Source organism: Rhodohalobacter mucosus, assembly GCF_003150675.1.
In the GTDB taxonomy this organism is placed as follows: Bacteria; Bacteroidota; Rhodothermia; order Balneolales; family Balneolaceae; genus Rhodohalobacter; species Rhodohalobacter mucosus.
This window is the reverse complement of sequence record NZ_QGGB01000002.1, coordinates 230,687-346,029: the sequence shown is the minus strand read 5'-3', so window position 1 is coordinate 346,029 and position 115,343 is coordinate 230,687. Positions and strand designations below refer to the sequence as shown.

81 protein-coding genes and 2 tRNA genes (2 of these 83 running past the window's edge) are annotated in these 115,343 nt (G+C 48.2%); 47 read left to right on the top strand and 36 right to left on the bottom strand.

Annotation, left to right across the window (positions count from 1 at the left end):
• Positions 1-1,927, bottom strand: the 5' portion of a protein-coding gene (locus tag DDZ15_RS02465) for a S9 family peptidase (protein WP_109644480.1). The gene continues 434 nt to the left of window position 1, outside the view; only the first 1,927 of its 2,361 coding nucleotides appear in the window; its start codon is at positions 1,925-1,927; its stop codon lies off the left edge, out of view.
• Positions 1,928-2,125: 198 nt separating this feature from the next.
• Here DDZ15_RS02465 and DDZ15_RS02460 point away from each other — a divergent pair, with 198 nt between their 5' ends.
• From DDZ15_RS02460 to DDZ15_RS02420, 9 genes are all read left to right on the top strand, one after another.
• Positions 2,126-2,491, top strand: a complete 366-nt coding sequence (locus tag DDZ15_RS02460; protein WP_109644478.1) for a hypothetical protein — start codon at positions 2,126-2,128, stop codon at positions 2,489-2,491.
• Positions 2,492-2,603: 112 nt separating this feature from the next.
• Positions 2,604-3,452: an HTD2 family dehydratase gene (locus tag DDZ15_RS02455; RefSeq protein WP_109644476.1), complete on the top strand. Its 849-nt coding sequence runs from the start codon at positions 2,604-2,606 to the stop codon at positions 3,450-3,452.
• A 240-nt stretch (positions 3,453-3,692) separates the two neighbouring features.
• Positions 3,693-5,123, top strand: coding sequence for an aldehyde dehydrogenase family protein (locus DDZ15_RS02450; RefSeq protein ID WP_109644474.1), 1,431 nt, complete (start codon positions 3,693-3,695; stop codon positions 5,121-5,123).
• A 415-nt stretch (positions 5,124-5,538) separates the two neighbouring features.
• Positions 5,539-6,267, top strand: coding sequence for a hypothetical protein (locus DDZ15_RS02445; protein ID WP_109644472.1), 729 nt, complete (start codon positions 5,539-5,541; stop codon positions 6,265-6,267).
• 237 nt (positions 6,268-6,504) lie between these two features.
• Complete coding sequence (locus DDZ15_RS02440) at positions 6,505-7,416, top strand: universal stress protein (RefSeq protein ID WP_158278600.1); 912 nt, start codon at positions 6,505-6,507, stop codon at positions 7,414-7,416.
• Positions 7,417-7,511: 95 nt separating this feature from the next.
• On the top strand, positions 7,512-8,717 hold the full coding sequence (locus tag DDZ15_RS02435) for a TolC family protein (protein WP_158278599.1): 1,206 nt from the start codon (positions 7,512-7,514) through the stop codon (positions 8,715-8,717).
• Positions 8,714-9,928 (top strand): efflux RND transporter periplasmic adaptor subunit, encoded by a 1,215-nt coding sequence (locus tag DDZ15_RS02430; protein WP_109644467.1) that lies wholly within the window; start codon positions 8,714-8,716, stop codon positions 9,926-9,928. Before DDZ15_RS02435 ends, DDZ15_RS02430 begins: the two co-directional genes overlap by 4 nt.
• Before the next feature lies 1 nt (position 9,929).
• Positions 9,930-13,052, top strand: coding sequence for an efflux RND transporter permease subunit (locus tag DDZ15_RS02425; protein WP_109644465.1), 3,123 nt, complete (start codon positions 9,930-9,932; stop codon positions 13,050-13,052).
• Between the two features lie 178 nt (positions 13,053-13,230).
• Complete coding sequence (locus tag DDZ15_RS02420; protein ID WP_109644463.1) at positions 13,231-13,677, top strand: hypothetical protein; 447 nt, start codon at positions 13,231-13,233, stop codon at positions 13,675-13,677.
• Positions 13,678-13,747: 70 nt separating this feature from the next.
• On the opposite strand, the gene DDZ15_RS02415 is transcribed toward DDZ15_RS02420, so the two are convergent.
• On the bottom strand, positions 13,748-15,076 hold the full coding sequence (locus tag DDZ15_RS02415) for a M24 family metallopeptidase (protein ID WP_109644461.1): 1,329 nt from the start codon (positions 15,074-15,076) through the stop codon (positions 13,748-13,750).
• A gap of 210 nt (positions 15,077-15,286) precedes the next feature.
• On the opposite strand from DDZ15_RS02415, the gene DDZ15_RS02410 reads away from it, so the two are divergent.
• Positions 15,287-16,492: a fasciclin domain-containing protein gene (locus DDZ15_RS02410; protein WP_109644460.1), complete on the top strand. Its 1,206-nt coding sequence runs from the start codon at positions 15,287-15,289 to the stop codon at positions 16,490-16,492.
• 159 nt (positions 16,493-16,651) lie between these two features.
• Here DDZ15_RS02410 and DDZ15_RS02405 read toward each other — a convergent pair whose 3' ends face one another.
• Entirely contained in the window at positions 16,652-19,255 is a 2,604-nt protein-coding gene (locus DDZ15_RS02405) for a zinc-dependent metalloprotease (RefSeq protein WP_109644458.1), read from the bottom strand.
• Positions 19,256-19,594: 339 nt separating this feature from the next.
• On the opposite strand from DDZ15_RS02405, the gene DDZ15_RS02400 reads away from it, so the two are divergent.
• Positions 19,595-22,804 (top strand): WD40/YVTN/BNR-like repeat-containing protein, encoded by a 3,210-nt coding sequence (locus DDZ15_RS02400; protein ID WP_109644455.1) that lies wholly within the window; start codon positions 19,595-19,597, stop codon positions 22,802-22,804.
• Between the two features lie 223 nt (positions 22,805-23,027).
• Here DDZ15_RS02400 and DDZ15_RS02395 read toward each other — a convergent pair whose 3' ends face one another.
• Positions 23,028-25,454 carry a TonB-dependent receptor gene (locus DDZ15_RS02395; protein WP_109644798.1) on the bottom strand — a complete coding sequence of 809 codons (2,427 nt, stop codon included), beginning with the start codon at positions 25,452-25,454 and terminating at the stop codon, positions 23,028-23,030.
• Here DDZ15_RS02395 and DDZ15_RS02390 point away from each other — a divergent pair.
• Entirely contained in the window at positions 25,453-25,683 is a 231-nt protein-coding gene (locus DDZ15_RS02390; RefSeq protein ID WP_146198491.1) for a hypothetical protein, read from the top strand. The two genes, DDZ15_RS02395 and DDZ15_RS02390, sit on opposite strands and share 2 nt — an antisense overlap.
• A 37-nt stretch (positions 25,684-25,720) precedes the next feature.
• A tRNA-Pro gene (locus DDZ15_RS02385) sits at positions 25,721-25,794 on the top strand.
• 199 nt (positions 25,795-25,993) lie between these two features.
• Here DDZ15_RS02385 and DDZ15_RS02380 read toward each other — a convergent pair.
• On the bottom strand, positions 25,994-27,721 hold the full coding sequence (locus DDZ15_RS02380; protein WP_109644452.1) for a S1 family peptidase: 1,728 nt from the start codon (positions 27,719-27,721) through the stop codon (positions 25,994-25,996).
• A 164-nt stretch (positions 27,722-27,885) separates the two neighbouring features.
• Here DDZ15_RS02380 and DDZ15_RS02375 point away from each other — a divergent pair, with 164 nt between their 5' ends.
• Entirely contained in the window at positions 27,886-28,374 is a 489-nt protein-coding gene (locus DDZ15_RS02375; protein ID WP_109644450.1) for a YajQ family cyclic di-GMP-binding protein, read from the top strand.
• Between the two features lie 379 nt (positions 28,375-28,753).
• On the opposite strand, the gene DDZ15_RS02370 is transcribed toward DDZ15_RS02375, so the two are convergent.
• Positions 28,754-29,878 (bottom strand): NHL repeat-containing protein, encoded by a 1,125-nt coding sequence (locus DDZ15_RS02370; RefSeq protein ID WP_109644448.1) that lies wholly within the window; start codon positions 29,876-29,878, stop codon positions 28,754-28,756.
• Between the two features lie 225 nt (positions 29,879-30,103).
• Positions 30,104-30,286: a hypothetical protein gene (locus tag DDZ15_RS16590; RefSeq protein ID WP_146198490.1), complete on the bottom strand. Its 183-nt coding sequence runs from the start codon at positions 30,284-30,286 to the stop codon at positions 30,104-30,106.
• A 110-nt stretch (positions 30,287-30,396) separates the two neighbouring features.
• Between DDZ15_RS16590 and DDZ15_RS02365 the strand changes: the two genes are divergently transcribed.
• A complete protein-coding gene (locus DDZ15_RS02365) occupies positions 30,397-32,838 on the top strand; it encodes an alpha/beta hydrolase family protein (RefSeq protein WP_109644446.1) in 2,442 nt (813 codons plus the stop codon).
• A 167-nt stretch (positions 32,839-33,005) separates the two neighbouring features.
• On the opposite strand, the gene DDZ15_RS02360 is transcribed toward DDZ15_RS02365, so the two are convergent.
• From DDZ15_RS02360 to DDZ15_RS02345, 4 genes are all read right to left on the bottom strand, one after another.
• Complete coding sequence (locus tag DDZ15_RS02360) at positions 33,006-34,268, bottom strand: murein hydrolase activator EnvC family protein (protein ID WP_109644444.1); 1,263 nt, start codon at positions 34,266-34,268, stop codon at positions 33,006-33,008.
• On the bottom strand, positions 34,265-35,026 hold the full coding sequence (locus DDZ15_RS02355) for a DUF4292 domain-containing protein (RefSeq protein WP_109644443.1): 762 nt from the start codon (positions 35,024-35,026) through the stop codon (positions 34,265-34,267). The genes DDZ15_RS02360 and DDZ15_RS02355 overlap by 4 nt, the downstream gene beginning before the upstream one ends.
• A 67-nt stretch (positions 35,027-35,093) precedes the next feature.
• Positions 35,094-36,797: a tetratricopeptide repeat protein gene (locus tag DDZ15_RS02350; RefSeq protein WP_146198489.1), complete on the bottom strand. Its 1,704-nt coding sequence runs from the start codon at positions 36,795-36,797 to the stop codon at positions 35,094-35,096.
• A gap of 174 nt (positions 36,798-36,971) precedes the next feature.
• Positions 36,972-37,709 (bottom strand): helical backbone metal receptor, encoded by a 738-nt coding sequence (locus tag DDZ15_RS02345; protein WP_242978853.1) that lies wholly within the window; start codon positions 37,707-37,709, stop codon positions 36,972-36,974.
• Positions 37,710-37,947: 238 nt separating this feature from the next.
• Here DDZ15_RS02345 and DDZ15_RS16585 point away from each other — a divergent pair, with 238 nt between their 5' ends.
• Positions 37,948-38,187 (top strand): hypothetical protein, encoded by a 240-nt coding sequence (locus DDZ15_RS16585; protein ID WP_146198488.1) that lies wholly within the window; start codon positions 37,948-37,950, stop codon positions 38,185-38,187.
• A gap of 47 nt (positions 38,188-38,234) precedes the next feature.
• Here the strand turns inward: DDZ15_RS16585 and DDZ15_RS02340 are convergent, their stop codons facing one another.
• The 3 genes from DDZ15_RS02340 to DDZ15_RS16670 form a co-directional block, all read right to left on the bottom strand.
• Entirely contained in the window at positions 38,235-39,101 is an 867-nt protein-coding gene (locus DDZ15_RS02340; protein ID WP_109644437.1) for a fructosamine kinase family protein, read from the bottom strand.
• A 101-nt stretch (positions 39,102-39,202) separates the two neighbouring features.
• Entirely contained in the window at positions 39,203-39,508 is a 306-nt protein-coding gene (locus tag DDZ15_RS02335; protein WP_109644435.1) for a hypothetical protein, read from the bottom strand.
• A gap of 4 nt (positions 39,509-39,512) precedes the next feature.
• On the bottom strand, positions 39,513-39,722 hold the full coding sequence (locus DDZ15_RS16670; RefSeq protein WP_158278598.1) for an addiction module protein: 210 nt from the start codon (positions 39,720-39,722) through the stop codon (positions 39,513-39,515).
• Between the two features lie 238 nt (positions 39,723-39,960).
• Between DDZ15_RS16670 and DDZ15_RS02325 the strand changes: the two genes are divergently transcribed.
• From DDZ15_RS02325 to DDZ15_RS02315, 3 genes are read left to right on the top strand one after another with little or no spacing between them, the layout of a single operon-like run.
• Positions 39,961-40,296, top strand: coding sequence for a DUF6249 domain-containing protein (locus DDZ15_RS02325; protein WP_109644432.1), 336 nt, complete (start codon positions 39,961-39,963; stop codon positions 40,294-40,296).
• An 11-nt stretch (positions 40,297-40,307) separates the two neighbouring features.
• Positions 40,308-40,868 carry an RNA polymerase sigma factor gene (locus DDZ15_RS02320; protein ID WP_109644430.1) on the top strand — a complete coding sequence of 187 codons (561 nt, stop codon included), beginning with the start codon at positions 40,308-40,310 and terminating at the stop codon, positions 40,866-40,868.
• Positions 40,865-41,224, top strand: a complete 360-nt coding sequence (locus tag DDZ15_RS02315; protein WP_109644428.1) for a hypothetical protein — start codon at positions 40,865-40,867, stop codon at positions 41,222-41,224. The genes DDZ15_RS02320 and DDZ15_RS02315 overlap by 4 nt, the downstream gene beginning before the upstream one ends.
• An 80-nt stretch (positions 41,225-41,304) precedes the next feature.
• On the opposite strand, the gene DDZ15_RS02310 is transcribed toward DDZ15_RS02315, so the two are convergent.
• On the bottom strand, positions 41,305-41,811 hold the full coding sequence (locus tag DDZ15_RS02310; RefSeq protein ID WP_109644426.1) for a low molecular weight protein-tyrosine-phosphatase: 507 nt from the start codon (positions 41,809-41,811) through the stop codon (positions 41,305-41,307).
• A 416-nt stretch (positions 41,812-42,227) separates the two neighbouring features.
• Between DDZ15_RS02310 and ileS the strand changes: the two genes are divergently transcribed.
• The 4 genes from ileS to purU all read left to right on the top strand — a co-directional run bounded on the left by ileS (position 42,228) and on the right by purU (position 47,791).
• The gene (gene ileS, locus DDZ15_RS02305) at positions 42,228-45,398 is read left to right on the top strand and encodes an isoleucine--tRNA ligase (protein WP_109644424.1); all 3,171 of its coding nucleotides are present in this window, start codon (positions 42,228-42,230) and stop codon (positions 45,396-45,398) included.
• Between the two features lie 11 nt (positions 45,399-45,409).
• Positions 45,410-45,814: a TraR/DksA family transcriptional regulator gene (locus DDZ15_RS02300; RefSeq protein ID WP_109644422.1), complete on the top strand. Its 405-nt coding sequence runs from the start codon at positions 45,410-45,412 to the stop codon at positions 45,812-45,814.
• Between the two features lie 54 nt (positions 45,815-45,868).
• Positions 45,869-46,474 carry a signal peptidase II gene (locus tag DDZ15_RS02295; protein WP_242978851.1) on the top strand — a complete coding sequence of 202 codons (606 nt, stop codon included), beginning with the start codon at positions 45,869-45,871 and terminating at the stop codon, positions 46,472-46,474.
• Between the two features lie 438 nt (positions 46,475-46,912).
• A complete protein-coding gene (gene purU, locus DDZ15_RS02290; protein WP_109644420.1) occupies positions 46,913-47,791 on the top strand; it encodes a formyltetrahydrofolate deformylase in 879 nt (292 codons plus the stop codon).
• A gap of 147 nt (positions 47,792-47,938) precedes the next feature.
• On the opposite strand, the gene ribB is transcribed toward purU, so the two are convergent.
• From ribB to DDZ15_RS02260, 6 genes are all read right to left on the bottom strand, one after another.
• On the bottom strand, positions 47,939-49,162 hold the full coding sequence (gene ribB, locus DDZ15_RS02285; RefSeq protein WP_109644418.1) for a 3,4-dihydroxy-2-butanone-4-phosphate synthase: 1,224 nt from the start codon (positions 49,160-49,162) through the stop codon (positions 47,939-47,941).
• Between the two features lie 135 nt (positions 49,163-49,297).
• Positions 49,298-49,618 carry a preprotein translocase subunit YajC gene (yajC, locus tag DDZ15_RS02280; protein ID WP_109644416.1) on the bottom strand — a complete coding sequence of 107 codons (321 nt, stop codon included), beginning with the start codon at positions 49,616-49,618 and terminating at the stop codon, positions 49,298-49,300.
• Positions 49,619-49,746: 128 nt separating this feature from the next.
• Positions 49,747-50,874, bottom strand: coding sequence for an NAD(P)/FAD-dependent oxidoreductase (locus DDZ15_RS02275; protein WP_109644414.1), 1,128 nt, complete (start codon positions 50,872-50,874; stop codon positions 49,747-49,749).
• A gap of 5 nt (positions 50,875-50,879) precedes the next feature.
• Complete coding sequence (locus DDZ15_RS02270; protein WP_109644413.1) at positions 50,880-51,092, bottom strand: YgaP family membrane protein; 213 nt, start codon at positions 51,090-51,092, stop codon at positions 50,880-50,882.
• Between the two features lie 130 nt (positions 51,093-51,222).
• Entirely contained in the window at positions 51,223-51,642 is a 420-nt protein-coding gene (locus DDZ15_RS02265) for a DsrE family protein (protein WP_109644411.1), read from the bottom strand.
• A 13-nt stretch (positions 51,643-51,655) separates the two neighbouring features.
• Positions 51,656-52,456, bottom strand: coding sequence for a GntR family transcriptional regulator (locus DDZ15_RS02260; RefSeq protein ID WP_199222857.1), 801 nt, complete (start codon positions 52,454-52,456; stop codon positions 51,656-51,658).
• Positions 52,457-52,549: 93 nt separating this feature from the next.
• Between DDZ15_RS02260 and DDZ15_RS02255 the strand changes: the two genes are divergently transcribed.
• The 8 genes from DDZ15_RS02255 to DDZ15_RS16790 all read left to right on the top strand — a co-directional run bounded on the left by DDZ15_RS02255 (position 52,550) and on the right by DDZ15_RS16790 (position 60,987).
• Positions 52,550-53,809: an NAD(P)/FAD-dependent oxidoreductase gene (locus tag DDZ15_RS02255; RefSeq protein WP_109644409.1), complete on the top strand. Its 1,260-nt coding sequence runs from the start codon at positions 52,550-52,552 to the stop codon at positions 53,807-53,809.
• A gap of 125 nt (positions 53,810-53,934) precedes the next feature.
• Complete coding sequence (locus DDZ15_RS02250) at positions 53,935-54,498, top strand: YeeE/YedE family protein (RefSeq protein ID WP_109644407.1); 564 nt, start codon at positions 53,935-53,937, stop codon at positions 54,496-54,498.
• Positions 54,499-54,532: 34 nt separating this feature from the next.
• Positions 54,533-54,958 (top strand): DUF6691 family protein, encoded by a 426-nt coding sequence (locus DDZ15_RS02245; RefSeq protein WP_109644405.1) that lies wholly within the window; start codon positions 54,533-54,535, stop codon positions 54,956-54,958.
• A 161-nt stretch (positions 54,959-55,119) separates the two neighbouring features.
• Positions 55,120-56,526: an MBL fold metallo-hydrolase gene (locus tag DDZ15_RS02240; RefSeq protein WP_109644403.1), complete on the top strand. Its 1,407-nt coding sequence runs from the start codon at positions 55,120-55,122 to the stop codon at positions 56,524-56,526.
• Positions 56,527-56,636: 110 nt separating this feature from the next.
• Positions 56,637-58,358, top strand: coding sequence for a SulP family inorganic anion transporter (locus DDZ15_RS02235; protein ID WP_109644401.1), 1,722 nt, complete (start codon positions 56,637-56,639; stop codon positions 58,356-58,358).
• Positions 58,359-58,455: 97 nt separating this feature from the next.
• The gene (locus DDZ15_RS02230) at positions 58,456-60,249 is read left to right on the top strand and encodes an SLC13 family permease (RefSeq protein WP_109644792.1); all 1,794 of its coding nucleotides are present in this window, start codon (positions 58,456-58,458) and stop codon (positions 60,247-60,249) included.
• A gap of 131 nt (positions 60,250-60,380) precedes the next feature.
• A complete protein-coding gene (locus tag DDZ15_RS02225; protein WP_199222856.1) occupies positions 60,381-60,722 on the top strand; it encodes a rhodanese-like domain-containing protein in 342 nt (113 codons plus the stop codon).
• A 94-nt stretch (positions 60,723-60,816) separates the two neighbouring features.
• Positions 60,817-60,987 carry a hypothetical protein gene (locus DDZ15_RS16790; RefSeq protein ID WP_199222855.1) on the top strand — a complete coding sequence of 57 codons (171 nt, stop codon included), beginning with the start codon at positions 60,817-60,819 and terminating at the stop codon, positions 60,985-60,987.
• A 1,027-nt stretch (positions 60,988-62,014) separates the two neighbouring features.
• Here DDZ15_RS16790 and DDZ15_RS02205 read toward each other — a convergent pair.
• The 4 genes from DDZ15_RS02205 to DDZ15_RS02185 form a co-directional block, all read right to left on the bottom strand.
• A complete protein-coding gene (locus DDZ15_RS02205) occupies positions 62,015-62,611 on the bottom strand; it encodes an SAM-dependent methyltransferase (protein WP_109644392.1) in 597 nt (198 codons plus the stop codon).
• 133 nt (positions 62,612-62,744) lie between these two features.
• The gene (locus DDZ15_RS02200) at positions 62,745-63,509 is read right to left on the bottom strand and encodes an SDR family NAD(P)-dependent oxidoreductase (protein ID WP_109644389.1); all 765 of its coding nucleotides are present in this window, start codon (positions 63,507-63,509) and stop codon (positions 62,745-62,747) included.
• 377 nt (positions 63,510-63,886) lie between these two features.
• Entirely contained in the window at positions 63,887-66,034 is a 2,148-nt protein-coding gene (fadJ, locus tag DDZ15_RS02195) for a fatty acid oxidation complex subunit alpha FadJ (protein WP_109644387.1), read from the bottom strand.
• 341 nt (positions 66,035-66,375) lie between these two features.
• The gene (locus tag DDZ15_RS02185; RefSeq protein ID WP_109644383.1) at positions 66,376-67,680 is read right to left on the bottom strand and encodes an acetyl-CoA C-acyltransferase; all 1,305 of its coding nucleotides are present in this window, start codon (positions 67,678-67,680) and stop codon (positions 66,376-66,378) included.
• A 401-nt stretch (positions 67,681-68,081) separates the two neighbouring features.
• Here DDZ15_RS02185 and DDZ15_RS02180 point away from each other — a divergent pair, with 401 nt between their 5' ends.
• Both DDZ15_RS02180 and DDZ15_RS02175 read left to right on the top strand, forming a co-directional pair.
• Positions 68,082-82,394, top strand: coding sequence for a beta strand repeat-containing protein (locus tag DDZ15_RS02180; protein ID WP_109644381.1), 14,313 nt, complete (start codon positions 68,082-68,084; stop codon positions 82,392-82,394).
• A gap of 367 nt (positions 82,395-82,761) precedes the next feature.
• A tRNA-Val gene (locus DDZ15_RS02175) sits at positions 82,762-82,839 on the top strand.
• Between the two features lie 785 nt (positions 82,840-83,624).
• Here the strand turns inward: DDZ15_RS02175 and DDZ15_RS02170 are convergent.
• The 7 genes from DDZ15_RS02170 to DDZ15_RS02135 form a co-directional block, all read right to left on the bottom strand.
• On the bottom strand, positions 83,625-85,457 hold the full coding sequence (locus DDZ15_RS02170; protein ID WP_109644379.1) for a hypothetical protein: 1,833 nt from the start codon (positions 85,455-85,457) through the stop codon (positions 83,625-83,627).
• 634 nt (positions 85,458-86,091) lie between these two features.
• The gene (locus DDZ15_RS02165) at positions 86,092-86,370 is read right to left on the bottom strand and encodes a hypothetical protein (RefSeq protein WP_109644377.1); all 279 of its coding nucleotides are present in this window, start codon (positions 86,368-86,370) and stop codon (positions 86,092-86,094) included.
• Between the two features lie 146 nt (positions 86,371-86,516).
• Positions 86,517-87,737, bottom strand: coding sequence for a type III PLP-dependent enzyme domain-containing protein (locus DDZ15_RS02160; protein ID WP_158278597.1), 1,221 nt, complete (start codon positions 87,735-87,737; stop codon positions 86,517-86,519).
• Positions 87,738-87,759: 22 nt separating this feature from the next.
• Positions 87,760-89,343, bottom strand: coding sequence for a hypothetical protein (locus DDZ15_RS02155; protein ID WP_146198486.1), 1,584 nt, complete (start codon positions 89,341-89,343; stop codon positions 87,760-87,762).
• A gap of 506 nt (positions 89,344-89,849) precedes the next feature.
• Entirely contained in the window at positions 89,850-90,656 is an 807-nt protein-coding gene (locus DDZ15_RS02150; protein WP_146198485.1) for a hypothetical protein, read from the bottom strand.
• 346 nt (positions 90,657-91,002) lie between these two features.
• Positions 91,003-92,250 (bottom strand): hypothetical protein, encoded by a 1,248-nt coding sequence (locus DDZ15_RS02140; protein ID WP_109644367.1) that lies wholly within the window; start codon positions 92,248-92,250, stop codon positions 91,003-91,005.
• Between the two features lie 418 nt (positions 92,251-92,668).
• On the bottom strand, positions 92,669-93,046 hold the full coding sequence (locus DDZ15_RS02135; RefSeq protein WP_109644365.1) for a GxxExxY protein: 378 nt from the start codon (positions 93,044-93,046) through the stop codon (positions 92,669-92,671).
• Between the two features lie 861 nt (positions 93,047-93,907).
• Between DDZ15_RS02135 and wecB the strand changes: the two genes are divergently transcribed.
• Positions 93,908-95,071 carry a non-hydrolyzing UDP-N-acetylglucosamine 2-epimerase gene (gene wecB, locus DDZ15_RS02130; RefSeq protein ID WP_109644363.1) on the top strand — a complete coding sequence of 388 codons (1,164 nt, stop codon included), beginning with the start codon at positions 93,908-93,910 and terminating at the stop codon, positions 95,069-95,071.
• Between the two features lie 352 nt (positions 95,072-95,423).
• Here the strand turns inward: wecB and DDZ15_RS02125 are convergent, their stop codons facing one another.
• The 3 genes from DDZ15_RS02125 to DDZ15_RS02115 form a co-directional block, all read right to left on the bottom strand.
• Positions 95,424-96,590 carry a hypothetical protein gene (locus DDZ15_RS02125; protein WP_109644360.1) on the bottom strand — a complete coding sequence of 389 codons (1,167 nt, stop codon included), beginning with the start codon at positions 96,588-96,590 and terminating at the stop codon, positions 95,424-95,426.
• 618 nt (positions 96,591-97,208) lie between these two features.
• Positions 97,209-98,399 (bottom strand): hypothetical protein, encoded by a 1,191-nt coding sequence (locus DDZ15_RS02120; RefSeq protein ID WP_109644358.1) that lies wholly within the window; start codon positions 98,397-98,399, stop codon positions 97,209-97,211.
• Positions 98,400-98,633: 234 nt separating this feature from the next.
• Positions 98,634-99,302 carry a hypothetical protein gene (locus DDZ15_RS02115; RefSeq protein WP_109644356.1) on the bottom strand — a complete coding sequence of 223 codons (669 nt, stop codon included), beginning with the start codon at positions 99,300-99,302 and terminating at the stop codon, positions 98,634-98,636.
• 391 nt (positions 99,303-99,693) lie between these two features.
• On the opposite strand from DDZ15_RS02115, the gene DDZ15_RS02110 reads away from it, so the two are divergent.
• From DDZ15_RS02110 to DDZ15_RS02070, 9 genes are all read left to right on the top strand, one after another.
• Complete coding sequence (locus DDZ15_RS02110; RefSeq protein ID WP_158278596.1) at positions 99,694-101,958, top strand: GumC family protein; 2,265 nt, start codon at positions 99,694-99,696, stop codon at positions 101,956-101,958.
• Between the two features lie 129 nt (positions 101,959-102,087).
• A complete protein-coding gene (locus DDZ15_RS02105) occupies positions 102,088-102,603 on the top strand; it encodes a hypothetical protein (RefSeq protein ID WP_109644353.1) in 516 nt (171 codons plus the stop codon).
• Between the two features lie 54 nt (positions 102,604-102,657).
• Positions 102,658-103,608 carry a GDP-L-fucose synthase family protein gene (locus tag DDZ15_RS02100; protein ID WP_109644351.1) on the top strand — a complete coding sequence of 317 codons (951 nt, stop codon included), beginning with the start codon at positions 102,658-102,660 and terminating at the stop codon, positions 103,606-103,608.
• A gap of 98 nt (positions 103,609-103,706) precedes the next feature.
• Complete coding sequence (locus DDZ15_RS02095; protein WP_109644349.1) at positions 103,707-104,108, top strand: four helix bundle protein; 402 nt, start codon at positions 103,707-103,709, stop codon at positions 104,106-104,108.
• 181 nt (positions 104,109-104,289) lie between these two features.
• On the top strand, positions 104,290-105,354 hold the full coding sequence (gene gmd, locus DDZ15_RS02090; protein ID WP_199222854.1) for a GDP-mannose 4,6-dehydratase: 1,065 nt from the start codon (positions 104,290-104,292) through the stop codon (positions 105,352-105,354).
• A 123-nt stretch (positions 105,355-105,477) separates the two neighbouring features.
• Positions 105,478-105,834, top strand: coding sequence for a hypothetical protein (locus DDZ15_RS02085; RefSeq protein ID WP_109644344.1), 357 nt, complete (start codon positions 105,478-105,480; stop codon positions 105,832-105,834).
• Between the two features lie 377 nt (positions 105,835-106,211).
• Positions 106,212-107,318, top strand: a complete 1,107-nt coding sequence (locus tag DDZ15_RS02080) for a DegT/DnrJ/EryC1/StrS family aminotransferase (RefSeq protein WP_242978850.1) — start codon at positions 106,212-106,214, stop codon at positions 107,316-107,318.
• Positions 107,315-108,019, top strand: coding sequence for a WbqC family protein (locus DDZ15_RS02075; RefSeq protein WP_109644343.1), 705 nt, complete (start codon positions 107,315-107,317; stop codon positions 108,017-108,019). Before DDZ15_RS02080 ends, DDZ15_RS02075 begins: the two co-directional genes overlap by 4 nt.
• 57 nt (positions 108,020-108,076) lie before the next feature.
• A complete protein-coding gene (locus DDZ15_RS02070) occupies positions 108,077-109,072 on the top strand; it encodes a glycosyltransferase family 2 protein (RefSeq protein WP_109644787.1) in 996 nt (331 codons plus the stop codon).
• Positions 109,073-109,275: 203 nt separating this feature from the next.
• On the opposite strand, the gene DDZ15_RS02065 is transcribed toward DDZ15_RS02070, so the two are convergent.
• Positions 109,276-110,082, bottom strand: coding sequence for a glycosyltransferase family 25 protein (locus tag DDZ15_RS02065; protein WP_109644341.1), 807 nt, complete (start codon positions 110,080-110,082; stop codon positions 109,276-109,278).
• A gap of 347 nt (positions 110,083-110,429) precedes the next feature.
• Between DDZ15_RS02065 and DDZ15_RS02060 the strand changes: the two genes are divergently transcribed.
• From DDZ15_RS02060 to DDZ15_RS02045, 4 genes are all read left to right on the top strand, one after another.
• Positions 110,430-112,226 carry an ABC transporter ATP-binding protein gene (locus tag DDZ15_RS02060; protein ID WP_109644339.1) on the top strand — a complete coding sequence of 599 codons (1,797 nt, stop codon included), beginning with the start codon at positions 110,430-110,432 and terminating at the stop codon, positions 112,224-112,226.
• 143 nt (positions 112,227-112,369) lie between these two features.
• Positions 112,370-113,665 (top strand): DUF4910 domain-containing protein, encoded by a 1,296-nt coding sequence (locus DDZ15_RS02055; protein ID WP_109644338.1) that lies wholly within the window; start codon positions 112,370-112,372, stop codon positions 113,663-113,665.
• A gap of 34 nt (positions 113,666-113,699) precedes the next feature.
• Positions 113,700-114,785: a glycosyltransferase family 2 protein gene (locus tag DDZ15_RS02050; protein ID WP_109644335.1), complete on the top strand. Its 1,086-nt coding sequence runs from the start codon at positions 113,700-113,702 to the stop codon at positions 114,783-114,785.
• 154 nt (positions 114,786-114,939) lie between these two features.
• Positions 114,940-115,343, top strand: partial view of an NAD-dependent epimerase/dehydratase family protein gene (locus DDZ15_RS02045; protein ID WP_109644333.1) — the start only. The gene runs 628 nt beyond the window's last position; only the first 404 of its 1,032 coding nucleotides appear in the window; its start codon is at positions 114,940-114,942; its stop codon lies beyond the right edge, outside the window.

The window sequence follows — 115,343 nt, the reverse complement described above, 5'->3', positions numbered from 1 at the left end:
AGAAATCAGGGTGGGAAAGCAGCGCGGCCGTACTCATAAAACCTCCTCCCGAATGCCCATAGATTCCCACACGGTCGAGGTCAATATAAGAGTGTAGGGCTCCCAGCTGTTCAATGCCGTATCGGTTATCGGCCAGTGCATAGTCGCGAAGGTTTCCATGGCCGTAGTTGTGATACCATTTCTCGCGGAGCGGGCTGCCGCCTCGGTTCCCCATGGCTACCACCACAAATCCAACCTGCGAGAGTGCGTGAGCGCGGGCCGCGGATCCACCGATGGAGAAAGATCTAGGGTAGGGCTCTACCTGCGGACCCGGATAGACGTAGGAGATAACCGGGTACTCTTTCTCAGGATCAAAATCGGAAGGTTTCCACATCACTCCGTACAGATCGGTTACCCCGTCGGCAGCCTTTACGGAGAAGAGTTCGGGCAGATTGTATCCTGCATCAAACATTCTGGTCAGATCGGTCTCTTCGAGCTGAAGAACCTCCCGGCCTCGGTTATCGCGAAGCACAGCTTTCGGCGGCAGGTCGGGACGGGAAAAACTGTCCACAAAATAGCGCCTTGAGTCGCTCATGGACACCGAGTGATTTGCATTCTCAGGCGTGACCAGCTGCTGGCCGGAGCCGTCAAAATTGACTTTGTAGTAGTGTGCATGATAGGGATTGCGATCCTCTTCAGCTCCGTACCCCTGGAAATAGATGGTCTGTGCCGTGGTATCTATAGCAGCGATGTCGCCAACCATAAAGTGCCCGGTTGTGATGCGGTTCCGCATATTGCCTTCGCTGTCGTACCGGTAAAGCTGGCCCCATCCGGTCCGCTCACTCCACCAGATATACTCCTCGCCCTCATTGATAATTGCCAGCTGCGCATAGCGTGTGTTGAAGTAGGGCTTGCTGGTCTCAGACCACAGAACCTCCACCTCACCCGTGGTGGTATTGGCTTTCAGCACGTCAATTTCATCCCAGGTACGGGTACGCCGCAGAATATATAGGTAGTCGGATGTTTCGGTTTCAAAAATGCCACCACCGCTGAAGTAGGCCCCTCCAAGCGACTGATCCGGCCATTTGTCGGTGTCGAGCCTTATGTGCTCTTTGGACTCCATGTCAAACACCAGAATTTCATCCTGGTAGTGATCTTCTTCACCCGGCATAGCGTATTTATAGGTCTCAAGCTCCGGACGTTCTTCCAGGTTGTTGATTACCCAAAGCTCATCGACATCCCGCCAATCCTGACGTTTCACATATAGTTTTTCTGAGTCTTCAAACCAGTTGGCCCGGCTGCGGAGACGCTCGGTGGATGTAGTGTCTCCATGATCTGCCTGAAAGCTGTACCATCGTTCGCCGTCTTCGGTAAGACGGATTTCATTGCTGTCGGGATCATCGGCTCTCATCACATAGAGGTCGTGTTCACGGGCAAAGGCAATCCATGTACTGTCGGGCGAATAGGTAGCCCATGGTTCGCGCGTTTCAGCTTCCAGCGAGTCGCCTTTCACCAGTTGGTTGTTATCTACATAGTACTTGAACTCGATACTGTCTACATGAAATGTGAACAGTTCGCGGTCCGTATCGTAATCAAACCCACGCAATTCCAGATTATTTGAGTCAAATCCGCGGTTAAACTCTTCTGACAGCTCAGCGGCCATTCTTTCGCGATCGAACAAAGGGCGCACCTGCTGACGTGCGGCATCAACGTACATCCAGCGAGTTCCGCCTGCATCTTCCCACTCGTACCAAAACTGTTCCTGGTCTTCAATCCAGTTGGCACGCAGATTGGTGCTTCCTGTCATTTTCTGCATATTATCCCCGGTAAATCGTTCTGCAAGCTCAAAATTTGGCCGTTCCTGTGCTTGCGCGGTTCCGGATAAAAAAGTGATAAACGTTAAAAGAACGATTATCGACAGCGGTGATAGTAGACTGCGTAGATTCATAATGATGTGGTGGTTTATAGTTATCAGACCTGACAATATCTGAAACGGAGAGGTGGAATGCACTTATGCTTTACAAGATTTTCCATTTGGTACCCCTTTAGGCTAGCTGAAAGGCATTTTTTCCGATCCGGAATTGTAAGCCTTATCTTATGTGTTATGAAATAAAACAACAATTGAATTCTAAAAACAAACAGATACATGAAGTTAGTTGATCCATCGGGCAAAGAGGTTACAAGTAAGGAAAATAAGGATGCGGGAGAATTGGAGAAGCAGCTCAGCAAGAAGATGGAGCAGATGCTTGAACCTGTATTCAATAAGATTAAACTCAGCGGAGCCCAGGTTCCCCAGGAACAGCTGATGCAGCTCTCATCAGCAGCGCATCAGATGCTGTTTAACCGAATGATCTATAACCTTCTGATAAAAGTTGGAATCGAAGACCTGTCGGAAATTTTGAGTGATGACGATGTTGAAGAACTTCAAACCTCACTCAGCAATCAGCTGCAGTTCGTCGACTCTTCCAAAATGCAGGAGATGATGAACAACCAGCAGAAGAATCCGGAATAAGCCCGGATAGATTATTTAAAATGAATGCATAGCAGGGGTACTCCTCAGGCATATCATTTTTGGATGTTAAGTGCAGTTTGCACGCCAGGACACCAGTAGAAGGCACACGTATATGAATGCAGAAGAATGGAAAGGTAAATCGGAAAATCTGAGTGATTCCATGGCGCCTGAGCAGCTGCAGCGCTTTGAGGAGATGTTAAATCATAACCCTTCCGATATCGGACACGGCAGCGAACTCTCTACGTGTGCACACTGGGCATTTTTCCACGCTCCGCTGCCCAATTCTGAACTGGGCGTCAGCGGGAATCCTCGAAATCACGGTCTTATACCACCTTGCGACCTGCCGAGAAGAATGTGGGCAGGCGGGAAACTGGTTTTCAGAAAACCACTTATAACAGGAAGCCCGGCCGAAAAGAAATCGACGCTCATTGACGTGAGTGAAAAAGAGGGTTCATCCGGTAAACTCTGTTTTGTCAGGCTGAAGCACCAGGTAAGCCAAAAGGGAGCTTTAGCCATTGATGAAGATCAGGAGTATGTTTTCAGGGAAGAGAATGAAAAAGGTGCACATCCCATCCGGACCGATCCTATGGACCTGGATCCGGACTGGAAAAAACTGACAAGGCCCGATGCACTGCAGCTATTCAGATTTTCAGCTGTTACGTGGAACAGTCATCGCATTCACTACGATCAGGAGTATGCACGCGAGGTTGAAGGATATCCAAACCCGCTTATTCATGCTCCCTTTCTACTGCTGCTGATGCTGGATTCCTTCAGAAGCAAGCACGACGGCAAAGTGATCACATCCATCGAATACAGATCGGTTGGCCCGGTATACCTGGGCGAACAAATCTCTATAGGTGGAAAAAGTATCGACAACTTTACGGAAGCTCTCCGTGTAACCGGCCCCGAAGGAAAACTGGCAATGAAAGCGGATGTGAACTGGTCCTATTCATGGACCTGAAATTTTGGTACGACTTGTGAATTCGATATAAGGCAATGAACCGATAAAGTCCCACTTTGGGACTGAGCGTTGATTTGGTTCAAATCGTTAAGTTTTGCTGTACAATTCACTACGGTTCAACCCTCGGTTAAGAACCCCCGTTTACCACCCTAAAGTGACGGAGGAGTACTCTTCAACTTTCTTTTATATTGAAGTCACGTCGCTCATTGAAGTTGTAATAAAAATTGAACAGGAGATGCCATGAAAATCAAAGGGAAAAATTTTATCAATGGAAAATGGGTCGAAGGGTCATTGGGAGCGCTGGATATGATCAATCCCTCGTATGATAAAAAGATTGGAGAGATTGCCCGCAGCGGACATGAGGATGTCGAGCATGCGGTAAGGTCGGCACAAACCGCTTTCGAAGGGCCCTGGGCTGAAACCGATGCGGCCGAGAGGGGCAAGATGCTGGCAAAAGCGGCAGAGATTCTTTACCGCAATACAGAAGAACTTGCTGAACTGGAAGCGGCTGATACCGGTAAACCCATCACACAGGCTCGTGCCGATGCAGAGCTCTCAGCCCGTTATTTTGAATTTTACGCGGGAGCTGCTGATAAACTGCATGGTGAGACGATTCCGTTCAGGAACGGATATACGGTTTATACACATCGGGTGCCCCTGGGTGTTACTGGCCACATCATTCCCTGGAACTACCCGCTTCAGATGACAGGGCGAACTCTTGGCCCCAGCCTGGCTGCGGGGAATACAACCGTTTTCAAACCTGCCGAAGATGCCTGTTTGTCGGTGGTGCGCCTGTTTGAACTCATTGAGGGAGCCGGATTTCCTGCCGGCGTACTGAACCTGGTTACCGGAAAGGGCGAAGAGGCCGGCGATGCGCTTGCCCGCCATCCGGGAATTGATCACATGGCATTTACAGGCTCTCCCCGGGTGGGTATTGAGGTAATGAAGCATTCTGCAGAACATATACGTCCCACGCTTCTGGAGCTTGGCGGCAAGTCTCCCCAGGTTCTGTTTGAGGACGCGGATATGGAAGCTGCGATGCCTGTTATTGTGAATGCAATCATACAGAACGCAGGACAGACATGCTCGGCAGGGTCCAGACTTGTTGTGCAGGATACGGTTCATGATGCCGTGGTGGATGAGCTGGCCAACAGGTTCAGGAACCTGAAAGTGGCTCCTGCTGAATCGGATCCGGATGTTGGACCGATAATCAATAAAAAACAGTTAAAAAGAGTGGAAGAGTTTGTAGAAAATGCAAAACAGGAAGGGGCACGCGTAATGGCCCAGTCAGCGCTTCCTAAAGAAAACGGATATTATTACCCGCCTACCCTGCTCAGTCATGTAAGCAACGACAGCAGCATTGCACAGAATGAAGTATTCGGGCCGGTTTTGACCGTTATCCCCTTCAAAGATGAAAGGGAAGCGATAGAGATTGCAAACAATGTGGAATACGGATTGGTGGCTGCCGTTTGGACCCGCAATTTTGGCAGGGCCCACCGCGTTGCGAACGCTATTAAGGCCGGACAGGTGTATGTGAACGGTTACGGGGCAGGCGGTGGAGTAGAGCTCCCCTTTGGCGGAATGAAGAAGAGCGGTTTCGGCCGGGAAAAAGGCTTTGAGGCACTCTTTGATGTTACAGCCGTAAAAACCACGATTCTGAATCATGGTTAATGCCGCTGAATAGAATTCAGAACCTACAGAGTCCGGTCAGGATATAGTAGTGGCCTCGTCAGTGATGCAGATCTGAAGTCATAATTTTACAGGGCACGAATTGTTAATAAACGTCCGCATCAAATGCATTGCGTTATCTTGATTTAAAAGATCTGCGGATAGGGCTGATCTCCCTGTATCCCGAAATCTTCCCCTCCTTGATATTTGTATATGCAATGGACTTTGTAAGCCGCACATCAACCCACCCGGAAGTACGGACGGGTACAAATTGATGCCGGTAAGTATTGACTCATGAAGATGGATCACCGTACCTTTAGCGATCTTATGTAATCGCATAATTTAGTGGTTCCCCTCTCGTTAAGGCACAGTTTTATACCCAATACCCTGAAATAAAGCCGTAATCTACAGAAGACTAATGAAAATAAGACGGATACGTATACTATTCATTTACCTGACCTTATTTGCCGGTTCCGGTATGGCTGCTCAGCCGCCTCAGTTTACAGGACTCTGGCTGATAGAGCATGTACAGAACGGAACAGAAGAAATGACGCCCGTTGCCAAATGGACACGCATCCACGCTGACGGGACCTATGAATCAGGGAACGGTTGGCTGCAGAACTCATCGGGTACCTGGACGTTTAACCGCGAGGATAGTACCTTCTTACCCGTTGAAAAAAATGGGCTGACAGATCCTTTTGGCCCTTTCAAGGTGGCGGTTGAAGGCTCGCGCATGACCTGGATAAGGGTTGAGGAGGGGCGGGAGGTAGTGATTTCTCTGATAAAAACGGATGAATTGCCCAAATCTATTGCAGACCGGATACAGGGTCTTTGGGGCCTGAAAATGGCAGTCGAAGAGGATGTGGACATCACGAACACAATGGATCCGAATGGCAGGTACTTCATATTTATTCGATGGGATCGAATATACATTGAACAAATGGCGGACGGAAAACGGGCCAGCGGATACTGGCATATGAACGGTCATCACCCCGAATTGACGCTGCTGCCTCATTCAGGCGATCAGCCGGCACTGAGTTGGCGGGCTGTGATGCGGGATGATAAAACGCTGGAACTTGAGGGACTATCCGATTCCAACAGAAAACAAATTATCACCTTCGAGAGGCTGTCGTCGTTTCCGCAGTAGAACTTTTTCAAATCACCCACCATAATGGCAGTCTGGCTGCATTCATCTTTTAGACGGTTTCTATCGGGGAGGTACGGATGGATGCCGGATTATCGCTTTGCTCTGCTATTCATCCCCCCGCCGATTTAAGGGTTTTACCTATACTGCATCGTTCTGCATCTTGGTAGTTTATTGAAAACCAAGCGTCGGGAATCTGTGAATGGATTTCTGATGCAAAGACTCAAAACCGGGATTGCCATGACAAAACTCTTCAAACACGCATTGGTTGCACTCGATCTGTCAGAAGCAAGCGATCTGATACTTGAATGTGTACCTCATCTCAGTAAATTTGGAACCGAAAAAGTGACCCTGGTCAGCGTTGTTCCGATACCCTATTCCGGGGAAAAAGCTGAATTCAACACGGATAAGCAGAGGAAACAGCTAAAATCCTACAAAAAGCAGCTTGAGGAGAAGGGGTTTGAAGTACGTTTTGAAATACGGAGCGGAGTGCACTTCTATCCGCCTACTGAAATTATCGAGCAGGCTGAAAAAAGCAGTGCCGATTATATTGTGATTGCCAATCGCGGACACAGCAAAGTACAGGAGCTGCTGATGGGCAGTACGGCAACAGAGGTACTTCAGCGTTCACCACTACCCGTATATCTGATTAATGTGGAAGTGGAGTGGCATGATGATGATACCGAGAAGCGTAAGCTGGTACTTTCCCGTTCTGCGGGTGAATCTCTCGATCATATCCTGTATGCAACCGACTTTTCAGAAAATGCGGCCCGTGCATTTGAGGTTGTTAAATATTTTGAGGCGAATGGGTATACAAGAAATGTAACACTGGTGCATGTTCAGGGACATCACTACATGGCTCTAAGCGACCCGGCAACGTACGATGAAGTAACCCGAAAAAATCAGGAGCAGCTCGAGAAGCTTAGAAATCAGTTTACCGATTCCACCCGGGAACATACAGACATCATTGTCACGTTCGGGACGCCGGCGAAAGAGATTATCCAGGCATCAGAAGAGCGGGGCGCTACGATGATAATCATCGGCAGTCAGGGTAAAGGGTTTGTTGAGAAATTCTTTCTGGGAGGTGTGAGTAATCAGGTGACCCGAATGAGCACCATACCGGTATTTCTTATTCCGGCCGAAAGAGCGTAGTTGGCCGGTATCCTTTAAGGAGCGCAACCATGAAGAGTAGAAAAATTAGAAGATGTGCAGTTGTCTTCTGGATGTTGATCCTGCCTGTCGGCGGAATGTCTCAAGCGACAGATGAGCGCGTTATCACGGTTCAGGATGCTATTCAAATAGCCATGCAGCAAAACCCTGAATTGAAGTATGCCGAAGAACAGGTACAGGTACAGAGGTCTTTGATAGGACCCTCCTGGGGGATTGAAAGCCCGGAAGTCTATTATTTCAGGGAAGGGATGGATGATGGTGTTTTTTCCGAACAGAGATGGGGAGTATCACAGTCCGTCGCATTTCCTTTGACAGGGTATTTACAACAACGCAAGGCATCCGTTGATCTGGACGTTGCGCAGCTTGAGGCTGATTTTTTACGCATCAGGATAAGAGCGGATGTAAAAAGAGCCTACACCAATGTTGTATATACAATAAAAAAAGTGGATCTGGCCAGGAATGAGCTTCAGCTTGCCGAAGAACTGCGGGAAATAGCCAGTGCAAGACTGGATGTTGGGGAGTCCACTGAACTGGATTTGATACAGTCTGACATCCAGCTGAACGAAGCGCGCAACAGACTGCTCCAGGCCCGTGAAATGCACAATAGCGCACGATACGAACTGTTCAGGGTTATGGGTACAGAACCGGGAGGGCAGGAGTATGGCATCTCTTATGCGGATACACTTGTGTGGGTCGATATCGCACTAAGCCAGGAAGAAGTGTTGAAAGAGTTATCAGAGTCACCCGAAATGCTCATAGCGAGAAAAATTTCCGAGTCTGCAAAACAGAAGATTACCACAGAAAAGAGCCGGTATTTACCCGGTCTGCGATTCGATTACTATTATCAGGACTTCGGCAGCGGGTACGATTTTACAGGATTTGAAGTTGGTGTGTCAATTCCGCTATGGTTTGGGGTAAATGAGAGCCGAAGGGTGATGCAGGCGAGATCAGAATTCAGGCAAACCGAGTGGAACATCAACAAAACCCATCTGCGGCTAAATGAAAGGGCCGAAAATGCATGGCACAGCTATATAACCAGCAGGGAGGCGATTCTATCCTATAAAAATTTTGTGCAATCCCGTGCAAGCACACTATTGGAATTGACGCGAGAGGGGTACAGGGCAGGAGAACTGGACTTGCTCAGGGTGCTCGAAGCCCAGAGAACCTACCTGGAATCGGAGCAGCAATACTACGAATCGCTCAAAAATTACTATGAGCAGCTGATAGAGCTTGAAAAATATATACCGAAAGAACTTGTATTCACAGGTGGAGGATCAGAATGAAATACAGTCAATACATTTTAAAAATATCATACGGCCTGATTTTACCGCTTATGCTGTTTGCAATGACGTCTTGTTCAGGAGAGAATGGCGCAGAAAGCCCTGAAAGTGTAGGCTTGCCGCCATCCATTTCGGAAGATGCTCAGTCTGAGCCAGCAATGGTTCGCCTTTCAGAGGAGCAGGCCGAAGACTTGCATATACAAACAAAGGTGGTTTCTGAGGAACGCATAACGTACTCCATGACGGTTCCCGGTACCGTAATTGCAGCTCCCGAACACATTGCTGTAATCAGCACCCCGCTCAACGGGCGCATTACAAAAATTTATGCACATGAAGGGGAAGAGGTTAAAAGCGGAGACCCCCTTCTGGAAATGGAGAGCCTTGAATTTGCGGAGCTGGCAGCGAGCTATCTGGAGTCGGAGGCTGAAAAAAATTACCTGGAACAGCAGGTGGAGCGGCTCCGATCACTGGTAGAACAAAAAATAAGTCCTCAAAGTGCGCTCGACCGTGTCAATGCAGACCTCTCACGGGCGAATACAAGAGTGCGGGCTGCTGCTGCAAGACTCAGATCTGTTGGGGTAAGCGAACAGAGACTATCCCAATGGAATGAACAGGAGGAGGATGAAAGTGCGGTACTTACCATGTACGCTACCATCGACGGAAAAATCAATCAGCATCTGATTGACCTGGGGCAGGCCGTAAACGCAAATGATATGCTTCTGGATATCGTAAATAACAAACAGGTTCTGGCAAGAGGATTTGTGGACCCGAAAGACATATCCAACCTTCAGACAGGCGCAAGAGCCGTTATATCCCAGCGTGAAGACAAGGGAATGCTCTCCCTTGAATCACAGATAACAACCATTCAGCCGGGACTCGATCCGGAGAACAAGTCAATTATTGTGAATTCTCTGGTTCAAACCCTGAATCAATGGCCCGTTATCGGTCAAAGTGTGAGAATTAAGTACGATGCGTATACACCTTCTGAGGTCATTTCCATTCCGCTGGACGCCATACAGTATGAAGGAGAATCCGCAAGGGTTTTTGTGAAAAGGGACGAACTGACCTATGAAAGCAGGCCGGTGGATATTCTGAGAATACTCAGTGAGTCGGCCATCATTTCATCAGGGCTCTCAGCAGGCGAGGAAGTAGCTGTAACGCAGGTTTTCAGCCTGAAAGCACTGGGTAAATTTGAGGAATTTGCGGAGGAATAGCATGTTAAAGGGGATCATCGATTTTAGCCTGAGACAAAAATTTATTGCGCTGGCACTGGTTGTGCTGATGGCTTTTGCGGGTTTCAGGGCCCTGACCGAAATCCCCATCAACTCACTCCCCGATGTAACGCCCGAGCAGGTGCTGGTGATTACCAAAGCGGGGCGGTACTCTCCCTATGATGTGGAACGGCTCGTCAGCTATCCTATTGAAACGGCCATGAACGGCCTGCCTGACGTGAAAGAGGTACGGTCGATTTCCCATTTTGGCCTGTCTGCCGTTACCGTCGAGTTTGATGAGGGAACAGACACCTATTTTGCCAGGCAGCTTGTTAGCCAGCGCGTGCAAAGTATTGCGGAAGACCTTCCGGAGGGCGTAGATACCCCGCAACTGGGGCCAATATCGACAGCGATGGGAGAAATAGTTCAGTATGTGGTAAAGGGCGACGGCTACTCGCTGACCGAACTGAGAACCATCCAGGACTGGATCATCGCACCACAGCTGAAAACGGTTAACGGTGTAACCGAGATCAATTCATTCGGCGGTTTCGTAAAACAGTATGAGGTACTTGTAGAGCCAGAAAAACTACGAACTTTCGGAGTCGGACTATCACATGTGGTGGATGCGATTTCCGCCAATAACAGTGTGTCCGGGGGGAATTTTCTGGAACACAACCGGGAACAGTACATTATTCGCGGCTTCGGGCAGATCTCGGGAGAGCAGGACATTGCTGATATCATTGTGGCAAATCCGGGCGGGCGTCCGGTATACATTCGGGACCTGGCCGAAATTACCCTTGGCCGGCAGCTGCGCCAGGGTGCTGTAACACAGAATGGCAATGGAGAAGTGGTAACCGGAATCGTAATGATGCTGCGCGGGGGCAACGGAAGGGAAGTGATTCAGGCTATCGATGAGCGGATCGAAGAAGTGAATAAAAGCCTGCCGGAAAATGTAAGGATCGAGAAGTTTTATGATCAATCCGACCTTGTTGACCGCACGACCAATACGATTACCATCAACCTCGTGGAGGGAGGCTTTTTTGTCATCGCGGTGCTGCTTCTGTTGCTGGGCGAAATTACCGGTGCACTCATTGTAGCCTCCGTGATTCCGCTCTCCATGCTTTTTGCCTTTATCGGTATGGAGCAGTTCGGCCTGGCAGCGAACCTTATGAGTCTGGGAGCTATCGATTTTGGAATGGTTGTAGACGGTTCGGTCGTAATGGTTGAAAATGTGGTACACCGCCTTCATCAGAACCAGGGTGAAAAGAGAAAAATTGATGTGATCAGAAAAGCGGCCCATCAGGTTGCGAGGCCTATATTTTTTGGTGTCCTGATCATTCTGATGGTCTATGTGCCCATCATGACATTTTCAGGCATGGAGGGTATTCTGTTCAGGCCTATGGCCATTACGGTGGCAACGGCCGTTTTCGGATCCCTTATTCTGGCCCTGGTTTACATTCCAGCGATGTCGGCCCTTCTGTTCCGGAAGGGTGTGAAAGTCAGAAAGAACTACATTATCAATTGGCTGAAGCCAAGGTACCAGTCATTTCTGGAGAAAAGTCTCGATCATAAGATGGTAACGATTAGCGCGGCCGTGGTTGTTTTTGCCTCTTCTCTTGTGCTGGCGCCCTTTCTCGGTACAGAATTTTTGCCCGAACTGGATGAGGGATCGATCCTGGTTGAGCAGATCCGGATGCCGTCGGTTACGCTTGATGAATCGGTTGAAAATGCTGACTGGTTTGCCGGTGAACTGATGGCCAATATTCCGGAAATCAAAACAGTGGTTCCGAAAACGGGCCGCTCCGACCTGGCAAACGATTGGATGGGCGTTCACCAAACGGATGTATGGGTTATCCTGAAGCCCATGGAGGAATGGAGGGAAGGTGTAACCAAGCAGGATATCATTGAGATGATACGGCCTTACCTGGAGACGGAGCCGGGGCTGGCCTACAATTTCACCCAGCCGATAGCGATGCGGGTTGACGAGCTGACCAGCGGGGTGAAGTCGGATATTGCCGTAAAAATATTTGGGGAGGAGCTGGACGTACTGAACCGGGTGGGGACTGATATTGTATCCCTTCTGGGTAATCTTGAGGGAACCGATAACTTCTTCCTGGAACAAACGATAGGTCAGCCCTACCTCAATATTGATATAGACCGGGAAGCGGTTGCTGCATATGGCCTGAATGTCAATGATGTGCAGCAGGTAATTGAGACGGGTATTGGCGGATCCGTGGTCAGTGAAGTCTTCGAAGGCCAGCGACGGTTCGACATTGTGGTTCGTCTGCCGGAGGAGACACGGAACTCTTTTTCAAAAATTGCAGACACGCAGGTGCGTCTTCCTGAAGGAGGGTTCATTCCCTTAAGCCGCGTTGCCAGAATCCATGCCGAAGAGGGCCCACGCGAAATAGCCCGGGAAAATAACTGGAGACGAACCATCGTAGGGATTAATATCAGCGGTATTGATATCGGCTCGTATGTAGCCAACCTGCAGGAGGTTATCGATCAGAATGTGGATGTTCCGCCGGGCTATTTTCTGCAATACGGAGGGGCTTTCGAGGATCAGCAGCGTGCCATGCAGCACCTCCTCATTGTGGTGCCTCTATCGCTGATGATTATTTTGGGCTTGCTCTATCTGATGTTCGGCTACATTCGATTCACGTTTCTGATTTTCCTGAATCTTCCTCTTGCCCTATCGGGGGGTATTTTCATTCTCTGGATTCGCGGACTCTATCTCTCCGTATCTGCCAGCATCGGTTTTGTGGCCCTTTTTGGGGTGGCTGTGCTGAATGGAATTGTGCTTGTGGCTCATCTCAATGAACTGCGCCAGGAGGGTCAGCCGCTCAGGCAGGCCGTGCTGGAGGGTGCCGCCGACAGGCTGAGACCGGTTCTCATGACCGCGTTGGTGGCCAGTCTTGGGTTCATCCCGATGGCTTTTAATACAGGTCCGGGCTCCGAGGTGCAGCGGCCGCTGGCTTCAGTGGTGATTGGCGGACTGATAACTGCAACATTACTGACTCTGCTCGTTCTGCCGACAATCTATCACTGGATGGAGAAAGGAAGGGATGTGCCTCTTGACTCAGCTAAAAAAACGTTTTCAACTGACAAGAAAGAAGATCAAACATAACAATACTTCGATGGTAAAGTTTTACCCTTCTCATGAAGTAAACTTCGCGGAGGGGGTTATCAGGGTAGGTTATCATTTTGCAATTCGCATAAACACATATAATCCGGAGCGGGCACGGCAAACATGGTCAGGCCCTGATTGCGGCTCATGATATGTTCAATCAAACAGGAGGATTCTTATGGATGCAGTACATCTTCACCTTATCGCAAACCACGTACCGATAATCGTCACACTATTATCCCTGCTTATCCTGGTATGGGCTATGGTTTCTGACAATGCGGATTACAGAAAGCTTGCATTCATAGGTTTTATTATTGCAGGGGTGTTTGTGGTGATCACCTTCCAGTCAGGTGAAAATGCGGAAGAGATCGTGGAAGGCTATTCATGGTTCGATCATGACGTTCTGGAAGATCACGAGCATGCGGCAGAAACAGCCAGGTGGATCGTATTGCTGACAGCGCTCAGCGGAGTCGCTGGGTTAACCTATTTTAAAAACGAAAAAAGAAAAGGCTTTAAGGTATTTATATGGGTCTCCCTGGCGGTTGCGCTGGCTGCTGCTGCCTATCTGATTTATACAGGGTACCTGGGCGGGTTCATCCGTCATGATGAACTGGCGCTATTGTAACTTCTGCCATGGAACGGAGTAAAGCACTTAAATACCTGTACTGTTCAGGATGAAAGCCCCGTGAAAAGGGTTAATCCGACCGGATCAAAATCAATTCATTTTGAGGCTCGGTCAGGTATTCGGCTCCGTTATCCGTAATAACAACCATCTCCTCAACGGATATGGTTTTGGTTCCCCCTTCGATTTCCCACATGTAGAAACCGTCGTAGGCAAATACGTTGCCGGCACGCAGTTCGCGAAAAGCCGTCGGATGGGGATCACGGCCTTGCTGTGCTCCTCCGAGGCTTGGCCCGATATCGTGGGCCACATAGCCTACCGGGTGACCCGTATTCCACATAACATTCATAGAGCCGTTTTCATCCATCCAGTCGCGCTGAACGCGATCCGCTTCGATTCCCGTGATTCCGGGCTGCATCACCTCCAACACCATCCGGTTTCCGTCACGAGCCGTGCTCCAGTAGCGCTGAATTTCTTCCGGTGCCTCCGTTTCACCGGGTGCCAGTACATAGGCAAATCTCTGAATATCCGATACCCAGGTGTCGTACACCCGGATACCGAAGTCAATTTGAATAACATCCCCCGGGCTGATCACCTTATCTGTGGGATGGGCATGGCCCCGGTCAGGGCCGGAATTTACGTTCGGATTTTGGTCCGGCGACCACGCATCCGTAACACCTGCTTCAGCCATTTTGGTTTCCAGGAAACCTGCCACATCCCGGTCGGTGGTTTCACCCGGTACCACCATGTCATAGACTTCATATTGCCACTTTGAGGTCAATTCAGCCGCCTTTCTTAAAATCTCCACTTCAGCAGGCGTTTTTACTGAAAGCCATTCATACACCAGCTCCTCGGAAGAGACAATGCGGTTTTTGACGGTCTGCATCAGCATATCGGTGAAGCGGGTGTACTGCGAGTAGCTCAGTCCGTCGGCAAGCTCATTGGTTTCACTGTAGTTGAGTGCCAGGTTACCCCGAACCCGGCGGTTAATATAATCGGCTGCCTCAACAAGGGCTCCGGGCGACCGGCTGACCACCGCAATACTGTCATGAAGAGCGATATCCCGCAGCGCCTCCGCTTCCCCCGGCGGGGTAAAGACAATTGAAAATAGTTCACCATCCTGAAGCTGAAATAGGAATACAGCCGGTGCAACGGCATTCTCGCATCCCACATGCCGTGCCAGCGGATCGTTATTGTTCGACCTGCACAGAACGGCCCAGGCTTCCGTTCCTGCACGCTCCATGGCTTCCGGCAGCAGAGTCTCAATTCTCTCATGGCGGATTTCGGGCCAGGGATTGGGTCCGGAAAATGGACCCGGTGCAGGTTCAGATGACGTACTGCACGAAATTGCAACAACAGAAAGTAGCAGGTAGATTATAAAGCCGCGAAGTGTCTCCGCCATATGATTGCGTGATTTACAGGATTATTGAACAGGTTGAAGGAATATGCATGAATGACAGACAGAAAATCCAATCATTTTTAAACCGCAATGCATGAAATGAATAAAATTTTTCAGATCAGCTCAGAAATGGAACATTTCACTTCCGCAAGAGGTTGATACCCTTACAGCAGTTCAATAAAAATACCTTCCAAAACATAAAATTAATTTACCATGAAGATACAATCTCTGATAATTCTGTTATCTGCATTGTTTGTTCTCTCATCTTGTGATACAACTGACAGTTATTCCACACTTTCTGATACAGAGACAGCATCCGCAGCAGAAGCATTAAAAAAGGGTGAAAAACCCGGATCCGACAACACCATTCTGGACATCGCAGCGGGCAATGAAGATTTCGAAATTCTTGCACAGGCTGTAATTTTTGCCGGGCTGGATGATGAACTGAGCGGCAAAAAGCAGCTTACTGTATTTGCACCAACCGATGACGCTTTTGTGGCACTGCTTGATGCTCTCGGACTGACCGCAGAAGAGCTTCTGTCTGAGGAAAACCGCGAACTGGTTACCCAAACACTCCTCTACCATGTTGCCAATGGCAATCGTGAGTCGGAAGATGTGATTGATTCCGACCAGATTCGCTCATTACAGGAAACCTTCATTAAAGTGAAGAGCGAAATTATTGATGGCGAAGAGCATTTCTTTGTAGGCAACGAAGAAAACGGTTATGCCAAACTGGTAGCTCTCGATATCGAAGCCAGCAATGGAGTGATCCATGTAATTGACACTGTAATGCTGCCGCCATCAGAAAACAATGCGGGCGACGGAGAAGACGATGATGATTATGACGATGGTGACGACGACGGCGAACGTCCGGAGGAGACCATTGTTGATATTGCTTCAAGCACAGATGATTTTTCAATTCTGACCGAGGCTGTAATTTTTGCCGGTTTGGATGATGAACTGAGCGGCAATCGTCAGTTCACCGTGTTCGCGCCTACCAATGATGCGTTTGTTGCCCTGCTTGATGCTCTCGGACTTACGGCAGAAGAGCTGTTTGTCGATGAGAATCGCGGGCTTGTAAAAGATATCCTGCTCTACCACGTCGCTCCGGGCAATCGGCCGGCGGAAGATGTGATTGACTCAGATCAGATACGATCTCTGCAGAAAATGTTTATTAAAGTGAAGAGCGAAATCGTTGACGGCGAAGAAAGCTTCTTTGTTGGAAACGAGGAGAACGGATTTGCTCAAATCACCGGAACCGACATTTTTGCTAAAAACGGAGTAATTCACGTAATAGACGCCGTCATGTTGCCGCCCTCTGAAAACAACGCAGGAGATGGTGATGACGACGATGACGACGACGATGACGACGACGATGACGACGATGATGACGATGACGATGATGAATATGATGACTAATGTCTGAAAGGCGATCTCTTCACTCGTACTGACGTCAACACCCAATAGTCGTTTAATTGGATTTATACCATGAAAAAAGGCCTCACAGATCAAATCCGTGAGGCCTTTTTGTTTTATAGTATGGTATGATCACGTGCTGACTCGGGAATCAGCCCTCAATCAGTTCTCAAGACTGAGTCCTGCCTCCAGTGCACGCTCTATCCGCTCTTTTGACTCCACCAAATGTGCCCGGGTATAGGTGTCAAAATCGAAAGCCGGCGGAGCAAGGCGCCGCTCGAGACGTTCATGCAGATCCTGAAGCACCAGTCGCGCAACGGATCGTGCGTCAGCCGGTGTGCCGTTGGGTGCATCCGTAACGAGGCCGATCACTGCATCCAGATGGGCACGCTGAAGATCGCGCCGGTTGCTGCCGATGTTGCTTCCGGGGGAGTTCCAGGCTTCACTCCAGATCGCTTCGGTTACCGTATCCATCAGCTCGGGAATGGTTACCGTGTTTTCAGCGCCGAATTTCACCTCAGTATCGCGGACTCGCTGGAGGCGTACAGGGTTGAAGAGCTGGCTCAGAAGGCTGCTCTGTACACCCAGAAGGGTCTGGTGAAGCGGGAAGTCGATTCTGCCCGAGTAGGTATTGCTGTTGCCCCAGTGGCTCCATCGGTTGGCTCCGAATTTTTGATAGACGTCCTGCGGCAGACGAATGGCGTTTTCGGCAAACGCATAATCCACAATGGTGTTCAGAGCTTCACGCTGCTTCTCAAGGGGTACGGGCTCAAACGGCATGCGTCCGTTCGGATCACCGATGTGATCGCGATGCTGGTACTGTCCGCCGATATACTTCACGCTGGGAGCGAGCGCCCTCGCATACTGGAAGAATGCGCTCGAAAAGAGATCGGTAACTTCGTAATAGGGCATGTCGTCTTCCAGGGCAATGTCGGGAAGAACAGGGAGCATGCCTCGAATCAAATCAGCCCGCTGACGTCCCCATGCGAGAGGATCGGCACTCAGGCTGAAGACGTTTACGTTCGGATCGATGGCGGCGGAACCGCGTGCATCCTCGTCGCTGCCATAGGCGTGGCCCGGTTCGGCAGCCCGGCGCGCAATCTCTTCCGCGTCGTCATCATCGGGCGTGTAACCGTAGCTGATTACCCATCGGTCATAGCTTCCTACTCCGGTGTTGTAAAAGTGTCCGTTCTCCTCGCCGTTGGGCGCAATGTTGGGTGATGGGTAATCCATCACGGAGCTGAACACCCCGCGAGGGCCGGTAAAGGAGGTGTCGTGCAGCCTGTTGACCGGCGTATCCGTGGATGACCGGAAATTGTGTCGCAGTCCGAGCGTGTGACCCACTTCATGCATGGTTACCCAGCGCGTGGCCTGATCCACAAACTCGTCCGGCATGGGAGCGCCGGCTTCCAGAAGGCCGTTTGCCATCAGCGCCGTGCGTACCAGGTTGGTCTGGGTGCCCATCTCCGTAAAGAAAGACTCGGTTTTAACGCCCATCTTCATCAACTCGAGTTCTTCCGCGGTAACGTTATAAATTTCATTGATGGCTTCCTGTGGCTCCACAAAATTGCGGAACGTGTTCACCTGCCCCAGAAACATGTTGGCTTCGTATAGCATGTCGGCGTCGAGGATCTCTCCGGTTCGGGGATCCACAACAGAAGGTCCTATGGCTCCGTAACCCGGCTGATCGGAGACGTTCCAGCGCAGGGTTGCGTAGCGGATGTCGCCTGCAGAGGCAGAATCGGGCAGCATTTCAGCGCGGATAGCGTTTTTGAAACCTGCTTCTTCAAATGCGTCGCCCCAGGCTTCAACGCCCTCCATCATAGGCTGACGGTATCGCTCCGGAATGGTGTTCTCCAGGTAGTAGACTATGGGCTCTTTGGGTTCGCAGAGGCCCTCCGCATCCCTTGGGCCGTCGCATTCCAGCCTCCAGCGGTTAACGAAACGCTGAAAGAACTCCTCCTGTGTTTCGGTAAAGTCTTTGTGCACCGTCATGAAGTAGCCGAGACGATCGTCTGCCATGCGCGGTTTCATCGGCTCTTCCGGAAGCTTGGCAATGGAATAGAAGATGGAGACCGGTACAAACCGGGAATCAGGTACCGTGCGCGGAGCTGAGCGCTCCTGATTGCGGAAGGTGAGCATGGCCTGAACATTGCTGTTTTCGGGAAACGATTCAACCATTTCAACAAAGCTGCGGTCGCGGTCGAGAGAGGCGCGTCCGGGTTGTCCGGGACGTGAAGAGAGTGCAAACTGTATCCGTTGACTGATGTTGGACAGATCGCCCACAAACCAGCTGTGAACATCAATCAGCATCATGCCATCCTCATTGGTAGCCTCAACCTTGGCCGTCTCTAAAATGGACTCACCATAGGTAAGATCAACGGCGCGGGCCTGCGGCGTGCCGGCTTCCGCATTGTAGCGGTGCGGTTTGTTCACCAGCATAATGCGGTCGTTCTGTTTGCGCAGAGCCACAAGTTCAGCTTCGAAAATATTGAGCATGGTTCCACCGTAAAGGCCGGATGAGCCGATGCCTCGTGCTATCTGATAATTTAAAAGAAAATCACTGTCGAGCTGGTCTTCTGATACAGCCATCAGGAGTTTGCCATCCTTCTGGTAAAAGGTGAAAAATCCTTCACTGACTTCTGCACCCTCGATCATTTTTGCGTACGCATTATCATCATCACTGCTTTCTGAATCCTGTGCTGTAAGAGCGGCAGGAGCCAGAATCAGAGCAGCCATAAGAAATAGAAGTTTTCGGTATTTCATGGATAGATTTGGGTCGTTTGTTATCGTTTTGCTTGCTATGGTTTTGTTGTTCAACCTGTGAATGTACGAAAGGAGGGGCCGATTGTTTTGAAAAAAATTGTCATGAAGCCACCCGGGGGAGGCCGCAGGGTAATGGGGTCACCCTTGAGGGGAGTACCGCCTTAGTAATGGAACGGGGGACTTTTTAAGTTCAATCCCTTATCTCGCCCCGTGAGGGATCCCCTCGGGAAAGTCATGCTGTTTAAAAATGCGCTCACATTTTTTTACGAGCAATCCACATTATTTTTTATACATTTTAAGAAGCCTTTCTAACCAAATATCTAATGAGTATAAAATAAAATGCTATACAGCCTTAATAAATCGGTCCTCTTCTCTATTCTATTCACGTTTGCAGTATCACTCCTTCTGCTGGGTTCTGTAACAACAACCCGGGCGCAGATATTCGGACATGGCGAAGAGATATCAAATCCGGATTACGAACACACACATTTTCAGGAGCTGGAGTACCGCAACATTGGTCCGTTTCGCGGGGGCCGTTCTGTAGCCGTTGCGGGCCATGAAGATCAACCGCATACGTATTATACCGGATTTACCGGTGGCGGAGTTTACAAAACCACTGATGGCGGCATAAATTGGCATAATGTATCTGACGGATACTTCAAAACCGGTTCAGTTGGCGCCATTGCGGTTGCACCGTCCAATGCGAATGTTATTTATGCCGGCATGGGTGAGACCTGTATCAGGGGGAATATGTCTGCCGGAGATGGGACGTATCGATCAGTGGACGGTGGAAAGACCTGGGAACATATCGGGCTTGGTGATTCTCATTTCATCGGCGAAATAGTAGTACACCCGAACGATGAAAATACAGCATGGGTCGCCGTTTTGGGACACACGTTTGGCAACGAGGGAAACTCTGAAAGAGGTGTTTTCAAAACCACGGATGGCGGAGCAAACTGGGAGCGTGTACTTTATCATAATGATAAAACCGGTGCTGTTGATATCGAAATAGACCCGAACAACCCGCGGATCTTGTACGCCACTCTTTGGGAAGCCTATAGAAATCCCTGGGAGATGTCGAGCGGTGGCGAAGGAAGCGGTCTTTACAAAAGCACGGATGGCGGAGAAAACTGGGAATATATATCCAACCGGCCGGGGCTGCCGAAAGGTATTTCAGGCAAGATCGGGGTGGCCGTTTCTCCATTAAATTCAGACCGTGTCTGGACGATTATCGAAAACGAAAACGGCGGACTGTTCAGGTCCGACGACGGCGGTGAAACATGGGCGCGTACTACAGCCGATCGTAACCTGCGCCAGCGTGCATGGTACTATACGCACGTTGTTGCCGGCACAAATCACGAAGATGAAGTATATGTGCTGAATGTCGGTTTCTACAAATCCACCGATGGAGGAGAATCCTTTGAGCGGATAGGCACACCACACGGAGATCATCATGACTTGTGGGTTTCTCCTAATGACGGAAACCGCATGGTGGTAGCTGATGACGGCGGCGGACAGGTTTCCTACAATGGCGGCGAAAGCTGGTCATCCTATTACAAATATGCCACGGCACAGTTCTATCAGGTGATTACGGATAACCAGTTCCCATATCGAATATACGGTGCACAGCAGGATAACAGTACCGTCGGTATTATGAGCAGAACGGCAGGATCCGGAATCACTGAAAGAGACTGGGCGCCTGTAGCCGGTGGAGAAAGCGGATATATCGCACCCGATCCTGAGGATCCGAATGTTACGTTTGGCGGGAGTTACGGCGGATATTTCAACAAGTTTAATGACTTTACGAATCAAAGCGACCGCATCGATGTCTGGCCGGATAATCCGATGGGTGCCGGTGCAGAAGATCTTAAATACAGGTTTCAGTGGACCTTTCCGATCTATATCTCTCCGCACGACCCCAATGTACTGTATGCCACATCGCAGTACGTGCACCGATCGGGGGATGAGGGAATGAGCTGGGAAACCATCAGTGATGACCTTACCCGAAATGATAAGTCGAAGCAGGGTGAATCAGGCGGCCCGATCACAAAAGACGACACCAGTGTGGAGTATTACAATACCGTATTCACCTTTGCGGAGTCTACGGTTCAGCCGGGTGTGCTGTGGGCCGGCGCCGATGACGGGCTTATTCACGTGAGCCGGGATAACGGGGAAACATGGACGGAAGTTACCCCCGATGGAATGCCGGAAGCTATGGCAAGCATCATTGATCCATCCCCGCACAATCCGGGAACAGCGTATCTGGCAGCCACGCGATATAAATTTGACGATTTTTCCCCGATGCTGTACAAAACCGACAACTACGGGCGAAGCTGGAGCAGAATAAACAACGGTATACCGGAAGGAGATTTTACCCGCGTTATCAGGGAAGATCCCAACAGGGAGGGCCTGCTCTATGCAGGTACCGAAACAGGGGTTTATGTATCCTTTAACGATGGTGATAAGTGGCAGCCTCTTCAGCTGAACTTACCGGCTGTTCCAATCACCGACCTCACCGTGCATGCAAGGGATAAAGATCTGGTTGTTGCAACACAGGGGCGATCGTTCTGGATTCTGGATGATCTGTCTGTTCTCCATCAATTAAGTGATGAAGTCAAAAACTCCGACTATTACCTGTTTAAACCGGAAACCACCTATCTTTTTGGCAGTCACCGCGATATTGGGCCGGGAGTCACCCTGGGAGAAAATCCGAAAGATGGCGTTGTGGTATACTATAACCTGAACAGTGTACCTGAAGATGAAGTGAAGCTCCGGTTCCTTGAATCGAATGGCACTGAAATCAGAACCTTTTCAAATCTGGAGACCCTTGAGGGGGACCCGGTAGAAGAGTCGGATGAATTCTACGAAGAAGAACATGATGTTCCTTCGGATGTACTGACAACCAAAGAGGGCAACAATACATTTGAGTGGAATATGCGCTATCCGGGTGCGACAAATATTGAAGGCCGGCAGATCCTCTGGGCCGGCTCTACAACGGGACCAAAAGCCATTCCCGGCACCTACATGGTGCAGCTTCTTGTGGATGATGAGGTAGTTTCGGAACAGACGTTTGAACTAACCAAGGATCCGCGTATTGACACAACGCAGGAGGATTTTCAGGCTCAGTTTGATCTGCACCAAACCATCATTGCCAAATTGGATACCACACACAAAACGATTAATCGAATCCGGGATGTGCGGGCCCAGATTAACGATCTGAAATCGGACAACGCAGAGAATACCGAACTCCTGGAGCGTGCGAATGAAGTGCTAAGCGTGCTGGCGGATGTGGAGGGCGAATTGATGCAAACGAAAGCAGAATCCAGCCAGGACGTTCTCAACTATCCGATTAAGCTGAATAATAAACTGGCCTCTCTGGCAAGCACGGTAGCTACGGGGGATGGCCGGCCTACGCGTCAGCAATATGAGGTGTATGTTGATCTGGAAGCTCAGATAGATGCGCAGTTTGCGCGGCTGGTACAGGTTTTCGAAGGCGACCTTCCAGAACAGATCAGGGAGATTGAGCGCAGCACCATTCGGTTGAATTAGGAAAAAGTCCCCCTTTCCCCAAAGGGATCCCTATGGGAGAAGGGGGAAAGGACGGCGCAGCCGGACATGGGGATGATTGACGGAGCGTTGATGCGACTGATTGATAATTTTGTGGTTTGAGTCCACAAGTATCATCCCCCATTGCCCTCCGTCAGCCGACGGAGGGACACTTTCTAACCAATTCATAAGTTGAAATCAGATCATTTTTTACAAAGAAACGACCTTAAAACTCCGCCCTCAACGAAAGAACAAAATTCCTGCCGGGGCCAGATAAACCCGAACTGTAGGGACGGTATCTGCGGTCGGTCATGTTTTCTATTCCCGCACTCATGCTGAATGTTTCCGAAAGCCGGTACATGGATTTGAAATTAAGCGTGTACCAGGCCGGGGAGTAGGTATTTCCGTTTTCATCCAGTGCATAGATTTCCTCCTTTCCTTTTTCGCTGACGGCAAGATCTTCGTGAGCCCGTTTACCCTGATAGATCGTGTTGAGTTCAAGCATCAGGCCGTTTCGTTCGTATCTCAATCTGCTCATACCAAAGAGGGGCGCCGCGTGACGCGATGGGCTGATGCTGCCATCATCCAGTTCCTCTTCACCCGACTGGTAGTTCACATCCGAAAGGAAGTTGAATCCGTCATACAGCCTGACTTCTACTCCTGCCTGAACACCATACACCCTTGCTACAGCGGCGTTCTGGAGAGCCTGCACCCGGCTTAGAACACCATCGTACTGGATGCTGTCCTGCCCGTTTATTTCAAAATCCCTGCGTACCATTGCATTGTCCAGAATGGTGTAATACCCCGTAACGTCCAGTTTTGCACGGCCCCTGAAAGCTTTTGCGATTCCCAGATCGAAACTGTAGGCATATTCTGCTTCAAGACCGGGGTTGGGCACCACAACCGTACCCTGCTCGGAATCAAACACTTTACCGACATCGTCCACGTTGGGCGAACGGAAAGCAGTGCCTGCATTTGCCCTGATGACCCAACGTTCATCGGGTTTGTAAACAGCTCCAATGCTGCCGGTAAGAGCACCGTTATTTATTTCTGCAGTTCTGAATGGGAAAGGATAAAAGTCTGCGTTGTTGCTGAAATCTGATTCCAGCATGAACCGGTTATACCGGAGGCCTCCCTGGAATGTAATTCGACTTGAAAGCCTGTACTCTGTATTCGCATAAGCGGCCAGGGATTCCCATGTTGACAGCGGATACCGGCTGGGTCCGCTGCTTATGGAATCGGGTTTTATTACGCTGTCAAAAATGAACTCATTCCGGCCTATTGACGTCACGTCATTCAAAATATACTCTATCCCGTAATAGATCGTGTTTCTGGTGCCGGTATTTTTGGTGAAATCAAGATTTGCAGAGTAGGCTTCTACATTTTCAATTCGTCTTTGACGGGTATCGTCATTGAAGTTGCGGCTGATCCTGCTCTCTTCAAATGATTGATGGGCCACTCTCAGAGAGAGCTGATCGAAAATTGCATTGCTTTGCGTATACCGCCCGGATAAATTATTCATCAGCCATTTCTGCGGGCCGTACTTCCATTCACCGTATCGTGCAGTTCCTTCTCTGATCCTCTGATGCCGGTCGTATCGTCCGTAGGAGGATGTTTCAGAAAAATGAAACCCATACTGAAAATCCCAGGTTTCGTTGGGTTTATACCGTGCTTTCTGCATCAGGTTGATTTGAGAGTAGGCTGTGGGAATCTGTAAAAGGGGGTCATCCTGAACAATCAGCACGTCAAGGCTGTCCTGCCGCTGCGGATAGAACCCCTTGAGGTAATCATCGGGGCCATGGCTGCCCTGCCTCAAATGGTCATAATCCCACGAAGAGAAACTTGTTACCGCAGCCCACTTTTTCCGGCCGATACTCACATCGAAATGCCCGGTACGCTCGTTGTTGGCAGAAGAAAATCGTGTTTCCGCTTTTCCGGTCAAGAGCAGTTCATCATCAGGCGAAAGCCGCGGAGTCAGTGTTTGAAAGCTCATTACCCCGCCGATTGCGTCGCTGCCGTAAATGACCGAACCCGGGCCAAAAAGCACCTCGGTATTTTCGATGGCAAACGGATCAAGATTGATCACATTCTGGATATTGCCCCCTCTGAAAATTGCCGTATTCATTCGCACACCGTCTATTGTATAGATGAGCCTGTTGGTGGCAAACCCGCGTATCATGGGGCTCCCGCCTCCCTGCTGACTCTTTTGAATGAATACCTTTCCGGTAACATTCAATAAATCAGCGGCTGTCTGCGGATTCTGGAGAGTCAGCTCTTCCGGTGTAACAGAAACAATTTTCAGGGGTATATTTCCTGAAGTCTGACGCCATCTTGTGGCTGAAACCACCAGCTGATCCAGGTTCAAAATGGACGGTTCCAGGGCAACCTCGTAATTCATATCTTCGATTTGACCAAAGCTGAGGGTCCTCGTTTTATATCCCAAAGACCGTATCAGAATGGTTTCTGCCCCTTCTAAAGAAGAAATATCTGCCTCACCTCGCGCATCGGTGATGAGGGCTGCCTCTGAACGTACACTCATCAGCACCACGCCTTCCAGAGGCTCTCCCGTTTTTTGATCTGTTACGGTAATGGTTTGTGAATGTGCAAGACATGTCAGCCCGACAACTAAATACAGCGAAAGAAATACTTTCATGAATACGCTCGATGCTTTACAAAATAAATCCTCATGCATGGAAAGTATGAACTTAACAGCAGAGTGTCTGCCCTGTAGAATTTTTTACAATTGGGATGACTTCCCCAAAGCTGACCCTGTTTCAATGCACGCAGACCCTGCATTAATAGCTAGCGCCGCGACAACCGGGTATTCCGCCGAAGTATACCTTCTTGAGGATTTAAAAAAGCGCAGAAAAGATAGTCATTGATATTACCTGCCGATAGCGATATTTTTGAAGTCTGATTCGGGACGTGGCTCAGTCCGGTAGAGCACTCGGCTGGGGGTCGAGGGGTCGCAGGTTCAAATCCTGTCGTCCCGACTCATAAAGCTCACCGCACATCGCGGTGGGCTTTTTTTATTCAAAATGGTTTCATTGAACCAGGGCATGTTGAGGGATCGTCACGCCCTGTGGGTGATCGTTCCGACTTTTAAATCCCACCACACTTTGTGGTGGGATTTTTTATGCACGATAAGGCTGAAAATCCCGGGTAGTTAACGGAAATTTAAGCCTAACAAGTCTATTCCGGCACCCGGTTCAGTTCCGTGATCGTCAGTTTACCGCTGATGTATTCTCCGCTGGTGTAGCTGCCGATCCAGATATCATACTGGCCGTCGGAGTAGCCCCGAAGATTGACCATTGGGCTGAGCGTGTCTGAATTGGCGTCATCATTGCAGACCCATCCTCCGCCCGGCGTATTGATAATCAATACCGTGTCGTTTCCGGGCTGGTTGGGCTCAAAAAAGATTCGCAGGTCGTCTGTGTCTCCGCTCCAGCGCAGTCTCAGATCAGGAGCAGAGGATGCATATCCGGTACAGCCTGTTCCCAGGCTTTCCGCAGATACATCCACCGACCCGCCCGAGGTCATATCCCTCTCATTTGGGTCGGGAGTGAAACCGGCAGACAAAGCCACGGTACCATACATCGGATCCTGACTGTAGTCGAGAGCGGCCGCAGAACCCGAGTCGCTCTCCTCCTGTCCCGCGGGAGTGACGTCCCTCTCTGAAATATGAAGCACTCCATCAATGTATTCGCCCTCTGAGTAACTTCCAATCCAGACATCATAGCGCCCTTCCTGCGGACTGTCGACAGTCACCATGGGATCCAGGCTTCCGCTTTCAGCATCATCATTACAGGTCCAGCTGCCGTCCGGTCGGTTGATAATGAGTGATGTATCATCACCATCGTTTTCTGCAACAAAAAAGAAACGCAGCATGGATGAGGATCCGGACCATTGGAGGCTGTAGTCAGGTCCCTCTGCAGCATAACCCACACAACCGCTGCTGAGGTAGGAGGCGTCAACGGCTCCGCCCGAAACCACGGAAACCCTGTGAGGATCGGGAGTGAATCCTGCAGCAAGGCTTGCAGAGCCATAGGCCGGATCCACGGAAAAATCGAGCTGATCGCTGTCGGGTGCAGGGCTGTTACTGGCTATTGCATCCGAAGATCGGTTTTCCCAGCGGTTTGTCAGCAGGTTGCCATCCACGATTTCACTCACCACATGCATTGACAGGAGGCTTCCCAGTCTTCCGCCGGTCCGGTTTTCGGAACGCACATAGGTTGGAATACCAATAATATTCCCGTTCATGTCGGTAGCCACACCACCGCTGTTGCCGGGTGCCATTTCCGCATTGGTTCGATACCAGACGGGAATGCGGGATTCCGTGAAGGTATCGTACATTACCGATGAGACAATGCCGGTGGTAAATACAAGTTCATTATCCCCGATTCCGGGATAACCGAAAATTGCCACCTGATCACCGCGCCCGGGTATGGTTCTCAAGCCAGATTTTTGCAGTGCCGGAGTCAATCCGGAGTCCGAGTAGTTTGCAATATACTGATGAGGGTTAATAACGGGATTCCCGTTCATATCGCCGGTAATTCGCAGAACGGCAAAATCATACTCTTCAGAAAAGCCAAGAAGCTCAGCAACAAAAAGCGGTTCTACGGGTCGGGTGGGATCCGTAATGCCGTAAATTTCAAACTCATAGAATCCTTCAACTACATGGCGGTTGGTGTAGATAAGGTTGGATCCCTCTACAAGGCTTCCGGATCCGGTGCCGTCCGGTGTATGAATCTGTACCACTGCCATGGATATGCGGTCAATAAGTGAGCGGTCCATGACAGACTGTGCGGCTGCTGAGGAAGTAAAAAACAGGGCAATAATGGAAATATATATCCAGGTGGGTGCAGTAAAAGGATATTTTTTGTCCTTCGCTGCGACATAACTGAGCAGGTTATTTTTCATGGTCGATGGGGTAATTGTAAGGGTTGTTTTTCTGTAGTGATATTGATACTTCAGATCTTAAGGATTTCTAAAACCCAAGTCTCGTTACAGAATCTGTTATTTACAAATAGAAATCATTTATATTTGACCCTGCTTCAACCAAAACCAAGATTAAGGATTCCATCATGCCCTCTTTTGATATTGTCAATGAAATCAACGCCCAGGAAGTGGATAATGCCGTTAATAATACGCTCAAGGAAGTTGGGACACGTTATGATTTCCGCGGACTGCATACCGATGTGGAGTTTCATAAAAAGGAGAACCGGATCCATCTTGTTGCGGCTGAAAACATGAAACTGCAGGCTGTGAAGGATATTTTGGTAAAGCACTTTATCAAGCGCGGGCTCGAGCCCAAGGTACTTGAGTATGGACTTGAAGAGGGCACAAGTCAAGGGCACATAAAAGTGGATGCCATTATTCGAGAAGGCATAGATCGTGAAACGGCCAAAAAGATCGTAAAGGAGATTAAAGGTTTGAAGCTGAAGGTGCAGCCTGCCATCCAGGATAACCAGGTTCGCGTAACCGGGAAGAAGATTGACGACCTTCAGGCGGTAATCTCGCATCTTAAATCAACGCGATTTGGCATTCCGCTGCAGTTTGTGAATATGAAATGAGGGAGCAGCGGTTCTCAGAATAGTGATATGCGATATTTGATCTCTGAAGTATCTTCTTTTTGAGTATTGAGTATTGAGTATTGAGTATTGGGTATTGGGTATTGGGTATTGAATATGAAAATTATACCCTGTCCTTGCTGACCGCTGAGCGCTGACCATCGAACTCAGATTTTTTACATTTCTACCTGCACCTGCACCTGCACCTGCACCTGCACCTGCACCTGCACCCTGCACTAACCGCAGACATGGTATGTCTGTTATGGTTGTGAGTTTAATTCTCCCGCCCTATTCTGATGCGAATCAGATCGTCATACCTTTATTGACAGACATACCATGTCAATCTCGCTACTTACACTCAATTATCTTGAATTACCACCCTCTAAATTGCCACTTCATACACCCTCACGGAATGGCCAATATCGGGGTTTTTATGAATGGTGTAGATTCTGTTATCAACTGCTTTTTTCACCTCATCAAATTCTGATAGAAGAAACTTTCCAACCGGTGTGCCGTCCATCTCCAAAACAACAAACTCCTTACCGCTTTCACTGTTGTCGGTATGCAGCCAGAGATGGTTTTCAGACGCCAGAATATCTAGGAATGGCGGCTTGAAATCATGCAATCGTGGCCTGATATCCCGAATTACGTCATCCCGGTGATCCCTGAAAGCATATTCCATATCGGCTTGTGTAATCTCCCTTGGAACCACATTCAATTCAATCGCTCTCTGAAGGGTTTGAGTCATATCGTAAAATTCCAGGCGCGAGTTGTCGGGCCTGGCAAGCAGGTAGCCGCCATCAGGCAGTGGATGAAATCGGTCCGTATTGCGGTATGGAATCACGTCAACGCGAAAACCACCGTTACCGGCATCCGTCAGGTGGGGAAGGGGAGTTTGCAGCATCTCCAGTGAATCCTGTATCAGCCCGCCTGAATCATCAATAAGAACCACAGGCCCTTCCCGGTAATCTTTGGGGTTTACCATCAGGCTCTGAACGTCTCTGATTACATTTCTGGGGGTCGCATAGTATTCGCTGTCTGATTTTTTACCGATGATGTTGTACCCATAGCCGCTGTTCTCATCCGATGAAACAGTGGATGAATAGGTATAAAGACCGTTTTCATCCGGTATGAACAGATCCCGTCGGGCCCCCTGATGTTCAATCATAAATCGGTCGTTTCCGGTATCGGCAATGAAGAAAAAGCTTGGGAGTTCTCCCGGACCACCTCCCTCAGAGGCGACGGTTTGAACATGCTCTCCATCCGGAGAAAACTGCTCAAGAGTATTGCTTCCCCAATCTGAAACGATGATGGAGCCATCCCGGCCTACAAACAAGTCGTTGAGCCTGGAGGGAAAATATTCACCGGATTCTCCAGCTTCAATAGTTTGATTGACCTGCAGGTCAGGAAGCCCGGAGTAGGTAATCTGTTCTGCAGACTCTTCCTGCCCTGAACAACCTGCCAGGATTACGAAACTGACAATAATATATGATATGGGGGATCTCATTCGGGTATTTGAATCTTATAATTACTATTTAGTTCGTAGAGAGTATACATCCATTTGCGAAAAGCTGCAAGCGGAGTATGGAGAAGTGAAAAGTGAAAAGTGAAAAGGGAGAAGGGAGAAGGGAGTATTGAGTATTGAGTATTGAGTATTGAGTATTGAGTATTGAGTATTATTCAATTTCATAAACTACTAATAAATTTGACATTAAAACAGTTCACAAACAGCTTACTGAACCCTGAACCCTGAACCCTGAACCCTGAACCCTGAACCCTGAACCCTGAACCCTGAACCCTGAACCCTGAACCCTGAACCCTGAACCCTGAACCCTGAACCCTGAACCCTGAACCCTGAACCCTGAACCACGCGCCTTGCCCCTAATCCGGCGCTGTCAGAATTCCTGAAAGGCACAGGAAATGCTGACAGGCCTCTTTCCGTCCTGCACCCTGAAAACCACTTGTACCTGATCGTCGAACTTGGTTAATTCCAAGAGATCACTTTGAACCTAATCCACTGTTTGTATGAAGCGCTCTATTCTACTTCTTTTTCTGTTTTTACCGTTTATTTTTGCGGATGCACTTGCACAGGATGGATATATGACACCATCCCAGAATCTTGTTGACCTCGTTGACGGTGCAAGAAATCCATCGGTAAGCTTTTCGCCCGACCGCAATATCATGCTCTTACAGGATGTGCCTTCACTTCCCTCCATTGAAGAGATGGCCCAGCCGCAGCTTCGCCTTGCCGGTATCCGGATCAATCCGAATACAAACGGTCCAAGCCGCTCCGGATACGTTACCGGATTCACGCTGCGCGACATGTCCACCGGTCGCGACAGGACCATTTCGGGTCTGCCGGAAAACCCCGTCATCACCAATGTAAGTTGGTCGCCCGATGGGTCCCACATCGCATTTTTGCTCACAAAAACAGATCGCCTTGAGCTCTGGGTTGCAAATGTTGAACAAGCCCGCGCATGGCGCCTGGTTAACGGCAAGGTAAACGACACGTACTACGGTTCGCCAATGAGCTGGACCGAAGACGGTGAATCACTTCTGGTCAAATTTGTACCTGAGGGCAGAGGTGAAGCCCCGGTTCGTGAAATGGTGCCTGAAGGCCCGGTAATTCAAGAAAATACAGGCGGTGCCCGGCCCGCCAGAACCTATCAGGATCTGCTTGAAGACACCCACGACGAGGATCTGTTCGATTACTACTTTATGGCGCAGCTTGCAGAGGTTAATCTGGACGGTTCCCTCAAAATGATCGGGAGTCCTGCGATCTACAGAACTGCAGACTTATCTCCTGACGGAGAGTACATTTTGGTAAACAAGACTGAGCGGCCCTATTCCTATCGTGTGCCTGCCTACCGTTTTCCGCAAAACATTCAGATCTGGGATCGTGACGGCAACATGGTTCACCAGTTTGCAGAGCTGCCCCTGGCCGACGATGTGCCCATCGCGTTCTCATCAACAACGGAAGGCCCCCGATCCGTTAGCTGGAGAAACGATGCCCCCGCCACACTAACCTGGGTGGAGGCTCTGGACGGCGGGGATCCCTCTGTCGACGTGTCGATGCGCGATCGCATCTATCAGCATGAAGCGCCTTTCAGGGGTAACCCGACCGAACTGTTTGAGGTTGCCTACAGGTACGCGGGAATCATGTGGAGTGAGGAGGATTTTGCATTGGTAAGCGAGTATTGGCGAGCTGACAGACACGTCCGCACCTGGAAGATTTATCCCGATAATCCATCAAGGGAGGCCGAACTCATTTTTGACCGTTCAACCGAGGACCGTTACGGAGATCCCGGTTCACCCGAAATGAAACGCTCTCAGTACGGAACGTGGGTACTTCACACCGTAGACGACGGCAATACGCTGCTGCTGACAGGTACCGGTGCAACTCCGGAAGGTAACCGTCCGTTTCTGCGAAAATACAACCTGGAAACAGGTGAAACCACAGAACTCTGGCGTTCGGAAGCACCCTACTATGAGTTTATCGTTACCCTGCTTGATGATGAAGGCATGCAGGCTATCACCCGACGTGAGTCCGTCAGCGTCCAGCCCAACTACTATGTACGGGACATTGAATCAGGCGATCTCGATCAGATCACAGAGTTTGAACATCCAACTCCCCAGTTAAAGGATGTGTACAAAGAGTTTATTCAGTATGAACGCGAAGACGGCGTGAACCTATCGGCCACGCTCTATCTTCCGCCGGGCTATGACAAGGATCGTGACGGTCCGCTTCCCGTTCTGGTTTGGGCGTATCCCCGTGAATTCCGGAGCGCCGATGCAGCCGGACAGGTAGCCGATTCACCCTACAGGTTTGCAGGGATGAGTTATTGGGGTCCGCACTTTGCACTGACCCAGGGATTTGCGGTTGTAGAAAATGCCACTATGCCGATTGTAGGCGAAGGCGATGCCAACCCGAATGACACATTTGTGGAACAGTTGATTATGAGCGCTGAAGCCGTTGTAAACGAGATGGACAGCAGGGGAGTTGGAGATCCCGATAGGTTTGCCATCGGCGGACACAGCTATGGTGCCTTCATGACGGCCAACCTGCTGGCGCATTCGCGGATATTCAAAGCCGGAATCGCACGCAGCGGCGCCTACAACCGTACCTTGACTCCGTTTGGCTTCCAGGCAGAGCCGCGCAACTTCTGGAGAGCCGATCATATCTATCTGAGCATGTCGCCCTTTATGCATGCAGACGGCATCAAAGATCCGATTCTCTTTATCCACGGAATGGAGGACAACAACTCCGGAACCTTCCCGATGCAGAGCGAGCGAATGTATGCGGCTGTGAGCGGACTCGGAGGCATTGCGCGCCTGGTGATGCTGCCCGAAGAGAGCCACGGCTATCGTGCCCGTGAATCCGTTCTTCACATGCTCTATGAGCAGTCGGAATGGCTGAACACTTACGTGCGTGGCATTGAACAGATTGACGATGTAATTAACAGGTGAGGGAGTGAGACGTCAAACGTCAAACGTGAGACGGGGTTAGTGAAAAGGCAAAAGGCAAAAGTGAAAAGGAAAGATTCAACTACTTTTTAACTTTTGCCTTTTTTCGGTTGATCGGTTGATCGGTTCCACCTTCTCACTTCTGCCTTCTGCCTTTTGCCTTTTCACTCCTACGGCACCGCATTCTGCAGCCACTCCTCGGGATTCAGGCTGGTGGTGCCTTCGCGCACCATGAAAAAGAGCACTTCGCCGATCAGCGAATTTTCATCACCTGAGAGGCCGATCACGTCGTTACGGCTGAGTACCTGGTCTTTGCGCACATAGATTTCGCTGAGATTGCCATACACGGTGTAAAATCCGCCGTGATGCACCAGGATGGAGTTGCCAAAGTTGGGAAGAATTTCGACTCCGATTACATAACCGTCATTCACAACCCGCACTGTTGAGCGGGGCGGTGCTGATATATCAACGCCCGGGTAGTTCGTTCGGGTGCCAAATACAGGGTGTATTCGAAGCCCGAATTTCTGAGTGATGGTTCCGTTATCGACCGGCCAGGGGAGCTGTCCCTTGCTATTTCTGAAAGTGGATGCTACGGCCACCAGCTCCTCATCATTCATGACACGCTCGCTGCGCATCACACGCGTGCCGGCAGCCTCTTCGCGGCGTATCCGCTCCTCTTCTGCAATCAGGTTGTCGAGCGTGCTGGTGAGCTCGCTCAGCTGCCGCTGACGAATGTCGACCTGCTCCTGGATGTTATCGCGGTCGCGCCGAAGCAGTTCCACATTACGTTCCTGTTGCTGCTGCTGCTCCTCCAGATTGTTCATCTCCTGCTCAATGGCTGCGAGAGCATCCAGATTGCGCAAACGGGTTTCTTCAAGGTCGGTTTTGGAGGCTAGCAATTCATCATGGGTGTCTTCAATTTCATTAACCTGTGCCTGACGGAAGTCATCGAATTTACCAAGATAAAATGACCGTACCAGCAGCTGATTAAATGAAGAGGATGTTAGCAGAAGGGCAAGCTCGGTGGTTCGTCCGTTCTTGTAGGAGAAGGTAAGAATATCCTTGTACTCCATTATGAGATCCCGGAGCCGCTCTTCACTGGAGGTAATGTTTTCCTCAATCAGGTCGATCTCCTCTGTAATCTGGCTTTGCTCACGGCGCATCTGGCGGATCTGCTCCTGCTGAAGGGTGATGACCCGTTCGAGTTCAAGATACTGCTGATACATTTGCTCATAACGCTCCGTTGCAAAACCCAATCGCTCCGTATAGGTTTCAATTTGCTGGCGGAGGCTCTCGATCTGCTCCCTGGTAGTGTTTTGCTGCTCGATAAGCTCAGCACGGCGCTCCTCGTAGCTGCCATTTCCCTGGGCGAGGACAGTTGGGGCTGCAATGAGCGATAGTAAGATCAGGATGAGTCCGGATCGCGAAATCATAACCTTCTGATTGGAGTATTTTCTGGCAAGTCGATCGTAAGTTCGGGAAGCGGGTTGTTTACATCAAGTCGCTGGACCAGAAATGTGGCCCTTGAGCTTCCGTCACGGCTAAAAATGGTGATTTTTCGTGGCAGATAAAAGGCATCAATCTCTGCATAGCCTTCATACTCGATCCGGCTGTAGGCTGCACGGGTATCCTGCTGCTGAACCGACTCTACGAATCCGCTCCCTTTCATAACCGTTACCCTTGTTTCATCTTCCAGAATGGCCAAATAGCGGGAGTCATCTTCAAAAACATAGTCTACCTGACCTGCGGGAAGTGAATAGCTGAACATGCTGAGCATATTGAGAGACGCCAGTGACCCGATACTTGTAAGATTGCTTTGGTTTACGGATACCTTTTCAGCATATCCGTCAACCCGGTTGTAGACCAGAAGGGAATCGGAATCGACCAGAATCTGCCCGCCTTCAATTCCCACACCCGTTCGTACCGTAATCAGGCTGGCTTCCCTGCTCGATAAAAACTCAAGCGTCACCCGGTCACTGTTTCCCGGCTCGCTCACTATCGCCCGTCCGCTGCCTGTTATGGTTAGCAGCGACTCGCTGTAATCGTTAACCATTTCTGCCAGTTCACTGCCGCTGAGGTCCGAAGGATTCATATCCTCCACATTTAGTACCGTTCGCTGCGTACTGCAGGCTCCTGCAAGCAGGACGGTAAGAACAATCAGAACAAAAGTATTTTTCCTTAAAGAAATCAAAGTGGATGGGGTTATCTGTCCATTGTTTGGAAAAGATTCATACCGGTGTTTACCGATACTGTAGCCGTTACTGAATTTTTTCTTCTAAATATTGTCTTTCCGGGTCAGCGTCCAGCGCCTTTTGCCACCAGATTCTGGCATTCTCCGGGTCACCCAAAGCATCATACACATCACCTAAGTGCTCAAGCACGTCAACGCCTGCATTGCCTGTTTCAACAGCCTGCTCTATATACCGCCGTGCTTCCTCGTAGTTCCCTTTTTTGAAATGTATCCATCCAAGGGTATCCAGGTAGGCGGCGTTATCCGGTTCTGCAGTTGTAGCTTCTTCCGCCAGATCCATCGCATAATCAAGACGTTCATCACGCAGTGAAAGGTGATAAGCATAATTATTTTTTGCCCCGTGGTTATCGGGGTCAAGGCGCAGCGCCATCTCATAGGCCTCTTTCGAAGCACTCCATTCATTAAGTTCATGTCTGGCATCGCCCAGACTGCTGTAAACCAATGATCTGAAGTTTCTTCGCCCGGGCTGCATGGCCGCTTTTTCAAGCCAGTATTCAGCTTTTTCAAAGCGATCGGTCACAAGAAATGCAAGCCCTGTAAAAAACCCTGCAAAGGCGTTGTTTGGAGCGTGCTCAGCCGCCTGGTCTTCCAGATTTATTATGTCATCATACCGTTCAAGTGAAAAAAGCAGCTGAAGCCTTTGAGCCCAGGCATCCTGTTCATCGGGTGCACTTGTTGTAACCCGTTCAAGTGTTTCCAGTGCCAGTTCCGATTCGCCCCGCTGAATAAAGAACTCGGCGGCAATGAGCTGTGCGGGTGTGTATTCCGGTTCATTGCGGCTGAAAGCCAGAATAACGGAACTGGTCTGCTCTGCGAGGGTTTCGATTTCCGGATTTTGGGTATGCTGCGAATAGATAAAGCGAACCAGCTCCATTTTTTGGGTTGGATAGATCAGCGGATCCCCCAAAATGGAAACAAAGGTGTCGCCAAGATTCTCCCACTCCCGGTTGTTAATGTAGATTTCCGCCAGCAGTATCAGGGTTTGCGGATCACGGGGGTTCCTTTCGCGTGCCTCAATAAGGGTATTGCGTGCAGAGTCTTCATCGCCAAGCTCCAGGTAAAGCTGACTGATTGTTTGCAGAGTAGATAAATTACCCGGATTCAGCTCACGCATGGCTTCCAGCTCAGTGAGAGCTTCTTCATTCATTCCAAGGGCATTGTAATTTCGGAATTTTCGGAGATGGATCTCAAAATCACTCCCGGTAATCTCCAGAATCTGATCGAGCACACCGTTAGCCTGAAGCAGTTTACCAAACTCTACATAGCTTTCAGCCTTCATGAACAGGAGGTCCAGATCCCGCGGATGATAGCGGAGAGCGTTGTCGAGTGTTTCGATAGCGGCTGTGTTACGCCCCGACCGCCGGTGGATTTCTGCCAGCTGCAGATGATACCACTTGTTTTCAGGGTCCGCTTCGGCGGCAAGACGCCCATAATAGGCTGCGTTACTGTAATCGCCCATTGCAAGATACACATCCGAAAGGGCATAGTTGATTCCGGGGTCGGTTGATAATCGTACATGGGCTGCCGTCAGATTATCCAGCGCCTGTTCGTAGTCCTCATTTTCAAAATCGGTGATCCCCTGAATAAAGTACTCCATCGCCAAAGCCTTCTCATCAGTATCAGCGGAGCCCGACTGAGCTGACAGGTGTGAGGCCATGGTTATGAGAAATAACCCGAAAAACAGGGTAAGTGCCTTGATATTCATTTTCATGTGAATGAAGATAATCAAAAGCAGTTAACGGTTCAGGCCGGAAAGTCGTGTCCAGAAAATGAGCCCGCTATCTTTATATGACTACCTGCGGGGCGGTGGCGGGAAACACATCATCACGGACTCATGTATAATAAACTTACAGAACAATATTTACTATCGGTCCAGCGTGTAAACTCATCCTATGGCTTTTCTGAAAGCATTCAGCTTCCGGAATGCAGGCAGCATACGGGAGCCGTACCAGCTGAACCACTCTCCATCTACCAGTAGAACCCTTGAATCTTTGCAACGGCTGCTTACCTCTTCAAGGTGTTTCTCCCTGAAAGGATAGGGTTCGCTGCTCAGGAGGATAACATCCGGCTGCACTTTATTCAGCTCATCCAGCGTGGTTTTTGGGTAGCGTGTCCTGTTTGAAAAAACATTCTCCAGCTTCCAGTGCATCATCACAGAGTGAATATAGGTGTCGTTACCGACACTCATCCAGGGTTCTCTCCAGACGATGTAGGCGGCACGCAACAGGGGCTCTTCCGGCACATGATGCAGCTCTTTCCTGACAGCATCGATCAGTTCCGCCGCTTTTTCTTTCGTCCCGCATCGGTCGCCGATATCGTGAATTGCAAACAGTGCATCGTCGATGGTGTTGATGTCGGTAACCATCACCTCGCAGAACTCTTCAATGGCCTTCACATCCTCTTTCCGGTTCTCCTCCCTGTTGGCAATTACGAGATCCGGTTCCAGCTCTCTGATTCTTTCGATGCGGGGATTTTTTGTACCTCCGATGATTGGCACGTTATCAATACGCTTCTCCGGATGGATACAGAACCGGGTGCGTCCTGCAACAGAGTCATCCAGTCCGAGATCAAAAAGCAGCTCGGTGAGAGAAGGTACAAGGCTTATGATGCGGTTTGTAGGCAATGGTGCGGGTTCAATAGATAGATTTCGGTACATCAAATTCCAAAATACACGCACCAAATTCCAATGGGGTACTCGATCATAACTGAAAGCCTCATTTTTGGGAGATGGATTTGTGGGAAGATTATCCAAATGAGACGATGGGAGTTCCCTCGATTCGATCTCCGTCGGCTGACGGATCTCTCACTCGGGATGACAAGGCACGAGAGGGCAGTAGCGGCGCACTTAAAATCCATAATTCATGAAAAATTATTTCCAGCGCCGCCATCCAAACGTTTGCCCAGCGCTTAAAGCGCGCAATCATCAGCCCCGTGCGAAGCGCGGGGTAGGACGTGCCAACTATTTCAACCCCGAGCCTTTATTTGATCAACGCCCCGGCTTTTATCGAGGGGTTCAAAGCAACAATCTGAAATTGAGTGACCGATTCATGACAAAACATAAACCCCATTCACATATCAACAAAAAAACAACTGACAACTAACAACTTACCACAGACCACCAACTCCCATCAACAAACAACTAACCGCGCTAAGCAAACCTCTTCAACACGGCTTCAGCCTGACTTACATAATGCCCGCCAAATAAATTTACATGAACCAGCAAGGGATATAGATTATACAAGGGTTTTCTTTCGCTGAATCCGGATGGTTGTGGTGAAACAGATTCATATCCCCGATAAAACTCTCCAGAAAAACCTCCGAACATGTGGGAAAAGGCGAGGTCCATCTCAGGGTGGCCATAATAGACGGCCGGATCAATCAAAACTGCATCTCCGTTGGTATCAAAAAGGTAATTGCCGCCCCAAAGATCACCGTGAATCAGGGACGGCTCTGTTTCCGGCATCAGGTCATACAGCAGGGGTTCAATCCGATCCCACTGTTTCAGGACCCGGGAATCCATTTTGCCCGATTTGATGGCCATACGAAGCTGCGGACGAATCCGCTCCTCCGAAAAGAAGCCCGGCCAGTTTGAGTGCCAATTATTGCTTTGAGGCAGGCTCCCGATATAATTTTCTGCATCAAGACCGAATTGATCACTATTGGTTTGATGAAGGTGAGCCAAGTTTGCCCCGAATGCAAAAGAGTCACCGGACGAACCGCTGTCAATAAACTCCATCAACAAAAAGCCTGGACTGCCGTTGATCGGCTTCTCCGCAGCAATCACCTCGGGTATGCGTAAACCACTCCCGGCAGATTTCAGGAGTTTCAAACCTTCTGCTTCTTTTTCGAAGAAATCCTCAGGAGCTGAGACATTAATTTTCAGGAACAGAGCACCCTGATTTGTTTCGAGTTGATATGCCTGATTAATGCTCCCGCCAGATACTGTTTTGGCAGATGATACATGAATGCCGTATTTATCACGTAAATTATTGCGAATCGTATCTGGTATGTTCATATGAAAAGGTAAATATTACCGCAGAGGCGCAAAGGACGCTGAGAAAAGTTGTCATTTTTAATAACATCTAACATCTCACATCGCTCATCACATATCACTAGTCACTTCACTCTTTCTTCGAGTACATCATCGAGAAAACCAGGTCTGGACCTTAGATCCAAAATGGCATATATGTCTATAAAATCTGTATTTGTGCGATAGTAAATAGCAAACGGGAACTTTTTGAATAATTTTCGATGATATCCAAAAAACAGCGGATGCATCCCGGCTGTTTCCATCAGTTCATTTAGCTCGCTGAATGCTGATTCCACAAAATAGTTGCCGGCGCCTTCTTCCTGGGATTCGTAGAAATCTCTTGCTTTTTCCAGGTCATCTGCCGCTTCAGATAGAATGTGCAAATGTTTCATGCAGCTATTTCTTCATTCGGCTCTTGAGTTCTGACAGGGTCAAATAGCTTGTTTTTCCGGAATCAACCCGGGATTCTCTCTTGTTTAAAATATCTTTATGCCAGTTTGGCGAATCTATACTTTCCGGGTGGTCGGATATTGATTCCCACAGTAATTCCATGGCCTTGAGGCGTTCAGGAATGCTCATTTTTGCTATGTCGGATTTATCAATCATGTTATTAAGATAGTTTTGAGTCAGGATATTAGCAATTTGGCTGAGGATTGTAACATCGAGAACTGAGATTCTCGGGTTCTCATAAGGATTAGAGATGTCTTGTTGCTTTTTCTGTACAAACCTTGAAATCTTAAATCCAGATATAATCTGCAGATGATAGTCTTGGGAAATAAATTGTAACGTTTTGGTGAGCTGATGCATCTAAGTAACGAACATAAATCCAAAATTCAGCTTACATATGAGTCAGCTAACATTTACAATCATCTTTCTTGCATTCTTAACGGCCGGTTTTCTTGCATGGTTCTTTACCCATCAGGCCCGGGAAAAAGAACGTTTGATGCTAATAGAAAAAGGTATTGATGTACCTGATAAGGAATCAGGCTTTAATTTCAAGTTCCGATTTCCTTGGCTTAGGTTAGGAATAGTAATTACAGCCATTTCAACTGGCATATTTACTGGAATTCTTATTGAGTCAATCGTTGATTTGCGAGGAGAAATTATTCCGGTTTTCATGTTTTTATTCGGAGGTATCGGTATGATCATTGCTCATTATGCCGGGAAAAAGGATAGTTAAATCAATTGTCCATGCCGGATAGATACATATCACAGGTTCTTGAGGGGGATAAGAATGCATTCCGGCATATCATCAGAGAATGTCAGGATGGCGCCTTTAATCTGGCTTTATCCGTATTGAAAGACGAGCATGCAGCTAAAGATGCTGTACAAAGGTCTTTTTTGAAAGCTTATGAGAATCTAAAATCATTCAAGAAAGAATCTCTTTTTAAAACCTGGTTTCATCGGATTGTAGTAAATGAAGCATATCAGATGATGAGAAAAAGAGGCCCCGAAGATCGCTTTAAGCCAGATGGGTTAACGAATCTGACATCAGATGTTAATCGCACAAGCAAGAAGATTAATCACGATCATAAAATGTTTTATATCAATGAAACTCTGGACCGGATGAAGCCGGATGAAAGCTTGTCTCTGAAGCTCTTTTATCTGGATGAGTATAGCATAAATGAAATGGTTGAAGTTACCGGATGGAGTACATCAAAGGTAAAAGTTACCCTGCATAGGGCTCGTAAAAGCATGAAAGAATTAATGGAAGGTATGTTTAATCTAAATCCGGAGGAATTATACTCATGAGTGATCAACGGTATGACCAAATGCTTAAGGAACTTCTCACCGAAACTCAAAGAAGCATGCCTTTTCCGGACTTTGAGGATGAAGTGATGAATAAGATAAACGAGATTGAGACCAGTGAAGAATTGGTTCGGGAAGGATACAGACGCGGAATTACCTTCTCCTGGATTTTCTTTTTGATTGGTATCGTATTTGGTGTAGTACTTACGTCATGGATACCACAATTTGATATCAGTTTTCTCGGTGTTGATTCAGCAAATTTTCTGCTGATCTTTCAAATCGGGTTTTTGATGTTCATTTTGCTCCACTTCGAAAAACTCATCACAATGACAAGGGCCAGACTCTCTAACCGCTTCTAAACTGGACTCTTTGTATTTTCGTAAATCTAGTTGAAACATCACTCATCACTCATCACACATCACCCATCATCCATCATCCATCATTCCACCCGCTCCTCCAGTTCATCCAGCAGCTCTTTTGAGCTTCTTCTGAGGATCTCAAACACATTCTGAAACCCGTCCATGCCTCCAAAATAGGGATCGGGAACCTCTCCATTGCCGGGCTGGGGATCGAAATCGCGCATCAGCAGAATTTTATCACCATATTTGTCATCCTGGTCCAGCTGTTTCAGGTTGTCATAGTTTTCGCGATCCATGGCCAGGATGAGATCGAACTCTTCCAGGTCTTCCGGTTCAAATTTTCTTGCGCGTGATTGCAGCTTAACTCCATGACGTTCCGCAACCTGGCGGCTCTTGCTGTTGGCCGGTTCGCCTATATGATAGGCCGAAGTACCGGCCGAATCGATGTAAAAATACGATTCCAGCCCGCGTTCATTTACCAGGTGCTGAAAAATGCCCTCTGCAGTTGGACTTCGGCAGATGTTGCCAAGGCATACAAAAACGATTTTAAAGGGATTCTCTTTGGTGATGGGAGTATTTTCGGTCATAATGATTATTGAATAAGAGTGCGGCTGAACCGGAGTGTGATTGACAGTGAAAGATTGAGTGAATTCGGCTCAGATTCAAGTTTTCTGTCTTATCGGACAACCTGGGAAGGGTTGCCGCGGAGGCAAAGGGGAGGTGTGTTGGGTTTTTTCGATGACTTTGGCAATAAAAATCTGTTTTGGAACTTTCAGGGATATGATAGTCCTGAATGGTAATGTCACTATTCCATATTCCGTGCCTCCGTGGTATCACTTCAAATAAATTATAACCTGACTTTCTTCCGTTCTCCTTCTATCTTAGCCCGCCTCGATCTTAATAGGCCGCAAAATCACCGTTCCGGATGGTATTGCCATTGCGAAACATTCCGTATATTGTGAGCTTACTTTACAAATTTTCAGGATGAGCGATTTCGTTCTCTATGGCTAAAAAATTCGAAGAAGTTAAACAGCTGGCGTACCCTAAAGCTGAGGTTGAAACTCTAAACTGGTGGAAGGAGAAACGCATTTTTGAAAAAAGCCTCTCCACACGTGAAGACGGTATACCGTTCACCTTTTTTGAGGGACCGCCAACCGCCAACGGGAAACCCGGCATCCACCATGTGATGGCCCGTACGGTAAAAGATCTTTTTTGCCGCTACAAGACCCTCAAAGGTTTCCGGGTGGAGCGAAAGGGCGGCTGGGACACACACGGTCTGCCGGTTGAAATTGAAGTGGAAAAAGAACTTGGACTTGAAGGCCGTTCTCAGGTAGAGGAGTACGGCATGGCTGAATACAATGCCCGCTGCCGTGAAAGCGTGCTTAAATACAAGGATTTATGGGACGATCTCACTCAGCGGATGGGATATTGGGTGGATCTTGAGGATCCCTATGTAACATTCGAAAACGATTATATTGAGTCGGTTTGGTGGGCCTTCAAACAACTCTACGAGAAAGGCCTGGTTTATAAGGGATACAAGATACAATGGTACTCACCTGGAAGCGGAACGGTGCTTTCATCTCATGAGGTAAGCCTGGGTTACAAGGAGACACAGGACCCATCCATTTATGTGAAATTCCCCCTGGATGCGGATGAAAACGTCTTTTTTCTTGCCTGGACAACCACACCCTGGACCATTATCTCAAACATGGCTCTCACCGTGAACCCGAAACTGGAGTATGTAAAAATCCGGGTGAGTGAAGGCGACATTACCGAATACTATATACTGGCCAAGAAATGCCTTGAAGACGCAATTAATCATGATTATGAGATTGTGGAAACCTATTCAGGCAAAGACCTTATTGGCTGGGTCTATAAGCCGGTTTTTGACTATGCCCTCAAAGAACATCCCAAAGAGAGTGCCTGGAGGGTGATCGAAGCTGACTACGTAACGACCGAAGACGGTACGGGAGTGGTTCATACAGCCCCTGCATTTGGTGCAGATGACTACGAATCCGGCAAAAAGGCGGGCATTCCCATGTTCAATCCGATTGACGAAGAGGGCCGCTTTACCGGTCAGGTTCCCGAATATGAAGGGCAGTGGTTCAAGGAAGCCGACAAGGAGATTGCACGAGCCATCAAGGAGAAAGGACTGATGTACCATCACGAGACCTACCTCCACAACTATCCGTTCGACTGGCGGAAAGGAACACCACTGATGTCATACCCGGTGGAGTCGTGGTTTATCCGTACCACGGATGTAAAGGATAAGATGGTTAAGCTGAACAGCAACATCAACTGGAAGCCCGCAAGTACCGGTACGGGTCGATTCGGTACCTGGCTTGAAAACAATGTGGACTGGGCGGTTTCCAGGCAGCGTTACTGGGGTACACCGATTCCGATATGGGTGAGCGATTTGGATCCCGATTATGTGGAGTGCATCGGCAGCGTGGAAGAACTCCGCAGAAAAGCGGGTATTTCGGAAGATGTGGAGATCGACCTCCATCGGCCCCATATTGACGAATTTACATGGAAATGCCCGAAAGGCGGCACCATGCGACGCATTCCTGATCTTCTGGACGTTTGGTTTGATTCCGGTGCGATGCCGTGGTCGCAGTGGCACTATCCGTTTGAAAACAAAGATAAGTTCAAGGAAAATTTCCCGGCCGATTTCATCGCAGAAGGGGTAGATCAGACCCGCGGCTGGTTCTACACGCTTCACGCACTCGCAACCATGCTTTTTGATAAGCCCGCATATAAAAATGTGGTATCAAACGGGCTGGTTCTGGATGCGAAAGGTGAGAAAATGAGCAAGTCGAAGGGCAACAGCGTGGATCCGTTCGAGGTGATTCAGAAATTCGGTGCGGATACGGTACGCTGGTATATGATGAGCAACTCATCACCCTGGGAGAACCTTAAGTTCAGTGAAGAAGGCCTTCAGGAAACACAGCGCAAGTTTTTCAACACCATCGTAAATACCTACTCTTTCTTTGCGATGTACGCCAATATTGACGGCTTTACGTACTCCGGATCCCCTCTTCCAAAAACGGAGCGGACCGAAATGGACCGCTGGATTATATCCCGCCTTAACACCACGGTGAAACAGGTGGATGAGTATCTGGAAGAGTACGAGCCTACAAAAGCCGCGCGCGAAGTGGAGATGTTCGTTGAAGAGCTGAGTAACTGGTATGTTCGCCGAAACAGGCGTCGATTCTGGAAAGAGGGGAAAAGCCTGGACAAAACGGCTGCTTACCAGACACTTTATGAGTGTCTGGTGAACCTGGCGAAGCTTATAAGCCCCATCGCTCCCTACCTTGGCGAATGGCTCTACAAGAAATTGAACGAGGTAACGGGACAGGACGAAGACTCTGTTCACCTCTCGTTCTATCCCACCGTCGAAGAAACGGCAATTGACCGACAGCTGGAGCACAGAATGGAGGTAGCCCGGACAGTCAGCTCCCTGGTGCTTCGGGTGCGAAACCAGATCGATGTAAACGTTCGTCAGCCGCTCTCCAGAATTATCCTCCCTATGGATGAGGATGAAAGGCTGGTCGTTGAAGCGGTTAAGGATATTATTCTGGACGAAGTAAACGTTAAAAAGATCGAATTTGTAGATGATGATTCCGGTATTGTGAATAAATCCGCAAAGCCGAACTATCCTTTATTAGGAAAACGTCTCGGAAAACAAATGAAAGCCGTATCTTCCAGTATAAATCAGCTGACAACGGAAGAAATCACCCGTTTTGAAAATCAGGGATCGATCGAACTGACAATTGAGGACGGTGAAACGGTTCGGCTGTCATCCGATGAACTTGAGATTCAGCGAACCGGCCTTGAAGGCTGGTCGGTGGAGGCGATGGACGGTATCACGGTAGCTGTGGATACCGAACTCACGCCCGATTTGCTGAAAGAAGGACTCTCGCGCGAATTCATCAACAGAGTTCAGAATATGCGCAAGGAGGCGGACTTTGATGTTACAGACAGGATTGTAATCGGATTTGAAGGGTCCGATAAACTATCCGAAGCAGTACGTTATGCCATGGATACCATTAAGTCGGAGACCCTGGCTGAAGAGATCAGTTCGGCGCTGCTTGATGTATCCGATTTTGTGAAGACCTGGGATATAGAAGGGTCCGAATGCGAAATATCAATACGAAGAACAACTAACAAATAATTACCAGCATTATGGCATCTTCAAAAGATTCCAAAAACCCGGAAAGAATTTCACCCTACAACGATGAGGAACTGGAATATTTCAGGAAAATCATTCTGAAAAAGAGAGATGAGGCCGAACAGGAGCTCAATACACTGCAAAATCTGTTGCGGGAAAGCATGGAAAATGCTTCGGATGAGTCGGCCTACTCCTTCCATATGGCAGATGCCGGAACCGATGCCCAGGAGCGTGAAAAAACCTATATGCTCTTTAACCGAACCAAAAAGTTTGTCCGCTATCTGGACGATGCCCTGAAACGCATCGACAACAAAACCTATGGTGTTTGCAAAGTTACCGGCAAGAAGATTGCAAAGGGCAGACTCGAAGCCGTTCCCCATACACAGCTCAGTATTGAAGCAAAGCTGAAACGGCGGTAATGGTCGCATCTGCCATAACTGAAAATCATCAGGCACAAGGATAGGTCTACCATATTGTCGCTGCGAGCAAAAAAATACCTTTTTCTGTTTACTCCTGCCGTTCTGGTTCTCATTGCAGACCAGGTCACCAAAAGGATAATACTGAATTCACCGGATCTTCAGAATAAGGAGATCATTGAAGGGTGGCTTGCATTCAATTTCACCAAAAACCCTGGTATGGCACTGGGAATGGACTGGCTTTCCACACCTGTAATCAGTGTGGTGGCCATATTAGCCACTATTGGAATTGTCACCTACATCTTGTTTACACTGGATAAAGCCAACCTGGGCTATCTCACCTGTATGGGACTTATCGTCGGCGGGGCATTGGGAAATATCACAGACCGCATCTTAATGGGCCTTTACTTTGGGTATGGGGGCGTTTTGGAGGGCCATGTGGTCGATTTTATCCATTTCACTAAAACCATCGGCGACTGGGCGGTTTTTCCCTACATATTCAACGTGGCCGACATCGCCATCAGCACATCAATTATCATCCTCCTGGTTTTCCATAAAAAAATCATGCCGCTGGATGAAGACGAATCCGGTACCCAAACGGAAAGCACATCTGAAGAACCTGATATGATTGATGAAGCACTCGATCCTGAGAAAGATAATTGAGGGAGAAGGCAGAGGGCAGAAGGCAAAAGTGAAAAGTCCCCTCTGGAGAGGGGATTTAGGGTTGTGTTTCGTGAAGCCTGTACACCAAAAAACATTCATGATTTGTATCAAAACCCGAACACACCCCTCGTTGGTTCGCTAAACGCTCACTGCACGTTTCCCCTCTCCAGAGGGAAATTTCAAGCGTTCCCTTTAACAAAATAAGGACAACTCAGAAGGATACTCAGCTCTGAAAAAATCACTATGTGGCGCAACTCTGCCACGCAGGGATCCCCCTTGTGCGAGAAAAATCTGATTAGGGGTATTGATTGGAATTTGTGATTGGATCATTGAAATTCCGTCTTCCGTCTCCCCCATTGCATTAGCAACCCTTAATTTTGTACGGTACTTGTTTTTAATAGCTTGTATGCAATTCCTAAAGAAAAAAACAGAGTTAAGATGGGAACAGGAAGAAACGGGCATACCATTACTTTTTTGATACAATGCCCTGACAAAAAGGGGCTTGTGGCCTCGATAAGCAGCTTTTTTTATGAGAGAGACTTTAACATTCTGAGTTGCCAGCAGTATACTGATCTACTGAACGGCCATTATTATATGCGTCTGCAGGTTGTACTCAACGACCTTACGATTACCAGGAAACAGCTGGAGAAGGAGTTTGATGAATTCGGAAACCATTTCGGGCTGCAATGGTCAGTACATTACTCTGATGCAGTGCAGAAGATGGCGATACTGGTTTCTAAAACATCTCACTGTCTTTACGATTTGCTTCTGAGATGGAAAGAAAATGAGATGGACTGCGAAATTCCAGTGATCATAAGCAATCATCCCGACCTTGAATCAGTTGCGGATCAGTTTCGTGTACCCTTTCACTGTCTGCCAATTAAAAACGGTGATAAGACTTCACAAGAGGCACAAATAAGACAAATACTAAAAAGGCATCACATCGATCTGGTTGTACTCGCCAGATACATGCAGGTGCTATCGCCCCAGTTTGTGGACGAGTATGAAGAGCGAATCATCAATATACATCATGCTTTTTTGCCGGCATTTCAGGGTGGAAATCCATATGAACGGGCTCATCAGCGCGGAGTAAAAATGATTGGAGCCACTGCGCATTATGCGACGGAAGATCTGGATGAAGGTCCAATCATCGAACAGGACGTGGAACGCGTAAATCACGAAATGGAGCCAAAAAGCTTAAAGCAGATTGGAAGGGATATTGAAAGGATTGTTCTGTCAAGGGCGGTCAAAGCGCATCTTGAGCGCAGAATCATCGTTTCTGGCAGGCGCACCATCGTTTTTTCGCAGGGAATTTGACTTAAAATTTCTTAGAAAGCAAAAGGCAAAAGGCAGACGTGAGACGGGCTGATTAAAATAGCACTGGTTTTAAATTTGGAATTTGGGATTGGGTCATTGGTATTTCCAACTCAAAACCCAAAACTAAACACTCAAAACTCCCATTCCTCACTCCAGCATCAAGCGCTTCAAAAAGCCCTCTTTCTTAACCGGTTTGTCCAGTTTTTCGTCGGGATGATCTGTGTCGATATGATCAACCGGGATTGATACCTCTTCTACCATTTCAAGCCCGAAACTGTTGAGACCAACCCGCTTTACAGGGTTATTGGTAAGAAGCCTCAGTTTGCGGATGCCCAAAGAGTGGAGAATTTGTGCGCCCACGCCATAATCCCTGGAGTCCATCTTGGCGCCCAGTTTCTGGCGGATCTCATCTTTTGTGTGGCCCTCTTCCTGGAGTTTCATGGCGCGGATCTGGTCAACAATATTGCGCTCATGGCTCATCTGATCCATGTATAGAACAACGCCGCGGTCCTCTTTTTCAATCATCCGGAAGCTCTGATGCAGGAGGCCGGTTTTGTCGCTTCTTTTGCTGCCAAAAATGTCTGCGAGCATGTTGGCTGCGTGCACCCGGGTCAGAACCGAATCCTCTTCAGTCCATTCACCTTTTGTGAATGCAAGATGATTTTCACCTGTAAGTTTCTCCTCAAATACATGCAGCATGAAATCACCGTAAATGGTGGGCATATCCACGCTCATCACATTTTTAACGAGAGACTCATGCTTCATCCGGTATGCAATGAGGTCCTTGATCGTGATGAGCTTCAAGTCGAACTTCCGTGAGAGTCCGATTAGTTCGGGCAGGCGGGCCATTTCTCCGTCATCATGCATGATTTCACAGATGATTCCAGCCGGCGCACTTCCGGCAAGCCGGGCAAGGTCTATGGCTGCTTCTGTATGACCGGCGCGGCGCAAAACCCCGCCATCCACGCCAATCAGTGGAAATACATGTCCCGGACGACGAAAATCGGTGGGGCTCGCCTTTGGGTTGATCAGCTCCCTGATCGTGTTGGCCCTGTCGGGTGCGGAAATGCCGGTGGTCGTAAGCTTTTTGTGATCAACCGAGATGGTGAAAGCTGCTTCATCGGGATCAGCTCCCTCGGTAACCATATAGTCCAGGTTCAGCTCGTGGGCTCGGTGCCTTGTGATAGGAACACACACCAATCCGCGTCCGTGCTTTACCATGATATTGACAGCCTCAGGCGATACCTTATCGGCCGCCATCAGAAAATCCCCCTCATTTTCCCGGTCTTCATCGTCCACTACGATGATCATCTTACCCGCACGGATGTCCTCAATGGCGTCGGGAATGCTATGGAATGGAGTTATTGGCATGGATTTATGTAGAGGGAAAATTCTAAAGTCCCCTCTCGAGAGGGGATTTAGGGGTGTGTTCGACTATGATTAAACGGGAAATTGATACTCAGACAAATTCAATTAATCAATAATGAATGATCATTCATCAATCCCTCACTTGTTCTTTCCGGGATTTACATCCGTAATGGACCCTTTCTGAAAACGGGCTTTGACGCCGCTGTCGATCTCCAGTAGAACAGTCTCTTCGTCTATGGTGTTCACAATACCGATCATGCCGCCGGAGGTAACTGCCTTGTCTCCCTTTTTCATTTCGCTCACTTTCTTCTGCACCTCTTTCTGACGCTTGCTCTGCGGACGAATGATGAAGAAGTAAAAGACAAAAAAGAGGGCTCCAAGAAAAAGCAGATTAATGATGGCACCGTCACCGCCGCCCTCCGGGTTGCCCATCAGGAAATAAATAGTGGAAATTTGCATCGTTTTGTTTGATTAAAATGGTGAATAATCGTTTGGCTTTCAAAGATAGCGTATTCTCCATCGGGGAGCAATGTGCCAGTAACCCGCCAAAAAGAGATTTATGAGGCGGGTATTCAAAGGTTAAACCGTCAATCGGAGGATCTGTCCATACCGTCTTTTAAGAGCATGTAGACAGGGCGGCGGTTTTCCGGTTCCATTGTATATTTTTCGAGCCATTTCATGTCGAGTACATATTTCATTACTGCCGGCGCACGACCCGTTACGGAAAGACCAGCCGCAGTGAAAATTGCGCGATCGGGGCCATCCGAAATAATAAGCGGATTAATAGAGTACGGAGAGTATTTGTTCAGCGGTTTTCGGTCAAGCAGCGACTCAATGTTGGCGCGGAGTGTTTTTCCCTGTTTCACTGCATGTACGCCAATCTGTGAGAAGTCCGCACCGTCAACATCAGCGGTGTCACCGGCTGCAAAAATGCAGTCTGATCCCGTAACCAGCAATGTTCTGTCAGTAAGAAGCCGGTTGCCGGACCCCGTTTTAAAATTATGGCTGATATTCACGCTCTCCGGCTCATTTCCGGTTGCCATAATTACCGCATCAAATGGTTCTGTGTCACTTTTTTTGAATGTATTCCCTGTAAGAACCTCAACGCCGCGGTTTCTCAGGATGTGCTCCGCATTGATAGATGCCTTTTGAGGAAAACCGCTCAGCAGGCTATTCTCTTTTTCAATAATCGTAATAGCAGGGCGATACGTGCAGTTTGGATGCGACAGGTTCAGGGCAATCTCCGTTCCGGCAGCTCCCCCGCCAAGAATCATCAGTTTTCTGCAGTCGCCGGATTCAAGCTTTTTTTTGAGGTCAATCAGTGCAGACATCGGTTTTACGGGGTAGATCTTATCACCGCTTGAGTAACCCGACGTTTTTACACCTACGTTAATCAGCAGATAATCAAACGAAAGTTCATTACCCGCATCAATCCCGATAGTGTTTTTTTGGCGGTTCACTGAACCCACCCGTGCCCTGATAAACTCCACACCATATCGGCTGCAGAGCTCTTCGAGATTGATGGCTGTCTCCTCCCATTTGTAAAAGCCGCCCAGGTACTGGGGAAGGGCGCCGGAATACACAAGGTAATTTTCAGCAGATACCAGAGTGACAGACAGGTTTTTCCCCTTCCAGTACCGCCCCATTTTAATTAACGGCAGCGATGCATGTCCCCCGCCTGCAATGATCAGTTTTTTACGGGGGTAGTCAGTCATGATGACTAATCAGAACGGTCATTTTTGACGGTAGAAAGGCCAAAAGGAAGATAGACGGGACAGGTGCCCACCATGCTGGTCAGTATAAAAGCCACCGATACGACACCCAGAATAATTGCAAGGGTTCCTGAGATGGTTCCTGTGAAATAGAGAATGGCAATAACAATTGCTACCATGACTCTGAGGGTTCGGTCGAGGTTGCCCATGTTTTTTTTCATCACGGTCAGTGCTTGGTTAGGGTTAAGTGAGATAACTGATGATCAGCCCGATAGCGCTGAATATAAGAAGGCATATCAGGCAGACTAATACAAGTTTTACCCAGTTTGGTTGATTTTCAAGCATGGCAGATCAAAATGTAAAGTATCTGATTCCTTCACCCCGCATATACTCTGCAACTTCCGGGGGACTGGCGGTGCCCACACCGTCTATAAGATCTTCGCTGGTGTACTCCCGGTTAGGCAGAAAAATACCGCAAACTTCCACAACGGCCCCGCGCTCAATCAGGCCGGACAGAAGCTGTTTGGGAGAACGGTTTGGAGGGGCGAACATGGGTGATTCACTGTTTTTGACAGCCAGTTCACCGGCTTCGCTGCATAAGAGAATGCGCACGTTTACATCCTGATTGATGGATTGCGTGGCAAGTACCATCGCCATCATCTGGGTTTCCGCATCGGCTGAGGTAACAACAACGAAGAGTCCTGAATCGGATCTGTCAATTTGAGGTATGAAATTGGCTGTAAGTGCAAAAAGAAGAAGAATGAGTTTCATAGTAATATTATTTTTAAGGATTAAAAACAGGTACAAACTCTTTAAGGGGCATGTTTTCAAAGCTCCCTTCAGCACCCTGAGATCGTTCAAGGGTCATTTCATACATCACCTTGTCTGTTCTGTAGTAGCGGCGCTGAAAATAGACCGGCTTATTGCCCATGGTAAATGTAGACCGCTCTATCACCAGTAGCGGTGAGCCGGCTTCAATATTCAGCTCTTTTGAGAGTACTTCATCGGCAATATCTGCAGAAAAGCGATAGGTTCCGCGGATCACCTCAATATCATACTCCTCTTCCAATATTTTATAAATGGTTGATTTGCGCAGCTTTTCATCAGACAGAAGCTGGCCGTAAAGAATGGGGAGCCATGTACTATCGAATGCAACAGGGTCACCGTCGCCCAGCCTGAGGCGGTCGATCTGCATTACTTTGGTGCCCTTCTCTATCTGAAGCGGGGCAAGCAGCCAGGAGGGAGCTTCAATTACGCGAAATTCATGAACTTTTGATGAAGCTTTCAGCCCTGCCTTTGCCATGTCTTCATTAAAATCGGTAAGGCGCACGAGGTTGTGCGGAGTACGCTTGTCGCTGACAAAAGAACCAAGCCCTTGGCATCTGTAGATCACCTCGTCGCTTTCAAGCGACTGAAGCGCTCTGCGGATGGTGACGCGGCTTACATCAAATTTTTTTGCCAGTTCGTTTTCAGATGGCAGTTTCTCTTCCGGCTCAAATACACCCTCCTCAATCTGGCTGCGAATCCACTGGGATATCTGACTGTGGCGTGGTACTCCTTTTTTCAGCATGTCATCTTTTTTCATCCAAAATAGAGAATTCGAATCAAATCATCAATACTTGTTAATACATGTAATTAATTGTACATTTTATGTAGTCCATAACCAATCCATACTGCCATGGCAAATTTAACAACGATTTTAGGAAAACAAGTAGATTCAGAAGACGCAAAACCATTTGCTGCACACCATCAGTTTCTGATTATCGGCGGCGGCTCGGCGGGGATAACCGTTGCTGCCCAGCTGCACAAAAAGCTGAAGCACCCTGACATTGCGATCATGGAACCATCAGAAACACATTATTATCAGCCGATGTGGACGTTTTCGGGAGCAGGAGTGATCGGGAAAGAAAACTCTCAAAAACCAATGGAGCAGGTGATCCCCGATAAAACCGCCTGGATAAGGGATTATGCAACTGCATTTGAGCCGGAACGAAACATCGTCATCACGGGATCAGGCGCGCAGTACTCCTACGACTACCTGATTGTTGCACCTGGTATCCAGGTTGACTGGGACGCCATTCCCGGCCTCGCGGAAGGGCTTGGCAGCAACCAGATTTGCAGCATCTACTCCTACAGAAATCTAAACTATGTGAAAGAGTGTATTGACAACACAAAGAGCGGAACGGCACTTTTTACCCAACCGGGAACCAAGTTCAAGTGCGGTGGTGCTCCACAGAAAATTATGTATCTGGCGAGCGATACCTGGAAAAAGGCAGGCATTCTTAATGATATTGATGTGCGGTTTACAACAGCAGGAACGGTGATTTTCGGGGTTACGGAGATAGCTGAAGCATTGCAGCCGGTGCTTAAACGGTACGGTATAACCACACATTTCACACACAATCTGAAGGAGATTAAAGCGGATGAAAAAATAGCCGTTTATGACATTCTGAAAGACGGTAAGCCGGTGGATGAAAAGGAGATTTCTTTTGATATGATTCATGTAACGCCGCCAATGAGTGCGCCTGAATTTATCAAGAAGAGCCCCATTGCAGACGCTGAAGGATGGGTGGATGTTGATAAGTATTCGCTTCAGCATAATCGCTATCCCAATATCTTCAGCCTGGGAGACGCCGGAAGCACGCCCAATGCAAAAACCGGAGCCGCAGTACGAAAGCAATCGAAGGTGGTTACAGGAAATCTGGTCTCGCTGATCCAAAAGGGTGAAATTGATCCGTCACTTAGATATGACGGTTACGGCTCCTGTCCACTTATCACAGGCTTTAATAAACTGATTCTGGCGGAATTTGATTATGACAATAATATGACACCTTCATTTCCGATCAACCAGGCCAAAGAAAGATGGAGCATGTATCACATGAAAAAAGACCTGCTTCCCAAAATGTACTGGTACGGAATGCTGAGGGGCAGGGCATAGCAAACTCATGTTCGTTTATATCGCCGAATGAGGTGGACAAACCAAAAAATACAACTTGTATTGACAAGTAGTGTCAAGTTGTCTATATTTGATGAAACAATTAAAAAATCAACTGAAGCAATACCATGTTTGACTTTCTATATGAACCCTGGCCCTGGTACGTGGCCGGTCCGATTATCGGACTAACCGTACCGATTCTTCTGCTGCTGGGCGGTAAAATGTTTGGCGTGTCAGCAAACCTGCGTCACGTCTGCGCCGCGTGCAACTTCGGGAACGTGGAGTTTTTCAATTACGACTGGAAAACAGCCGGCAAATGGAACCTGACGTTTCTGGTTGGGTCCGTACTGGGAGGTTTTCTCGGTGGATATATATTTGAAAACCCCGAGCCAATCGCTCTCTCCATGAGCACGATCAGCGATCTGCAGGCGCTTGGAATACAGGATTTCGGGGGCCTGGTGCCTAATGACCTTTTTGCCTGGGAGATGCTGGGAACGGGTGTAGGGCTGACTGTACTGGTGCTGGGCGGATTCCTGGTTGGATTCGGCGCACGATACGCGGGAGGATGTACCTCCGGACACGCCATTTCGGGCCTGTCTGACCTTCAGCTCGCCTCCCTGATCGCAGTGATCGGTTTCTTTATCGGCGGATTGCTGATGACCTATTTCATCTACCCGATTATTCTGGGCTAAACGACATTCAATTTATAAGACTGCAAAGAAAGACATGAAATTATCTGAATACATTAAATATCTGCTGATCGGCACCGCATTTGGCTTTGTGCTGGTTAAATCGGAAGTGGTATCCTGGTTCAGGATTCAGGAGATGTTCCGGTTCGACTCTATTCATATGTACGGGATTATTGGCCTCGCCGTCATCGTAGGGGTCATCTCAGTACAAATTATCAAGCGTAAGAACATGAAGGATGTTTATGGAAACCCGATAACGATACCGCCGAAGGATCCGAAACAGGTGACGCGCTATATCGTTGGCGGATCCATATTCGGGCTCGGATGGGCGCTTCTTGGAGCCTGCCCAGGCCCCATGTTCGCACTGCTTGGCAGCGGGCTTACCATTATGATTATCCCGATTTTATCTGCGATAGCCGGCACCTATGCATACGGCATGCTGCGCGACAAACTGCCGCATTGATTCAAGTCACAGAAGCACGGAAAAAGCATAACATATTCCGTGCCTCCGTGGCCAATAAACACACCCCTGATGATTCGCTAAACGCTTCATCACCTGTCCTCTCTCGAGAGGGGACGCATGCAAGAATATCAACAACAAAAAAAGACAAAAAGAACAAACCTATGTATTTCAAACAATTCTTCGACGACAAACTGGCTCAGTACGCCTACATGGTTGGATGCCAGGCAAACGGAACCGCAGTAGTGATTGATCCCATGCGCGACATTGATCAGTACATTGATCATGCTGCCGACCAGGGACTGACGATCGTTGCAGCCGCCGACACCCACATTCATGCAGACTACATCTCCGGGCTTCGCGAGTTTGCGGAAAGAGGAGTGAAGGTCTACGCATCCGACGAGGGTGATAAGGACTGGAAATATGAGTGGCTCAAAGGCAGCGATTATGACTTTGAGTTGCTGAATGATGGGGATTCATTCTCAATCGGAAACATTACCATCAAAGCGTGGCATACTCCGGGACATACTCCGGAGCATTTGAGCTACCTGATCACCGACGGCGCCGCCGCGGATGAGCCTATGGGAGTGGCAACCGGCGACTTCGTATTTGTCGGTGACGTTGGCCGCCCGGACCTTCTGGAGTCGGCCGCAGGAATGCAGGACGTTATGGAACCTTCTGCTCGTACGCTCTATAAAACCGTGGAGCAGTTCAAGAGCATGCCGGAGTATATGCAGATCTGGCCGGGTCACGGTGCAGGCAGCGCATGTGGAAAAGCACTCGGTGCTATTCCGGAGTCTACGGTCGGGTATGAGCTTCGGTACAATAACTCACTGAAGTCGGCGACCTCCGAAGACAATTTTGTGAAATTTATACTCGAAGGTCAGCCGGAGCCGCCGCTTTACTTCGCACGTATGAAACGGGATAATAAAATCGGTCCTGCCCTTATCGGTGGACTGCCTTCCGTGAAGCGCATGACCCTGAAGGAGGTCGGGATTGCAGCTTCAAAAGAGGATGGAGTGATTCTGGATACGCGTGACAGAAATGATTACGAAGGCGGCCATATCCCGGGCTCACTTTTATCACCCCTCACCAAGCAATTCAACACTGTTGCAGGCTCGTATATCACCGAAGACCAGCAAATCTATTTATTGGTTGAGGAGCATCAGCTGACCGAAGCGGTTCGTGACCTGTACAGAATCGGTCTCGACAATATTGCCGGCTTTTTTACGGCACGAGACCTTTTGCTCTATAAGGAGCAGGGAAATGAACTGTCCAAACTGGACACGACCGATTTCAGCGCGGTAGAAGAAAAAGATGCCGATACAGAGATACTTGATGTTCGAAAAGCGTCAGAGTATGATGAAAGCAAAGTGGAAGGAGCGATCAACATCGCACATACACGGCTGCTTCCAAGATTCAGTGAACTCGATAAAAGCAAAAAATACCTTGTCTATTGCATGACGGGCGGAAGGTCAGCCGTAGCGTCTGCACTTCTTAAAAGAGAAGGATATGACGTGACGCTAATCGAGGACGACTTCGAAAAATACAAGGCGGTACAGCCTGCGTAAACAGCTCGGAGATCAGATTTCAGTTACCGGTTGTTTTCCGGCCGGAGGCATCACACTTCAGTCGGAAAACCCGGTTCTGAATTAATAAAAAATAAGAAATAAGAATAGAGATGGAGAAGCTCGGCCGTTTTTTGCCGATCGTGGATACACTGCGCTCTTATGACCGTGAGAAATTATCCGGCGACCTTTCTGCCGGTATCACGGTTGCGATCATGCTTGTGCCCCAGGGTATGGCCTACGCTATCCTCGCCGGCATGCCACCCGTTTACGGATTGTACGCGTCCATTGTGCCGCTGTTGATTTATGCCATATTTGGCACATCCAGGCAGCTTGCAGTTGGTCCCGTAGCCATGGTCTCCCTTCTGGTGGTTGCGGGAGTGGGGGAGCTGGCAGATCCCGGAAGCGACCGGTTTATACATCTGGCTATTATGGCCGCTTTGGGTGTAGGGCTGGTTCAGTTTCTGATGGGAGTATTCAGGATGGGATTCCTGGTCAATTTCCTGTCTCACCCGGTTCTTTCAGGATTTACATCTGCAGCTGCGCTGATCATCGGTGCAAGCCAGATAAAAAATCTTCTGGGGCTTGACCTGCCCAGAACAAAACAGGTGTTTGAAATACTTTCGGGCACCATTCAGAATGCGTCCGAGATCAGTATCTATACGGCACTCATCGGTTTTAGCTCCATCATCATCCTGATTCTTCTGAAACGATGGAAAAAAACGTTTCCATCTGCGCTTGTGGTGGTTGTAATCGGAACAGCAGTCACCGCACTGCTGGGCCTCAGCAATAACGGAGTGGATATTGTGGGCACGGTTCCCATCGGTCTTCCATCCTTTGAAATTCCAGGATTGAGCAGTTCCGACTTCACCAGTCTCATATCAATCATTCTGGTGATCTCCCTGGTCAGTTATATGGAATCAATCGCGGTTGCCAAAGCCATTGCCAATAAAAAAGGGTATAAGGTGGACGCGAATCAGGAACTGATCGCATTGGGTGGGGCCAATCTGGGCGGTGCTTTTTTTCAGTCATTTCCCGTAACCGGAGGGTTTTCGCGTACTGCCGTCAACGATCAGGCCGGTGCAAATACAACGCTGGCTTCCATGATCACGGCTGTTTTGATCGGACTCACCGTTATATTTTTGACACCCCTCTTCTACTACCTGCCGAATGCGGTTCTGGCGGCCATCATTATGGTGGCGGTTGCGGGTTTGTTTGATTTTAAGGAGATGAAAAACCTTTGGAAAACCGATAAGCGGGATCTGGCGATGCTTCTTACCACATTCATATCCACGCTTGCCCTTGGGATTGAAGAGGGGATTGCGGTTGGGGTTGTACTCTCCCTGATACTGGTTATCTACAGCACAACCAGGCCTCACAGTGCAGAACTTGGCCGCCTGGGAGATACAAAGACATACCGGAATATTGAGCGGTACACAAAAGCCAATGTAGACGACGAAATCCTGATTTATCGCTACGACTCCTCACTCTACTTTGCAAATGTAGAGCATTTTCAGGAAACACTGAATCAAAGAATGGATCGTCACGGCGACAGCCTGAAGCTGATTATTCTGGATGCGTCTGCAATCAACACAATCGATTCAACGGGTATCCATGCGCTGGAGGAGACGATCAGCAATGTGAGGGAAAAAGGTGTGAAGTTTTTTATTGCGGGAGCCATTGGACCGGTTCGTGATAAGCTGAAAAAATCAGGCATTCAGGAGGTAATGGGGGAACAGAATTTCTTCTTTGACGTGGATGACGCGGTTTCATTTTACAAAGAGAAAGACAAACAGTTCCGGCGAAAATTTTCTCCTCTACAGACCAATATTTAACAATGAATCAATCAGAGAAAACAGAGCGGCAGTCAACAGCTGATATCCATTGCAGCTGTTCCGCTATAAAATATCAACAGGAGGCGTAGAAAGTGTAATGGAAACAGAAATTATCATCGTACTCACCATCATGAGTTTTACCATCTTTATGCTGGTGACAGAAATTGTACGAATCGATGTCACGGCCCTGATAACGATGCTTGCACTTAGCTGGTCGGGAATATTAACCACCGGAGAGGCGCTGGCCGGTTTTTCGAGCAATGCAGTGGTGGCGATGATTGCAGTAATGATATTGGGTGAAGGTGTGGCCCGAACCGGGATGATGTCGCGTTTTTCAAAATGGCTGCTGAAAAGGGTTGGGAAGAAAAAATCGTCGGTCCTGGGATCACTATCCCTTTCAGTGGGTACGCTTTCCGGGGTGATTCAGAACATTGGTGCTGCAGCGCTGTTTCTTCCCAGTATTATGGATATTGCACGCCGCATCAAAGTGTCGGCATCCGTTTTGATCATGCCGATTGGCTTTGCAGCCATTATCGGGGGTACACTGACCATGGTTGGTTCCGGCCATCTTATTCTGACAAACGATTTGCTTGCAAATGCAGGTCTTGACCCCTACGGCCTTTTTGCTGTAACTCCGGTGGGCGTGGCACTGCTGGTTGCCGCTATCCTGTTCTTCGTACTTCTTGGAAAATACTTCTTGCCGCAGGGTTCATCCGAGGGTGCAGTGGATAAAACCGAGCAGGAAAAAATCATGGACGCATTCAGCCTGAAAAAAGATATTCGCTATTTCAGGGTGGAGCCGATCTCAGCATTGGCAGAAAAGACAATTGAGGAGAGCGGAATCTGGAGCCGGCACGGAGTGAATATTCTGGCGCTGAGAGATGCAAATGAAACAAAATATGGTCCGTGGAGAGAGACGGTTCTTCAACCCGGAGATATCATGGCTTTGTATGGCGATACAGAGAAACTGAACCGTTACGTGCAGGAGAACAACCTCACAGAGACACATGATGAAACTATTTTTGAAGGTATTGATGATCCTGAAGAGGCCGGTTTTGTAGAGGTGATTGTACCTCCAAGCTCGGATCTTGTGGGACAATCCATCCGTGAGTTTTCCCTGAGAAGGCGATATGCGGTAGAACCGATCATGCTCTTCAGCGAAGGGGAGCGGGTTGAAGACGATTTTTCTGATCACAAAATCAGGGGCGGTGATACATTTATCATTTATGGCCCCTGGAGAAACATCAAAGAACTGCAAAATACCGATCCGTTTGTGGTGGCAACAACGGTAACTGCAGATGTGAAGGACCGGTCTAAAACATGGCAGGCCGCGGGCAGCTTTTTGCTTGCGATCGGGCTGGCCATGAGCGGATTTTCGATCTCCATTGCATTTTTGACCGGCGCCGTTGCGATGGTGCTCCTGAACGTGCTCTCCATCCAGGAAGCCTATAAGTCGATCGAGTGGAAAGTGGTTTTTCTGCTTGTAGGATTGATACCGTTGGGAACCGCAATGCAGAACAGCGGTACAGCGCAATTTCTGGCCGAAAACGTGATGAGTTTAATAGAGGGCAGCAGCCTTCTGGTACTGCTGTTTACCGTAGCCATTTTATCAACCGGATTTTCACTGGTGATGTCGAATGTGGGAGCGGTTGTGGTTCTGGCACCGCTGGTGGTTGGTATAGGCACCATTGCGGGCGTGGATCCGCGTCCGCTCGTGCTGCTCGCCGCAGTGAATGCGGGGAACTCATTTGTACTGCCAACCCATCAGGTGAACGCTTTGATGATGTCGGCCGGCGGATACAAGACAAAGGACTATTTCAGGGCGGGAGGGGGCATGACCCTCGTATTTCTGGTGGTTTCCGTCCTTTTCTTCTACTACACGTTCTTTTAATGCCTGCAATACTGAATGAGGCGAACAGTGCCTTGTCAGTTTAGCCAGGTATGAAAGAAGAATTGAATAAGTAATACATATTGAGAACAGAACAGAAATCGAAAAAGGATTAAAAATAAAAAAGAATGAGCATGTTTAGTTTTTTAACACGATCAGACGGAATAGATATCAGCGCCTCCGAATTCAGGGAGAAGCTTGAAAAAGAGAGAGGAGTGGTGATCGACGTTCGAACAAAGATGGAGTATGATGAAGGTCACCTGGAAATGACCGATAAGCTGTACGATTTTAACTCAGGCGAATTTCACGAGAATGTGGATGACCTTGAAATGGATAAAACCTACTATCTCTACTGCCGCTCAGGCAACCGCAGCGGTCAGGCAGCACGCCTGATGAAAAACAAGGGCTTCGAAAATGTTTATAATGTGGGCGGATTTGAGGATCTGGTGAGAGCCGGCTTTGAAGCTGAAGAGTGAGAGAACCATCCGGCAAGGGTTCGGGTTCAGCCCAATACAACAATCTTTATTCTGAACCCGGTTTAATTGGAACAGAACCATAATTATGAGGATCATGAATATATCAGACAGTGCCTACAAGGAGATTGAAAAAATGATTGGCAGCGAAGAGAGCGTGGTTGGCATCGATGCCAAAAAAACACATGTAATGATTATCCACCTGCTTCAGGAGATTATGGATAAGCTGGACCATCTTGAAGAGAGAATCGATGACCTGGATGATTAGGTCAGTTTGGTAACATTTTTATCCGGGTCCGGTTTACGCTGAACGGAACTGGATATTCACCAGGTTTCGGCCCTCCGCATTTCATTCAACACCTCCGGTGTTGCCGTATCCCGGCTATTGATTTACCCCGGGTTTTCACCCGGGGCTAATTACATTGGACACCTTCGGCGTCCGATTATATGCGGGATAGAGTGTATTAATTGAACAAACCCCCTGGTGGTGAAACCCGATATCTGCACCTGAATTTGATCTGTATTGATCCCTTGATGCCTGAAGCACATTACCTGCTGCTTGCTCCGATCCGCCGGATGGCGGATCAACGTCCTTAGCCCCGGGCGGAAGCCCGGGGAAGGATAGGACGCCTGCACCTACAACACCGAAGGCGTTGAACATACAATCAATGGAAAAGGTGTTGGTATTGTCAACCGGTCCAGGCCGGGAATGTGCAATCACGCACTATTCAACACCTCCGGTGTTGCCGGATTTATGCGATCGTTTAACCCCGGGTTTCACCCGGGGCTAATGAGATTGGACGCCTCCCGGCGTCCGGATAATATTGAAAGATGGTGTGAAGATTGGCAATGGGAAAAACTCGGTGAGAAGTATTTGCCGGCCTTTGTTATCTATTTCGAATTGGATTTTTTGGGAATGAGAGTGAATACATTCTATGCATACCCTGTGTTTCCTGAAGCATGACACCAGACTAACCCATAGATCCATCGGATGGCGGATCAACGTAAATAGCCCCGGGTGAAAGCCCGGGGTGGGGCAGAGTCCTGCCCCCGCAACGCCGGAGGCGTTGAATATGCGGTCAGGGGATGGATTGTTGATTCCAGCAACCATTTACGACCGATGTTGACGGGACCTTTCGGAGATTGGCAATTGTTTAATCCCGATTTTTACACATGGTTAATAAATCCGGACACTTTGAGCGTTCTGTGTCTGCTTCCGTGTTTCGCCTCGCGACGAACAGATGAGCCTTGGCAAAACCCAATCTCACATCTGTCCTGATGCCCCAATGGATCATTCATGGAATTGTGACAACAGCCCGAATCACCATCGCTTTACCCCGGTGATAACTGCCTTCATCCAGGTCCGTTTCAATTTCTTCAAAAAGATTGATTTCTGTGGGTTCCAAAAGGGATCGAAGATGCTTTGCATCATATAGCAAATCCGGGTCTTTGGGACCACCTGAATCATGGCCCAGCTGCGCAACAGAATACCCCTCTATGATCAGCTTGCCACCGCTTTTTAGAGAAACCAAAATCTTCTCAATAAGCTGCTTAAAGATATCTTTCGGCAGGTGAACAAAAATGAGGGCTGCCGCATCAAATGTTGCCTTATTCTCTTTCCAATCATCCGCTGAACGGATTTCATATTGAATCGAGACACCTTCTGCCCGCGCAAAATCCAGCGCTTTCTTTTTGGCCTGTTCACTGTAATCAAATGCCGTAACCTCCCATCCCTTTTTTGCTGCATATACCGCATTCCTGCCTTCTCCTTCACCCGGCAATAGAAGTTGTCCGGGCTTCAGACTGTCAATCTGTTTCCTGAAGAAACGATTGGGCTCCTTGCCGTAAACATAGCTTTCGGTGGAATACCTGTCATTCCAGAACTCTTTCATTTTCACTCCATCTTCATGTATTTACACAGCTATTCATCTGGTGACAGATAAATCTATAAAATGCCTCTGCCTCCCTGTTGCGGGCTGCTTCCTGACTTTCAGGGCCGGACGCCGCCGGCAGGGGCAGGATCTGTCAGACTGTAAGACCGCCGTCAACAGGAAGTATGGCACCGGTTATGAACTTGCTGTCGTCTGATGCCAAAAAGAGCGCCGCCGTAGCGATTTCGTCGTTAGTGGCATAGCGTCCGAGCGGAATCATCTGCTCGAAACCTTTTTTTGCCTGTTCTGCTTCGCCCGGTGCAAATCCCTCTTCCAGCGACCTCATCATACGGTTGTCCACCGGTGATGGGTGAATGGAGTTTACACGGATGCCATCTGCGGCACCCTCAAGGGCTGCTACGCGCATAGAGCCAATAACGGCATGCTTACTGGTTACATACGCCATTACGTTGGGTGTACCCTGCATGCCTGCAACAGATGACGTGATGATCACGCTCCCTCCGCCGTTTTTCTTCATATGCGGGAAACCGTGCTTCAGCCCGAGCCAGACTCCTTTAACATTTACGGCCAGCACTTTGTCATAAATTTCTTCGGGATATTCTGTAAGCGGCTTAACCACACCTTCGATTCCTGCATTCAGGAAAAGGATATCGATTTTGCCCATCTTATCGATCGCTTTTTCGGTATACGCCTTTACGTCATCATTGTCAGAAACATCTGCTGTAAAATAGTACACTTTTTCCGATTCCAGTGATTTTGCAGCATCTTTGAGCCGGTCCTCATTCAGATCGATCAGCATAATGCCTTCCGCTCCTTCCTGCAAAAAAATCCTGGCTGTCTCCAATCCGATTCCGCCGGCACCTCCTGTTATGACGGCTGTTTTTCCTTTTAGTCTCATAGGTTTCTCCTTGGTTTGATCAATATTACAGTTTCTCTATCCGTCCGGGGTGTCCCGCAATGCAACTTCGTTTGAAAAATCCCGACCGTGCTCTCGCATAGTTTCACAGACGTTTACGTATGGTTTATGAAATTAACGGAAAGTGCTGCAGAAAGGGTATGGAGCGCTCCCGAACGTGAGAATCGGGAGATTCCCTATGGAGCAATTATGCAGGAACTTTTTTTGAAGCGATTATCTCAACAAGCGACTGCAGTCATGATTATGTGATTCAAGGAAGCCCGGGGAACGCAAAGGCACGCATCTTCAAAGGCCCGGTTTCCCAATTGCATTTGAAACCGATTGATTGTTAACGGCAGACTCTATTCAATCAGGGCTGGTCACTCCGGGTGAAACCGCCTACCGCTTTTGTTCTTATCAATCAGCAAACCGGCAGGTTTGAACCGGTCGCCGTGATCATTTTGAAGGGTACTCATCCATTCGATGATCTTGTCCGGGCCTTCATGGTCGATGTAGCGAAACGGTCCTCCCAGAAAGGGCGGGAATCCCAAGCCGAGTATGGCACCCAGATCACCGTCTGTCGCACTTTGCAGAATATTCTCCTGCAGACAGTAAACAGCCTCATTTACCATCATCAGAGTCAGCCGCTTCTGGATTTCATTTTCAGGAAACGACCTGCGGTCAGATCCTCCAAAGAAGGAGTAGATCTCCGTATTGACCTCTTTTTTCTTTTTCTTATCACCCGAACCGGACTCATATACGTAAAAGCCTTTGCCGTTCTTTCTTCCCTTGTAGCCTTTATCCACCAGTTCCGCAGCCTTCTTGCTGGTTTTTGCACCACGCTCTTCGAAAATGTCGCTTAGTGTGTCGGCAACGTGCGCTCCCACATCGATTCCCACCTCATCAAACAGGGCAACGGGACCTACCGGGAAACCAAAATCCTTCATGGCACTGTCGAGCTGTTCAATGGAGGCTCCCTCCTCGAGAAGCAGAAGCGCTTCATTCATAAATGGGGCAAGAATTCTGGTGGTATAGAATCCGGGGCCGTCATTCACAACAATAACGGTTTTCCCTTGTTTCAGCCCAACCTCAAACGCAGTAGCAGTAACCCAATCGGCTGTTTTATCCGTTTTGATGATCTCCAGTAGGGGCATCTTCTGAACCGGCGAAAAGTAGTGCATACCGATAATCTGTTCAGGCCGCTCAGATTTTGCAGCGATATCTGAGATCGGCAGCGACGATGTATTTGAGGCGAAGATGGTGTTTTCGGATCCTGCCGACTCCACTTCATTCACGATTTTCTGCTTCAGGTCCAGATCTTCAAACACGGCTTCAATCACAAGGTCGATATTCTCAAATCCGTTGTAGGTGGTGGTGGGGTGAATCAGGCTCATTTTTTCATCTTTCTCAAAAGAGGAGAGAATCCGCTTGGAAACCTTTTTTTCGAGATTTTTCTCGATCTCCGCTTCGCCTTCCATGGCATTTTCCATGGTCTGGTCCTTCAGCCATACATGATACCCTTCTTCCGCACTCACTTCAGCAATACCTGAGCCCATAAGTCCGGCCCCCAGAACTGCGATGCGCTTCACCTCACGCTTCTTATCGTCAAGCGGGTTCTTTTTGGCGGCATTCATACCGAAAAAGAGGTTCACCAGGGCCCGCGATTCAGGAGTCACGGCCAACTCGCCAAACAAAAGGGATTCATTTTTAAGCCCTGCGTCCAATCCGTTTTTGAATCCGTATTTTACGCTCTCAATAATTTTGGGAGGAGCCGGGTAATTACCCCGCGTCTCTTTCATGGTACGTTTCAGCGCCTGGTTAAAGAGGATACTGCGTCCGATGGGGTTGCTCTCCAGGGCTTTTTCAGCGAATGAACGTTTGTCTGGGTGATCTGCCTTTTTGTCCCGCAATTTTTTTACAGCCTTGATCCCCGCATCCCGGATAGCGTGTTGATGAATAACTTCGTCTGCGAAACCTGTTTTTCGCGCCTGATAGCTGTACATATTTTTCCCGGTAAGCATGTAGGTGAGCGCTTTCTGGATCCCTATTAGCCTGGGCAAACGCTGGGTGCCGCCCATTCCGGGGAGAAGTCCCAGCTTAACTTCGGGCAGACCAATTTTTGTGGCATTGTGATCGGAGACGATGCGGTAGTGGCAGGCTAGCGCCAGTTCGGTTCCGCCACCCATGCATGATCCGTGAATACCGGCCACGATCGGTTTTTTGCATTTTTCGACACGCAGCAGGATCTCGTGACCCGTCCAGCTCAGCTTCGCCATCTCTTCAGCAGTATCTCGGGTTTTGAACATCTCGATATCGGCTCCCGCAATGAAATTTTCATCCTTCCCGCTTACGAGAAGGGCTCCATTCAGGGAGTCATCCGATTCCAGCCGGTCCAACAGCTCCGAAAACTCCTCAATCAGCTCTTCATTGAGCTTGTTTACCTTTTCGTCTGGCGTGTCGAGCGTAACCACAGCAACGCCGTCAATGATCTCGGTATGCAGGATGTTGGTTTTGGCTTCAGTTGTCATGCTAATAAACGTGTTTTACAGTTGTTCAAATTTTATAAGGCTGATGCGTGAAAAAGTCCCCTCTCCGGAGGGGGCTTAAGAGTGTGTTCTTGCTTTTGAATACGTACGCGAAAGCCAAAGCACCATCGGGGCCCTGTACACACCCCTGAGTTTTAAAAGCAACGCTTTTGCGTTCTTTTATTAACTCTGTCCCCTCTCCAGAGGGGATGCGTGGGGTGTGTTCAGCTGAGCTCGAAAACATATTCGAACTCACAAACCTGATCAGCGGTCGGGAACACACCCCTGACCGACTCGCTAAGCGCTCATCGATCTGTCCCCTCTCCAGAGGGGAGTAATTCTCACTACTCACTACTAAACCTCTCAATCACCATTGCATGGCCCTGGCCTCCGGCGGCACAGGCGGCAATGAGGGCGTAGCGTCCGCCTTCATCGATCAGACGGTTGGCTGCCGTGGTTACAAGGCGGATTCCGGTTGCGGCAAAAGGGTGCCCGATGGAGAGGGATCCGCCATACACATTCAGCTTATCCATGGGTACATCACCCGCTGCACGCTCACGGCCGAGCCGGTTTTTTGCAAAATCATCACTCGCCAGGGCTTTAAGTACCGTAACCATCTGGCCTGCAAACGCCTCATGGAACTCAAATACATCGACATCTTCCATGCTGAGATTCATCTCATCCAGAACCTGGGGGACCGCGAGAGCAGGTCCAATCAGCAGTTCGTCATCCGGCCGGCGTGCTACGTATTTATAGTTTCGGATGACTGCTTTGGGGGTGTACCCATGGCTCAGGGCGAACTCTTTTTCCATTACCAGGGCCGCGGAGGCGCCGTCGGTCAGAAAGGATGCGTTTCCTGCCGTTACGGTGCCGTGCGGTTTCACAAAGGCCGGACGAAGGGAGGAGAGCTTCTCCATTGTACTGTCGCCGCGCACGCCATTGTCTTTCTGAACCACCTTGTTGCCGTTATGAACCGACACCGGGATAATTTCCTTTTCAATCTGACCCCCGTCGGTCGCCTTCGCGGCCCTCAGATGAGATCGGAGCGCAAAGGCATCCTGTTCTTCACGGGTAACGCCGAACTTGGCAGCCATTTTGTCACAGCTCTGTCCCATTGTTTCACCGGTTGAGTATTCCGAAATGGAAGGTATCTCAGGCAGAAGGTCGGACGGCCGCAGCCCCTTGAAAAAACCGAGCCAATCGGAAAAGCTGCGATACTTTTGTGATTCCAGCAGCTTCTGCCGGAATCTCTTTCTGAACCGGATCGGAATATCGCTCATTACCTCCACACCGCCTACAATGGAACAGTGAATATTTCCGGTTGCAATAGCGTTGACAGCGGACGTAAGCGCCACATTGGATGATATGCAGGCCATCGATACCGTTGTGGCGGGAATGCTATCGGGCAGGCCTGCCGCTATGGAGATCTCCCTGGCCACATTGCTGGTGTTGATATCCTGTATCACATTGCCGTACCAGATATGATCCACAAGCTCCTCCTCGAGCATGGATTTGCTGATCAGGCCCGATACGGCGATACGCCCCAGGTCAAAGGATGTCAATTTTTTAAACTCTGTCTGAGATCTCAGAAAAGGCGTTCTGCCTCCGTCTATGAATACAGCTTCACGGTTCTTTGAGGATTCACTCATCCTGTATAATCATTGATTATTGGGTTATTAAGACTGCTTAACAGTGTTAACCTATCTATACTATATACAAAAAAAATTGCGAAATGTGGAATATTACCATGGGCATAATGATGTTGAAACAGGAATTCAGCTTTCATTGAAGGATATGGAATAAGACAGAGGGAGTTTCAAACGGGGACTGTTTCAAAGCAGATTGAAATTAAACTGTACGATATGGTTTTGAGGCATATTACAGAGGTTGTGAATTGTGGATAAGTCTTTTGTATTAGAGGAAACTAATCAGAAAGCGTTCACCAAATTGCTATATAGAAGATCCCTCAAAAATGGTTGGAATTATCCCGTAAACAGAGAAAACGGGATGAGCTGATTGCTAAGTTAAGAAGAGGTACAAGGGGCCAGAGATGCGCAGACTTTTATACGGAATCGCTATAGTGATCGCGGTGTTCACCTTTAGTTGTGATACATCCACTACTCCTTTCGACGATTCCCTTCCGGAAAATTATACGCTAACCACAAATGTAAGTCCGGAAAATAGCGGCACGGTGACACCCTCCGGCGGTGAATTCGTTGACGGTTCACGCATCATACTGCGCGCAGAACCTTCCGATGGATTTCTTTTTGAAGAGTGGCAGGGTGACTTTACAGGCACCCAGAACCCCGCAGAGCTTTTTATCCGCAGGAACCTCAGCATTACAGCCCTTTTTGCTGAACTGCAGGGACAGCTGAATATTACGATTGTGGGTGAGGGCGAAGTGATTCAGGATGTGGTAAGTACTGAAACAACCGGTTCACAGCAGCTTAGCGCACCACCGGATACTGCCGGTCAGAACGGTACCTCAGGTGACAATGCACCGCCTGAAAGTGTTCAGGATACCGGTGAAAGGGATATTACAGGAAACAGGGAAGATCTTGAAGGTGCTTCTGTTTCAGGCCCCGGAAGGCTTAGTCCGCCCAGCCCGGGAACCGTTCAAACGAGCGGAAACAGGGTTGTTCAGGAATTTACAGGTACCATGATGGAGCAGGTTGTGGCCACCTACCGGCTCACCGCACAGCCGGAAACCGGCTGGGAGTTTAACCGCTGGGAGGGAGATCTGACCGGCAGCGAAAACCCTGTGGATGTTGTTGCCGATACGGACAAGAATATCACAGCCGTTTTTGTTCAGGAACAGTCTGAGGAGTTTGACCTTACTCTTTCAGTGAGCGGTCAGGGGATTGTATCAGCCGACCCTGACCTTGTTTCCTATCCTGACGGAACCGAGGTAAGCCTGACGGCTACACCGGATACAGGATGGAGATTCGGCCGATGGTCGGGCGACCTGAACACGACGGATAATCCCGCCACGCTGATCATGGACAGCAATAAGGCTGTAACGGCAGAATTTGAAGAGGAAGGATCGCCGCAGTTTACCATAACCACACAACCGGGTGAAACCGTTGCGGGAACCGCAGTAGCTCCGGCTCCTGCTGTAACACTCATTGATGGATTCGGTGATCCTGTACAGGGTGAGAACATTACGGCTACCCTGAACCAGAATGATTTTACGCCGGGCAGTACGCTGCAGTCCGTTACAGATCAGAACGGGATTGCGGCTTTTGAAAATCTTACCATTGAAACTGCATCCGAAGGATATCAGATTACGTTTACTGCGGATGATACGGCCCTCCCGCAATTGACATCCTCCGCTTTTACTGTGACGGCTGCAGCCGGCAATCCGGCCAACAGCAGTGCAACGGTACCAGACGGCGCAGCAGGCGAATCAACCGCTATCGACATTACGGTATCCGATGCTTTCGGCAACCCTGTAGAAGGTGCGGCATCGCTTATCGCTCTTGAGGTGATTTCCGGAAATACAGGGGCGTCCTTCACATCGGTTACGGATCAGGGTAACGGTCTCTACACATCCTCTTATACTCCGGTATCAGCCGGAACGGATGATATATCCATCACCCTGAACGGCACTGAAATTGCCGGAAGCCCCTTTACCAGCACAGTTATCACCAGCTCCGTCAGTTCTGTAAATTCCAGTGTATCAGCAGACCCGACTGAACTTGTGGTGGGAGGCAGCTCAACGGTTACCGTTTCGCTGCGCGACAGCCAGAACAATCCGGTAAGCGGAATCGAGAATAATATTCAGGTATCAGGCCTGGGCAATGCGTCTGCGGGTGCTATTTCTGAAACTGCCAATGCGGGTGAGTATACCTTTACCGTCACGAGCACGGTTGCTGAAACCATCACCCTTTCTGTAAGAGCAGATGCGGTGACTCTTTCTCAAAATCCGCAAATTACGTTCCTGGCGGGTAATGCGAATGAAATTACAATAGCGAGCGGGAACAATCAGACAGGTACCGTAACACAGGAACTTGCTGCGCCATTTGTGGCAGCAGTATCGGATGAGTTTGGTAACCCGGTTTCCGGCCGTACGGTTTCGTTTGCCATTTCACAGAGTCCACCGGGAGCCCTGGGACAGAGCCTGTCTGCAGAGTCGGTGGTTACGGGCCCTGACGGACTGGCTTCCACAATCCTGACCCTGGGCAGCACACCGGGATCGTATGAGGTGACCGCGTCTGCCGGTTTAACAAGCGACGTGGTCTTTACGGCCCAGGCTGAACTGGGAGTGCCATCAAGTCTGACTCTGCTCCAGGAGCCGGGTGCTGCAACAGCAGGTGAAACGCTTGCCCCGGCGCCGCAGGTTGAAGTGCGGGATGCCGGAGGCAACCTGCTGGAGGGAGTGACTATAACCGTTGCAGAGCAGGGCGGATATTCATTTGATTCCGGGACGCTATCAGCTGCATCTGATGTTTCAGGTATCGTACAGTTCAATGATTTGGTTATTGAGACGGCCGGAACATACAGCTTGATCTTCTCCGAAGACAGCGGCAGTGCGCCTGATGTAACATCGGGTTCGTTCGACATAACGGCAGCTGCTGCGGATGCAGCAAGCTCATCGGCAACTGTACCGGCATCCGGCGTGGCCGGTTCTGAAACCGTAATTACAGTGGAACTGTTTGATGCATTCGGCAATCCGGCAGGCGGCGAGGCGGCCAATATCGGAATTGATATAACCGGGGCCAACAGCGCTTCTCCGGCCGCATCTGAAACAGCAAACACGGGTGAATATACCACAAGCTATACACCAACCGCATCAGGTACCGACAATATAGACATTACACTATCAGGTGCCGCTTTGCCGGGCAGCCCGTTTACCAGTGATGTGACGACAAGCGATATCAGTCCGTCGAACTCAGCGGTTAGCGCAAACCCTGCAAGTGTAACGGTGGGAAGCAGCTCAACCGTTACCGTAGAGCTTCGTGACGGCAGCGGCAACCTGATTGGCGGATTGTCGGCCGGTGATTTCACGGTTTCCGTATCCGGCGATGCCTCGGCAGGATCATTGTCTGAAACCACGCCGGGCGTATATGAATTCAACGTAAACAACACTACTGCTGAGCAGGTTAGCGTATCGGTATCGGCGAATGGTGTCAGTCTGGATGATACACCGGTTATTACATTTAACGCGGGAGCACCGACCCAGATTACCATTACCTCCCAGCCTCAGCAGTCCGTGGCCGGTCAGCCTGTTGAAGGAACACCCTCTATTCTTCTTCGTGATACCTTCAACAACCCTGTTCCGGGCATTGAGGTTACGCTGTCTGAACAGAGCGGCCATTCATCCATCAGCGGTACGCTTGTAATTCAGACGAACACGGCGGGTACTGCAGCGTTCAGTGATGCAGTGATTACTGAAACGGGTACTTACAATCTGGTATTCACCTCTGCTGCAGGCCTGGTGGCAACATCCAATGCATTTGATGTGATTGCTGCTCCTGCGGATCCCGCCTCAACAATAGCCAATGTACCAAACGGTGCGGCCGGTGACATTACCTCGATCACGATAACGGTTGAGGATGCATTCGGAAATCGTGTGGAAGGCGTTGCGGCAGACCTGGCTGTTAGCGTAAGCGGCGCAAATGCGGGTGCCGCCGTTACGGCAATTATCGAAAGCGGAAACGGGATTTATACAACCGGTTACACCCCGGCATCCACGGGAGATGATCAGATAGCTATCACGCTTGGGGGTGCGGCAATCAGCGGAAGCCCGTACACAAGTACGGTCATCACCAGTGATGCAGAAAATGTGGCCATAACCCAGCAGCCGCTGCAGACAACAGCAGGTGCGCCAATTGGAGGGCCGCCTTCGGTGCTTGTTACGGACAGTTTCGACAATCCGGTTCAGGGTGTAGAGGTTACGGTTTCGGTACAGACCGGTGAATTCAGCTCGGGAACCGTTTCACAGAGTACAAATTCAAGCGGAGTTGCGATATTTGATGATCTGGTGATTGATGATGCGGGCAGCTATACGCTTGAATTCAACGCAATCGGTGCAACGGATAACGCTGTCTCGCAGCCTTTTGATGTTGTTCCTTCTGCTCCCGCGGCCATGAACCTGGTATCCGGCAACAATCAGACGGGTACCGTTACCGAGACGCTTACAGATCCGTTTACCGTACGCGTTTCGGATGGATTCGGAAATCCGGTTGAGTCGGTTTCGGTCGATTTTGCAGTCAATTCGGAACCGTCAGGCGCTGCCGGCACGTCACTTTCTGCAACAACGGTTCAGACGAATGCAGCAGGCGAGGCTTCCACTCTATTAACGTTGGGAAGCGTTGCAGGCAGTTACTCGGTTATTGCATCTGCCACAGGCCTGACAAGCGTACAGTTCAATGCTACAGCGGCAGCAGGTGCTGCAGACCGGTTCGAATTCGGAACAATTTCATCACCGCAGACTGCAGGCCAGCCGTTCGGAATTACCATTCAGGCGTTTGATGCGCAGAATAACGCAGCTTCAGGATACAATGGTACCGCAGCACTAAGCACAACGGCGGGAACCATAACACCGGCCTCGGCAGGGTTTACAGGAGGACAGGCCGTACTGAATGCAGAGGTGACGCAGGCAGGAAGTGCGCAGACCATCTCAGCTCAGGATGGCACCATTACCGGCACATCCAACACTTTTGACGTCGAAACCGGCGGCATCGATGCCGGTAACTCGTCCGTAACGGCCAACCCGATATCACTGCAGGCCGGTGGCAGTTCGGTGCTTACGATTGTACTTCAGGATGCGATCGGAAATCCTGTGAGCGGTCTTCAGAACAGTGCCTTTACGATTGGCCTTACCGGTTCAGCCTTAGCGGGAACCGTTACCGAAACAGCAACAGCCGGTACGTATGAAACAACCATTACAAATGAAACGGCAGAAACCGTTAGTGTTGCCGTCACAGTGTCCGGAGTACCGCTGACTGATTCACCTTCCGTTACCTTTACAGCGGCGGCCGCTTCCGTGATAGAGCTTGTCTCCGGAAATAACCAGACGGGCGAAATATCCACCCAGCTGGCCAACCCGCTTACTGTGAGGGTATCGGATGCATTCAACAACCCGGTATCAGGATATGCCGTCAATTATGCAATTGACCAGACCCCGGCCGGTGCTGCGGGACAGTCTCTGAGCAGTAGCAGTGTTTTAACCGGATCAACCGGTGAAGCGTCCGTACTGTTCACACTGGGTGACAAAGCCGGCACATACACCGTTGACGCGGACGGCGGTGCCATCGGATCGGTCACGTTCAGTGCTGCAGCCGAAATTGGTTCCGCGACGGACCTGGTTATTACGCAGCAGCCCGTTAACACAACAGCAGGAAATATCATTACACCGGCTCCGGAAGTACGGGTGGACGATGCAGGCGGAAATCCGGTTCAGGGCATCGGGGTAACGGTATCACTGCAGGGCGGATCATTCAGTTCAGGTACCCTGAGCGGAGTGACTGATGCAGGCGGAACAGTTCTTTTCGATGATCTGATTATTCAATCCGCAGGCACCTACACGCTTCTGTTTAACGCGGATGCAGCGGGTGTGGCGGATGAAACCTCCTCTTCATTCACAATAAATGCAGATACACCTGTTGCCTCCAACACCACTGCAACGGTGCCGGATGGAACCGCGGGCAACCCGACAAATATCTCCATTACGGTACTGGATCAGTTTAACAACCCGGTCATAGGCCAGGCAGGTAACCTGTCCGTATCGGTGAGCGGCTCCAACAGTGCGTCGCCGGCAGTGACAGAAAGCGGAACACCGGGCGTTTACACCACCAGCTACACACCAACGGTAGCCGGAACGGATAACATCGCCATCACTCTGAGCGGCAGTCCGGTCAGCGGCAGTCCGTTCACCAGCCAGGTGACAACCAGCGATATCAGCGCATCAAATTCAACGGTAACTCCCAATCCGTCAACGCTGCAGGTTGGCAGCAGTTCAACGGTAACCGTACTGGTGCGGGACGGCAGCAACAATCTTATTGGTGGGCTCACAAACACAGATTTTTCCATTAACGTAACCGGTGCGGCGACGGCAGGCAGCGTCAGTGAAACCACAACCGGTACATATCAATTTACCGTACAGAATCAAACAGCCCAGGCTGTTACGGTCACGGTTACCGCATCCGGCGTAACCCTGAATGATACACCGCAAATTACATTTGAAGCCGGAGACGTTTCAATCACCGGCATCCAGACCCAGCCAGGGGAGTCCGTAGCGGGTCAATCCATTGCAGGTCCTCCGCTGGTTCGCCTGATTGATGAATTTGGCAACAGGGTACCGGGTGTCGACATTACCGTTTCCGAGCAAAGCGGCCAGACTTTTGCAGCAGGCACGCTTACGCGGGCATCCAATGCTTCAGGCGAAGCGTCATTCACGGATCTGGTGATTAATGAGGCAGGAAGCTATAACCTGGTCTTTACGGCATCAGGCCAGATTGGGACCTCCGCAGCGTTCAATGTGATTCCAGCCGCAGCGTCCCCTGCTCAAACCACCGCATCGGTTCCGGGCGGATCAGCCGGTGATCCGACAACGATCACCATCACCGCTGAAGATACTTTCGGCAACCGTGTTACAGGGATCGCAGGAAGCCTGAGCGTATCCGTGAGCGGTGCCAATGCGGGTGCAACAGTGGCACCGATTACCGAAAGCGGCAACGGAATTTATACGACCAGTTATACTCCGGTAAGCACCGGTGACGATCAGCTCTCTATCACGCTTGGCGGTTCGGCGATCAGCGGAAGTCCGTACACAAGCACCGTGATTACAAGCAATGCTGAAAATGTGGCGATAACGCAACAACCCCTGCAGACCACGGCAGGAGCAGCAATCTCAGGGCCCCCGTCTGTGACGGTTACCGATGATCTGGGGAATCCGGTTCAGAACGTAGAGGTGAACGTGACCGAGACTAGCGGACAGGCATTTGCATCGGGTACGGTTCAACAGTTTACAAACAGCAGCGGTGTGGCACAGTTCAGTGACCTGGTGGTCAACCCGGCAGGATCGTACTCGCTTACATTTAATGCGGTGGGAGTTACCGATAATGCGGTAAGTGATCTCTTTGATGTGGTGGCAGCAACGGCATCCGCGTCAACTATCTTATCAGGAAATAACCAAAGCGGTACCGTGGCGACCCAGCTGGCGGTACCCCTCTCAGTTGAAGTGACCGATGCGTTTGGCAATCCGGTAGGGGGACAAAATGTCGCTTTTTCATTCAATACCGTACCGGCCGGTGCATCGGGTCAGGCCCTTTCTGTTACCGATGCGGTAACGGACGCTTCGGGTTCCGTATCGACACTGCTTACACTGGGTGATCTGTCCGGCGTCTATACGGTTGATGCGGATGCAGGCGGTGCAGGAATTCAAACATTTACTGCAACTGCAGAGGCAGGTGCGGCCAACAGTTTTGAGTTCAGCACCATTGCCACGCCACAGACGGCCGGCTCACCATTCAGCGTGACCATCACAGCTCAGGATGCATTTACTAATACGGCCAGCGGATACACCGGAACTGCAACGCTTACAACCACGGCGGGAACGGTGGCGCCCAATACCACACCGGCCTTTTCGGACGGACAAATTACGCTGGATCTCTCTGTGAGTGAAGCCGGTACGGATCAAACCATTACCGCCACTGACGGTGCCATTTCCGGAGTATCCAATGCGTTTGATGTGCAGACGGGCGGAGTGAGCGCGGATCAGTCAACCGTGACGGCCAATCCGGTGACACTTCAGGCCGGAACCCCCTCCACGGTAACTATCGAGCTCCGAGATGGCAGCAACAATCCAATTGGGGGTGTAACGGACTTCACGATTGCAGCAAGCGGTGATGCCACAGCAGGCACCGTATCCGAAACCGGCACAGCGGGAACCTACACATTCACTGTTAATAACAATACGGCCGAGACAGTGACTGTTACCGTAACTGCGGATGGCGTGTTACTGCTGGATCAGCCTGATATCACCTTCACCGCTGCTGATCCGGATCTGATGCTGATCACGACCGAACCCGGAGCTTCCACAGCCGGTGAAGCGATTGCGGGTCCGCCCGCGGTTAGGATTACCGATGCATTGGGCAATCCGGTGCCCGGTGCCGGCGTCACTGTAACCGTGCAGGGAGGCACACCATTTGTGGCCGGCAGTGTATCATCCGTAAATACAAATGCTGACGGATTTGCCATCTTTGATAACATCGCAATCAGTACAGCGGGAAGCTACAACCTGGTTTTTGCTTCTGCGGGCGTAACCAATCGAACCTCAAACGCATTTAATGTAAACGCAGCACCGGCCGATGCGGCCTCAACGACGGCAACGGTACCGGCCGGTACGGCGGGTCAGTCAACAGCAATCACGGTAAACGTTGAAGATGCCTTTGGTAATCCGGTAACGGGTGAGGCAGCGAATCTTGCTGCAACGATCAGCGGCGGACCCAACGCGGGAGCAACGGTCAGTGCCTTTAGCGATGACGGGGCAGGGACCTATTCGGCAAGCTATACACCAACCGCATCGGGTACGGATGAGGTGAGCATCACTTTGGGCAGTAGCGTCATCAGCGGAAGCCCCTATTCAACCGATGTCAGCACCGCGGCAGCCGATCCGGCCAACACCACGGCTGTCGTCCCTGACGGAACTGCGGGCAACCCGACTACGATTACCATCACGGTTCTGGATGCATTTAATAATCCGGTAAGCGGTGAAGCCGGAAATCTTTCAGTAGAGGTAACAGGCGATAACAGTGCCACACCAACCGTCAGTGAAACCGGAACGGCGGGCGAATATACGGCAAGCTATACACCAACGGTAGCAGGTTCCGATAATGTTGCCATAACGCTGAACAGCATAGCCATATCCGGCAGTCCCTATACGAGCAACGTCACAACCAGCGATATCAGTGCGGTTAATTCATCAGTGACCGCCAATCCGCTGACGCTTCAGGCAGGAAACAGCTCCACGGTAACCGTTGAACTGCGCGATGGTAGCAACAATCCGATTGGCGGGCTGACAAACACAGATTTTTCACTTGGTGTAACTGGCTCCGGATCAGAAGGTTCGGTTACCGAAACCGCCACCGACGGAACCTACATATTCACGGTAAACAACACCACAGCGGAGACAGTTACTGTAACGGTCACGGCAAGTGGCGTACTGCTGCAAGATCAGCCTGATATTACATTTGAGGCCGGCGCGGTGGATCTGATCGTGATTACGACTCAACCGGGTAGTGCGATAGCGGGTCAGGCCATCCCCGGACCGCCCACTGTTCGCCTGACGGACCAGTTCAACAATCGTGTTCCCAACGTAAGTGTATCGGTTACTGAGCAGGGCGGACAGGCATTTGTGTCGGGAGATTTGACGCTGCTGACCGATCTGAATGGTGAAGTGCAGTTCAGCAACCTGGTGCTGGGTCCCGAGGGACAGTACAACCTGGTTTTCTCTGCTGCCACCGAAGCCGCTACATCGAATGCCTTTACCGTTTCTCCTGCAGACCCGGATCCTGCATCCACAACTGCTTCCGTTCCGAACGGATCGGCTGGTGATGCTACCAATATCACCATTACCGTTGAGGATGCATTCGGAAACCGTGTTGAAGGAGCTTCCGCTGATCTTGCCGCATCAGTTACTTCAGGCCCAAATGCAGGAGCGTCATTCACTGCTGTTGCTGAGACAGGAAACGGTGTTTATACTACAAGCTATACGCCTACCGTAACCGGTGATGATCAGATCACGATCACGGCGGGTGGCGTCCAGATTCAGGGAAGTCCGTTTACAAGTACGGTTTCAACCAGCGACGCAGATGCTGTCGTGATCACGCAACAGCCCGGCACCACTGTGGCGGGGCAAACGATCTCCGGTCCGCCGGCCGTACGCGTGGATGACGATCTGAACAATCCCGTAGAAGGAATTGAGGTAACTGTGAGCGAACAGGGCGGCGCATCGTTCAGCAGCGGAACATTTACCGTTTCGACAGGGCCGGACGGAATCGCAAGTTTTTCTGACCTCGTTTTTACACAAACAGGCTCCTACAATCTCGAGTTTAGTGCAGTGGGCGTTGCAGTCAATGCGGTTTCTTCCACATTTGACGTGACCGCAGCTGCATCCGATCCAGCTCAAACAACAGCCTCCGTTCCCGCTAATGGAACAGCAGGTGAGCTGACAGCCATTTCCATCACCGTTCAGGATGCGTTTGGCAATCCGGTGAACGGGGCAGAGGGTGATCTTGCACTCAGTATTGGCACCGGCCCGAATACAGGCGCGGTGTTTGCCCCTGTAGTGGCTGAAGGCAGCGGCGTGTACAGCAGCAGCTATACACCGACTGCGTCAGGCACGGACGATATTGCCATTACGCTTAATGCAGTGGCTATCAGCGGAAGTCCCTATTCAACTGTTGTGAGTGCGGGTACAGCTTCTGCATTGACCGCGGTATCGGGGACCGGCCAAAGTGCGGAAATCAGTCAGACGCTTGCCCAACCGTTCATCGTACAGGTAAACGATGCCTTCGGCAATCCGGTGGAAGGTGAGTCGGTTGGTTTCAGTATTTCGGGTACTCCCGTTGATGCCGTCGGTCAGTCACTGAGTGCAACGGCTGTTCTTACAGATCCGAACGGTCAGGCATCCACCACTATGACACTGGGCGATAAAACCGGAACCTACAGCGTGGATGCATCCTGGAGCACCGAAACCGTCACGTTTACGGCTGATGCGACAGCGGGTACGTTATCGGGTTTTGAGATAGGAACAATTCCAACTCCTCAAACGGCAGGAGCAAACTTCGGCATTAATGTACGTGCTGTGGATAGCGGCAACAATACCGTGAGCGGCTACAATGCAACCGCTGTTCTTGGAAATACAGTCGGTGACATCGCACCTACATCACTTTCATTTGTAAACGGTGAAGCTACAGAGAGTGTAACGATCACACAGTCAGGCAGCGGACAAGCCCTGACCGTCACCGACGGCGCCATAACCGAAACGTCGAACACGTTTGATGTAAACCCGGCAGCAGCTGATCCGGCCTCAACCACCGCGACGGTACCGGCCGGCACGGCGGGAGCGCCAACTACCATCACGGTGAACGTTGCGGATGCCTTTGGAAACGCAGTGACCGGTGAGGCGGCAAATCTGGCAGCTTCGGTGAGCGGCGGACCCAATGCGGGCGCAACGGTGAGTGCATTCAGCGATGACGGCGGAGGAAGCTACTCAGCCGGCTACACACCGTCAGCTGCCGGTGATGATGAGATTACCATTACACTGAACACGACCGGTATCTCGGGCAGTCCGTATACGAGTACGGTGAGTGCGGGAACCGCAGCATCCTTCTCTTTTGATACGATAACATCCCCGCAAACGGCCGGTGCGGATTTTGGAATTACGATTACAGCGCTGGACGCCGGCAGCAATACGGCTGATGCATACAACGGAACGGCCACGCTGACCACTACGGCGGGAACCATCACGCCGGCGTTGGCAACGTTTACAGCGGGAGTGGCAAGCCTGAGCGTGGATGTGAGCGGTGCAGGAACCGGCCAGACGATTACCGCGACCGACGGGGCGATCACCGGCACCTCGAACAACTTTGATGTGAACCCGGGTGCGGTGAGCGCATCGGGTTCATCGGTTACGGCGACCTCGCCGCATACGGCTGACGGGTCGGATGCTTCAACCGTTACGATCGCGGTACAGGATGCCAATGGCAACCCCATTTCCGGATTAATCAATACCGATTTTACCGTTGATTTGGGGCTTACCTCAGCATCGCCGGGAACTGTGTCTGAAATCGGAACAAGCGGCACCTATACGGTTGATGTAACCAATAGTACGGTCGAGTCAGTTACGGTGACGATAACCGCCGATGGTGTTGTATTGGAAAATACACCCATTATTGAATTCCAGGCCGGCGTGGCGGATGCTACTCAGTCAACGATTGGAGCGGATCCTGCGACGGGATTGACGGCCAACGGGACGGATCTTTCGACACTGACCATCACCGCGCGTGACGGGTCAGACAATCTGCTGGAGGGTGAGGATGTCTTTTTTGAACTAACCTCAGGAACCGGTGGTTCGCTGAGCGCAGGACCCTGGACAACGGATCTAAATGGTGTCGCCACAGCCACGCTGACCTCCGTGGATGCCAACACGATTACGGTGACCGGTTATCTTGGATCCGATAATACAGGCGCAGTGTTGGGTACGGCGGATGTGGAGTTTATAGCGGGCGCGGCCACACAAATCAGTTCGCTGACGATTGCCGATTCTGAAATTGCCCTGGATGGGTCGACGAGTGTAACGGCTACGGTGCTGGATGCTAATGCGAATCCGGTGGAGGGAGTGGCGGTAAGTTTTTCAAGTGATCAAATCACGCGCGCGACCGTGGATGCATCTGCGTTGACCAATGCCTCGGGCCAGGCAACAGCAGTGGTGACCGGATCAGCTAATGAGTCGGGAGCTGTGGTAATTACCGGTTCGATCAGCGATGCAGACGGCAATGTTGAAGCCAGCGATAATGCGACAGTTGGACTGACGGTACTGGCCGGAGCGGCGGATGCTACTCAGTCAACGATTGGAGCGGATCCTGCAACGGGATTGACGGCTAACGGGACGGATCTTTCGACACTGACCATCACCGCGCGTGACGGGTCAGACAATCTGCTGGAGGGTGAGGATGTCTTTTTTGAACTAACCTCAGGAACAGGCGGTACGCTGAGCACGGGTCCCTGGACAACGGATGTAAATGGTGTCGCCACAGCAACGCTGACCTCCGTGGATGCCAACACGATTACGGTGACCGGGTACCTTGGCACTGACGCGACAGGTGCAGTGGTGGGTACGGCGGATGTGGAATTTGTAGCGGGCGCTCCGGCCTCAGTATCGGCGTCGACCGTTCAGGGCAGCGCGGCAGCCGATGGAATCAGTGAGCTTGAATACCTGGTGACGGTTGCGGATGCCAATGCGAACCCAGTTTCGGGTGCTTCTGTGATTGCAAGCGATGATGGAACTGCGATTACCTATCCATCCGGATCAACATTAAATACCGATGCAAATGGCCAGGTAACCTTTACGGCGGTTTCCTCGACGGTGCAGTCGGGTGTAATATTTACCTTCACCGAACAGGTGAACAGCAATAGCACGACGGCTACAGGAAGTTTCACGGATGCCTCGGGCTTTACGGTTGCTGATCCCGGTGGACAGACAGCCGGATCCGGATTTAATCTTGGAATCAGCGATGCGAGCGGCATAGATGGCGTACTTCTGGATGGAAGCATCAACGTTACGGTGACCAGCGACATTGACGGCGAAGTGCACAATACGGTGGTAACATTCACTGCTGGTGCAGGCAGCGTGCCCGTTACACTGACCACGGCTGATACTCATACCCTGACCGTGGACGTGGATGGGGTAACGGCGAATGAAACGGCAGCTGTAAGCGTAACAGCAGCTGCGGCATCCTCTATGACAGTTAACGTGCAGCCTTCATTGACTACTGCGGGAACTGCGATAAATCCGGCACCGGCCGTACTTATTGAAGATTCTTTTGGGAACGCGGTAAACGGAGTGAATGTAACGGCGACATTAAGCAGCAATGATTTTACGGGAACCAGTACGGTACTGGAAGCGAGCGGTACAGACGGAATTGCGGAATTCACAAACCTGGTGATAGAGGCAGCAGCCACAGGATATACAATCACCTTTAACGCGGATGCAGTGGGCGTGGCGGATGTCATCTCCGGCCCGTTTACGGTGCAGGCGGCTTCGGCCTCGGCAATTGAAATAGCGACAATTGCTTCGCCGCAAACCGCCGGCACGCCGTTTTCCATCACGCTGAATGCGCTGGATGATTTTGGAAACCTGGACGCTTCCTTTGCGGAGACCGCGGACCTGACCACCACGGCCGGGACGATCAGCCCTACAACGGCAGCATTTACAAGTGGTACGGTTACCCTGGATGTGGACGTGACGCTGTCGGGCACCGGTCAGACGATCACGGCCACCGGTCAGGGCACCGGAGTGACGGGCACCTCCAATGCGTTTGACGTAAATCCGGGAGCGGTGAGTGCATCTGTCTCTTCAGTTACAGCTGATCCGACAACACTTACAGTTGGAGGCAGCTCCACATTAACTATCGTGCTCCAGGACGCCAACGGCAATGCGATCACGGGGCTAACTTCAGGCGATTTCACGATTAGTCCCGATGGCAGCGCCACTACCGACGGTATCGTAACCGAAACCGGTACACCCGGAACCTACACCGTTAGCGTAACGAATACAGTGGCCGAGACCATTACTGTGACTGTTACGGCAAACACAGTTACACTAAACGATTCGCCTTCCATCACGTTTAATTAGTGATAAAGGAGTGACTGCAAAGCATCTCTGCGTAACTCAGCGAAATCTGCGAGCAAATTTTTATGGCATCGATGTTTGTTTCTCGCAGATGAATCGCTGAGTTACGCAGATTGCTTAAAACATAAATTCTGCATAGATGGAATTTGAATATCAATCATGAAACAGATTCAAAATTCCCGAAAGAAAATGTTTTTTAGAATTGAGATCCTTCTTATCTTTAGAGTCTTGATTCAATCAGGGCAATTAGCTCAGCCCTCCTGCGCCAAGGCTACGGAGGGCAAGCCCACTCCATCGCTAAGGCTTTGGAGGATAGGTCGGTTCCAGGGTTAGTACTTTGGTGAGCGTGCCTGTTTCAGGATAAAGATCAGGGCAATTAGCTCAGTTGGTTTAGAGCACCTCGTTTACACCGAGGGGGTCGGGGGTTCGAATCCCTCATTGCCCACCACATCCAAAGGACAGTTTCTTCATAAAGAGGCTGTCTTTTTTTTTACCGATCAGGCGTCCCGCCGGGACGCTCCTCATTAGAGAATTGAAATCCCGAATTATGGATCAGACCAATGCAGGGGATGGTTCCTGATTAACCTCAGGGATTGCTGTGAAGGCGCTGAGTACGCTGCGTTCTTTGCGCCTCCTCTGCGTACCCTGCGGTAAAAACAGATCCAAATCACCGATTACCAACCGGTTTCACCCAAAAGAAAACCCAATCAGCAATCCCCGCTGCGCTCTTTGCGCTCTCTGCGGTAAAAACTGGCCCAGATTATCAAGTATACACCGGGTTTAGCTAAACAAGCGTAATCAACAATCAGCAATAAAAAGATCACCATTCCCCGCAGTTTCCAGAGCGGTAAAAAGAAGGGTTGAAGACGCAAAATAAGACTAAATTCCAAAAACGGATATGGACGAACGGCATAGATAACCTAAACTGATATGCTGCTTGTAACACTTACCCGACCATTGAGGTGATTAATACATTCAAGCTCGATAGTTTCATCCCGAGCCACCAAACGTTTCTCCGAATTATAAAGGTATTTATGTCAATGTGGGGTTACCGATCAGGCATGCTGCCGGGATGCGTTTCAATCCAGGTTTTTTTACTGAGGATGAGTATAGATATGATTTCGAATCTTCTGAAAAAAGCATAGTTATGACTCGCACCACATTTTTTGTGGACAAAAAAAAGGCAGGCCATAATGACCTGCCTTAACTCTAAAATTAATATTTATGTTAATTCTAGTCGAAGATCACATAATTAGAATCTTCGGTTGTATCGGTTTCAGCCGATGACAAGCGCAGTGAATTTGTAAAGCTGGATATTTTCGCAGCACTTGCAGCAGTTGCATCACATGCACTCGTTCCAACCGCCTCAACTATCCCCGCTGCAATAGAAGATGCGCTAGTAGTAATAGAAAACACAAGCGGATCACCTGTACTTGGGTCGTTGGCACCTGTGAGGTTAGCCAATGCTGATAAATATACATTTGAACCCCCAAATGATGGACCAGTAGCATCAGTTGCAGCTCCATCTGTAGATAATCCTATAACCTGAATACCAAAGGATGTCAGAGCATCAACAGTTTCAATGACACTTGGAGATTCTGACGGTACCGTTGCATTCGGAACAGTATTAGCTGCAGAAGATTTTGCATCTGAAATATCGCCATATCTACTAGAACCAGATGATGAATATACACTACTGCACACAAGCCTTGAGAGTGGCTCTGAGGTTCCAGGTTGCCCTTCAATTGTTGAAGTAAGTGACAATCCAAGTGATGCAGGAACAGGTGCAACTGTACATACATCTGTCGCAAGTATGACGATTTTTTGTGCATCGGTTCGCCATCCTGCACCTCCCAGTGTACCAGATGTTGGCAAGACGTTGGAGGCAAAAGCAGGGACGTCACCACTTGTTCCAGGGCTGGTTTGAGCAGCTAATGATCCTGCGTCACCACTTCCGGTAGTAAGTCCGTCGCCATTTCCATCAAATCCCTCTCCAATTGCTAATTCATAAAGAGCGTGAAGTGCTGTTTCCGGTCCGTCACCACCAAAACCAGGTGCCGTATTACTTAAAGCATCTGAAATCAATGCATCACGAGCTGCTGCACTGCCGGCAACACTCTCTGTAACCAGTGGCTGATTAAGAATAAACGGTCTACCTGTTGTTACTTCTCCTGAAAATCCGGTACCTGGACCACCATAATCTTCAAATCTTGAAACCCCAAAAGCAAAATCTTTATCTGGGAAAGTAGATTCAAGGGTTGAAATAATACTCGGGAAAAGAGCTGCAACGTCATCTACAAAACCAGCAAAACTTCCGGTATCATCGAACAGCAGCATCACATCCACTTTGTTCGGATCAATGGTTCCTTCCTCACACGGATCAGATGGTTCGCCGGGAACAAATACATCCTGCTCATCAGAACTTGTTTCTGCAATGGTTCCGGTTACGCCTTCGAGAAGATATTCATGCTCCGGATCAGAAAACTCACTCATCACTTTCTCAACAACTGCCTTTACAGTTTCTTTGTCATATCTGGGAACACCATCTTGCAGCATGTCAGCAGATAGTTCACTAGCTGTGACTCTATCGACGTTGAATTCTGGTGCAATTCCCATGTCGCCGGCCAATACCCATACAGCTGCCTGAAGATCGTAAATGGATAGGTCCGGGAAAGAAACTTCCAACTCATCGCGAATCAGGAATAAATAATTAAGCGGCTTCCACTTCTCACTGCCTTGAGAAGTGTACCAATTCAGATCTTTATGCTCATCATTGTTTGAACGAATTGTTTTCTTCCATTCCAGACACCATCCACCATGGGTGCCATTTTGCAGGAAAGTGTTCTCGCCAATGCCTTCGATTTCTATTTGGAAATAACTATCGCCTCCTACCTGATCTCCTTTACTAACAAACATGGTAGAATTTGATGCTTCCGGTATAATTTCCAAACCTGTGAAAACGTCGAGTGAGTCCTCAAAGCTTCCACTTGTTGTATTATCACATGCGGTTAGATACAGTGCTCCAATCACTAAGATCAGAAAACTGAGATATAGCTTGCTTCTCATAAGTTACCCCTTTGTTATATTTTAATTGTACCCGAGTTTTTCAGTGATGAGATGAGATTGTACTAGTTTACCCCTATGTATACCAAAAAACTCTTGATGCTCACCTACAGAGTAATGATTGATGCTGCCAATTTGAACTTAAAATTTTCTAATAGCCAATGTAACAACGGGCACAAACTCTTGTTTAAATATTGTTTGTATATGTTATCGAGATTAATAAATTTTAATAATTATGATAAAAAATAGAGCACTCTCTGATAAAATTGAAAAATTTCAAATCATTCATCGAGATTAGGTTGTGCATAGTATTTTGCTAAATATTAGCATGGCTGTTTATTTAGCATAGTCATGTATTTTTTTATTTAAGTGTATATGAATGAATAAAAACAGAATGAAGTTCAAGCAGTTTAAAGGCAGGTATTATTTAATTCCGGGGTGAAAGCGAGTCAAACGCTATTCTTAAAGCATTTCTGTAAAACCCATTGGGTCTCTGGCAGATGGCGGATTGCAAATCACAAAAAGCCCACTATGATGGTCTTGGCATAAGTTCATCAGGTTGATCTTCATTTGAACCTATTCTTTTAACAAAGCTCCAACTATCAAAAAATATGAATCAGGATAACCAATCCGCGACCTAATCTACCCTTCTTGCACGCACATTGTAATTCACATTCTCTGCCGTCCACTCGATCCAGCGCTCCTGCTGCTGCAGAGAACGATCCTCAAGGTAGATATCCGGATCATTCCAGGTCTCCATCACGTCGGAATCCTGCGTCCATATCTTGATGCGCCGGCGTGGCACCTCGGTCTGCCACGAACGACCGTCCACCGGATTGGTGTAAAGCAGCCGTATGGTGATATTACGAGATAGCCGCTCAAGCGGACTGAGGTCAATAGCGCGGAAATCCCTCATCTGCCGGTTGCCTTCTACGTGATACTTCTTGAATGCTTATAATGAGATTATATTGACTATTCATATGAAATTAAACTTGATTCAAGTAGCTTTAATAATAAATTATGAGTAAGCGAAGCTTTATTGATGTTTATTTATTTTTTTGACTAATCAGCTTTGAGAAAAGGATTCCAACTCTTAGAAACCTTTTTGATTTTCGAATCGTGTATTTGATCTACAAAAAGTGCAGGAATATTTCTTGAGCAGTGCCTTGACCATAGGCCGTAAGTATTAGCACCCGTTGACTTTATGACAATGAAGTCGCCTTCTTCTAATAAAGGTAATTTATAATTCCTTGATAAATAATCTCCGTTAAAACATAATGGTCCAGCTATATCATAAATTTTTTCTTTTCCTTCTTTAAGATTTCCTGAAGAGTCCAAACATATTAGTTTTAATTCTTTATCAGGAGCATAGGTATTACGAACAAACATATCTGCACCAATATGGATGTAACAAATAGCCTTTTCCTCAAAATTTCTAATGTATTCCACCCTGGAAAAAGTTACTCCTTGATGCTCATGTACCCATTGGCCAAATTCAGTAATAATTTTAAATTTGGAACTTAATTCTGGAACGTCTTCTTCAATTGATTTTACATACTTTTTAATGAAACCCATGGATTCAGAATTGCTATCACCTGCAGATAGTCCGCCTCCAATATTAATTGTGTCAATTTTTTGACCAAGACTTTGATTTATAAGACCGGCAAGATCTACAACCCGTTTAATAGCATTAAGTGGTCTGCTAAGATCAGTTTCTTTTGATCCGACATGCATGTGTAACTGAGAGATGGAATGTTCCTTAACTGCTTTAAAAATGAGGTCGGTTTTGTTTATAGGCACACCAAATTTAGAGTATTTCCCACTTACATCATACAAATTAAAAGTTTCTCCGCTTACGAGTGGATTAATTCGGAGTCCAAGATTGAAATTATTTTTTTTTGGGATCCTTTGAAGTTCTTCAAGACAATTTGCATTTAATATTAAACCGGAGAACTTTTTCGAAGCATACTCAATCTCGTTTCTGGTTTTTACTGGTGAATTATAAATGATTTTTTGAGGTTCAATCCCAGTTTTAGCAGCCAACAGGACTTCTTGTAATGATGCAGCTTCAAGACCATAGCCCCAATCGCTAATTTTTTTTAAAATATACGGATGAGGGTTAGTCTTTATTGCTACCGAGTGTAAAGATTCAAAACCGTTAAATGTATTTGACAGGTAATTGAGTCTGTACTTTAAGTTCTGTATTGAGTAGTATAGAAAAGCGTCATCTCTCTGATCTAACTTACTAGATTTATGTATTTCCTTCCATATTTCTGAAGCCACTAAGATTTGGTGCAGATTGTCATTATGCTTGCTCATTTACCAATAGATTACTTCTAAAAAAACTTTTGATTATTTTAAAATTATCAAGAATAAGTTCCAGCTTCTTTTGGATGAAATCCATATCAGACTTTATCCGCATGTAAACAAGCTCATCATCTAGCATCGCTATCTCACTGATTAGATTGGAGCTTAAAGCGAGTCGAAAAGTACCTAACCATTGATTATTTTTATTCTTTGCCACTTTAACCGGTTGTCCAATTCGAATCGGTGTATGAGCTATTTTTGATTCAGACGCGATTATATCAGACAAGTCTGTGTACATAGCTTGATAGACAATTTTGGCATCATCATGTGTAAAAATATTATGTTCCGGTAGAGAAACAGTAAAAGTAAGGATGGAATTAATTTCATAAGGGCTTCTGGTTGAAATAGGCACCTTGTAGGCATTTGTTTGTGTAGCTATTTCAACAAGGTTGAAAAACCTTGAATTATGAATCATTTCCTTAGCTATCAAATTGAAAGCATTAATTACAAACTCAATTCTAGGATTTGGTACCTCAAATATTTTATTCATTTCAAATATTGCAGCCTGCCATCGAAGTAACAGTCCAACATTTATTTCTGTAGATAAATATTCATTTATAAAGGACCAACTTTCAGGAAACTCATATCTTGTAAAGAAATCTTTTAAACCTACAGGAAAATGATTCCATTTTTTAATTCTAGATGACATGATTTCAGGCATTATAAGTGCACCGGCAAATGGTGGGCAAGAGTAAAACTTAGAGCCGGTGATCAGAATTGCTGCACCATGAGACAAATACTGGTTCATAATGTGTATAGAAATTCTCCCCTGGCATGCATCCACAACAGTGTCAATTTTATCCTTGTACTTTTCTTGCAGACTTTTGAAAACTTTAAATGATGGTACAATGAGCCCAGTTTTTGACCGGTGGATAATATGCAGAATAGGCCTTTTTCCTTGAGAAAAAGCACTTTTAATTTCGTGGTCGAGTTTTTCTTCAATCTTCGTGTCGTTTTCTACAGAACCATCAGGATTTCGAACTTCAATGTTTTTGAATGAAATAATTTTTTGTGAAAAACCAGCGATGGAATCGCCAATATTACATTTTAAACCTAATGGTAAAATTTCAGAAAAATAGCGGCCTTGTGCTGCGTTAAAAGCCCCACTACCAACTTCATTTGCTTCAATAAGAATGTTGTGGGCACTTTTTTCTGGAGAAGACATTGCCCCTGCAAGAACGAGCAATTCGAGATCAGTTCCCGAGGAACCAAGTATGACATCTGCGCTTTTTGGAAGCTTATAAAAATCACTAATCTTTTTTCTTATGAATTTAAACTCATCGCTTAAAAAAAAGAGATCACCGGATTCATTGTAAAGATTACGAAGTTTATGAAGGTAAGATTCCACAAATGCGTATGCAGAATATGAAATTGTATTACTTGTGCATGAAGAGTAGGAAATGCTGTAATCAGGGATTGGACTGCATCCGTATTTGTTAAGACCACTGCTTTCTTCTAAAGTGATCCTGGCGTCTCCGCCCTGAGACATAATTTCAGTCGATGTAAAATCTAAAATACCCAAATTAAATAGTCTTAGTTAGTAAATCTGAATGATATCTATTATAAACTTTATAAAGTATATCGGATAGTTATATGTGTACAATGTTTCTGAGGCATTTCTAATTATAAAAGATGCTAGAGTTCAAGATTTAGTTAAATTTTTTCGAATTAGATAGAAATCTTGCTCCATTGCTTTGAGCAAAGAAATGAGAAAGGTAATCTAAAATTAAACATAGTTTTTGGTTAGAAAATCCTCTGCTGGCGACTCAGAATGAATGGTGAGATTTAAGCGGGGTATTTAAATAATTAGAAGAAGACTAGGGCGTTTGCTAAATCCAAGCAATCGTAATTAGTACTTGCAAAAAGGGATATTTTTTGAATTCAGGTGAGACCAATGGACATTCCTCGATTTTCGAGTGACCTTTGTAAAGATAAGAAACAGACTACCAATTGGCTGCTGAATTCACGTTAATTGAACCCAACCTTTAATTACTAAACAACAATCGCCCCTCAACAATCAAAAAACCCTCAGTCTACCCTCCGGGCTCGGACATTGTAATTCACATTCTCTGCCGTCCACTCAATCCAGCGCTCCTGCTGCTGCAGGGGTCGATCCTCGAGGTAGATATCAGGGTCGTTCCAGGTTTCCATCACGTCGGAATCCTGCGTCCAGATCTTGACGCGCCGCCGTGGCACCTCGGTCTGCCACGAACGTCCGTCCACCGGATTGGTGTAGAGCAGCCGTATGGTAATATTACGGGATAGCCGCTCAAGCGGACTGAGGTCAATCGCGCGGAAATCCCTCATCTGCCGGTTTCCCTCTACATGATAGTCAGGAATCCCGTCGCTCAGCATCACCACCGAAATTGGACGAAGCACCAGGTTGTGGTTCTCCACGGTACGGGCAATATGTTCAAAGAAGGCGTTGAAATCGGTGATCGGGTCCAGCTGATCCGTTGGGAAGAGCTCATAGAGCAGCTCTTCAATCTCCTCTACCGACTTATTCTGAAACGTCTGGATTGGGTAGAAGGTCTTGGGCTGATCAACGTCCGCGCCCCCGATGGGAGCCACAAAGAGAACATTCGGCTCTTCAAATCCGCCCACTCCGTTCAGGTGCGAGTAGATGTAGTGGGCCAGGAATGACATGGAGTTCTCAAAATAGTCGCTGTTCACGAAGGATCCGCTGATATCAATCCCCACAAACATGGACATGCGCGGGTTGGGTTCACTGTTTGTGCTGCATCCGGGCATAAACAGAATGAAAAGCACTCCGGCTAAAAAGATAGACGGCAGTGACGGTCCTGGTTTGAAAGTTCGTGATACATGTACATTCATGACAGAAAGTGGTTTGTGGAGGGTTTTTGATGTAAGTCCGAAAATGGTGTTTTGAACAAAGATACTCCCCTCCTTTCCAAGGAGGGGCCGGGGGTGGTTAACGTGATTGGCAAATACTAAGGGCTTTGTAATAAGCTATTCAGTCTAACCCAACCACCCCTAAATCCCCTCCTTGCGAAGGAGGGGACTATCGACTTGCCTAAATCAAGTACTTGATATCAATTTCATATTCATGATTGCGTAATCTGGAAAATGGCAAAATCGTATCATCGTTTAAGAATCAACAGACTGTCCGGACTGGCAGGATGATTAAGCATCCCCGCCCGGACAGTCTTGATGTGATCCGCTACGACTCAGCAGGAGCCGCGGGCTTTAAATCTGCGCGTTTTTCCGCTGCCGCCTTAAGCATTTCGGACGAATCACGGATGTCGTCCAGTTTCTTGATCGGGGTGTTGAACAGGTGGCTGCCCGTCACAAGAAGCGTGCAGAAATTGATGGCGGCTGCAATCACCTGCAGCGGCGGCAGGATGAACGATGACAAAAGCAGATCGCCCTTCTCCTGCACCCAGTCCACATCCTTTTTAAGCGATTCGATCAGCTCATTTGAGAGATCCGCACCAAAGCCGTCATCGGTCTTTTTGCCTTTTTTGGGCGTTTTGGCTTTTTCCGCCAGCTTAATGCCTTCGCCCTGAATCACCGCCATGATGGTCGGGGTACCGTGTGAGGCAAAGAGGAACCACGACAGACTCCGGATACCGAACCACATGAATGCGGAGACGGCCAGGATGCCGGTCATCGTAATGCTGAAATCGTTCGCATAGAGTGCAAACCACGGAACCAGTGCATCCACGAACTCGCGATAGAGGAACACCACCTCAACCAGAAGCACGATCACCTCAATGGCGAAAATCCCGGCAATCTGGTAGATGTTTTTCTCCTTGAAGGAGTCCACGAACGTGGAGAGCACCGCGTAGCTTCCCAATACGATAAAAAACAGAAACGCAAAAAGCGGAATGCGCACAAACGCCATGGAGAGCTGCTCTCCGGTGATGTTGGATAGAGTGTCCACCACAAGCGGTGTGGTTACATAGGTAAAGATGGTGGCTTCGATCAGCACCCAGAAGAGGGTCAGAACCACCGCAATCCACGGGATGTTGGATTCCACAACCTTCTTTGAAGCTCCGCCAAACAGCCTGAAAGGCATGAACAGGATCGACTGGATCACAAACCAGATACTCAGGATCAACACCTTGAACAGCTCAAGAAGCGCGATCACCAGGTTGAAAAAGAACTGCAGAATCCCTCCCCAGAAGGAGAAGATCGATTTACCCAAATCCCACCAGGTGATAAAGATAGAGGTGACATACTCCTTGCGGTTCTGCCTGAAAATGACGGATAAAAAAGCAGGAATGGTCACCCAGCATCCCAGGATAATAGCCAGGGCAGGCAGGAGAAGGAAGAGCCGCTTGAGGGTCATTACAACGAGTGTATCGCCACCGGCCCAGGAAAACTCCAGGAACGCCTGTTGAAAGTAAAGGGGAAACAATAGGATATAGATCAGAATTTTGGAAATACCATCCACATTGGTAAGCATAGAGAGACCTCCCGTATCGGATCGCGCTTAGACGAACCGTTATTTGAATTTAATAGAACGAATTACCCACGTTCGATTGATTGCTAAATAAAAACACACACATAAATGCATGCAGAACTGCTATTTTGATTCTGCATCGATGTAAGGAGAGGCGGGGAGGGGAGGTGTTACATGAAATTAGAAGAGTGTGCCTTCGATGCAATGGTGATCGGTCTTGTTGGTAGATGAGGTAGTTATATGTGTGAATTTTTACCCAGGACGACATTTAAACTGGAAAACCTGAATTGTGCCGGATAAACCGCGGCGTAAGCGGAGAATGCGCAGTGAACGCAGCGCTCTCTGCGCCAACTCAGCGTACGCTGCGGTAAAACCGGGTAGACTTTGATTGTTGCCAACATTTTAGCCAATTGGCAAATACCTATAACCCATTCACCACCCTCCGGATACCTTGCTTGAGAAGTTTGACATTAAAATTTAGCAGATACCCCAGTTTGTTCTCTGTCAGCTTCAGGTACGTGAGCACCTGCGCAAGGTGAATATCATTCAGTGCATCCACCGCTTTTATCTCAATGATTACTTTTCGGTTCACCCACAAATCAATTCTGTATCCGCACGGCAGGTGTACATCCTTATAAACCACCGGCAGGGATGCCTCGCGAATCACATCAAGACCGGCCTGTTTAAGTTCGTAATCCAGGCATGCCTGATAGGTGGATTCAAGCAACCCTGGGCCTAACAGATTATGAACGGATAAAGCGGATTGGATCACAATATCCCCTATTTGATTTTCATGCATCACTGTTTCTCTCCCTTATGATTAAACACATGCTATTAGTATGAACGGGGAATCTTGAGTTCCTTACAGATTTAGAGAAAAGATTCTCGGTTGAGAACCGATATTGCCAATATATGGGACTCAGTGGTTTGTTAACCGCCGGGAGCGCGGAGAAGGCGCTGTTTTCGCTGTGTGAAATAAATCCGTAACCCACTCACCGCGTCCTCTGCGAAACCCCTGCGTTCACCGCCGTTACAAGTGGATAGATCCTGATTTATAGACTATATAGAGTTCCCGAACCGATCCTCCGGTAGCTTCACTCCGGAATCTGATGATCACCGGATGATCTGCAGGCGGAGAGAAAGATATGTGATGGACGATGAGCCATGAGTGATGTAAGAAGTTTTCGGAATAAGGAGGTTTTCGCTTTTATCAACTCCTTAGCTTGAAGCCTTGTGCATGCGCCCTGGTTGTAACACCGGAATTGTTGAATCTTATTAGCCCGGTGCGAAGCGCCGGTTTATGCGAGGATCATATTTTCAACCCCGAGGCTCGATTTTGAACAACGTCCGTAATGAATTCGAGGGGATTATTGGAAAAGCATGCAAGTGATTAACCTTATCGTGTCCTGCGAGTATTGATTATAACTAAAACACCCATCGTTATTAGTTGTTTCACGGTTTATGGAAGAACGAGTGGATAGATACTTGTCCCAACATACAAATGCACGCATGATGCAATTTGATTATTCGTACACATATTCATTACAATAAACCTCTTAGATCAACACCTTAATCAGTTCTAACACAAATCCGTTTTAACCGCTCGGAATCATGTGGTATTTTGTTGTCAATCTAATATATAAACTGACTGACGAATAACATGCTGATAGATATCATCGCAGGGGCGAGGCCGAACTTTATGAAAATAGCCCCGATCATTAAAGCTATCGAAAAAGCCAATAAAGAATCAGGAGAGGCGAAAGGATCTGAACACTTTCTTGAATACCGGCTCATACATACAGGTCAGCACTACGACCGAAACATGAGCGGCGCGTTCTTTGAACAGCTCGGCATCCCCGAACCGCATATGAACCTGGAATCGGGCTCCGGTACCCAGGCCGAACAGACCGGCCGCATCATGACCCGCTACGAAGAGGTACTCATGGACCGGAAATCCGATCTCTGCATGGTTGTGGGCGATGTAACCTCCACTATGGCATGCTCCATTACCGCGAAGAAGATGGGAGTGAAGATAGCCCATGTAGAGGGCGGTATCCGCTCGCGCGACTGGACCATGCCCGAGGAGATTAACCGTGTGGCGACGGACAGCATTACCGATTTCTTTTTTACCACATCCGAAGTGGCCAATAAAAACCTGAGGAATGAAGGAGTAAGCGATGAACAAATTTTCTTTGTCGGAAATACTATGATCGATACGCTTCTAGGAAACCTGGAAAGACTGGAAAAGCCGGGCGTTGTGGATGAGCAGAATCTTTCAGAAGGCAGCTACTTTGTTATGACCCTCCACCGTCCCGCCAATGTGGATGAAGAGCGCAAGCTGAAAGATCTGGTCGAAAACATCGTGGAGGGTGCAGAGGATGAAAAGATTATCTTTCCGGTACATCCCCGAACCCGGAAAATCCTGGACGGCCTGGGCATTTCCCATCCGAACCTGATTTATACCGATCCTCTGGGCTATCTGCAGTTTATCTGGCTGGTGAAGTATTCTCGCGCTGTCATCACCGATTCAGGAGGAATTACGGAAGAGACAACGGTAATGGGAATCCCCTGCCTGACCCTTCGTGACAATACCGAGCGCCCCGAAACCATTACCCAGGGAACCAATGAGCTGATCGGTACCAACCCTGACTCGGTAAAACCAGCTCTCCAAAAACTGATGTCGGGCAGCTGGAAATCAGGATCCATCCCCGAAAAATGGGACGGCAAGGCCGCGGAACGAATTGTGGGACACATCCAGGCCCTTATGCAAAACGGAAGCCTGAAGCCTCACCAACCCTTTGTGGATGAAGAGCTGATGATGTGATGCAGGTTTAATTAGCAGTGGTTTTTCCTCATACTTTTCGAGGGTTTTGCCAGTAATTATGATCAGAGTAAAGGGCTGGAGCTAGTATAAACGCAGAGGGCGCCGCAAATATGCGGCGAGCGCTTCGGTAAAGAAGTCAGGTTTTCATTACAAACGAAAATGTCGTGATGTAAAAATGAATCTCGAATCAGGTACAGAAGTCGACATTCTGAGTACTAGATTCCAATGGGAAAGAACCTGTCCAGATAGTTGTATAAAGTATTGGCACTGTGAGAACCGGAAACAAAAAAAGGGCGCTGAATATTTCATCAACGCCCAGTTAAAATTTGAAATTGGTTGAGAGATTAAGCGATCAATCCGATAGATAACCAGACATAACAGCATGTGCAATAACGTAAACATCACCATCTAGTCCGTTCACTTCATAAATAACTTCTGTTTCAGTGATTGAAACAACATCATCATTGCTTGCATATTGGCCCGGAGCGAGAGTAATTCTGCCATTTCTTAACCTTGGTAGCGGGTGATTGCTCACATGTAAATGAGTTTCAAGAAAAGATGTGCCATCTGAAGCTGTGAATGTTACGGACGCTTTTCCATCATTATAATCGATCTTAACATCACCCGAATACTGTCCTTTTGAAAGATTGCACAATCCAGCACCTGCATACAGCGGAAATTCATACTCGCCTTCCTCAAGTTTACCGTTTGTCCATCCCCATCTTGCCGGAGCGCGAAACGGGCTTTCAGGGAAACAGTTGGCATAACCATCCAATCCCGGAATGCCCGCAATACCGGCATAATCGGCATCATGATTACCACCGTATGCGAATGCTGTTTCATCACATGGGGTAATAAGTGATTGTGTGTCTTTATCCGTACCTATTACACACATGGTTTTTTTCTTTTTGAATGACCAAAAGTCTGCGGATCCGTCAAATCCCTCAACAGTTTTAGCTGAACTTCTATTTAAAACAGCATCCACGATAAACTGCACCTTTTCTTTGTCAAAATTAGCCTGTCCATTGCTTCTGACTTCTTCAGGCAGTTCACTAACCGGCATATTCATGTCAAAATCCTGGAATGGAGCAAGAACCCAAATTGCCACCTGGATTTCGCGCCAGGTCAGCTCAGGATCATTGTTCATGAGTTCATTTTTTATTGAAAATAAGCGATTTATATCTGCAAACTTTTCATCATCTTCTGTTGAATAGACACCCACCTCTTCATAAATAGCATCGTTTCTGCTGATTGGGTCTTTCCACGCAATACAGTAAGCTTCACGCTCACCATTTGAAATCAGCGTATTCCATTCAACATTTTGTATGTCGACAGTGAAATTGCTGGTAGTGCCATTGTTTACCCGTACGGATGCATTTTCTGCTCCTTCTATTGCGGTAACATTAGGAACAGGTTCAAGTGATTCATCAAGTGCTTTTTCTGATGTCACATCACATGCTACAAATGTGATAATCGTAAAAGCAAGAACTAATAGTGCAAGTATACCCCTGTAAAGCATTATAGTATCCCATTAATAGTTTTTGTTATTGGTTCGATCAAACTCTTTTCTCATTATACATCTGTGACTTTTGCGGAAAAGCAGTAATATCAAATATTAAAAAATTTTTGAATGCGCTAAATTAATAGTCTCTAATAAATATTTTACAGGTATTGGATTCATTTACGAAAAAAAGGATTTGAAATCTGAAGAATGGCTGAATTTTTCCGGGCGTTTATAAGAAGCAAACCTTAAAAAAGTAATTGTCAATTGTACATGGTCAGTGGCTTTCGATGAAATCAGACAGAGACTACCATCAAAACAGCTTTCCGGGTTGGGCTTAATTATTTGGAAGAAGTGATAAAAAAGGAAAAAATCTTACCGATCAAAAAAGGATGAAACTCTTCGTTGATTACGTAATGCATTACCCATTCAAAGCACGAAGCTTAATCTTGATCTACATTTGAATTGTGTGAAAACAATTTTGACTGGCACAAAGATCAGAGAAAATCTGGTGGTGGAAAAAAATACAGTTCGATGCAAACTTGAGACAGCATTTCAGACGTGTTTATTTCGAATAAATAAAAAAGGCGTTGATCTATACAATCAACGCCTTACGCAGATAAATGAATGAAGTACTTACTCTACTTCAGGTACTTCATAACCAGCCATCACAGCATGAGCAACGACATATATGTCACCGGATACGCCGGTCACTTCATAAACTACCTCGGTATCAGAAGATGAAACAACATCGTCATTATTCGGATATTTACCGGGAGCGGCTCCGGAAGCGGGCATTTTCACATTACCCACATATAGATGTGTTTCAGACTCCCCATCTTCCTGGTAGAAGGTGACTCCAGGAGCTGCAGTAAAAGTGACTTTAACTGTTGAGCCCTCATATACAATTTCGACGTCACCTGAATACTGTCCTTTAGAAAGATTGCATTTACCAGCTCCTGCATAGAGTGGGAATGTATAGGTGCCTTCGCCAAGTGCACCGTTTGTCCAGCCCCAGCGTGTATCTTCGATTTCTTCGTCATCAGGGAAGCAGTGGGCATAGGGATCCAGGGATACGCCATCCTCTGTATCACCTGCAAGACCGTTAAAGTCAGCCTCTTTGGTGCCACCGTAAGCGAATGCAGTTTCATCACAGGGTACAATCAGAGTTTGAGTATCTTCATTGGTGCCGATTACACACATGGTTTTTTCGTAATCATCATCAGTTGTGCTGCTGGCCATGCCGCTAAAGGAAGTTGTTTTGGCAGCACTCCTGCTTAGAACCGCATCAACGATATCCTGTACCTTTTCTTTGTTGAAATTGGGCTGACCGTTGCTTCTCACTTCCTCGGGCAGTTCACTTGCAGGCATATTCATGTCGAAATCCTGAAATGGTACGAGAATCCAGACTGCAACCTGAATTTCACGCCATGTCAGTTCAGGATCATTTTTCATAAGCTCATTCTTCATGGAGAATAGGCGGTTAATATTTGCAAATTGCTCATCCCCGTCGGTGGAATAGACGCCAACACCTTCGTAGATGGCATTATTCCTGCTGATCGGATCTTTCCATGCAATGCAATACGCTTCGCGTTCGCCATTTGAAATCAGTGTGTTCCATTCGACATTTTGAATGTCAACAGAAAAATTACTTGTAGTACCGTTGTTTACCCGTATGGAAGCATTATCTGCACCTTTTATGGCAGATACTTTAGGTACCGGTTCAAGTGATTCATCAAGAGCCTTTTCGGAGGTCACATCGCAAGCAGCGAAGGCGAGCAGTGAAAAGGACAGAAATAGCAGTATTAGTTTACCCCTGGATAGCATTATTATCTCCCGTGTAAGATTAACGTTGTTAGATTTGTACTAATGATGAAGTGTACCTCTATTCCCAAAGCCATTAATAGAAGAAAGGTTACTTCAAAAAAGTATACAATTAACCGGTGCAGCCAAATTAATTGTCTCTAATGGAACTGCAGAGATGTATCTCCCCGGTAAATTTTTGGATGATAAACGGGGAGATAAAGATACGATTTGTGTTACATTCCTGCTTTGGCTTTACTATTGTACAACCGTGATTAATGTCTGTACATCTGCAGGAGTCTCAAGGATTACAGCATAGTAGTCGCCTTCACTGTAACTCCATTTTGAATGCTTCTCGTCAACGTAATTTAGAATATCCCTGACAAGATCCCGGCTAAAAAGTGGATTGCCGTTTTCTCGGAACTCCGGTGGAAGATCTTCCAGATTAACCTCGTCAAGATTGAATTCCGGATTTCCGCGCAGTGACCAGATAACAAGCTGGATTTCCCTGTAGGATGCATCCGTGAATAAAGTGCGTAGTTCTCCAATATGGTTTAAAATGTAGTTGATCCTGCTCCACGATTGAACGCCAAGGGTTGAATAGGCTTTTACTCCCGGGTAAACCCCACCGTTTGAATCAATAGGAGTTTGCCAGTCAATACACCAGCCTAAACGGGCCTCACCCAGATGATAAAACTGACCCGAAATATTCTGAATATCCAGAATAAAGTAGCTTTCTTCGCCTTTATTGACAGTAACGGTTATATTATCAGCTCCATCAATAAGTGAGACCTCTTCTATATTTTCAAGTGAGTTATCAATTTGAGAGCCATCAATTATTTCAGAGCAGCTTGTAAGGAATAAAATCAAAACAAATGTCAACGTGAGGTGTATTAGAGCTGAGGGATGTTTTGCAAATGTTGTCATGATGATATGTGATTAATTTTTCACTCTTAATGAAAGGGTAACGGTTGATTTACTGAAAATTATCAAACAGTGGGCTCAGAAACAGTTAAATAAACATAATGATCGATTGAACAGTGTGTATGTGCGTTCTTATTAGATTGTAGTACTCATACGTATTAAGAATTGCTAATTCTGAAGGCCATACTGTTTTTTCTAATGACTTTGGGGTATCATTGCAATTCGTGAGAAAAATCTGTCTTCTATTAGAAACAGAATCGCGGTTTGAATATCATAAACATCCAGATAGAAAATGAAGAGGCGATAGAGGATGTCAAACATTATACAATCAGGGAACGGGAGCAATAAAAACAGCCGGTTTGAATACGTGGATACATATTCTGTCAATCGGAATATGAATAGCTCAGCCACAGAGACGCTGGACCCAAAGAAGATCATCAATATTCTATTCAGGCACAAGTGGCTGATTCTTCTGCTATTGTTGGCAGGCGCTTCTGCGGGTTGGTTTATTGCAGGCACCATCACGCCTACCTATCAAAGCTCAGGAACAATTTTGATAAATACGGGTGGGGGGGCTGATGAGGAGCTTTCCAATATTATATCCCAGGCAACCGGAGTTAGGACAGGTTCGACGCTTGCAAATGAACTTCAGGTACTGCAATCGAGAGAATTTGCAAGGCTGGTAGCCCAGGATATTATCGAGGAGAATCCAGGTAATGCGGACGAGTTTCCTGTTTTATGGAATATTGATGAAGAGGGGGTTGTAAGCCGCGCTTCCGAAGCAGCTGTCACAAACCGAATCCGCCGGGGATTATCAGCGCTCGTGCCGGAGGAAGACTCAGAAGTTGTTGAACTATCATTCAGCAGTTCTTCCCCACAGGAGACCGCACTTGTAGTAAATACTGCCATGAATATTTATGTAGAGCGCTCCACGCTTCAAAATCGCCGGGCGGCCGAATCTACGGCGCAATTTCTGGAGAATGAGATGGAGCGCGTTGAAGAGAGCTTGGAGCGTTCAGAAGCAAGATTGAGAGAATACATGGACCGGACCGGCATTGTCATGGTGGATGAACAAGCCTCCGGAATTGTAAATGAGCAGGTAGCCCTCGAAACAGAACTGCAGCAGCTGAATGTGGAGATTCAGACGGTTAACCAGGCGATATCGAATCTGGAAAGGCAGCTTGACCGTATTCAGCCTGGGCTTTCCGAGCAGTTTACCGAGGCAATTGGGCCTCGAATACGAAATTCGCAAGAACAGCTGGCACTGTATGAATCGGAACGGACACTGATCATCTCAAGAAATCCAGGTGTACTGAATCGTGATCCGCTGCCCGACAGAATGATCTTTCTGGATGAACAAATTGCCCGTCTGAAAAGCGAAATCCGTGAACTATCTGCCCAGCTTTTTACGGAGGATGATGAATTCATGGGTCTGGATTCAGCCGATCGTGCGGAACTTGTTTCAAGTATACAAAGTGATCTTGTAGAGCTTCGAATTGAACGGAATCAGTATGAATCGAGAAGAGACGCGCTGGCCGAACGGCGTGAGGAAATTGACTCCCGTTTTGATTCCCTTCCGGACGGAATGATTGAGTTATCCCGACTGCAGAGGGATGTGCGGATCAATGAAGAATTATATTTGAACGTTTCGAGGCAGTACGCAGACATGTCGGTTCTGAAACAGTCTCAATTTGGATTTGGTCAGATTCTAGATACGGCCCTGGTTCCCGGTTCACCAGTGAGTCCGAATAAAATACTTATGGCAATCATTGGCTTGATGATGGGGGGAGTGGTTGCTACAGGCCTGCTTCTAATCAGGGATTTTATGGACAACTCGGTAAACAGCATGGATATGGTGAAACAGCTGCCGATTTCACTGCTCTCTGCAGTACCCGTTCTTGATAAAGTTCCGGAGAAAAAGAAAAAAGAATTCAAAACTAAGCAGAGTAAAATTCCAAATGAGCTGGTTTTGATGCGGGATAAAGGGCATGTTGTGTCGGAGTCTGTTCGCCGACTGAAGAATAACCTTATCTACCAATACGGACATGTTCCCCCGAAAACTATTGCTATAACCAGTGCTGAAAAAGGCGATGGAAAGACTACCGTTGCTGCAAACCTGGGTATCGCGTTTGCTGACGAGGGTTATAAAACACTTGTCATTGATACGGACTTCAGAAGGTCGAACCTGCATAGCTATTTTGGCCTGGATAATGAGGAAGGTATTACGGAGTATCTTAACGGAAAAACTCCGTTGGTAAAACTGTTTAAAAGCACAGATAACAGTCACCTGAAAGTAGTTACCGCAGGGAAAAACAACCCGTCGCCGGAGAGCGTGGTGAATAACAGGGAGTTCAGGGCATTCATGGACAAAATGAAAGAACTGTTCGATGTGATTATCTGTGACACACCGCCGTTTGGTATTATCAGTGATTCCACGGCACTATTAAAGACGGTTGAGTCGACTATTGTGGTGACAAGATTTCGTAAAACCAACAGGGGAGTTCTGCTGAAAACACTTGAGGAACTGGAGCGAATTGACGCACAGGTTGGCGGCATTGTACTCAATGCATTCAATCACAAGTATGAAGCTGGAACTCACTATGGTTCCGGCTACTACAAATCGGTATATAGCAATTATGAGGCATATATTGAAGATTAGTACATGTTTTTGTAGAAAACACTACATCTGTATTGAGTGAGTGAATTTCATGTTATGAACATAATATAAAACCCGCGCAAGCAAATTAACCAGCTCATTACCACATTTTGCAATAAAAGATATCATGACATGATGAGACGATATAGAATTGCCATACTCTTTATGATGTTTATTGGCTTGACGACCCAGCTGTCTGCACAGTTACCGGAAAACATCAGTGATCGCTATATCCGGGTAGCAGAATTCGGGCAGTTGGTGGACTCTATCAACGTATGGGGAGACGTAAATAGCGGAGGCCGCTACCTGGTACCTGAAGGAACCAATCTGCCGGAGCTTATATCATACAGCTTCGGTTTTTCGGAATTAAGAGACCGTGAAGCTTCTATTGACTGGGCTAAATTACAGATTGAAGTGAAAGTCTCCCGGTTCAATAATGAAAGAAAAATGGTTGAAGTGGCTTTTTTTCGATATCGCTATCATGATCCGGAGCCACCTGAACTCTGGGAGTTTGATCTGCAAAATAATGATGTGGTTACCCTGCAGGTCAGAAGAAGACCGGCCATTGGTGACTACGTGGGTGTTATTGCGCCCATTTTAACGGTTGTGACCACTACTTTTCTGCTCATTGAGAGGCTAACGGAGTAGCAATCCGGGATCGCTTTCATTTAAGGAAGAAATTAACTGATTATCAATAGTTTGTTGCAAGAATCCAATAAAATCTACATCGCCGGCCACAGGGGAATGGTCGGATCCGCCATCAAACGAAGACTGGAATCTGAAGGGTTCCAGAAACTGATCTACAGAACCAGCTCCGAACTGGACCTGCGGAATCAGCACGCTGTCCGGGAATTTTTTGAAACCGAAAAGCCCGATGTTGTCATCGATGCCGCCGCGCGCGTAGGGGGGATCCTTGCCAATCGCGACTATCCCTGGCAGTTTCTCTATGAGAATCTGCAGATCCAGAACAACATCATCGCGGCGGCGCATGAGAACGATGTACAGAAACTGATCTTCCTGGGCAGCTCCTGCATCTATCCCAAGCTGGCGGAGCAACCGCTGAATGAAGAGAGCCTGCTAACCGGACCGCTTGAGCCAACCAACCAGTGGTACGCCATAGCCAAAATCACGGGTGTGAAGATGGTTGAGGCGCTGCGTGAGCAGTACAATCATGATTATGTCTCTCTCATGCCCACAAACCTTTATGGGCCCCATGACAATTTTGACCTGGAAACATCCCATGTACTGCCCGCCATGATCCGCAAATTTCATGACGCAAAAGAGGCGGGCCACAGTCCGGTAACCCTCTGGGGAAGCGGCTCACCCATGCGCGAGTTCCTGCATGTCGATGATGTGGCCTCCGCTGTTCTGTTTACCCTGACCCACAAAATGGAGCACGATCTGTACAACGTGGGAACCGGTAAAGACATCACCATCAGACAGCTGGCCGAAACTATTCAGAATATCACAGGACACAAAGGCGAAATCGTCTGGGACTCCACCAAACCCGACGGCACCCCCCGCAAACTGATGGACGTCTCCCGCATGAAAGAAGCCGGCTGGACCTACAGCATCGATCTCAAGGAGGGTATTCGATCTACGTACCAATGGTTTTTGGACAATATCGAAGACATCAAGGAAGTGAAATTGTAAGGGGTAGAATTGTAGAGGAGGTAGAACTGTAGAATCGTTGAGCTGTAGAGAAGGGGGGTTGTTGATTGAGGGTTAATTAAAAAATAGGGGGAGTTGAAATGGATAAGAGATTTTATACATACAGTTTTGAAAAGCTGGAAGTTTGGCAGGAAGCAAGAACTTTAAAGAAGTTGTTATATAAGATTACTCAAGATTTTCCCAGGGAAGAGATATTTGGCTTGACTTCTCAAATTCGAAGAAGTGCCGCTAGCATTACAGCAAATTTAGCTGAGGGTGCAGGGAGGGCCAGTGATAAGGATAAAGCCTATTTTACAAACATAGCTTACTCAAGCGCACTGGAAATAATCGACCACACTGTTACAAGTTTTGATCTTGAATACATTACAGAAGCGGTGTATGTTGAAATCCGGCAAAAACTTGATGTAATTATTAACAAACTAAATTCTCTTTACAAGCATCACTACAAACGGGGAAAGAATTTAAAGGATCTGGATTTGTAGGGAATAATCGTAGAGGAGGTATAACTGTAGAATTAAGTGATTGGGATTCAATAAATGTTTGGAATAAAAATTTAGTTGAGCTGTGTCGAATTAGAAGTGAATATGCCCAAAAACCCTCTACAGTTCTACCCATCAGTACGGACAATAATTTTCGAAAAAATAATAACCTTAGCATTTTATCGTGACATCAAATAAGCAAAAAACAGCATTAATAACCGGAATCACAGGTCAGGACGGCTCCTACCTGGCTGAATTATTACTTGAAAAGGGATATATCGTTCACGGGATCAAGCGGCGGTCGAGCTCGTTCAACACGGGGCGGGTAGATCATATGTATACCGATCCGCATTTTAACGGGCGGCCGTTTTATATGCATTATGGCGATATGACCGATGCCACGAACCTGATCAGACTGATCCAGGAGACGCAGCCGGACGAAATTTATAACCTGGCCGCGCAGAGCCATGTGCAGGTTTCATTCGATTCGCCGGAGTACACGGCCGACGTGGACGGCCTCGGCGCGATGCGGATGCTGGAGGCGATCCGTCTGCTGGGCATGGAGAAAAAGACCAAATTTTACCAGGCATCCACATCTGAACTGTACGGAAAGGTGCAGGAGGTGCCGCAGAGCGAAACGACTCCGTTTTACCCGCGCTCTCCGTATGGTGTGGCCAAACTGTACGCCTTCTGGATCGTTGTGAACTACCGGGAAGCCTATGATATCTACGCTGTAAACGGGATTCTGTTTAACCATGAATCTCCTCGCAGAGGAGAGACGTTTGTAACGCGGAAAATTACCCGCGCGGCCGCGCGAATAGCGGAGGGTCAGCAGGAGAAACTGTTCCTGGGCAACCTGAACGCCAAGCGCGACTGGGGTCATGCCAAAGACTATGTGAAGGGCATGTGGCTGATGATGCAGCAGGAAGAGCCGGATGATTTTGTATTGGCTACCGGTGAGACTCACACCGTCCGTAAGATGTGCGATTTGGCTTTCAAACACGCAGGCATCGAGATTGAGTGGAAAGGCGAGGGCGTGGACGAAAAAGGAATCAACAAAGCCACTGGCAAGGTGATTGTGGAGGTGGATCCGCAATATTTCCGCCCAACCGAAGTGGATCTGCTTATCGGCGACCCCGCCAAGGCAAAAGAGAAGCTGGGCTGGGATTTTGATTACGACTTCGAAGCCCTGGTTAAGGAGATGGTAGAATCGGACCTCGAAGAGGTAAGGAAAAGTGTTAAAGTGTAATTGTGTTTACGTGTTAATGTAGCGCGATAAAATTATCAAAATCTTTGCGCTCTCCGCGCCTCTGCGGTGAAAATATAAAACCGGTCTACGGTCACCCGTCACCGGTCAATCAAATCATATGCAATGAAAAAAACCCTCTTAACCATTATTATGCTACTGGGCCTCAGTTCAGCCTCGCAGGCCCAGCTCAGGGAGGCCGCGCAACTTGCTACGCTTTCGCCCACGATCCTGGTGATTCGGGCTGACATGGAGAACTATAAAAAGAGCCATTACATGCTGAGTACCATCACCTATATGGGCAGCTACATGGTCCTGGAGTCGAAGTGGAAGGCGGCACTTCTTACTCTTTTAGTGGGTGCAACAAAGGAGCTGGTGTATGATGCCATGCTGGGAAGGGGCGAGCCGCTTTGGGTGGATATGCAGTGGAATACGCTGGGGGTGGCACAGGGTGCGGTTTTCACTCTCTCACTTCAATTTTGATCATCCCTTGGTGGGGTTTGCAATCGTCTGATCTCAATTTGAAACAATCGGGGCATAGACGTATCCTTATCGTATTCATGATATCAGGGGCAGAGAAAAATGGCTTGATCTTTCCCTGCTTGGTTTATCCGGGAACTACGGACTAACCGAAAAAGTGTGCCGGGACCTGGCTGACTTAGCCTGACAACTTGCCGGTCGCCGGTAAATGCAGTTGATATCTTACACTGCAAACAAATGAAACAGCGGCAGGTTGCAAGTTCAACCCAGGGATAAAAATGTAAGCATTTAAAAAGATGCTTCCGCAAATAATCAAAACAGCAGACGTTAAACTGACTAAACCAGGATACACCCTTACATTTGCCAATAGAGCTCTTTAAATGGCTTCAATGAAAAAAAATACCATACAAGTTACGGAACCATTTCTGCCGCCACTGGAGGAGTATGTAGAGCATTTAAAAAGCATCTGGGATAGAAACAGGCTGACAAATGACGGTCCACTGGTTCGTGAGCTTGAACAAAAACTCGCTGATCGATTTGAAATCGATCATGTATTGCTGGTAAGCAACGGGACCATAGCACTTCAGATAGCCATGCAGGCTCTTGAACTGGAAGGCGAGATCATTACAACGCCGTTTTCATACGTAGCAACCACAAGCAGCATTGTTTGGGAGAATTGCAGGCCGGTGTTCGTGGATATTGATGCGGAAACGCTGAATGTTGATGCGAATAAGATTGAGGAAAGCATCACACCTTTAACTACCGGAATCATTGCAACGCACGTATTTGGAAATCCGTGTGATGTTGAAACCATTGAGGATATTTCTGACAGACATGGCCTGAAGGTGATTTATGACGCTGCTCACTGCTTTGGAACTACCTTTAAAGGCACATCGATTTTTGCAAGGGGGGACCTGAGCGTAACCAGCTTCCACGCTACGAAGATTTTTCAAACCGTGGAAGGGGGCGCCATATTTACAAACAACCCGGAGATGGCTGCCCGAATTGAGCTGATGCGAAATTTTGGTCATGACGGATTCGGTAAATTCAGCGGAGTGGGTATTAATGGAAAGAATTCTGAAATGCACGCTGCAATGGGTTTGTGCAATCTGCGCTATATTGACGAAGTAATGGAGATACGCCGCAATCAGTGCAGCTATTACAGCCATGTACTGGATCCGGTGCAAGATGTAGGCTTCCAAAAAATTTTCCGGGATTCTTACGTGATACCGGCTTACTATCCGATACTTTTTGAGAATGAAATGCAGCTGCTTAAGGTTCAGAATACACTGGAGAGTGCAGGCATATCACCAAGAAGATATTTTTATCCGAGTCTTAATACGCTTGACTACGTTTCTGACGCCCCGGCTCCTGTTTCAGAAGATATTGCAAGCCGTATCCTTTGCCTTCCGCTCTATCATACACTCACAAAGGAGAATCAGGATCTGATCGTGGCCATCATTGAAAAAACCCTTCGCAGCGTATGACCCGCCTTGCCGTAATGCAGCCATACTTCCTGCCTTACCTGGGCTATTTTCAGCTGGTGCAGGCTGCAGAACGCTTTGTGATCTACGATGATGTTCAATACTCAAAGCAATCCTGGTTCAACAGAAACAGATTCCTGATTGATGGCAAAACACAATATTTTACCATTCCTGTTAAATCCGACTCAGACTTTCTTGATGTACGGGAGCGGGAAGTTGCACCTGATTTTAGGCAAAAAAGGGAAGGCATACTGTCTCGGCTTGAGTATGCCTACCGAAAAGCACCCTGCTTTGATTCTGTATTTCCGTTTATTCGGGAGATCTTCGGCTGTAATGAAAATAATCTCTACCGGTTTATCAGATTTTCGTTCGATAGAGTTTGTGAACGCCTGGGTATTGATACAGAAATTATCACGTCGTCCGATATTCAGTCTGCAAAAGGGCTTGGCGGAAAAGAGCGGCTGTACGAAATTTGCAATGCCATGGAAGCGAGCCGGTATATCAATTTGCCCGGTGGCCAAAAACTGTACAACAGGAAGGAATTCGGCAAAAGGGGAGTGGAACTCTTGTTCCTGATGCCCGAATTGCCGGTCTACGAACAATTCAACCATGATTTTATTCCGGGATTATCCATCCTGGATGTCATGATGTTCAATTCAACAGAAACCATTCAGGAAATGCTTGGGCAGTACAGGTTAATCTGACAGATGCCGAAAAAGCGGCACTATCTACCTGCAAATGGAGGAAGCCCTATTGGGAATATGAGATTAAAGGAACCCATAGCCGTGAGAACCCAGCAGTGGCCGGATGAAACAGAGCCGCTGGTGAGCATTGCCTGCCTTACCTATAATCATGAGCAATTTATTCGTGATGCCATTGAAGGGTTTCTGAACCAGGAAACTACGTTCAGGGTTGAAATACTGATTCACGACGACGCCTCATCCGATCAAACACCACAGAAGCTGTACGAGTATGAATCAGAGTTCCCCAACCTGATCTCGGTGATTTATCAGGAAGAAAATCAATATTCGCTAGGGAATCATCCCGAAATACTGAACCTGGATAGAGTCCGGGGAACATACATCGCACTTTGTGAAGGTGACGATTACTGGACCGATCCGCTGAAACTGCAAAAGCAGGTGAGGTTTCTGGAAGCCCATCCTGACTATTCTGCATGTTTTGGCGGGTTTATCAATTATATGGTACCGGATAACAGATTCGGTAAAGAAACGATTTTATCTCTGAACGGAAACGAAGGAGGGTTTACATTCACCCTGGAGGAGATGAAGCAGGCCTGGATGACCAAATTGATGACCGCAGTGTTCCGAACAGATGTGTATCGCAGTTTTGATCTAACCACATACAGGTACTACAGGGATATACACCTTTTCTACCATCTGATCAAAGACCACAAGGCCTACTACTTCAGGGAAAATTTCGGCGTGTACCGAATCCACCCGGAGGGAATCAACAGCATGCAGCAGGGCGAGGTAAACAGCCGTGCCGCCTATAACTGCTACAGAGAGCTCCATGAGCAGAACCATGACGAATTTACGCGTCTGATGCGTTTAAAAAGCACCCTCGGGTTTTTTAACTACAGCCTGTACAATGACGTAAAGGGAATGAGCATGAAAGATAAGATGCTGCTCTATTTTGAAGCCGTGCCGCTTGTTCGAAATTTTACAGAGCTGGGGTGGCTGGTGACCGCATTTGTTGAGAGAAGGATGAAGGAAGTGATAAAAAGCGGGTTTCGATGAGCATCTCTCCCGGCATTTGGATGGCTGATGCTGAAGGCCACTATCAGACAATCTGAAAAATGAGTGCTGCGGATCATCCTGCTGATCTTTAAACTTTTCATCTCCAGAATCAGATTTACGTCCTAAGAAGAGGTTCAGATCAATCTCTGTCAGACGGTGAAAGGATGCTTCCGGTAATCCCAATTTTGAACGTTGGAACGCAATTAGTGACGATGAGGCGATTTGCCCTTATCAATGTACCGCCCCTTGATGGTGGTTTCCAGATCCCTGTTTTGATAGAATACCCTGTTCTTTACCCGAAAAGCATTGATGGCCTTTGTGGTACACATTTCCGAGATGGCATTGTCTGATGCGTAGGCTACAGGGGTCTGAAAACCCAGAATTTTTTTGGCACCGTTGTTTGAGACACCATATGCATGGGTCCGGTAGTGATATCCTGCGCGCTGCAGGTTTTGGGAGTAATTTCTGGGGAAGCGCCGTCTGAACTTTGCGGGATTGAACCGTTCTCTGTTGAAGAGATAGAGCAGCGGATAGATTGCCCAGGCTCTAAGCAGGCCGCCTGGACTGATTGCGTTGTTATTATCGGCATATCCCAGGTAGAGCAGATCCCAGTCGGGGGGCAGCTCTGAAAACGATTGCTCCAGTGTGCCTGGCAGCCCGGGGTTGGATTGATCAACGACCAGGTCGTCTTCCAGAATCAGTGCGTTTTTCAGGCCGCGTTCGAGGATGGTTTGATAAATGCCCAGATGAGACAGTGCACACCCAACCTCACCGCTCGAGAGGGGCGGTCTGTTTTGTTGATATCGCCCACTGTTGTCAAGTTTACCCGAGAGCTCCAGCTCATTCAGATCCAGTTCAGACCCGTTTACCCCCCAGAAAATTTCATAATCAAGGCCGTTTAAAATGTCTTTAAGTTTCTCCCTGCGGTCATTGCTTTTTTTGAGCGAGATCAGAAATACCTGATCAAAAGACCGGTTAATCAGTTTGAAAATCGCTTCTTTTGATGACATATAAATGGTTCATACTTGGGATTCATCCACAACTCAGACATAAAAATTAACTCAGATTTTTCTGAGACTATATTAGTATTGGTTAATCAACCGGCCGTGATTATGTGGTACGATAAAAAAACGATTACAATTAGGTTAAATATATGTTGTAACCTGCCGGTCAAATTCAATTTATCCGGGATTCGAGCAGTAGGCATCATCGTACATTGATTATAAAAAAAGTACGATTAAGAAATTCAAATTACGGTTTATCTGAGAAAGGTGATAGATTTCGTAAAATATTGAAGAGACGTTACAGACTGCAGTAGGTTGTGTAAACCCATTTTTCACTCAACGAATACCACATTTTGCTGAAATCATTCAAAAAGTTACTCTACATTCTTCCGAAGAAGGACCCGGTGAAGCTGCTGATCCTCTTCTTTCTGATGATGATCGCTGCAGTGCTTGAGGTAATCGGGATCGGCATGATTCCCGCGTTTGTAGCCATTGTGGCCAGTCCGGAGAGAATACTGGAACTGGAGTGGATACAGCCGGTATTAAGTGCATTCGGCATTTCAACCGCAAGAGAGCTGCTGATCGGCGGGTCGCTGGCCCTGGTGGCGGTTTTTCTCCTGAAAAGCGCTTACATCATCTCCTTCAACTTTTTTGAGGCGCGATTTATCTACCGCCGGCGGTATACGATCAGCCGCCGCATGATGAAATCCTATATGCGGGCTCCCTACACCTTCCACCTGCAGCGTAACACTTCCGAACTGCTCAGAAACATCATCAACGAGGTGAATGTGGTGATCAATATCGTGGTCACGTACATTTTAAGCATGGCCAGGGAATTGGTGATGACGGTTTCCATCCTGCTGTTCCTCTTTGTGGTTGAGCCGATGATCACACTGCTGATTATTGCGCTGGCCGGTGTGGGAATCGGCTCCTTTGTTATCACCATACGGAAAAAAATGAAGCGGTACGGGGAAGAGGAGCTGAACCGCCGCGAAAAGATGATCAAGGCGGTGAACCAGGGTCTGGGCGGCATCAAGGACGCAAGGGTGCTGAACCGGGAGGATGAGTTTATCGACAAGTTCAGTACCGAAGCCGATAAAAGCACCAGGCTATTGGCGCTCCTCCGGTTCATCATGCAGATCCCAAAGCCGATCATCGAGACAACCGCCGTTGTGGGGATGCTTCTGATATCGGTGATCCTGGTCTGGCAGGGGCGCCCCATGGAGCTGATTATTCCGATACTGACCCTCTTTGCGATGGCCACGGTACGGCTGATGCCCTCTATTCAGCTCTTAGGATCACAATACACCAATTTGCAGTACAATCTGGTCTCCGTTGATCCCATCTACAATGACCTGAAGGAGCTGGAGGAGTACAGCCAAAAACTGGAGATGGAGAGGAAGGGTCATAAGAGGCTGGAACTGCGCGAAAGGATTGAGATTCAGAACGTCTGGTACAGCTATCCGGAGAGCGATGAGCAGTCGGTACAGGGCGTTTCGCTTTCCATACCAAAGGGTGCTTCCGTCGCTTTTGTGGGTGCATCCGGAGCCGGCAAAACCACGATGGTGGATCTGCTGCTTGGCTTGCTTGAGCCGGGAAGAGGATCCATCCGGGTGGACGGTACGGACATCCGGGAAGATGTGTCATCCTGGCAAAAAAATATCGGCTACATCCCGCAGTCCATCTACCTGGCTGATGAGACACTGCGCAGCAATATCGCTTTCGGGTTGCCTGAAAAGGAGATTGACGACGAAAAAGTGATGGAAGCGGTGAAGCTGGCTCAGCTTGAAGAGATGGTGAGCCGAATGCCGGAGGGACTGGATACCATTATCGGTGAAAACGGGACCCGGATCTCGGGCGGACAGCGGCAGCGGGTGGGCATTGCCCGCGCACTCTACCACAATCCGGATGTGCTGGTAATGGACGAAGCGACTTCGGCGCTGGATAACATCACGGAAAAATATATTACGGAAGCAATAGATGCCCTGAAGGGGGATCGGACCATCATTATGATTGCCCACCGCCTCACCACCGTACAGAACTGCGACGTGATCTACTTTATGGAGAACGGCAGGATCGAGCAGGCCGGATCGTACAGGGAGCTGATAGAAACCAACCGCCACTTCAGGGAGATGGCCCTGGAAGGTTAGGGTTAATGGATTGAAAATGCCAAAGTTTATCAAAGAGCCAATTGGCATGAATTGTCAGGTTTGTAAATACATGCGCAAGTGATTGACCGGCATCTTATGTAAAGAATATTCATCAATACTGAGAATCAGAACGTTGCAATAAAATGAGCAGAAACAGAGATTACGGGAAAAGCATGCATCAGCTGATCGGGGAGATGTATCCGATCTGCAGAAGCATTACCGGTAACGGCGTCAGAGAGACCCTGGAAATTATCAGGAGCCGCATTCCCCTTGAGGTGGTTGAAATTCCCACGGGAGAAAAGGTTTTTGACTGGCAGGTTCCGAAAGAGTGGAATATCAACGAGGCATGGATTAAAGACTCCGCAGGCCGGAAAATTGTGGACTTTGCAGATCTGAACCTGCATGTAATGAGCTACAGTATTCCGGTGAATAAGAAGGTAACGTTGAGTGAGTTGAAGAAGCATCTCTTCTCGCTGCCGGAACAGCCCGGCCTGGTACCCCACAAGACCTCCTATTTCAGTGAACATTGGGGATTCTGTATGACACATAACCAGCTGAAAGCCCTTGAGGAGGATACATATCACGTTTACATCGATTCCTCACTGAAAGAGGGAAGCCTTACCTATGGTGAGCTGTTCATTGAGGGAGAGACCCGGGAAGAGGTTCTCATCTCCACCCACACCTGCCATCCGTCGCTGTGCAACGATAACCTGTCAGGAATCAGTATTGCGGTTCATCTGGCGGAACAGCTGTTAAAGCAATATCAATTGAGATATTCCTATCGTTTTCTTTTTATTCCCGCAACGATTGGGGCCATCACCTGGCTGGCAAAAAATGAGAAGGTGGTTGACAAAATCAAATATGGTCTTATTTTATCCTGTTTGGGGGATCCGGGCCGCTCCATGACGTTCAAAAAGAGCAGGTCCGGAGAAGCTGACATCGACAGAATTGTGGAAAAAGCACTGTCGGATACGAAGGGGCCTTATGAAATTCGTGAATTTGAACCTGTGGGGTATGATGAAAGGCAGTTCTGTTCACCGGGATTTAATTTGCCTGTAGGATTGCTGATGCGCACTCCCTACGGAGAATTTCCCGAGTACCACACATCTGCCGATAATCCGGATTTTGTGAGACCCGAATCCCTTGCGGACTCTCTCTCAAAGCTGGAGGAGATTCTATACATCATTGAGCATAATGACTCGTACCTGAATCAAAATCCCAGGTGTGAGCCCTTTTTGGGAAAGAGAGGCCTTTATAGCCTGAGCGGAGGGAAAAATAAAACAAACATTGATCAGGAGGCTGTATTGTGGACCCTGAATTATTCAGATGGAGAACACTCTCTGCTGGATATTTCCCGGAAGTCCGGGTTGAGCTTCAGAAACATTGCACGTGCGGCCGAGGCACTGATGCAGATTGATTTGCTTAAACCGGCAGAGTAAGGTTTTTATTTGATAGCATTTAAAACACGTAGTTATGGAGAAGGCAGACAGAACAGTTGAGGAACCCTTTGTTTCCGTGTTGACTCCCGTTTATAACGGAGAAACCTATCTGAGAGAGTGTATTGAAAGCGTGCTGGCACAAAGCTACTCGAACTGGGAGTACGTGCTGGTGAACAACCAAAGCACGGACCGCAGCCTGGAGATTATGGAAGAGTATGCGGAACGGGACAGCCGTATCAGAATACACAACAATGAGGAGTTCCTGCCCCAGATGGAAAATTTCAATCATTCTTTTCATCAGATATCGCCAGACAGCAAATACTGCAAAGTGGTGCATGCAGACGACATGCTCTTCCCGGACTGCATATCAAAGATGGTTGCCCTGAACGAGAAGTACCCGACTGTGGGAATCGTGGGGGCGTACCGGCTGGATGACCGGAGAGTGGGGCTGGACGGACTTCCATATCCAAGCCACTGCATTTCGGGAGAAGAGATCTGCAGAAGCTATTTTCTGGATAACACCTTCTATTTTGGTGCCCCCACCTCGCTGCTGCTGCGATGTGATTTGATCCGGGAGAGGGAAAAAGTGTATGTGGAATCACATCAGGGTACCGATACCGGTGCCTGTATTGAACTGCTGAAAAATTCAGACTTTGGTTTTGTACATCAGGTGCTCACATTTACGAGGCGTCACGAAAACAGCCAAACAAGCACAGCTTGTCAAACGGATTTCACCTGGATCCATGCAAAACTCTTTAACACGCTCGAGTACGGGCCCTATTACCTGAATGAGGTAGAGTATCAAAAGTGTCTGAAAGCTGACTTCCACAGATTTTACAGCATGTTGGCTGCCAATCTGTTTGAGAACCGGTCTGTTGAACGGTTTAAAAGGCAATTGCAGGTTCTGGATGATCTGAATTTATCATTCAACACTTCAACATTTCTGAAATATGTTTTGAGGGGGGCCATACTTCATCTTTTCAAAATAATGAATGTGGAATTGCGAAAAACCTCAGGCCAGAACCGGCCGGTTTTCAGGGGAAACCGGATGAAGACGGCAGGTCAGCTGAAGAACCCGCGATCGGTAATTGAGAAGAGTTACGATCCGCAGCTGAATTGAGTTTTTAGTCACCCTGACAGCTGTTCTTTGCCGGATCCTGGTTCAAACATAATTCAATGAGCGGTTCCGATTAATAAAATATAATTACGCCGACATCATAAATAGTTTTATTATCAATAGGAAGAGAGCGTATAACAAACAGAATTAACAGAATATGAATGTACTTGTTACAGGAACGGACGGATATATTGGGTCAGTGATGGGGCCCTATTTAATAGAAAACGGCTTTAATGTAAGAGGGCTGGATACCGGGTATTACAGGGCGGGATGGCTGTTCAATAACGGGGAGCAGCTCTATCCGTCCTATATCAACAAAGACTTGAGGTCCATCACGGCCGGCGACCTTGAAGGGTTTGATGCGGTGGTTCATCTTGCGGAGCTTTCAAACGATCCTCTCGGGCAGCTAAATAAGGAGATTACTTTCAATATTAATCACAAGGGGAGCGTCCATATCGCTAAATTGTGCAAAGAGGCCGGGATCAAACGCTTTGTCTATGCTTCCTCCTGCAGCGTGTACGGAGCAGGAAATGATTCATACAAAACGGAAGAGTCGGAAAC

Coding starts and splice junctions, on each gene's coding strand:
- DDZ15_RS02395 (WP_109644798.1), bottom strand. CDS start 25,454: ATGAAAGTATTTCTTTCGCTGTATTTAGTTGTCGGGCTGACATGTCTT.
- DDZ15_RS02310 (WP_109644426.1), bottom strand. CDS start 41,811: ATGACCGAAAATACTCCCATCACCAAAGAGAATCCCTTTAAAATCGTT.
- DDZ15_RS02300 (WP_109644422.1), top strand. CDS start 45,410: ATGGCATCTTCAAAAGATTCCAAAAACCCGGAAAGAATTTCACCCTAC.
- DDZ15_RS02390 (WP_146198491.1), top strand. CDS start 25,453: ATGAATACGCTCGATGCTTTACAAAATAAATCCTCATGCATGGAAAGT.
- DDZ15_RS02370 (WP_109644448.1), bottom strand. CDS start 29,878: ATGAGATCCCCCATATCATATATTATTGTCAGTTTCGTAATCCTGGCA.
- DDZ15_RS02435 (WP_158278599.1), top strand. CDS start 7,512: ATGTCTCAAGCGACAGATGAGCGCGTTATCACGGTTCAGGATGCTATT.
- DDZ15_RS02095 (WP_109644349.1), top strand. CDS start 103,707: ATGGATAAGAGATTTTATACATACAGTTTTGAAAAGCTGGAAGTTTGG.
- DDZ15_RS02360 (WP_109644444.1), bottom strand. CDS start 34,268: ATGATTTCGCGATCCGGACTCATCCTGATCTTACTATCGCTCATTGCA.
- DDZ15_RS02450 (WP_109644474.1), top strand. CDS start 3,693: ATGAAAATCAAAGGGAAAAATTTTATCAATGGAAAATGGGTCGAAGGG.
- DDZ15_RS02275 (WP_109644414.1), bottom strand. CDS start 50,874: ATGACTGACTACCCCCGTAAAAAACTGATCATTGCAGGCGGGGGACAT.
- DDZ15_RS02065 (WP_109644341.1), bottom strand. CDS start 110,082: ATGTCATCAAAAGAAGCGATTTTCAAACTGATTAACCGGTCTTTTGAT.
- DDZ15_RS02405 (WP_109644458.1), bottom strand. CDS start 19,255: ATGAAATACCGAAAACTTCTATTTCTTATGGCTGCTCTGATTCTGGCT.
- DDZ15_RS02320 (WP_109644430.1), top strand. CDS start 40,308: ATGCCGGATAGATACATATCACAGGTTCTTGAGGGGGATAAGAATGCA.
- DDZ15_RS02415 (WP_109644461.1), bottom strand. CDS start 15,076: ATGGCGGAGACACTTCGCGGCTTTATAATCTACCTGCTACTTTCTGTT.
- DDZ15_RS02400 (WP_109644455.1), top strand. CDS start 19,595: ATGCTATACAGCCTTAATAAATCGGTCCTCTTCTCTATTCTATTCACG.
- DDZ15_RS02225 (WP_199222856.1), top strand. CDS start 60,381: ATGTTTAGTTTTTTAACACGATCAGACGGAATAGATATCAGCGCCTCC.
- DDZ15_RS02180 (WP_109644381.1), top strand. CDS start 68,082: ATGCGCAGACTTTTATACGGAATCGCTATAGTGATCGCGGTGTTCACC.
- DDZ15_RS02120 (WP_109644358.1), bottom strand. CDS start 98,399: ATGCTATCCAGGGGTAAACTAATACTGCTATTTCTGTCCTTTTCACTG.
- DDZ15_RS02165 (WP_109644377.1), bottom strand. CDS start 86,370: ATGAGGGATTTCCGCGCTATTGACCTCAGTCCGCTTGAGCGGCTATCT.
- ileS (WP_109644424.1), top strand. CDS start 42,228: ATGGCTAAAAAATTCGAAGAAGTTAAACAGCTGGCGTACCCTAAAGCT.
- DDZ15_RS02420 (WP_109644463.1), top strand. CDS start 13,231: ATGGATGCAGTACATCTTCACCTTATCGCAAACCACGTACCGATAATC.
- DDZ15_RS02125 (WP_109644360.1), bottom strand. CDS start 96,590: ATGCTTTACAGGGGTATACTTGCACTATTAGTTCTTGCTTTTACGATT.
- wecB (WP_109644363.1), top strand. CDS start 93,908: ATGCTGATAGATATCATCGCAGGGGCGAGGCCGAACTTTATGAAAATA.
- DDZ15_RS02255 (WP_109644409.1), top strand. CDS start 52,550: ATGGCAAATTTAACAACGATTTTAGGAAAACAAGTAGATTCAGAAGAC.
- DDZ15_RS02150 (WP_146198485.1), bottom strand. CDS start 90,656: ATGAATGTACATGTATCACGAACTTTCAAACCAGGACCGTCACTGCCG.
- DDZ15_RS02135 (WP_109644365.1), bottom strand. CDS start 93,046: ATGCATGAAAATCAAATAGGGGATATTGTGATCCAATCCGCTTTATCC.
- DDZ15_RS02265 (WP_109644411.1), bottom strand. CDS start 51,642: ATGAAACTCATTCTTCTTCTTTTTGCACTTACAGCCAATTTCATACCT.
- DDZ15_RS02460 (WP_109644478.1), top strand. CDS start 2,126: ATGAAGTTAGTTGATCCATCGGGCAAAGAGGTTACAAGTAAGGAAAAT.
- DDZ15_RS02425 (WP_109644465.1), top strand. CDS start 9,930: ATGTTAAAGGGGATCATCGATTTTAGCCTGAGACAAAAATTTATTGCG.
- DDZ15_RS02055 (WP_109644338.1), top strand. CDS start 112,370: ATGAGCAGAAACAGAGATTACGGGAAAAGCATGCATCAGCTGATCGGG.
- DDZ15_RS02325 (WP_109644432.1), top strand. CDS start 39,961: ATGAGTCAGCTAACATTTACAATCATCTTTCTTGCATTCTTAACGGCC.
- DDZ15_RS02445 (WP_109644472.1), top strand. CDS start 5,539: ATGAAAATAAGACGGATACGTATACTATTCATTTACCTGACCTTATTT.
- DDZ15_RS02070 (WP_109644787.1), top strand. CDS start 108,077: ATGAGATTAAAGGAACCCATAGCCGTGAGAACCCAGCAGTGGCCGGAT.
- DDZ15_RS02075 (WP_109644343.1), top strand. CDS start 107,315: ATGACCCGCCTTGCCGTAATGCAGCCATACTTCCTGCCTTACCTGGGC.
- DDZ15_RS02170 (WP_109644379.1), bottom strand. CDS start 85,457: ATGAGAAGCAAGCTATATCTCAGTTTTCTGATCTTAGTGATTGGAGCA.
- DDZ15_RS02250 (WP_109644407.1), top strand. CDS start 53,935: ATGTTTGACTTTCTATATGAACCCTGGCCCTGGTACGTGGCCGGTCCG.
- DDZ15_RS02455 (WP_109644476.1), top strand. CDS start 2,604: ATGAATGCAGAAGAATGGAAAGGTAAATCGGAAAATCTGAGTGATTCC.
- DDZ15_RS02340 (WP_109644437.1), bottom strand. CDS start 39,101: ATGAACATACCAGATACGATTCGCAATAATTTACGTGATAAATACGGC.
- DDZ15_RS02185 (WP_109644383.1), bottom strand. CDS start 67,680: ATGAGTGAATCCTCAAAGAACCGTGAAGCTGTATTCATAGACGGAGGC.
- DDZ15_RS02105 (WP_109644353.1), top strand. CDS start 102,088: ATGATGAGACGATATAGAATTGCCATACTCTTTATGATGTTTATTGGC.
- DDZ15_RS02380 (WP_109644452.1), bottom strand. CDS start 27,721: ATGAAAAATAACCTGCTCAGTTATGTCGCAGCGAAGGACAAAAAATAT.
- DDZ15_RS02350 (WP_146198489.1), bottom strand. CDS start 36,797: ATGAAAATGAATATCAAGGCACTTACCCTGTTTTTCGGGTTATTTCTC.
- fadJ (WP_109644387.1), bottom strand. CDS start 66,034: ATGACAACTGAAGCCAAAACCAACATCCTGCATACCGAGATCATTGAC.
- DDZ15_RS02200 (WP_109644389.1), bottom strand. CDS start 63,509: ATGAGACTAAAAGGAAAAACAGCCGTCATAACAGGAGGTGCCGGCGGA.
- DDZ15_RS02245 (WP_109644405.1), top strand. CDS start 54,533: ATGAAATTATCTGAATACATTAAATATCTGCTGATCGGCACCGCATTT.
- DDZ15_RS02440 (WP_158278600.1), top strand. CDS start 6,505: ATGACAAAACTCTTCAAACACGCATTGGTTGCACTCGATCTGTCAGAA.
- DDZ15_RS02110 (WP_158278596.1), top strand. CDS start 99,694: ATGAATAGCTCAGCCACAGAGACGCTGGACCCAAAGAAGATCATCAAT.
- DDZ15_RS02335 (WP_109644435.1), bottom strand. CDS start 39,508: ATGAAACATTTGCACATTCTATCTGAAGCGGCAGATGACCTGGAAAAA.
- DDZ15_RS16585 (WP_146198488.1), top strand. CDS start 37,948: ATGAAAAATTATTTCCAGCGCCGCCATCCAAACGTTTGCCCAGCGCTT.
- DDZ15_RS02080 (WP_242978850.1), top strand. CDS start 106,212: ATGGCTTCAATGAAAAAAAATACCATACAAGTTACGGAACCATTTCTG.
- purU (WP_109644420.1), top strand. CDS start 46,913: ATGGGAACAGGAAGAAACGGGCATACCATTACTTTTTTGATACAATGC.
- DDZ15_RS02085 (WP_109644344.1), top strand. CDS start 105,478: ATGAAAAAAACCCTCTTAACCATTATTATGCTACTGGGCCTCAGTTCA.
- DDZ15_RS02260 (WP_199222857.1), bottom strand. CDS start 52,456: ATGAAAAAAGATGACATGCTGAAAAAAGGAGTACCACGCCACAGTCAG.
- DDZ15_RS02315 (WP_109644428.1), top strand. CDS start 40,865: ATGAGTGATCAACGGTATGACCAAATGCTTAAGGAACTTCTCACCGAA.
- DDZ15_RS02140 (WP_109644367.1), bottom strand. CDS start 92,250: ATGCTTACCAATGTGGATGGTATTTCCAAAATTCTGATCTATATCCTA.
- ribB (WP_109644418.1), bottom strand. CDS start 49,162: ATGCCAATAACTCCATTCCATAGCATTCCCGACGCCATTGAGGACATC.
- DDZ15_RS02375 (WP_109644450.1), top strand. CDS start 27,886: ATGCCCTCTTTTGATATTGTCAATGAAATCAACGCCCAGGAAGTGGAT.
- DDZ15_RS02050 (WP_109644335.1), top strand. CDS start 113,700: ATGGAGAAGGCAGACAGAACAGTTGAGGAACCCTTTGTTTCCGTGTTG.
- DDZ15_RS16670 (WP_158278598.1), bottom strand. CDS start 39,722: ATGATTGATAAATCCGACATAGCAAAAATGAGCATTCCTGAACGCCTC.
- DDZ15_RS02235 (WP_109644401.1), top strand. CDS start 56,637: ATGGAGAAGCTCGGCCGTTTTTTGCCGATCGTGGATACACTGCGCTCT.
- DDZ15_RS02230 (WP_109644792.1), top strand. CDS start 58,456: ATGGAAACAGAAATTATCATCGTACTCACCATCATGAGTTTTACCATC.
- DDZ15_RS02205 (WP_109644392.1), bottom strand. CDS start 62,611: ATGAAAGAGTTCTGGAATGACAGGTATTCCACCGAAAGCTATGTTTAC.
- DDZ15_RS02240 (WP_109644403.1), top strand. CDS start 55,120: ATGTATTTCAAACAATTCTTCGACGACAAACTGGCTCAGTACGCCTAC.
- DDZ15_RS02410 (WP_109644460.1), top strand. CDS start 15,287: ATGAAGATACAATCTCTGATAATTCTGTTATCTGCATTGTTTGTTCTC.
- DDZ15_RS02430 (WP_109644467.1), top strand. CDS start 8,714: ATGAAATACAGTCAATACATTTTAAAAATATCATACGGCCTGATTTTA.
- DDZ15_RS02115 (WP_109644356.1), bottom strand. CDS start 99,302: ATGACAACATTTGCAAAACATCCCTCAGCTCTAATACACCTCACGTTG.
- DDZ15_RS16790 (WP_199222855.1), top strand. CDS start 60,817: ATGAATATATCAGACAGTGCCTACAAGGAGATTGAAAAAATGATTGGC.
- DDZ15_RS02270 (WP_109644413.1), bottom strand. CDS start 51,092: ATGAAAAAAAACATGGGCAACCTCGACCGAACCCTCAGAGTCATGGTA.
- DDZ15_RS02365 (WP_109644446.1), top strand. CDS start 30,397: ATGAAGCGCTCTATTCTACTTCTTTTTCTGTTTTTACCGTTTATTTTT.
- yajC (WP_109644416.1), bottom strand. CDS start 49,618: ATGCAAATTTCCACTATTTATTTCCTGATGGGCAACCCGGAGGGCGGC.